This is a genomic window from Collinsella sp. LCP21S3_C7, assembly GCF_052118485.1.
GTDB lineage: Bacteria > Actinomycetota > Coriobacteriia > Coriobacteriales > Coriobacteriaceae > Collinsella.
On record NZ_JBQKHC010000003.1, the window covers coordinates 57,452 to 168,803 of the forward strand.

Genomic DNA, 111,352 nt, shown 5'->3' on the forward strand with positions numbered 1-111,352 from the left:
AGCCTGCGAAGTGCCTGCGGAGGTCTGGCTTGCGGTCGACCTGGTCTGTCCCAACGAGACTGAGTGCCAGGTGCTGACGGGCATCTTGCCTGCAGACGATGCGAGCTGCGTCGCGGCGCTCAATGCCCTGCTCGCCAAGGGTGCCGGAGCTGCGGTCATCACGTTGGGCGGCGCCGGATCGGTTACGCTCGGCGACGACGGCGAGCTGCTGCGTATGCCGGCGCTTTCGAGCACGGTGGTCGATACGACGGCTGCGGGCGATACGTTTATCGGTGCGCTTGCCGCGGCTCGTCTGGAGGGCCTGCCGCTCTTTGAGTGCATGGCCGCGGGTGCACGCGCCTCGGCAGTGACGGTGTCGCGCTTGGGCGCGCAGCAGTCGATTCCCACGCGCGCCGAAGTTGAGCGCGTGTTTGGTTTAGACGATTTAGTACAAGACGGAGAAGCGGAGTAGAACAATGGCAACCAAGAAGCTGATCCTTGATCTGGATATGGGTGTGGACGATGCGATGGCGCTTGCCTATGCCATCGCGAGCCCCGAGGTTGAGCTCGTGGGCATTACCACGTGTTTTGGCAACGTGCGCGTCGACCAGTCGGCGCGCAACTGCCTGGCGGTGCTCGACTTGTTGGGCCGTCCCGAGGTGCCGGTGTACCTGGGTGCTGACCGTCCTCTGCAGGCGACTGAGCCCTATACGCCGCCGGCGTCCACCGCGCTCATTCACGGCAAGAACGGCATCGGCGGCGCGAGCGTGCCCGCGTCGCCCTACGAGCCGGTGGGGGCGACGTCGGCCGACGGCAACGCTGCAGTCGATTATCTAATCGATGCCGCGCGCACCTATGGTCCCGATCTGGTCTACGTAGCGACCGGCCCGCTCTCCAACCTGGCGCTTGCCCTGGAGCGCGATGCGACGGCGGTGATGTCTATCGGCCGCGTGGTGGTGATGGGCGGCGCCCTGACCGTGCCCGGCAACGTGAGCGCGGGCGCCGAGGCCAACATGGCAAGCGATCCCGAGGCGGCCGATGCCGTGCTGCGCTCGGGCCGCAAGCTCACTATGGTGGGCCTGGACGTGACGCATCGCGTGGTGCTCACGCGTCGCGACATTGCCGGATGGACGGGCTCGGGCACCATGGCGGGCTGCGCATTTGCGAGCATGGTCGAGCACTACATTGGCTCGTACGAGATGAACGCACCCTACCTGGGTGGTTGTGCGCTGCACGATCCGCTGGCCGTCGCCGTGGCGATCGACCCCACGCTCGTGGGTGCGCTCGGCTGCAATCTGCGTGTTGATCTGCTGGGCGAGTATCGCGGCCGCACCATTTGCGACGAGCATCGCCTGTCCGATTCGGACAAGAGCGCGCTTGTGGCGCTGACCGTGGATGCCCCGCGCTTCCTGTCCGAGTTCAAGACGCGCATGGCCCGCGTCCTGGGCTAAATGATTTCCGTGCCCCGCCCCATGTAGTCAATTTGGGACGGGGCTTTTTTAGCTACCGAGTAAATGTGCCCGTTGGGGGAATAGTCGTGCCACTTCGCTTGACAACAGGCTAAACTAGCTCATAAACATTTACTACTCTGTTTAGATTGAATTTGCGGTCGTTTAGTTGTCGAGTCATCAAGTTGCGATGCTCCGCCACGGCCGTTGCTAGGGGGAACAATGGCCAAAGCAAGTGTTCGCGAGATCAGCCGCATCACCGGTTTTTCGCCTGCGACCGTGTCCAACGCGCTCAACCGCAAGCGCAGCGTGAGTGAAGAGACCGCCAAGGTCATCCTGGAGTGCGCGCAATCGCTTGGCTATCAGCAGTCGACGCAGCTCGAGAGCATTCAGTTTGTGCTCGCGCGCAAGACGGGCGCCATTCTGGACGAGAGCACCTTCCATCCCGCGGTCATCGAGGGCGTGGAGCGCCAGGCGCGTCGTCACGGCATGAGCACGAGCTTTGTCTCGCTCGACTTTAGCGACTTGGACGCCGTGCGTCCGCAGGTCGAGGGCCTGATCGCCGATCCGTCCGCCGCTATCGTGCTGATGGGTACCGAGCTGGGCGAGGAAGACTACGCCCTGTTTGCCAACGCTGCCGCCCACCTGATCGTGCTCGATGGCTGGAGCGATCGTCAGTACTTCGATGCCGTGGTCATTGCCAACACCGACTCGGTGCTGCGCGCCGTGGATCACCTCATCGAGAAAGGTCACAGGCAGATCGGCTATCTGGCAGGCGACCTTCGCATCCGCAACTTTAAGGATCGCGAGCGCGGCTATCGCCAAGCGCTTGAGGACGCAGACCTTGAGGCCAACCCGACATGGCGCGTTACGCTGGGCACCACGCTCGAAGGTGCTTATCGCGACATGGGCGCATGGCTCGACAGCGTCTCGCGCGACGACCTGCCGACGGCTTTCTTTGCCGAAAACGACGTGCTCGCCGTGGGTGCCATGCGCGCGCTCAACGAGCACGGCATACGCGTGCCCGAGGATGTCTCGATTATCGGCTTTGACGATCTGTCTTTGGGCGCCTTCTCCAACCCGCCGCTCACCACGGTGCACGTTCCCAAGCACGAGGTGGGCGAGATCGCGGTGCGCCGCCTGGTGGGCAACATTCGCAATCCCAAGAGCTATACCTGCAAGACAGCCGTATCGACCTATTTTGTCGAGCGTCAGAGCGTGCGTGAGATCTAGGCAAAGGCAACGCCGGGCCGCAGGGCGGCAAAGCTCGCTAAGGCAGAAAAATAACGTCAATCAAAAGGGGTCCTTCGGGGCCCTCTTTTTGTTGCCCTTGTATGTTCAGTTTGTTTACATACCGTTTAGGCTGATTTCTCTACCGCCCACGAGTATTTCGCGTTAAACTTCTAAACACTGGAGTAAAAATTTAGTAAACAGAACAAAACGAAACATGCGTCTGTTTACTGAACATGTGATTAGGGGAGGACGTACATGGACAAGATCAAGCTCGGTTTTGTGCCCACGCGCCGCAGTATCTTTAGCGCGCCGGACGCAATCAAGTATCGCGGCCTGACGGCTGATCGCCTGCGCGAGATCGGCGTCGACATCGTGGATATCGACGACATCAATGACGAGGGCCTGCTGTTCGACGACAGCCACATTGAGCCTATCGTCAAGAAGTTCCGCGCCGAGGGCGTCGATGGCATTATGCTGTGCCACGCCAACTTTGGCACCGAGTACGTTTGCGCTCGCCTTGCCCGCGAGCTCGGCCTACCCGTGCTGCTGTGGGGCCCGCGCGACGAGCGCCCCGAGCCCGACGGCACCCGCCTGCGCGATAGCCAGTGCGGCCTGTTCGCCACCGGCAAAGTATTGCGCCGCTTCCAGGTTCCCTTCACCTACATGACCAACTGCCGCCTGACCGATCCCGAGTTCGAGCGCGGCGTTTGGGACTTCTTGGCCGTGTGCAACGTGGTCAAGACCTTCAAGCACACCCGCATCCTGCAGATGGCCACCCGTCCGTTCGACTTCTGGTCGACCATGTGCAACGAGGGCGAGCTGCTCGAGAAGTTCAACATCCAGCTTTCGCCCATTCCCATGACCGAGCTTGTCCAGGCCGTGCGCGACGCCCAGGCCGACGAGCAGGCCATGGCTACCATGCTTGCCCACATCAACGACAGCTTTGAGATCTGCATCCCCGAGGATAAGGTTCCCGCGGTCGCCGGTCTTGCCATCGCCATGAAGCGCCTGGTCGAGAAGTACGGTTGCAACGCCGGCGCCATTCAGTGCTGGAACGCTCTGCAGGACGAGCTGGGCATTATGCCCTGCGCCGCCAACGCCATCCTCAACGAGATGGGCATTCCTATCGTATGCGAGACCGATATCCACGGCGCCATCACCGCGCTGATGGTCGAGGCCGCCGACCTGGGCCGTCACCGCGGCATGTTCGCCGACTGGACCGTGCGCCATCCCGATAACGAGAACGGCGAGCTGCTGCAGCATTGTGGCCCCTGGCCCTGCAGCTGCGCGGCCGTCAAGCCCAAGCTCACCTACCCGCTGGCTTTCGATCACCCCGGTGCGCTGACGGCCGAGGCCAAGCACGGCGATCTCACCCTTGCCCGCTTTGACGGCGACAACGGCGAGTACTCGCTGCTGCTGGGTAACGCCCGCGGCATCGACGGCCCGGCTGGCATGGGCACCTACCTATGGGTCGAGGTCGACAACCTCAAGCGCCTCGAGGCCAAGATCGTCGAGGGTCCCTACATCCACCACTGCGTCGCTATTCACGCCAACGTGGTGCCGGTGCTCTACGAGGCGTGCAAGTATATCGGCATCCAACCCGACCTGTACGACCCCATCGAAGAAGACGTTAAAGCCTACCTGCGAGGAGAGTAGAAATGGCAACTATCGAAGAGCTTGAGTCCCTGCGTTGGGACCTTCGCCGCGATTGCGCCGATATCATCATGGCTGGTGCCGGCGGCCACATCGGCGGCGACATGTCGGTGATCGACGCCCTCATGACCCTCTATGCCAACCACCTCAACATCTCGCCCGAGACCGTCGACGATCCCAACCGCGACCGCTTCGTGCTCTCCAAGGGCCACGCCATGGAAGCCTACTACGCGGTGCTCTGCCACGAGGGCTATCTTGACCTCGATGACGTCAAGGCCCGCTTCTCCAAGTTCGGCAGCCCCTACATCGGCCACCCCAACAACAAGCTCAAGGGCATCGAGATGAACTCGGGCTCGCTGGGTCACGGCCTGCCGGTGGCCGTGGGCATGGCGCTCGCCGGCAAGATGGACGGCCGCGACTACCGCGTCTACACCATCATGGGCGACGGGGAACTTGCCGAGGGATCGGTCTGGGAGGGCGCCATGAGCGGCGGCAACTACCAGCTCGATAACCTGTGCGCACTCGTGGACCGCAACCGCCTGCAGATTAGCGGCAGCACCGAGGACGTTATGAAGCAGGACTCGCAGGAGGAGCGCTGGGCCGCCTTCGGTTGGAACGTGCTCTCCATTCCGGGCAACGACGTCCGGGCCATCGACGCCGCGCTGACGCTTGCGGCCGAGACCTGCGGCAAGCCCACGGTCATCATCCTCAACACGGTGAAGGGCTATGGCTCGCCTGTTATGGAGGACAAGGCCGCCTGGCATCATCACCTGCCCAACGATGAGGAATATGCCCAGATCATCGCCGATTTCGCTGCCCATAAGGAGGCCATCAATGGCTAACAAGATCGCCAATCGCAAGGTTATCTGCGACACGCTGCTCGAGGCCGCGAAGACCGATAAGGACATCGTCGTCCTGTGCTCCGACTCCCGCGGCTCCGCATCGCTCACGCCGTTCTTCGATCAGTATCCCCAGCAGTCCGTCGAGGTCGGCATTGCCGAGCAGGACCTGGTGAGCATCGCCGCCGGCATGGCTTCGTGCGGCAAGAAGGCCTGGGCCGCCTCGCCGGCGTCTTTTGTGACCACGCGCTCGTATGAGCAGTGCAAGGTTGATGTCTCGTACTCCAACACCAACGTCAAGCTCATCGGCATCTCGGGCGGCGTGTCCTACGGCGCCCTGGGTATGAGCCACCACTCCGCGCAGGATATCGCCGCTATGAGTGCGATTCCCAACATGCGCGTGTATCTGCCGAGCGACCGCTTCCAGACCGCCGAGCTCGTGCGGGCCCTGGTCGCCGACAACAAGCCGGCCTACATTCGCGTGGGCCGCAACCCGGTCGAGGACGTGTACACCGAGGACGAGTGCCCGTTCCAGATGGATCGCGCCACCTGGGTGCGTCGCGGCACCGATGTGACGCTCATCGCCACCGGCGAGATGGTCCGCCATGCTGTGGACGCTGCCGACCTGCTGGCCGAGCAGGGCATCTCGGCAACGGTGCTCGACATGTATTGCGTCAAGCCGCTTGACGCCGAGGCCGTGATCGAGGCCGCCGGTGCCACGCGCGCCGTCGTGACGGTCGAGGAGCACAGCCCCTTCGGCGGCCTGGGTTCTATGGTCGCGCAGGTGGTGGGCGAGCATTGCCCGCGTCCGGTCAAGTGCCTCTCCCTGCCCGACGCACCGGTCATCACCGGCACGAGCCCCGAGGTCTTCGCACACTACGGCCTGACGGGTGCCGGAATCGCGCAGACCGTCGCCGAGTTCCTCAGCAACTAGTAGATACAGACGCTGCGCGGCCGCCAAGCACCGCACCTTGCCGTTCAAACCGTCGCTTGCGTACGCAAAGTACGCGGCGCTCCTCTTTCACGGCAATCTGCGGCACTTGACGGCCGCTCGCTCCTTGTCCGCCAGTCGCCTTTGATTTGGCGGAAGGAATGGGAGAGTACATGAGCAAATACATCATCGGAATCGATCAATCCACGCAGGGCACCAAGGCACTGCTGGTGGACGAGGGCGGCCATTTGATTCATCGTGCCGATCGCTCGCATCGCCAGATTGTCAACGAGGCCGGTTGGGTGAGCCATGATCCGGCCGAGATTGCCGCCAACGTGTTGGCCGTGGCGCGTGCCGTGGTGGAGGAGACCGGGGTCGACCCTGCCGACATCGCCGGCATCGGCATCTCCAACCAGCGCGAGACCACCGTTGCCTGGAACCGCGCGACGGGCGAGCCGCTGTGCAACGCCGTAGTGTGGCAGTGCGCCCGCGCCCGCGAGCTGTGCGACAAGCTGGACGCGCGCGAGGGTGTGGCCGAGCTGGTGCGCGACACGACGGGTCTGGTGCTCTCGCCCTACTACCCGGCGGGCAAGATGGCTTGGATCATCGCGAACGTTCCCGCTGCTGCCGAGGCTGCCGCGGCAGGCGAGCTGTGTCTGGGCACCATCGATGCCTGGGTGGTCTGGACGCTCACGGGCGGCGCGGAGTTTCGCTGCGACTGGTCCAACGCCAGCCGCACGCAGCTCTTTGACCTGCGCCGTGGCTGCTGGAGCGAGCCGGTGTGCGAGGCCTTTGGCGTCGACGTGGCCTGCCTGCCGCAGGTGACCGATTCCGATGGCCTGTTCGGCATGACGGACCTGGGCGGCTTTTTGCCGGCACCCGTGCCCATTCACGGCGTGCTGGGCGACAGCCACGCGGCCTTGTTTGCGCAGGGCTGCCACAGCCGCGGTATGGCCAAGGCGACCTATGGCACCGGCAGCTCGGTCATGATGAACGTCGGCGACGAGTTCGTTGCCAGCTCGCACGGGCTTTCGAGCTCGCTCGCATGGCGTATGGACGGCGTGACCGAGTACGTGCTCGAGGGCAACGTGAGCTACGCCGGCGCCGTCAAGACGTGGCTGCGCGACGATCTGGAACTCATCAATAATCCCGAGGAAGTTACCGACCTGTGCTACGCCGCCAATCCGGCGAGCCGCGTCTACTTTGTGCCGGCGTTTACCGGTTTGGGCGCGCCGCACTGGGCGAGTGACGCCGAGGGCTGCGTCTTTGGCATGACGCGCACCACGGGTCGCGCGGAGTTCGTGAAGGCCGCCGACGAGTCGATCGCCTATCAGATCTTTGACGTGATCGATGCGATGGTCGAGGATTCGGGTGCAACGTTGGCCGAGCTTCGTGTTGACGGCGGTCCCACGCGCGACGCGTACCTGATGCAGTTTGAGAGCGACTTGGTTGGCTCGCCCATCCGCATCGCGAGCAACGACGAGATGAGCGGCCTGGGTGCGGCCTGGGCCTGCGGCATCGCGCTGGGCATGTACACGCGCGATGTCGTCGATGTCTACGGCGCCCGCGGCATCGTGGAGCCGTCGATGCCCGCTGACGAACGCGCCAAAAAGATCGCCGGCTGGCGCCACGCTGTCAAATCAACAATTGCATACACTGCCTAGCATGATTTTTCTGGGACGGGATTAAAAACTCATTGATCCCCGTCCCGGGCAGCTCATTTGGGACGGGGCTTTTTTGACTGGTATGATTGGTGCGACCATTCGAACCAGCTAAAAGAGCCCCGTCCCAAATTGACTATCGAGAGGATCTGCCATGGAGCGCATCGCGAGCTTTTCCGTTGACCATTTGCTGCTTGAGCCCGGCGTGTATGTAAGCCGCATCGACCGCGATCCGGCGACCGCCGCTGTCGTTACCACCTTTGACCTGCGCCTGACCACGCCCAACAAGGAGCCGGTCATGAACACGGCCGAGTGCCACACCATCGAGCACCTAGGCGCGACATTCCTTCGCAACCATGCCGAGTGGTCGAGCCGCATTGTCTACTTTGGCCCCATGGGCTGCCGCACGGGCTTTTACCTGGTGGTGTTTGGCGAGGTGACGAGCGAGGAGATTCTGCCGCTCGTGCGTGAGTTGTTTGAGTTTGTCGCCGACTTTGAGGGAGATGTCCCCGGAGCCGCTCCCGAGGAGTGCGGCAACTACCTGGACCAGAACCTTCCCATGGCAAACTGGCTCGCGCGCCGCTACCTCGACCGCGACCTGGCCGATATCGACGAGAAGCACCTGCACTATCAGCAGGCGTAAGGGTTTTATCGCCCAAAACGCGCGCATTGGGCGCCTTCGCTTATGCGGGGGCGCCTTTTTGTTGAGTGGTCTGGACGAGCGTTCAAAATCGCTCATGTTTGTTCTAGAATGTTCGTATAGTCACATTTACGAACAGGAGTGAACATGCATATCTACTCTGTCAACGATCTCGAGTTCAAGTCCTATGGCCGCGTGTGGGACGACGTCCCGTCCGGCCTGACCGCCCCACTCGTCGAGGCACTCTCCGCTACGCCCATCCCCGAGGGCAGTAAGTACGTGGCGCGCGCGCCGGAGCTCGAGGGCGTCAAAGATGCCGACAAGCTGGGCTTTCTCATGTTTGGTGGCCGTCCCTTCCAGCTCGGCTGGTGCAACGGGCACAACACGCGTCTCAACTGCCTGGAGTACCACCGCGCGAGCGAGTTCAACCTGGGGGCGCGTGACTTTATCCTGCTCGTGGCGCATCGCTGGGAGATCGAGGGCGGCAAGCTCGATACCGCGTGCGTCAAGGCGTTCCGCGTGCCGGCAGGCAAGGTCGTCGAGGTTTTCAGCACCACGCTCCACTACACGCCGTGCATGGTCGACGACGGTGGCTTCCAGGTGATGGTGGCGCTGCCCGCCGGTACCAACGGTCCGCGTCCCGAGGCTGCGGCCGATATGCCTGCTGCCGGCGACGGCTACTGCTACTGGAAGGCCGACAAGTGGGTTCTCTGCCATGCTGACAGCCCCAAGGCAGCCGAAGGCGGCTACGTAGGTCTCATCGGCAAAAACCTCGACATCGCCTGCGACTAGAATCTTCTGTCTCGATCTGTAACATCTAGCGGGCTAAATCGTCTCTACCTGTTACAGATCGAGACATACCGCCCCCCAGCCACCACAAAGGTGCCTGTCCCCATTGTGGTGGCTGTCTAGAGCTGGCTGCGCAGATAGTCAGCCATATATGGAACAGCGAAACGCACGTAACCGCGGCGTGCCTGTTCGATAACGCCGGCGTCGATGAGGCGTCGGCGATACTTTTGCGCATAGTCGGGTGTGACTGACATGCGCTCGGCCACATTGGAGATGCGCGACACACCGTCTTTGTCATCAGTCATTGCGTCGAGAAACGCGACGTCTTGGTCCGACAGCGCGGCGAGCGTCGTTTCACAAACATCGTTTTCGAAATCGGCCTTTGACGCTTCGATAGCTCCGTCGACTTGCTCTGGCGTTACGTATTCTCCTGCCTGGCAGCGATTGGCGATGTTGTAGCCGATGAGCTGCAGCATATAGGGCGATCCTTGGGTTGCACGAGCGGCACGGAGGCGAAGATCGCCTGGAATATCAAGGTCGAGCTCTTCGAAAGCCCGCTGATAATAGGCATCGACATCTCCGACTGAAAGCGGTTCGAGCGTGACTTTGCGTGCGCGGTTGAGAAATGTCAGTACGCGGTCGTTGAGTGTCGCGGAGACTGCTCCCGGGAGGCCCGCCATGACGAGCGCGACGTTGAGTCCCTCGCCGACCAGCTCTTGATAGGCGGTGACGAGCTGTCTGATCTCGGGTGAATTTGCCTGGAGCTCGTCGATGAGGATGAGGATGCCGTGTCCCTGCTCGGTTAACTTGCGTGCCAACTGCGTGAATTTGAACTGGAAACTCTTAGTTTCCTGTACGTCGCGCGTAAACTCGAGGCCGGCTGAGAAACCGAAGACGCTCAAACTGCCACCTGTAAGTTTGGGGAGACGATGCTTGTTGGCGTAAGGCTCGCCCGCTTCCTGGATTTTCTCAACAATGCGCTCGAGCATATCCTCGGAGGCTACGGTGGGCGTGGCGACAACAAAGCCGAGCTTGCGGGCGCGATCGGCAAGTTCCCACAACAGAACCGTTTTGCCGCTGCCTCGCTGGCCGAGCATGAGCATGGCTCGGTCTCGATTGCCCGGCTCCTGCTCAAGGCCGGAGATGAATGTCGAAATCACGCTCCCGCGTCCCACCAGATAGGACGGGCGATTTCCAAATGAGGGGGAGAAGATGGTTTCAGTCATAAGTCTCCTTTCCTTTTTTTCCTATTTTTTCCTTTTTTTCCTATTCAGTCAAATGAGTTGCTGAGCGAAGGCGGCTACGTAGGCCTCATCGGCAAAAACCTCGACATCGCCTGTGACTAGAATCTTCTGTCTCGATCTGTAACATCTAGCGGGCTAAATCGTCTCTCCCTGTTACAGATTTAGACAAACTGCAAAGGACTGGCCGAACAATCTCAATCTGTAACACCAGGCCCGGTTTTGGCGGCCTATCTGTTACAGATCGAGACAAACGGGCCCAACCCACCACAAAGGTGCCTGTCCCCTTGGTGGCGGCTTGGGCAGGCGGGTATCAAAAAGTGTCAGGTGGGGTGGCTGCCGGGCGCCTGCACGCGAAAAGAAGTATCGGCCTGTGCCGTTGCCGTTGAGCGGTACCCCGTTTGCAGGGATACTGAGCCTATGACAACAGCGTGCGAAAGGATTGATACATGGCTTTCCGTAATGACTTCCTGTGGGGCGGCGCAACGGCTGCCAACCAGTGCGAGGGTGCCTACGACGTGGACGGCCGCGGCCTGGCCAACGTGGACGTGGCTCCGCACGGCCCCGAGCGCTATGCGGTGGTCTCCGGCCAGCGTAAAATGCTCGACTTCGAGGACGGCTATTACTATCCCGCGCAGACCGGCATCGATTTCTATCACCACTACAAAGAGGACATCGCTCTCTTTGCCGAGATGGGCTTTAAAACCTTCCGTATGAGCCTGGCTTGGACCCGCATCTTCCCCAACGGCGACGAGACCGAGCCCAACGAGGCTGGCCTGGCCTTCTACGAGGACGTATTCCGCGAGTGTCAGGCGCACGGCATCGAGCCGCTCGTGACTATCACGCACTTCGACTGCCCGATTCACCTCATCAAGGAGTACGGCGGCTGGCGCAACCGCAAGCTCATCGACTTCTACAAGAACCTCGCGACCACGATCTTTACCCGCTACAAGGGGCTGGTGAAGTACTGGCTCACCTTCAACGAGATCAATATGATCTTGCACCTGCCGTTTATGGGTGCCGGTCTGGTCTTTGAGGAGGGCGAGAACAAGGAGGCCGTCGAGTACCTGGCCGCCCACAACGAGCTCGTCGCCAGCGCTTGGGCAACCAAGATCGCCCACGAGATCGACCCCGAGATCAAGATCGGCTGCATGCTCGCCGCGGGTAGCTACTACCCCTACAGCTGCCGTCCGGGCGACGTGCGCCAGGCGCAGCTCGATAACCAGGACAACTACTTCTTCGTCGACGTCCAGAGCCGCGGCTACTACCCGGCATATGCCGTCAAGAAGCTCGAGCGTCTAGGCATCGATGTGGGCATGACGGACGAGGACCGCGAGATCCTGGCCGCTAACACCGTCGACTTCATCAGCTTTAGCTATTACAGCACCCGCTGCTCTGCCGGTGCCGATAACCCCGATGTCGAGCGCACCCAGGGTAACGCCTTCGCCGGCGCCAAGAACCCCTACCTGCAGGAGAGCCAGTGGGGCTGGGCCATCGATCCTCTGGGCTTCCGCATCACCCTCAACGACCTGTACGACCGTTATCAGAAGCCGCTGTTTGTGGTCGAGAACGGTCTGGGCGCCAAGGATGTTGTCGAGGAGGATGGTTCCATCAACGACGACTACCGTATCGACTACCTGCGCCAGCATATCGCCGCGATGCGCGACGCGGTGACCGAGGACGGCGTTGACCTGCTGGGCTACACCACCTGGGGCCCGATCGACCTGGTGTCTGCCGGCACGGGTGAGATGTCCAAGCGCTACGGCTTTATCTATGTGGACCGCGACGACGTCGGCAACGGTACCCTCAAGCGTTCCAAAAAGAAGAGCTTCGACTGGTACAAGAAGGTTATTGCTTCTAATGGTGAGGACCTGTCCTAAGGAAGCTGAGACACTCAACTTCATAGCCTTCTAACCAAGGCGCCCGGCGAGTAGTTATTGCTCGCCGGGCGTCTTGCCGTCTGCGGATTTTGGGACATGCGGCCCGCTTTTTGGACCCGCCTGTCGGTACACTAAAGGGACTATGAGTACCCGCGAGCGACATATCGGCCACGCGGCCGCCCGGACCGCTCCGGTTGCGGATCCCAGGGGCGGCAGGCTCTTCGCCATGCCGCGATTCCTTGTTGGCATAACGCATCAGGTGTACCGTCACCGCGTCTTTGCTATCGCCGGCGCCATCACCGCGCTGTTCCTCATGCTTTTGGCGATCTTGCCGGTGCTGTTCGCCTTCGACCCCAAACTTTCTAACGCCGTGCCCGCCTATAGCGAGGTGTCCGAAGAGGTCGTGGATGCGCTCACCCATTCGAGCCCTCTCCCGCTGCTTGTCGCCGCAATTGTATTTTCGATTTGGGGCGTGTTGGTCTATCTGCGTTGTTTGGACTATGTGCTGCGCCGCCGCCTTGTTGCCATCGCCACCATCTGTGCCCTGTGGATGATCGAGGTCATTCTCAAGTACAAGTCGTACACGCCGTTCTATGCCACCTTGCTGTGGTACCTGTACTACGTGCCCATGACGCTCATTCCGCTGCTCTACCAGCTCTGCGGCCTGCGCCTTGCGGGCCTGGAGCAACGCCGCCTGGGTCGCCGCTACCGTGCTGCGCTGTGGATTGTGGCCATCCTGCTTATCGGATTTGTGCTCACCAACGATTTTCACCAGCAGGTCTTCCGCTTTGACCGTACAAGCGACACCTGGAGCAACGATTACACGTACGGCCGGGGTTATTTCGCCTTCCTCGTGTGGACGGCCTTTAACTTCGTGGCCTTTTTTATCCTGGTTGGTCGGTCCTCGTCCTTTCGCATCCAACGTTTCTCGGGCACGGCGGCGCTCGTGCTGCTGGGCGGCGCATTCTTTGGCATCTCATATGCTCTGCGCGTGCCCTGGGCATGGAGGCTCAACTTTTCGCTCGTCTATTGCATCCTGTGCGTGGTGGCGATGGAAATCTGTCTCGATTGCGGTGTCATTCCGTCGTACCACGATATCGCCGGCATCTTCGACACCTTGCCGCTTGACCTCAAAGTTCTAACGCGCGACCTGCAGGAGGTCTATGCCACGCCGGTGTCAAAGCCAATGCCGGTAGGCGTGCGCGAGGAGCTGCGGACCCAGGAGCACGGCCGCGCCCATGCCTTTACCGTGGCGTCCGATCCCGATGTGATGTATCGTGCTTTTCCGCTGCTGGGGGGATCGGCCCTGCTGGCCCAAGATGTATCGGAGCTCAACGAGCTCAATCGCGAACTGGCACATCGTCGCATGGAGCTGCAACGCCAAAACGAGCTGCTTGCCGCCGACTACGACCTTAAGACACATTTGGCAGATCAAGAGGCCGAGACCTTGCTAGTCCAAGACGTGGACCAGGCGCTTGCCCGCGCGCTCGAAGAGATGTACGACTTGTTGAGCTCGCTGCCGCCGTTGACTGACGAGGAATCTTCGCGCGAGCGTTACCGCATGCTGCAGCGCGCCAAGATGCTCGTTGCCTATTGCAAACGGAAGGGGTCGCTCACGTTGGCACAGCACGGGGAGAGCGGTTTTGACCGCGACCGCATTCAGCTCATTGCCAACGAGCTCGCAAGCGACCTGCGCACGATCGATGTCGATTGCGCCTCGATTATTGCCATACGGCGCCCGATGCACGCCAGTACGGTAAGCGCGCTGTACGACTGCGTGTATGACTTTGCGTTTTTTGCCTACACCACCGATCATCCGGCACTTATGTATCACTTGGGCGACCATGACCGATGCAGCGTCGAGCTGCGCGCCACACTTTTTTCCAACGATGATGAAGATCTTTCGCAGACGCCCGCTGCGCAAGAGCTCGAAAGCGCTTTGCAAGGGCGCAACGTGGCATACCGCCTTGAGGGCGAGTCCGGTCAGCTGCGCATGATCGTCTTGATGCCGAGGGCGGGTGAGTGACGATGCAGATTTCGCTCATACTTCCCCAAATCGTTGCGCTCGATGTTGTCTTTGCCCTGGCTGCGTGTCTGCAGACGATCCACGTCCCGCTCATCGCATCGCGCCGCTCGTCCTATAACCGTAAGGTGATTTGCGCCTACGAGGCGAGTCTTGTGCTTCACCTGATGATTTCGGCGCTCATCTTGTTCACGTCGTCTGGCTCGTATCTGGTGGCGCCGCTTGACGTTTGCGCCAGGGCAATGGGCGGAGCGTTGTGGCTCAATGCCGCAATCTTTGCCTATGGCGTGGTACTTATGGTGCACTATCGTCGTCCCGTCATGCTGGTCGAGCTGCTGCTTGTTGTCGCCGTTACACCACCGGTGGTTTTTGCCATGGGCTCGGCGTGGACCGTTGTCCTTATCGCAGAGGGAGCGTTCTTCCTGTTCCGTTCCATCGCGGCGCTCTTGATGGACGTCCGTAACCGCCAAGAGGATATCACCATGTTCTCGACGATCGAGACCATCAACGTGATTCCCGTGGGCATCCTGTATCTAGACCCGAGGGGCCGTCCGCTGCTCATGAACCGCTGCATGCGCAAAAACCTCGTAGAGCTCCATATGCCCACTGACCTGGGCGACATGAGCAGCACATGGAACGACCTGCGCAAACTGAGCATGCAAATGCCCGAAAGCAGCGCCAATCGCGCCCATATCGACCTTGATCGCTTTGGTAGGGATCGCGCCGTGGTCGAGATCTCTCCTTCCGAGATTCGTCTGTTCGTGCGTGACTCCGTTACGGTCTCGAGCCGTCCGTTCGAGCGCGTCGTCGGCCTGGACGTGACGGAATACGCACACGCCTACGACCGTCTGGCGCAAGCCAACCACCTGCTTGAGCGTGCTGGCCAAGAGCTCCAGGCCCAGATCGAAGAAGCCAAAAAGGTTGCCGACAATGCGGCCTACCTACGTATGCGTGCCCGCGTTCACGATGTGATCGGCCAGCGCCTGTCCATTCTTCATCGCTATTTGGAGGAGGGACGTCTGGATGATGAGTCGCTCGAGCAGATTGACCCGTTGCTGCGCTCAATCGCCGCCGATTTGCGCAGTGGCGGTGCCAGCGAGCCTGCAGAGCAGCTGAGCGATATCGTCCATGCCTTTGGCTTGGTGAGTGTGCAGATCGATGTTGAGGGTGCGCTGCCTGAGGACGCGCGTGTCGCCGCCGCATTTTTGCAGATTATCCGCGAGGCCTCGACCAATGCTACCAGGCATGCGCAGGCGCATCAGGTCCACGTGCGCCTGTGGCAGGAGGGGACGAATGCTAGCGCCGTCGCGCGCATGACGATTTCTAACGACGGGTCCCCGGCCCCCGTATCGTATCGCGAGGGAACGGGTATCCCAGGTATGAGGCATGTCGCGCAAGATTTGGGCGGCGGCCTGGAAGTCCACGCCGCCCAGCCCTTTACGCTTGCGGTGTCCATCCCGCTGAGCCCCAACGCCACGGTCCAAAGGAGAAGTTCATGATCCGCGTGTTAATTGTCGAAGATCAGGCCATTCTGCGCGAAAGCCTGGCGCGCTCCGTTGGCGACCAGCCCGATATGACCGTCGTCGCCGCGATCGCCGATGCCTCCGAGGCCTTGGGTGTCGCGCTCAAGGAGCGCCCGGACATGATATTGATGGACGTGTGCACCGAACACGATTCAAACGGCATCGTGGCGGCGGCGCGCATCAAGGAGCAGCTGCCCGAGTGCCGCGTCATCATCATGACAGGCATGCCCGAGATCACCTTTGTCGATCAGGCTCGCGAGGCGGGCGTCGATAGCTTTGTGTACAAGAACGTTGGTATCGACGAGCTGTTCGCCGTGATGCGCTCCACGCTGGCTGGCTACTGCACGTTTCCCAAGCCGCCCGAAAGCATTTTTTCGGGCACGGCGGCACTCGACGATGTCGAGCTGTCGATTTTGCGCCTTGCCTGCGAGGGCAAAAGCCGCCGCGAGATCGCGGCCGAGCTGTTTATGAGTGAGGGTACCATCAAGCGTCGCATCTCGGAGATCCTAAGCAAGACCGGCTACGACAACATCATGCGCCTGGCCGTGCGCGCGGTAACGGAGGGCAGCATCGTTCCCAACATGGAGCGCCCGTAATCGACGCGCTCGCCGTGTTCCGGCGCCGTAAAGATAGGCCGCCCGCCGTTTTGTATCAGAAAACGACGGGCGGCCTGCTTGTGCGGCTGTGCTGTCGGCATAAAAACGACGGGGCCGCAGGATCAACTCCTGCGGCCCCGCCTGGCAAGTGCGCGGATGCGTCCGCCAATCCGCGGCTGATGTTACGTGCCGCTACGCGATGGTTGCGGTGTAGGAGGCGACGTCCTCGTAGGAATCGGTCAGGTAGGCGTCGATGCCGATGGTCGTGTTGACCAGGTCGTCAAGGCTGTCAAGCTCGCCGCTCGAGAACGTGAATTCCTCGGTGGTATTGGTGCCGGGCATCAGGTTAGCCGAGAACCAGGGTTCCTTCATGGTGCCGTTGACGTTGGTCTTGCCGGAGGGAGCGTAGAAGGTCAGGTCCTTGTCGCTCTTGTTGGTGATGTTGACGACAAAGCCGATGTCGCCCCATTCGTCCTTGAACTTCTCGGTGATGGTGATGGTGCACAGATCGTCATCGGCGACGGTGACGGCGGGGGAGATTTCGACGCTCTGGACATCGTCGTCTTCGACGGCCTCATCGATCTCCTCTTCCTTCTCGGCCGCCTCGCGATCCTTTTTTAGCGTACCGGAAAGATCCTTGTCGGACTTCGTAAAGATAAGCTTGTCGCCTTCCACCTCGAGGACGAGCTTGCCGTCCTTGAGTTTCATGTCCTGCGAATCGCCGTCGGCGGTGATGGTTGCAGTGGTGGCGTCCTTGGCCTCCCATTTCAGGTCGGCGACCTCAAGGAACATGTCGAGGACGCCCGTGCCGTCTTCGTCGAGGATCAGGATACAGTTGAGGCCCCACTCCTTGAGCATATCCATGTACTCATCGGTGAGCTCTTCGCCCTCCAGGGTTCCACCCGAGAGTTCCCAGCTGCCGACGAAGTTGGCCTTGGGGTCCTTGCCGCCGCCGCTGCAGCCCGTCAGGGCAAAGGCGAGCGCCAGGACGCATGTCAGAAATGCGAGTACGGACTTTTTGAACGTTGTCTTCATGGTGTCCTCCTTTATCGAACGAAACCCATAGAAGCAAATGCGGGGGTGGCGGACCCCCCGCCAATTACCAGATAGAGGGGTTAGGGCCTAGGCGTTCCGCAGTTGCTGCAGAACTTGCCGCCGTTTTCGCTGCCGCAGTTGGGGCAGAACCACTTGGTCGGTGCCGGGGCGGGTGCGGGACTGCCACACTCGGGGCAGAACTTGCCGGTGTTGGTGGCACCGCAACTGCAGGTCCACGTGCCGGCCGCGGGGGCAGCGGCAGGAGCTGGTGCGGGGGCGGGTGCCGGAGCCGGCTGTGGGGCGGCCTGCTGCTGTGCCTGGCCGGCGGCGAACAGCTGGCTGGCGTTCATGCCGCCCATGCCGCCCGCCATACCCATGCCCATAAAGCCGGCCATCGCGCCGTTGGGGTTGGCGGCTGCCGCGCGCATCGCATCGCTCTGGGCGCTGGCGATGTTGGCGGCTGCCATGGTGGGATCGCGCATGACTGCGGCCTTCTGCAGGTCCTTGATCATTTGCTCGTCTTCTTGCGAGGCGGCGATGGAGTTGACGCCAAAGCTCACGATCTCGACGCCGCGCAGGTCGCGCCAGTCGGCGGAGAGAACCTCGTTGAGCGCGCGGGCGAGCTCGGTGGTGTGGCCGGGGATAGCGCTGTAGCGGATGCCCATCTCCGAGATCTTGGCAAAGGCGGGTTGCAGAGCGGTGAGCAGCTCGGACTTAAGCTGGCTGTCGATCTTATCGCGCGTGTAGCTATCGGTCACGTTGCCGCACACGTTGGTGTAGAACAGCAGCGGGTTGGTGATGCGGTACGAATACTCGCCGTTGCAGCGAACGGAGATGTCGACATCCAGGCCAATGTTGTTATCGACCACGCGGAAGGGCACAGGCGAGGCGGTGCCGTACTTGTTGCCGATGATCTCCTTGGTGTTGATGAAGTAGACACGCTGGTCCTTGCCCGCGTCGCCGCCAAAGGCAAAACGGCTGCCGATATTGGCGAACGTCTCCTTGATGGAGTCGCCCAGGTTGCCGCTAAAGACGCTCGGCTCGCTGCCGGTGTCAAAGACAAACTCGCCGGGCTCCAGCGCGACCTCGATGATCTTGCCGTTTTGCACCACGAGCATGCCCTGGCCGTCGTTGACGGCGATGACGGAGCCGTTGGAGATGACGTTGTCCTCGCCGCGCGTGTTGGAGCTGCGGCCGCCGGTGCGCTTGCTGCCCTTGCAGGCCAAGACGTCAGCGGGCATCGATTCGCAATAGATATATTCCTTCCACTGGTCGGCCATGACGCCGCCGGCAGCTCCCAATCCAGCTTTCAAGAGTCCCATGGTGATCTTCCTTTCTCGTCAAAGGCCGGGTGGTATTGGTCAGAATGGCTAATCGTCCTTGTTGTCCTTCATGACAACGGTGGTCTCGGTGTGGCTGAAGGTGTCGTGCTTCTCGGTCAAGTCGAGCTCGCCGCAGTAGCAATCGGCGTGGGTGGCCTCGTTGGCCGTCTTGAGCTGGCCTACCAGCAGCACGTCTCCGATGATTACGATAATCAGCGGTGCGACGATGTTGATGAGGATGCCCTCGATATCAAAGGTGAGGTAGTCCGGATCGAAGGCGTTCTCGCCCATAAAGAGAATCTGGGAGAGGACAAACCCGATTACAAAGAACAGCACCGAGGCGATGGCGAGCTTGGGCTTGGAGCAGGGCAGCTCGCCGACCATGCGGCCGGTTTGGCCGTTCATGGCAAACAGGTAGCTCTTGCCGTTCCACGAGGTGGAAAGCATCCACACGGGGAACAGAGCGTAGTTGCTGTCTTCCCAGGTGTAGTCGAGCTGCTTGCTTTCGACCGTGGCATCGTCATATTCGTCGACGACGGTCTCGCGCAGGGCCGAAATCGTACTTTCTTCCATACGACGCTCGGCGCGCGCCTTGCAGGTCTCGCAATCCTCATCGTAGCGGTTGGCGATGTAGCCGGGCATATACGCGACCGAGAACGGGCGCAGCGCGTCGTAGTCAAACGGCTCGATGGCATCCATATGGCCGTCGGGCATCTTGGACGATCCGTCGACGGGCACGCGCTCAAACGAGATTTTGCCCTTACGGTAGGCGTCGTAGTGGTCGGTGGTCGTGACGGTGCGGTCGGATTCCTCGGTCACGGTCTCGTTGGTCGCATCAAAGTGCACTTCGCCATCCACGCGGGCGCCGTAGAGCCAAAACGGCACGTAAACGCCTTGGACCTCGTCGATGTGGTTGCCGGTGACAAAGCTCTTGGGCAGCAGGATTTTGCCCTTGTAGTGCTCTTTGAGTGCTGCCATGACATCATCGCGCCCGAGCTTAAACGGAATCACCAGGTCGGGTGAGAAGTCGCCCGAGAGCTGGCCGGGCGCCACGGCGGAGTTGCCGCAGTATGGGCAGGTGGTAACGGCGACGGTGCCGTCCGAGACCAGCTCGGCGCCGCACGACGAGCAGATGTAGCCGGCGTTTTGGGCCAGATCCTGCACGGCATCGTCGACAGCAGGTTTGGGGGCCGCGGCTGCGGCATCGGCTTTGGCATCTGCCTTGTCCTGGCGCTCGCGATAGAGGGCCTCGACTTCTTCGACTTCAAAACGCGAATCGCAGTAGTCGCAGACAAGCTTTTGTTCGGCACTGGCAAAGTGAAGGGGGCCGCCACACGCGGGGCACTGATAGTTGACACTCTCGAAGGCCATGATCGGTCCTTTCCGTGCCGGAGGCTATGCGCCGATGGCGCCGCCGCAGTATTCGCAGCGTCCGCTGGCATCGGGAATTGTGGTTGCACCGCAGAAGGGGCAGGTGACCGCGGTCTTGGGGGCCTTGGCGGCCACGACGCTGTCGCGTGTCTCCTGACGCAGCTGTACCAGCGCATCGCGGACTTCGGTTGCCTGGCGCTTGGCCTCGCGATATTCGATGGAGCCACGCTGATCGATGGTGGAGTCGTTCACGCGCAGGTTGATCTCGGTAAAGTACGGCGTGTTGACGTGAATGGTCAGGTTAAAGTCGTAATCCAGGTCGTAGCGCGGCGGGTTGTAGCTCTCGCGCTCGCCGTCCTTGGTCTCGCGATAGATCTCGGTGCGATGCTCGTCGATATCCATATCGCAGCCGAGTACCTGTGAGAACTCGATGATGTCGGGATTGGCGTCGCGCCAGCGGCTCTGCGAAGTGATGATCAGCAGACCCGCGTCTTCGTCGAGCATGATGTTGGTGCGCCCGGCAGAGAGCGTGCGCGTTGGGTTGAACGAGGCCAGGCGCTCGGCGTTGGCCTCGCGGTAGGCGAGTTGCTCGCGGATATCGTCCGCGGTGCTGGAGCGCCAACCACTAAAGAAGGGGGACAGCTTGCCTGCGCACTCTTTGCACAGGTAGCCTTCGTTGATCTTGGTCTTTCCCAAAATCCCCAGTTCGGTACCGCAAATCGCGCACTCTTTCTTCTCGAACATCTTGTCAAAGAAGCCCATGGCTGCCTCCCATCAACAGGTAGCGTGTGTCACTTTTGATGATGGGTGAGCGCTCGATCTTTCACGATACCCAGACGGCTCAACGAGTCTCCACAACTGGGACACATGGCCCATTTTCGGCCACTCATTGGGGACGTACTTAAATGAGTGGCAGCTGGGGACAGTCCATGCCGAATGTGGCGGCTGACGAATATGGGCGCCGTCCCTGCTATGCCACGGTCACGGCAACCTGGGCGTAGCGGCTGCAGGGGCGCTCGGCGCGCGTCTGCACGGTAAGGGTGAGCACGAAGCGGTCGCCGGGCTGCGCGTCGGCGGGCACGATAAAAGCGGTGCTCACCGTGCATTCCTGCCACAGCGAAAGATCCTGCGTGCCTGCATAGCTCGACGGGTCCACGGCGACATCCCAATGTGCATCAAAGCCCTTGCCGTCGGGGTCGACGACGGTCGCTGCAAGGGTGACGCGCTCGCCGGCTGTAGCGCTGCGGTCGGCCGTGACCTCGACAACATGTGTCGGATGCGAACAAGCTGCCGGATCATGGGCGCACCATTGCGCGCGGGCGGCAAAGTCTTCCTGATAGGCGCGCAGGTAGGGATTGGGGTTGCCGTCTACGGGCGTGCCGATGGCGGCAAAACCGGCGGGTGCGTCCGTATCGGGATGTCCATCAAGAAACATGCGGCCGAGCAGTGTGTCGAAGCCGCGGTCGTCGATACCGCGCAGGCCAAACGGCAGCAGCGGAATATAGGTCATGCTGTCGCCTTCGGCCATAAAGTCGCCGCGCTCAAACTGCATCGCGGGCATGCCTTCTAGACCCCAATCCAGACGGGCATGCTTGCCAAACTGAAAGCGCTCGGGCTCATTTTCGTAGACCTTGCCGTCGCCATAGAGCATGTAGCGTGCCATGAGGGGGCCGTTACCCTGCGTGAGATTCTGCTCAGGCCAAGGTGCCTTAAACAGCGGCAACGTATCGGGTTGAGCCATCTTGGCATCGACATAGCCGCCATACATATAGGGCACACACCAAAAGATGAGCTCGGGAAAGAGCTCGCGTCCATGGTCGAGCCATGAGTTGTCCTGCCCCACGCCATCGGCAACGCCCATCACGCGCACCTTCTGATAGACCCGCTGCTGCACGGCAGGCCATTCGGGCGTGGCGCGATAACGCTCGGCAATACTCATGAGGGCGCGAACGATGGTGTTCATGCCACCCCAGCTGAGCAGCCATAACGTACGCGGATCATCATCCAAGATTGCCTGCGCAATTACACGAGATCCCTCAGTTTCCTCAGTCACATCACCCTCAAAGGCAACATTTCCCACAAAGGTGCGCTCGATTATCTGGGCGGGCGTGGGAAACGGCGGCTCACCGGCAGCGCCCGCATTCGCCTGCAACTGCGGCCAAGCCTGGGCGTATTCATTACTCCAGAGACTCTCAATCCAATGCTCGGGAAACGGACGATACTCACGAAGCTCGCCGGCCAGCGGATCGGGTTCATGAGGCACAACATCCCACTCATAAGAGCGACGCCCTTTGGTCCGCCAATGCGAATTCACCTCGCCCAGCGTATGAACCCCATCCCCAAGAAAGTGATACTGCGAAGCCGTATACACCACAGCCTGAACATCAAGCACATTAAGATACAGAGCCAAATGAACGAGCGAGTTCATATCGTCGACTTCCATATCGGTAGTAACAATCACCCGAGTTAACTCTTGGGACATAGGAACAGCTCCAATCAAAATCAATTCAGCCAGTTACGCGCAAGGCAAGACGGGACCCCGTCCCCATCGCCGCCGACCCGGCGTGCTGCCGGAAGCGGCCGGCCAGCGTTTCGAACGACGTTAACTTAGGGGCCCTGACCTTTAGTTTTGTAAACATTCCGCAGCGCGGGCCCCGCTTATCCGATGCTCCGAAGGAGCAGGAAAAGCGGGGCTCATGCGCGAGGACGTTTACAAAACTAAAGGTCAGGGACCCCGATGGGATGGCTACCTCGAAACTCTGGCCGACCACTCCCAGCAGCCCACCGGCTCGCCGTCGATGAGCACGCTGCCCCCGTCGAAGTCTTGATAACACAGGTCGTTGAATTGGTGGATCCACACGCCGTGGTTGAACGTCTTCTTGGGCGAGCCATCGGCCTCGCGATAGCGACCGGTCAGGTCCTCGACATGGCTAAAGTAGGTAAGGTGCACGTTGGCTCCGGCGTCACGCAGGCGTGCCGTGAGCGGCAGCACGGTCTGCTGCGGCGACACGAGCTCGTCGCCCTTGGAGTGCGTAAACCACAGCGGCGTCTTGGCGAGCGCGGCTACGTCCTCGTCCGTGGCGTTGTACCACGGGGCACAGCAGGGAAGGCCGGCGGCGAAGAAATCGGGGTAGTCGGCGCACAGGCGCAGGGTCATAAAGCCGCCGTTGGAAAGGCCGGCGACCACGATGCGGTCGGTGTCGATGCGCTCGGCATGCTCGGCGACAAACTCGTCGATGAGCGCCTTGAGTACGGGGGAGTAGATGCTCTGGTTGGAGCGGCCGAGCTGCTCGACGCCGTTATCCATCCAAAACGTGGGAGACTGCGGCACGAGCACCCAGGCAAAGCCGCCAAAGTAGCGCTGGATTTGCGCCTGGCTAATGGCTGTCACGCGGTTGCCGATATAGGCGCGCGTGGCGCCTTCGCCCTGCGTGGCACCCCTGCCTTCGCCAGCGCCGTGTAGGTACACCACGAGCGGGGCCTTTTGGGGCACGACCGTGGCCTCGGGCGCGAAGGGATTGAAGCAGGCCGAGTCCACGGCTTTAAAGCTGGGCTCAAAGAAGCCGTACTCGAGCGCGATGCCATTGACGGCGGTCTTTTGCACGGCATTGCTCCAGCCCTTGAGCGCGGGGCAGATGTCGCCGCGACAGGTATCGAAGACCAGGCCGCAGGTGGGTTCGCCGTCGTCGCCGGGAAGAGCCGCGAGCTGCGTGACGTGCAGCTGGTTATCGAGCATGCGCGAGCCCATGACGCCGCCTTCGATCTTTTTGGTCAGGCGCTGCTCGGCGACCTCGAGTGCCACATGGGTGCCCACGGCGAGCTTGCGGCCGTTCTCGTCACTCGGATACGCGGCGAGAACGTCGATGTAACCCACGGAGGGCGTGGCATGGTCGGCGCCGTGCTCCTTGCGCATCAGGACCTCGCCCGTGCGCTCGTGACGCTCTACATATATATGGAAAGTGTTCGCATCGACATCGTTGGCGCGCACGGTGCAGGGCAGGTCGAGAACGACCTTGCTGATCCAGGGGCCAAAGTCGCCCAAGGTGCTGACGGTTGCGTAGGTGCACGATTTGAGTTCCATGAGCTGCCTCCCTTGTGCCGCGCGTGCTAAACAATCGCGGCAATACAATCTAAACATGTTTAGTGTAAAGCAGAATTTGAGAATAAGCGGATGAACTCGGTAAACGGTAGCATCAAACGTTCAATGAACTACTAAACACTCGTTTACTACTATCTAGCAGGGCTTTTGTTGATGAGTCAACAAGGCATTGAGGTGCCAGATTATATAAAATCCCACGTAAAAGACCATTTATAAATAAATGGCACTATATGTAATGCCTATGCATTCAATTACGTTCACCCCCGATTTCCTACCGTTCACCGGACTGCAAACGGCAAAACTGCCACAAATTCAACGCTGAGTGTAAACTAAGCGCTGTAAACGTTCAGTAAACAGATTGTTTACGACAGCGTATCCAAGGGTTCGGTAACCGTAAGGGGTTATAGTCACCGGGCCAAAGGCGTGCCTGCGCCCAGGCGATTAGGCACACGACGATATGGGGAGGGGTCCCATGGCAGTAGATAACAAGCAGATTGCCACCGATGTCCTCGAGCTCGTGGGCGGTGCGGAAAACGTCACCGTCGCCACCAACTGCATGACGCGCCTGCGTCTGACGCTCAAGGATAACAGCAAGGCCGACGTGGAGAAGATCAAGAAGGTCAAGGGTGTTCTGGGCTGCCAGTTCGCCGGCAGCCAGCTCCAGGTCATCATCGGCCAGAACGTGCCCAAGGTGCTCGCCGAGTTCGTCGCCATGTCCGGCGTCAAGCAGGGTGCCGCGGTCGACGAGAACCTCGACGCTCCTAAGGAGAAGTTCGAGCTCAAGAACCTGCCCAACATCATCCTCGACTACCTGTCGGGTTCCATGACCCAGCTGATTCCGCTGCTCATGGCCGGCGGTCTGTTCCGCACCATCGCTGCGGTTCTTGGTCCCACCATGCTCGGCGTTATCTCCGATACCGATCCGACCTACACGTTCCTCTACACCACCCTGTACGAGGCCACGTTTACCTTTATCCCCATCTACTTGGGCTATGCCGCTGCTAAGAAGCTCGGCGCCTCTCCGGTTCTGGGCATGCTCCTCGGCGGCGCTCTCATGGCCCCGTCCGTCGTGAGTGTCGCGACTCAGGAGGGTGGCGGAATCATCTCCGTCTATGGCATCCAGATCACCGCTGCCAACTACCAGCAGTCCGTCCTGCCGATTATCCTCTCGGTGCCGGTCCTCTACTTTGTTGAGAAGTTCTTTAAGAAGGTCATGCCCGACGTGCTGTCCACGGTCTTCACGCCGTTCTGCACCATGATCGTCACCATCCCCATCGCCTTCATCGTCCTTGCCCCAATCGGCAACGAGCTCGGTACGCTGATTGCCAACGCTCTCTTTGGTCTCGCCGACCTTGGCGGTATCGGCATCCTGATCGTCATGGCCGTCCTCGGCGCCTTCTGGCAGCTCTTCGTGGTCTGCGGCATGCACATGCCCGTCATCCTGCTCGCTCAGGTTCAGATCATCGCCGCCGGCTACGATCCCTTCGTCTTCGTTTCCACCAACTGCGCTATGGCCGCCGTCTGGGGCTGCGCTTTCGGTGCCTTCCTCAAGATGAAGAACCCCGACGAGAAGGGTCTTGCCCTGGGCTACGTCATCTCCGCCATCGCCGGCGGCGTCACCGAGCCCGCACTCTTCGGTATCCTCATGCGCTTCCGTCGCACCATGCTCGGTATGTTCATCGGCGGTGCCATCGGCGCTGTGTTCTCCGGCCTCATGGGTGTTACTTACTACCTGGCCGGCGGTGCCTCCAACTTCCTGGTCTTCACCAACTACCTGCAGGGTGGCCAGATGAACACCGTCTGGGCTATCGTCGGTATGGCAATCTCCTTTGCCATCGCCGCTGCCGTCGTCTTTGCCACTGGCTTCTCCAAGGAGGAGCTCGCCGAGATGGAGGCCTAAGGCCAAACCATTCGGTCACATACGACCTTACCTACACGACAGGGCCCCGTCAGGCGCAAGCCCGGCGGGGCCCTTTTTACAAGGTAGACTGATTGGGGGCGCGTGGCGCCTGCTCGCCGGGGCTTGCTAAGCGCCAGGGGCTTTCGCGCGGGGTTACCGCGAAAGAATCTGCCGGTTCGCAACTCCTTTATCAAACGAAAGGACATGCAGATGAGTTTGGGAAAGCTGACCGTCAACGGTCGCCAGGACGGCTTTTTGTGCGAGGGCAAACCGTTCTTTTGGTTTGCCGATACGTGCTGGAGCGCGTTTACGAGCATTACCGAGGCCGATTGGGACTACTATCTGACCCGTCGCTCCGAGCAGGGCATGAACGTGTTGCAGATCAACACGCTGCCGCAGTGGGATCGCTGCTGCCCCGATCTGGGCATTTGGCCCTATGCCAGCGAGGATGGCGTGCATTTTGATTGGTCCCGCCCCAACCAAGCGTACTGGGATCGCGCCGCTGCCATGTGTCGCGCTGCCGTCGAGCACGGCATTCGTCCGGCACTCGTGCTTATGTGGTGCAACTACGTGCCCGGCACCTGGGGCGCCAAGATCGCTGAGCATTGCGGTGCCGAGGTTATGCCGCGCGAGGAAGTCCGTGCCCACGTTGCCCGCGTCGTCGAGAACCTGGGCGAGTTCGACCCCGTCTACGTGGTGACGGGCGATACCGACTTTACCAGCGACGAGGCGATCGCCTACTACGAGGATGCTCTCGACGAAGTCGTCAAACGCGCGCCCGAGGCGTTGCGCACTATGCATATCAACCGCGGCAACCGCACCATTCCGGCACAGTACCTGGACCGTCTGGACTTTTACATGTTCCAGCCCGGCCACAACTACGAGGGCCAGCCCGAGGCCTGGTGCCTGCCGCAGGACTTTATCGCCAACTACCCTAAAAAGCCGATGGTCAACTCCGAGCCCTGTTACGAGCAGATGGGTGCGTCGCGCAATGTGTACTGGCGCTTCACCGCGCAGGACTGCCGCGCGAGCGTGTGGTCGTCGATCCTTGCCGGTGCGAGCGCGGGTGTGACCTATGGCGCGCACGGCGTTTGGAACTGGCAGACCAGCAAGAGCCAGGGCTCGGTGCTGGGCGAGGGCTTCGACATGCCGTTCCGCTGGCAGGAGTGCCTGCAGTTTGCGGGCGTTTGGGACTTTGGCGCGATCGAGCATGTGCTTGCCGGTCTGGGCGCTACGGCTGGCGACGACGCACTTGCCGTGGTTCCGGCGCAGGAGCTGCTCGATGACGCGCGCGAGGCCATTCGTGTGGCGCGCGTTGGCGATCACGTCGTCACGTACCTGCCGCGCACTACGGCGCTCAAGTTTAAGCTCGACGGCGCGTGCGGCTGGACGGCGACGGTCCTCGACATGGAGGACAAGCGCATCGCCAAGCTGCCCGTTCGCGACAACGGTGACGGTACCGTGCGCGTGGCTCAGCATCCCTTTGAGCACGACGCACTGGTGATCTTGGCTCCCGGGCGCTAACGGCTCTTCTCCAACATTTACAATCCAGTCCCTTTCATGAGGTTGCGACGGAATGGTTCCTGCATGACAGCTTTAAGCTGCCAAGGGAGCCATTCCGTCGCACTCATTGGGGACGTACTTAAATGAGTGGTCATTCCGTCGCACTCATTGGGGACGTACTTAAATGAGTGGTCAGCACACCCGGCGGTATCTGCGAGGGGGACGTCACGGGAACGATCCATCGCGGCGGTGCGCTCACGTTTATGGACGGCTGCCCACTGGGAAAGCTCATGTGCGAGGCACTGGGGGTGCCGGTTGCCGTCAATAACGACGGTAAGTGCTGTGCACTCGGTGAGTATGCGGCTGGCGCTCTGCGCGGGATACGTTTTGGCGTGGTGCTCGCTATCGGCACGGGCATCGGCGGCGGTATCGTCATCGACGGCAAGGTCCTGCGCGGGGCGCACTGCTTTGCAGGCGAGTTCAGCTTCTTGCGCAACGATGTCAAGACTGCCGCGAGCACGGAAAACTCCTTTGCGGGTTCGGGCGGTTGGCGTGCGCTCCGCGATGCTGCCGTTGCCGAGAAGGGCCTGCCTGCGGGTTCTCCGGTGGACGGCCGCCGCGTCTTTGAGTGGATCGCGGATGGCGACATGGCGGCGCAGCGCGCGCTCGACCGCTACGCTCGCTCATTTGACGGACAGCTCATCAACCTGCAGGCCGTGCTCGACCCCGAGGTCTTTGTGATCGCAGGCGGCATCTCGTGCCATCCCGAGCTCATCGATGCCCTGCGTGCGCAGATGCCGCTGGCCCTCGCGAGTTACGAAGGGACCCTTGCCGGCATTCCTGTGCCGCAGATAAAGGCGGCCGAGCTCGGCAACGACGCCAACCTTTACGGTGCTGTCCAGGAAGCCATGCGCCTGGTGTAGCGCGCGCCAAACGAGGCTGTCGAAAAAGATAAAGGCCGGCGTGAAGCGCCCGCATCGACGCTTCGCCTGCGCTAAACTGGAGGGCACGTACGCGATTACGAGAGGAGCCCGCATGGAGGCTTACAAGCAAGAGTTCATCAAGTTTATGGTTGAGTCCGACGTTCTTAAGTTCGGCAGCTTTACGCTCAAGAGCGGCCGTCAGTCCCCGTTTTTTATGAACGCCGGCGCTTACGTGACGGGCTATCAGCTCAAGAAGCTGGGCGAGTATTACGCCCAGGCCATCCACGATAACTTTGGCGACGACTTTGATGTGCTGTTTGGACCGGCCTACAAGGGTATTCCGCTGGCCGTCGTGACCGCAATTGCCTACCATGAGCTGTACGGCAAGGAGGTCAAGTACTGCTGCGACCGCAAGGAGGCCAAGGATCACGGTGCCGATAAGGGCAACCTGCTGGGTTATGAGCCCCAGGACGGCGACCGTGTGGTCATGGTCGAGGACGTTACCACCAGTGGCAAGTCCATCGACGAGACCTATCCCAAGGTTAAGGCTGCCGCCGACGTCGAAATCAAGGGCCTGATTGTGTCTCTCAACCGCATGGAGGTCGGCAAGGGTGGCGTGACCACCGCGCAGAAGGAGATCGAGGCAAAGTACGGTTTCCCCGTCGCGAGCATCGTCTCCATGGCCGAGGTCGTCGAGACCCTCTACAACCACGAGATCGATGGCAAGGTCGTCATCGATGACGAACTTAAGACCGCCATCGACGCCTACTACGAGCAGTACGGAGCACAGGAGTAGTTACGGCGTTTTACCAAACGCCGTAACCGGCCGACGCTGCGCGCCGCCCAGGGCGACAATTTGTCATTCAAAAGGCGAGGCATGACCAGAAGGTCAATGCCTCGCCTTTTTCACGCCAACTTGTTCGCCCTGGACGTCGCTCGCTGTCCGTCCTCTACTTGCGGCGTTGTCTTGCTCCGAATGCGGCCCGCTCGCTGCCGTTGCCAGAGTAGTCATTGGGGACGTTCTTAAACGACTACTTAAGCCCGGGCAGGCGAGTATAGGGGAACGAACGCTCCAGGAATTCGGAGCAGCGGGTGTAGTCTTTGGCGAAGTAGCTGCTGTAGAGCGAATCGAGTACGTATTGCACGGCGATGTGGCTGGCGAACTGCGTGATGCGATGCGTCATGCTCTCGTGGTCACTCACCGTAAGGTAGGCGGCAAAGCCGGGGTGAATGCGAGCGCAATAAGGCGTGCCGATGACGATGACCGGGACATGCCGACTGCTGAGGATCGGCAAGATGTCCTTGAGGTTGGGGGCAAGGCCACTGTAGGAGATGACGATTGCCGCATGGTCGGGATCCGAGGCGAGCGCCGTTCGCACCTGGGCCTCGACACCGTTGTGGCACGTCGCGCTTTTACCGGCGGAGAGCAGGCGGTCGCGGAACATTCCCGCTGGATAGAGGTTGTGCGAGCCCGTGTAGATGTCGACCTGTCGGGCGTTCGCGATGAGCTTGGCGGCGTGGTCGAGCTGCGTGGGGTCGAGCAGCTCCTGCGTTTCGGCCAGCGTGGTCTGGTAGAGCCCCTCCATGCGCTCCATAACCTGCGCGGGAGTGGACGTAGCATCAAAAGGAAAGTTGATGTCCACGTCGCGGCGGTTTCCCGCCTCGGTTGCCAAGCGAATAAGCTCGACCTTGAGATCCTTGAAGCCCTCGAGGCCGAGCTTTTTGCAAAAACGATGCACGCTCGCGACCGAAACGTTGGTGCGCGCGGCAAATTCCTTAATAGAAAGCCCGCGGATGTCCTGACCGATGGCAAGGGCTGCAATGCCGAGCTGCTGCTCGGTGGGGGTGAGGCCCTGCGCCTCGGTGATCTTGCGTTTGATATCCATGCGAACTCCCACACTCGCCAAACCTGCCAAAAAGGGACAGGTTTATTTTGGCAGGTTTTGCCCGCAAAGGGTAACGGGGCCGAGGATGCCGCTGGGGGCGACGGGCTCGGTGAGGGCGAAAATGTCGGGGATCGCATGGTCGAGCGTGTTGATGACGTCGATCGTGAGCTCATGCGCACCGGCGGAAAGTGCGCCGGCGGCAAAACGATAGGGCGGGCAGATGCGTGTGCCGAGCGGGCGTCCATCGAGCGTGAGCGTCGCGGTTTCGTAGACGTCTCCCAGGTCGATTGTGGCGTCGACGCAATCGTTGGCCAGCTCAAACGACGCATGATATCGGTAGGTACCGCAGGTGCCGGTGAACGGATCGGCTGTAAGGTCGCACAGGTGCTTGAGCTTTTGTGATTCACCAAAGGCGCCATTGCTGCCGGCAGGAGAGAGGGCGACGGTCCATGGGCCTTCGATGCGCAGGCGGAGCGACGTGTCAGCGTCGATTGCGCCGTCTCCAGGCGCATTCTCGCTGCTCGTTTCCAAAACAACGATGCAGCTCTCGAAGGGTGCGAGCTCCAACGCACCGTCAAACGCAACAGGCCCGGCGCCGTTTAGCAGGTCGAGCCGCGTGCCGCAAAGGCGCTCGCCTGTCGCAAGTGCAACCGTGCAGTCGATGCGCTCGCGTGGGTGTTCGTTGACGAGCATAACGTAGGTCTCGCCCACCCGCTCGTAGCGAAGTGCGCGTAGCCAAGGCTGCGGTGTGTCAGGCACAACGGTCTGCAGTCCCGCGCTTGCAAGAGCGCGGGCGACATCGGCGAGCGGCGTTGCGACGAGCCCTCCCAGCTCGACCGCGCCATCGGTATCGTAGAATGTGCCGGGCACCTCGTCGACGGCAAGCACCATAACGCCTGCATCCGCCATGCGTCTCACTGCCTCCGCCGTCGTAGCGCCAATAAATGAAGCTCCTGGCATAACAAACGCCTGGTAACGACAATCGTTTACGGTAAGTAATCCGTCGGCAATCGAAACCTCGTAACGGTCCTCATCCTCAAAAGCCTCGGCGGGCACAAAATCAAAGTCGATCTGCGCGCGCGTGAGCTCTGCCGCCACGCGCTCGATAGGCATGGCGTTGCCGGCCCATTCGGCATCGGCATGGTACAGGATGGCAACGGGGTGCATGGCATAGCCTCCTGAAAGCAGCGTTGCCGTACGGTTCATATAGCTCATGAGCTGGCCAAAGTGCGGCCATTGCGGATTGTTGCCGTGTGCGTAAAAGTGCGGCGGGCAGTCCCAATCGGGGAAGGGCGCCATGCTAAACGCGTGCGGCGTAAACCAGTTAATACCGCGGACGAGCATGTGGTCGGCGATCCATTTCATCTCGCGCAAGCCCTCGTGCCAGCCGAAGGCGCCAAAGACCTCGGCCATGCAGCGCCCCTGCTTTTTGGGGTCGAGGCGTGCGGCCGAAGAGCCCAACTTGGCGAGCGCGTAGGTAAAGAACTCCATGTTCCACGCGCCGTGGAAGTAGCTGTAACGTCCGTGGTCGACGCTGGGGGCAAGCTGGTTGATGACAACGTCGATGCCCGCCATATCCTGCCCGGCGACCGCGCGGAAGTAGTGTCCGGCGCCCTGGCCCAGGCGCGTGTGGCAACTCTTGTCCTCAATCACATGTCCGATGTGCATGACGCCGCGCTTGCGGCACCAGTCACCAATCTGCTCGTCAAAGCACGCGCGGTAGAGTTGCGTGGCGATGTCCATGTAGGTGTGGCGGACCCGAGCGCCGGCGGGGTCGCGCGTCCAAAGGCCGCGGAGCTCGGCAAGCCAGCTCGCGCTCAACTCCTCGTGCAAGCGGCGGGCAAGCTCATCCGACCAGGGCAGTGCCATATCGCCGCGTCCAATAAAGCTGCTGGTGGAAGCGTCTTCGAGGGTCGCACCCTTCTCGTTCATGAAGCCCGGTTCATCGGTAAAGAAGCCCAGAATGGTCTTGCCGAACTCGTCGCCCAGATGCTCAAACGTGGGTTCGTAGACGGCGTTGATGAGCATACGGCACGAATCGGCGTCGACCATGTTGATGTACTCATCGCGAAAGCCGGTTTTTTGGCTGGTGACGTAGAGCTCGAGGGTGGTGATGCCGGCAGGAGCGTCAAAGCGCAGGCGGACGGGAGTGCCGTCCTCGGTCTGTTCAACGGCGAGCTCAAGGTCGAGCGGTGCCCCGCCGGCGTCGAAAGTCGCCGTGCCCACAAAGCGCTCCGTGGGATCCATAAGATTACCGAGCTTAATGGTCGTGGACGGCTGGGGACCGACGACCGTTACCGTGCGATGCTTAAGCACGGTCTTTTTGAGCGCGGGGTCTACATCCTCGCCTGCAAGCGCGCCGTTGGCGTAGCCCGTGGGAAAGTGGGCATCGTCGAGCAGCCAGATCTTCAAGTCCAGGCGCTTGCACTCGCCAATGATAAAACGCAGGTCGGACCACCAGCCGTCGCGACAAAACTCGGGATGCGTGCGCGATTCGAGGCAGACCTCGTGGATGTCCGCCCCGGCAATCTGCTCTAAGTATTCGGTAATCGTCTCGCGCGCCTCGCCCTTGAGCCACAAGAACGGAAGCACATGGTTGTCGTATGCCGCCATATCCACTCCTCTAAAACAAACCTCTTAAATCGATTGAAGTCAGAGTACGTCGCGCGCACACTCCTGCTAATATCAAAACCACGGCAGAATATGACCAAATCAATGATGGTGGCGCTATGGATATCGCGCGTTTGGACAATCTTTTGCTCAAGCTGACCGACAGCGAGCGCGCTTACTGCGCAGGCACCCGCTATGACTGGAACGATGCGTTCAGCTCGGGTCATCAGCAGAATAACGGTGAAAAACATATCCATAAAATCGGTGACCCGACGCGAGCCCTGCACCAAGAAGGCATGCCTGAGGGCCTGTCAATCGTGCGCAACTCGCGCTTTAACCCCGTGCCGGAGCATATGCACAATTATGTCGAAATCAGCTATGTCTATCGAGGGCATGCGCCGCAGGTCGTCAACGGCGCACGGCTCACGCTTGCCCAAAACGAGGTGCTCTTGCTCGACGCGGCCTGTCCGCATGCCGTAGGCGAGCTCGGCGAGCATGACATTATGCTGAGCATCGTCATCTCGCGGGTGATGTTGCACCGCAGCCTAGAGCAGAGCCTGTCGCCGTCAAGCGCCGTCTCGCAGTTCCTCGTTAATGCCCTCAATGACGAAACCGACCACCGCGGTCATGTGCATTTCCGCACGGGCAACAGCCGCCGCGTGCGCCGATATATGCAGGAGATGCTGTGCGAACTTCTGGAGCCGACGGCGGCGAGTCCCCAGATCGTGTCGAGGCTGTTTGAGTTGCTGCTGGTCGAACTTATGCAAAGCTATGAGACATCGCTGCTGCAGGCGGACATGCCCACGCTGCCTTCGGCGCAGGTCGCGGCCGCCGTGAGCTACATCGAGCGCCATGCCTGCGATTGTACGCTCGAGGACGTAGCTCGCCACCTGCATCTGAGTCCCAACTACGCAAGTGCGCTGCTCAAACGGCAGACGGGCCGCACGTTTATGCAGCTCGTGCAGGAGAGCCGCCTGGCGCGCGCGGCAACATTGCTCGACGCCGGCGCCACTGCCGAAACCGCGGCGCGCGAGGCCGGCTACGCCAACATGAGCTTCTTCTACAAAAAGTTTGCCGAGCGCTATGGCTGCACGCCGGCCGTCTACCGCCGGCGTTTGTCCAGATAAAACCTGCCAAAATAAACCTGTCCCTTTTTGGCAGGTGTCAGGAAGTGTCAGGGGCGGGGCGGTGACGGGGCGCAAGGGCGAAAAGAAGTGTCGGGTTTGGTGCGCCCGCTTCTGCCCGTCCCGCGCGTGGGCGATACTCAGCTCATCGATCCGCGATGCAAAGGAGATGCTCATGGCAAACATCAAGTTCCCCGAGGGTTTCTATTGGGGTGGCGCCACCGCCGCCAACCAGTTTGAGGGCGCTTGGAACGTGGACGGCCGCGGTCCTTCCGTCGACGACCATTTCTTGGGCGGCAGCTACAAGGAGCCGCGTCAGATTACGATCGATATCGACCCCAACCGTTTCTACCCCAATCATGACGGTATCGATTTCTACCACCACTACGAGGAGGACATCGCGCTGTTCGCCGAGATGGGCTTCAATATGTTCCGCATGTCCATCTCTTGGAGCCGTATCTTTCCCAACGGCGACGACGCTGAGCCCAACGAGGCCGGCCTCGCCTTCTACGACCGCGTCTTCGACTGCCTGCGCGCCCACAATATCGAGCCGCTCGTGACCCTCTCGCACTACGAGATGCCCTATCACCTGGTCGAGAAATACAACGGCTGGGCGAGCCGCGAGCTCATCGGCTTCTTTGAGAAGTACTGCCAGACCGTCTTCGACCGCTATCAGGACAAGGTCAAGTTCTGGCTCACCTTCAACGAGATCAACTGCGGTACTCAGGACATGGGCAACCTCTTTGAGACCAGCATGATTCAGGGCTTTGAGGGTCCGGCGTCGGCGGTCCACACCACGCCGCAGGCTCGTATGCAGGCGTTGCATCACCAGTTTGTCGCCAGCGGCCGCGTCGTGCGCTATGCCCATGAGCATTACCCGCAGTTTAAGATGGGCAACATGGACTGCTTCATCCTTTCCTATGCCGCCACGTGCGATCCGGCCGACGTGTTCGCCACGCAGCAGGAGATGAATACCATGAACTGGTACTGCTCCGACGTGCAGGTGCGCGGCAAGTACCCGTTCTATGCCAAGCGCTTCTGGGCCGAGAACGATGTCGAGCTCGTGATGGAGGACGGCGACCTGCAGGATATCGCCGACGGCAAGGTTGATTTCTACACCTTTAGCTACTACATGTCCGGCACCGTGGGCACCCACAAGGACCACGAGATGACCGAGGGCAACATGACCTTTGGCGGCAAGAATCCCTATCTGGAGTCCACCGACTGGGGCTGGCAGATCGATCCGCTGGGCCTGCGCATCGCCCTCAACGAGATTTACGCCCGCTACGAGATTCCGCTGATGGTGGTCGAGAACGGCATGGGCGCCTACGACGAGGTCGAGGAGGACGGCTCCATCCATGACCCGTATCGCATCGCCTACTTGCAGAGCCACATCAAGGCCATGGGCGAGGCCATTGCCGATGGCGTTGACCTGATTGCCTACACCTGGTGGGGTCCCATCGACCTGGTTTCCGCCGGCACTGGCGAGATGCGCAAGCGCTACGGCTTCATCCACGTCGATAAGTACGACGACGGCACCGGTACCTATGAGCGCCGCCGCAAGGACAGCTTCTTCGCATACCAGAAGATCATCAAGTCCAACGGCACCGAGGGCTTGGAATAATTGAGCCCCGGCGTTCCGCCGAACGCCGGACCGGCCGCCGACTACGTGACCACCGACGTCGATGACGACGGCATCTGGAACGCTTTTGTTCACCCGGGGCTTATCGAGGCTTAATCGACAATATGAGTGCCCATGGGAAAAGGTTTTGGAAGGGCTTGGAAGGGCTTGTGATTCGGGCCCTCGCCTTAGCATTTTGGCCATTTGGCACTATAATCACCATAGGTATGCGCATAACGTTGCGCTTAATCAAGAGGAGAAAACGTATGGGTCTGTTTGATATGTTCAAGAAGAAGGCTGAGCCCGTGGCTGCCGCTGCTCCGGCCTCCATTTCTGCTTCTGCCGGCGCCGACGTGCTGTGTTCGCCCGTCAAGGGCAAGGTCATCAAGATGGCCGACGTGCCCGATCCCGTCTTTGCTGGCGAGGTTTTGGGCAAGGGCTGCGCCGTGTGGCCCGAGGACGACCTGGTCTACGCTCCCTGCGACGGCAAGGTGACCGTCACCATGGGTCACGCCGTGGGCCTGCAGTCCGATAGCGGCATCGAGGTTCTGGTGCACGTTGGCGTCGATACCGTCAACATGAATGGCGACGGCTTCGAGGGCTTCGTCAAGGCCGACGACGTCGTGAAGGCCGGCCAGCCCTTGCTCAAGATCGACCGCGCCAAGATCGCTGCCGCCGGTTACAAGGACTGCGTCGTCGTGGCCGTGTCCAACACCGCCGAGTTTGCCGATGTCGAGCTCGCCGTCGAGGCCGAGTCTGCCGTCGCCGCCGGTGACGCCATCGTTAAGGTCGTCCGCAAGTAGTCTGCGGCATCCAGAAGATGCACAAGGGTGGTCGGGTTATCCGGCCACCCTTTTTTAATAGGCCGAGCAGGCGCATTTTATTGCAGGGGGCTTGCTTTATGGGCCATTCACTCGTCAAATTGAGCCGCCCGCGCTTTTGCGGCGTAGGGGGTTGAACGGAGCCGCTAATATGGACCTACTGTTACGACGTGCGCTGCGCGGGAAACGCAGCGCCGCTTGTTTGGAGGAATGTCATGAAAAAGAAACTGCTGCTTGCGCCCCTGATGGCTGCCCTGGTCGCGTGCGTGGTTTTGCTTTCCGGCTGCGGAGGGCCTTCGGTGGAGGAGCTCATCACCAACGATCTTACGAGTCAGTTTGACGAGATCAAGAACGGCGGCGATGATTTCCTCTCCGGCCTGGAAGAGGCTTCGGGCGATGAGTTTGAGCAGCTGGGCATCGATCCCAAGGAGTATGCCAAGAGCTATCTCGAGGGTTTTGATTACAAGATCGGTGATGTGACGGTCGATGAGGACAAGGGCACCGCGACCGCCGAGGTCACCATCACCTGCAAGTCCATGAACAAGATCGTCGAAGATTTCGCCACCCAGTATCAGGAGAAGATCGCCGCACTCGATACGATGCCTTCCGAGGACGAGCTGTACAAGATGGCCGGCCAGGTGATGGTCGACGTGACCAAGGCCGCTGAGACCAAGGACACCAAGGTCACCTTTAAGTATTCCGCCAACGAGGATAACGAGTGGTCTGCCGACGATTCCGCAACCACCGAGATGATGAATGCGATGATGAACTAGTTCGTTGCGGCGTTTTACCAAACGCCGCAACTGCTCGACGTTGCGTGGGCACCAGAGCGACAACTTGTCATTCAAAGAGGACGGCATGACCAGAAGGTCTATGCCGTCCTCTTTTCATGCCAATTTGTTCGCTCTGGTGCCCGCTCGCTACTCGCCCAGCACCAGCGCCGCGAGCTCTGCCTGGCTGTCCACCACGTAGTCGGCGCCGGCGGCTTCCAGCTCTGCGCGGCCGCGGAAGCCCCAGCTGACGCCTGCGCTCTTAAGACCGGCGTTGTGGCCGGTCAGGATATCGACATTGGAATCGCCTACGTAGAGCGTGGTCGCCGGGTCGGCGCCCAGCTCTTCCATCACATGCAGCGTGACGGGTGCCTCGGGCTTGGGCGGAAACGCATCGACACGGCCCTGTACCAGCGCAAAGCGCTCGGAACCAAAATACTTCTCGATAAGCGGGGCCGCCGAGACGTGGTCCTTGTTAGTGAGCACGGCAAGCTGCACACCCGCGGCACGCAAGCGGTCGAGCATCTCGATCGTGCCGGCATAGGGGGCGGTGTGGTCCTCCTTGTGCTCGCCGTAATAAGCCCTAAACTCGGCAAGCGTCTGCTCAAACATACGGCCGTCGCCCGCGTACTCGGCGGGCATAAAGCGCTCAACCAGCTTGAGCATGCCGTTTCCCACCTTGTAGCGGTACTCGTCAACGGCAAACGTGGGCCAGCCGTGCGCCTCGCAGGTATGGTTGCCGGCGGCTGCCAGGTCCTCGAGCGTGTTGAGGATGGTGCCGTCCAGATCAAAGATCACATGGGAAAAAGCTGCTGCCATGAAAGCTCCCGTCATTGGGTTTCAAAACGCACCCCATAATACTGGGCTTCCGCGTTGGGCGTGCTTGGAATCTGAACATCTCCAGGGATATCAGGTGACATCGCGCCACTCATGCGATTCCGCCCTAGCAAATTCTCGGCAGCTGCTCTCCCACGAGCATGTCGAGGATGCGGGTCGAGCCCCAGCCGGTGCGCACGCGCACGGCGGGACGGGCGTCCGATCCAAGTGGCAGCACGCGGCCGATGATCGCGGCGTTCTCACCGTAACGGGCGGAACGCATGGCGCTCAGCGCGGCATCGGCTTGCTCGGCCGGCACGACGGCAACCATCTTGCCCTCGTTTGCCACCTGCAGCACATCGTAGCCGAGCATCTCACATGCCGCCTGCACGTCGGGGCGCACGGGCACGGCATCCTCGTCGATCTCCATGGCAACACCGCTGGCCTGGGCAAACTCGTTGAGTGTGGACGCCAGGCCGCCGCGCGTGGGGTCGCGGAAACAGCGCGTGCCGGGCGCTGCGGCCAAAACGTCGGCAATCAGGTGGTTGAGCGGCGCGGCATCGCTTTCGATCGTGCTCGAAAATGCCAGGCCCTCGCGTTGGCTCATGATGGCGATCCCGTGGTCGCCCAGTGTGCCTGACACCAGGATAACGTCGCCGGGGCGGCAGTTGGCGCCGCTGAGCGCCACATCCGCAGGCACTTCGCCCACGCCGGCGGTATTGATGTAGACGCCGTCGGCCCCGCCGCGCTCGACCACCTTGGTGTCGCCCGTGATTATGGACACGCCCGCCTCGCGCGCCGTCTCGGCCATCGTCTGCACAATCTGGCGGAGCTTATCCATGGGATAGCCCTCTTCGAGGATAAAACCGCACGATAGGTAGCGCACGTTGGCGCCCGAGGTCGCGACATCGTTGACGGTTCCGCACACGGCGAGACGGCCGATGTTGCCACCGGGGAAGAACTGCGGCGAGACTACAAAGCTGTCGGTCGACATGGCGATGCGCCCGCTCGCGGGCAGCGCGGCGACGCCGGCGTCGTTGCCTTCGAGCAACTCGGGCGTCCCAAAGGCATCCAAAAAGACCTCATCGATGATGCGTTTCATCATCTGACCGCCGGAGCCATGGCCCAACAGGACGGTGCTATCGGTGATGCTATGGGACATATCCAAAACTCCAATCGAGGACGGAATTGATAAAAATCGGACATGGCAGAATCGATGTTAAGTAAAAGCCAGCGAGCGCCATTCAGACGAAGTGAGTTGCCTTGAAAGAGGAGGCTGCTGGGCTTTTGCCCGCAGCCGACGATTGAAAGGCAAATCGCTCGCCTGAATGGCACGCAGCGTCGACCAGTACGCCGCTCGTTAGAACGGCGGAACCTAATAGTCGCGGTAGCGGTAGTACGCCGCGCAGCTGCCTTCGGAGCTCACCATGCACGGGCCGACGGGGTGTTCGGGCGTGCAGGTGCGGCCGAACAGAGAGCAGCTGCTCGGCGTAATGGCCCCGCGAAGTACGTCGCCGCAGCGGCACCCACGCGGCTCGACCGTCGCCTCAACGGGCACGTTAAAGCGGGTACGGGCATCAAAGCGCGAGAACTCGGGGCGGATGGAAAGGCCCGAGTTGGCAATTGGCCCCAGCCCGCGCCACGTGGTGTCGCATGGCTCAAACACCTGCTCGACCAGCTGTCGCGCCACGGGGTTGCCGCCTGCGTTGACGCCACGGCGGTAGGCGTTGTCGATCGTGGGCCTGTCCTCGGCAACCATCTGGACCAGCATGCAGATGCCTTGCAGGATATCGACCGGTTCAAATCCCGTGACCACGCCCGGGGTATCGAACTCGTCGACCAAAAAGCTAAAGGGCGCCAAGCCCGTGATGGTGGCGACGTGGCCCGGCAGGATAAAGCCGTCGATGGCGGTCTCGGGATCGTTGGCGATGGCGCGCAACGCCGGCGGCGTGGTCTTGTGGGCGCAATAGACCGAAAAGTTCAAAAGCCCGCGCGCCTCGGCCTCCAAGATGGCAGCGGCGATGGTGGGCGTCGTAGTCTCAAAGCCCACGCCCATAAAAATGACCGGACGATCGGGGTTTTGCTCGGCAATGTCGAGCGCATCGAGTGGGGAGTAGACGATGCGGATATCGCGCCCTGCCGCCTTTTGCGCAGCGAGCGAGGTGGACGATCCGGGCACGCGCATCATGTCGCCAAAGGTGGTGATGATGGCGCCGTCTATGTTGGCGAGCGCGATCGCGTGGTCGATGTCACGGTTGGCGGTAACGCAGACGGGGCAGCCCGGGCCGCTCAGCAGCTTGAGCCCGGCCGGCATAATGGAGCGAAAGCCATAGCGGCCGATGCTCACGGTGTGCGTGCCGCAGACTTCCATAAGGTTGATGTTACGGTCGTCGACAAGACCGCGAATGCGTTCGATGAGCTCGCGAGCCAGCTTGGGGTCGCGAAATGCCGAAAAGTCGATACCGGAGCGCACCGGCTGTCCGGCCGCCACTAGTATGCCTCGGCCGGATTGCTGGCCAGTTGGTCTTCTTCGGCCAGTTCGGTCATGGCGTTAACGAGCTCGAGCGTTTCTTGCGCTTCCTGCTCGTCGACGATCTGGATGCCAAAGCCGGCGTGCACGAGAATATAGTCGCCAACCTGCGCCGTCGGCACGAGTCGCAGCGACACGGGGCGCTCGATGCCCATCATGTCGACGGTGGCCTTGAGGCCGTCGTCGCGTTTGACTACTTTGCCGGGAACGGCAAGGCACATATTGTTCCCCTTTTATACGTTTTGCGCTGGATAGGCGCTCAATAATCCATCAGTTGATGGTAGCGCTCGCGGGGTTCGCGGGCAAACGCGTTACGCCTGTGAGACGGCTGGGCACAGCGGTGTGCGAGAGCGAGCTACTGCGATGCGATCTGCGCAAGACGAGCGCTTGCGACCGCCGCCTGACCGTAGGCGATGCAGCCGTCATTGACGGGCACGGTATGGGGGATAAGGACAGTAAGACCTGCGCTTTTGAGCTCGCGGGTGAGGAGCTGGAGCAGAAGTCGGTTCATGAACACACCGCCCGAGAGCGCGACGGTGTCGATGCCCTCGCACGCGCAGATCTCGCTGGCGATGCGTGCCGAGGAGCGCGCGACGGCGACATGGAAGTCGAGTGCGAGCCTGTCGGCGGGCACACTGGCTCTGGTTCCCTCCAAAAGCGCCGCAAAAAGTGAGCTGGGGCTCAGGACGAGAGACCTGCTCGAGGTTGCTTGGACAGTTAGTTCAGATTTGTACTTTTTATAGTGGTAATGGGTGGTATAGATCGTCTGCGAGGGCCCCGAATGGGTTGATTTGGGGTATCCGGCGGGCGAATTAACCGCAAATGAGGTGCCTGGAGAGCCCTCTTCGGGGTAATCTGAGCCAAAACCGTTGGTTAGAGGGTCTGTTTTTAATACAAATCTGAACAAACTGTCCAGTCGCAATGGGTCAGATGCGGAACAGCCGTCTTTATCGCCGGGAACATGGGTAATTTTGCTGCCGAGCGCGCGCCAGGCGGCGGCTTCGAGTTCGATGGCGGGCTCGCCTTCGTAGGTTGCCTGCCCGCAAATGCCCAAAACTGCAGCGGCGGCGTCAAAGAGACGCCCCATACTGCTCGTGCGTGGGCTGTTGATGTTCCGCTCGATCATCGTTGCCGTCACGCTGCGTGTTTGCTCGTCTAGGCCGTCCAAGAGCCGCTCGGCCCCCGGATGTTCAAGCAGGCCGAGCTCACTGAGCAGGGCAAAGGCGTTGCGGCGGGCGTCGCGCACGGAGGCCGCCCCGCCGGGGAGCGTCCAGGTGCGCAAATGCGCGGCGCGCTCAAAGCCGCCAAGGCTGGCAACAAGAAACTCGCCGCCCCAAATGGTCCCATCGGTGCCGGCGCCGGTGCCGTCAAAGGCGATGCCAAGGACGCGCGCGTCGGTTGTAAGCTGGCCCGCGGCAATCGCCTCTGCCATTACGCTCGCGATGTGCGCATGATGGTGCTGCACCTCGACGAGCGGCAGATTGCATTTTCGCGCCTGCTCGCGCGCCCACTGGCTCGATAGATAGCTGGGGTGTAGATCGCAGGCCAAGGCGGCGGGCGCCAAGTCAAAGAGATCTTCCAAGCGCGTGCGCGCGGCGTTCCAGGCATCGAAGGTCCCGCCGTTTTCAACATCGCCGATATGCTGCGACACAAAACAGGTTGCCTCGCCGTTCGTCCCTTCACGCGTGAGCGCAATCGTGGCCTTTTGTTGTGGCCCGCAGGCGAGCACGCAGGGCGTGGTGCCGTCGAGCGCCGGCAACGGCAGCGGCTGGGGTGCATATCCGCGAGCGCGGCGAACGGGCATGGCGACCCCACCGACCACGCGCACCACGGAATCATCGTAGCGCGAGAGAATCGCACGGTCGTTGCCAAGTAGCGCGTCAGCGATGCCGGCGGCAACAAGGTGTTCCCATGCAAGGTTGTCATCGGTCTCGATAGGTTCCTCGCTCAGGTTTCCGCTGGTCATGACGAGTGCGTGCATACCGCGGGCTTCTGCCGCGGCAAGCAACAGATGCTGAAGCGGTGTATAGGGGAGCATAACGCCAAGCTCAGGAAGGTTGTGCGCGACGGACGGTGCGAGCGCGTTGGGGGAGCCGCCGCTCTCGCAAACGGCACGTCGGCGCAGCAGCACAATGGGGCGAATGCTGCCGGTCAGCAAGCCGCGTTCAACGTCGTTGACATGGCACAGGCGTTCAGCATCGGCAAGGCCGCGCACCATAACGGCAAGCGGTTTGTTGCTGCGGCGTTTGCGGCGGCGAAGCTCGGCTACCGTCTTCTCGTTGGAGGCGTCGCATACCAAGTGAAATCCGCCCAGACCCTTGATGGCGACGATACCGCCGTTGGCCAGCAGCTCAACACAGCGGTCGATAATGGCGTCGCTGGTCTTGCGCGTGGTGCCGACGGTCAGCGACGCGGCGGCTTCGCCGGCCTCGCGCCACGTAATGTGCGGCCCGCAATCAAAGCAGGCATCGGGCTGCGCGTGAAACCGCCGGTCAAGCGGGTCGCCATACTCTGCGGCACAGGTGGGGCACATGGGAAAGCAATCCATCGAGGTGGCCGCTCGGTCATAGGGCAGCGACCGGATGATGGTAAAGCGCGGTCCGCAGTTGGTGCAGTTGATAAAGGGATAGTGAAAGCGTCGGTCGGCGGGGTCGAACAGCTCGTGCAGGCAGTCGTCGCACGTGGCGATGTCGGGCGAGACGAGCGTCGTGTGGGCGGTTTGATCCTGCGATGCCACAATGCGAAAGCCCCGCTCGTTGGCGGCGTCCCAGTCGCCGGGCGCTAGGTCCATAACCTCGACATGCTCCACACGAGCCGCCGCGGGCGCATGCTCGGAAAGCGCGGCGACAAATTCGTCGAGCGCCTCGCTTAGGGCGTGCGCCTCGATATGCACGCCATCGCCCGCGTTAAGCACCCATCCGCAAATGCCATGCGCCATGGCCTCGCGATACACAAATGGCCGCATGCCAACGCCCTGCACAATGCCCGTTACATGGATATGCGCATGTCGCATGCGACCCTCCTTCATCGAGACCTGCCAAAAAGGGACAGGTTTATTTTGGTAGGTAAAACGTTAAACCTGCCAAAACAAACCTGTCCCTTATTGGCAGGTGCGCCGCGCAAAGACCCGCTACAGCCCCAGGCTCTGCTCGGTGGCGGCGCAGGTGAGCTCGCCGTGTTTAACGCCGCGCAGGCCCAGCAGACGGTCAGCCAGCTCGTAGACACGCTCGCCGCGACCCTTGAGCGCCAGAATCTCCAAGCAGTTGTGGTGGTCCAGATGCACGTGCATGGTCGAGACAATCTCGTCGGTGTAGTCGTGCTGCACCTCGTCCAGACGGCGCGTCAGATCGCCGGTATGGTGGTCATAGATCATGGTGAGCGACCCGATGACCTGCTCGTCGGGCGTTCGCATCTGCTCCTTGGCAATGGAGGCGCGAATCAGGTCGCGCACGGCCTCGGAGCGGTTGGCAACGTCGCCGCGGCGCGCGATTTGCTCGTCAAAGCGGCGCAACAGGTCGTCGGGAGCGGTGACCGAAAAACGGACCAGCTCGGAGGCGGAGCCGCTGAGGCGGCAGCCCACGTCGCCGGTCGGCCCGTGCGGATGCTCGTGCTCGCAGGCGTGCTCGTGCTCGGCCACGCTACACCAGCTTTACGGAGCCAACGGAGTTATGGTCGGCCTCGATGGCCTCCTCGTAGCCCTCGAGCACATCGTGCGCCTCGTGGAGCGCCGCCATGACGGCCTCGAGTTTGGCGCCAATGCGCTCCATGTCAAAGTTCTCGGTCGCATGCAGCAGCTGATGGCTCCACTCGTGGGCGAGCTCGATCGTGTCGTCGACCTGTTTGACGCTCATGGCAAGCTGGCTCATGTTCATTCCGACGTCATGCATGGGAATCTCCTTTTGTACGGGTCTAATCAGTGGTTCAGATTCTACTACGCCCGCTTTACGCATCGCCGCATAAGAAAACGGGTGCGAGTCCGTCTGACCCGCACCCGTTCACTGGGGGCTGTTTGTGATTACCATACTATCCGTGGTCGCGGGCGCAACACCCGGCTCTCCGGCGAGCGGCACAAAACCACTCATGGACGGCAACACATGACCGGCGTATTACAGGTGCTTCTCCAGCAGCGCCTGCAGCCTGGCCTTGGGCAGCGCACCGACGGAGCGGTCGATTTCCTCACCGTTCTTAAAGACAATCAGCGTGGGGATGCTCATAACGCCAAACTTCATGGCCAGGTCCTGATTGTCGTCGACGTTGCATTTGGCGACGGTAATCTTGCCGGCCAGCTCGTCGGCCACTTCGTCAACAATGGGCGAGAGCGAACGGCAGGGACCGCACCACGGTGCCCAAAAATCAACCAGCACGGGAAGGCTGCCGTCAACGATGGAATCGAAATTCTCGGGGGTAATCTGCTTAATGTCAGCCATAGTGACCTCCATAGTGCGACGCGGCTCGGCCGCGTAAAACTCAGTACGACCGTGCTTATACCCAACGGCCCGCAATGCAACCACTCGCGGGCGGCTCTTTTATATAATGGTGGGCACGCAAACGATTGGAGAGCGCATGCCCACGTCACAAAGCCAGAAAAAAGAAGCCATCGCCCAGGCGGCCGAGCAGGAGCTCGCATCGCTCGCGGGTCGCGGCGTGCGTATCGCGGGTAACGCGTGCTCGCCGATTGTGCTGGTAAAAGGTGATTTAGACGATGCCGAGCGTGCGGGTGGCGAGCTGGCTGCCGGTTCAGACGGCGCCGCGTTGCGTAAGGCGCTCGGCGCCATCGGTTACGCGCCCGAGGATTTCTGCGTGCTGGCAAGTGTTGCCGGCGCGGGCGACGGGGCGGTTACGATAGGCGAGGACCTGCCGTGCGAGCTGTTCCGCGAGGCGCTCGAGGCCTTGGATCCCGAGGCGGTCCTGCTGCTGGACGATCGCGCGGCCGATACCATGCGCGAGACCTACGCAGACATGCTCGTGGCGATCGACGACTTTGATACCGCCATGCTCAAGCCCGGCTTGGTCGCCCACGTGCAGGGTCGTCGCGTACTCGCGCTCGACGGCTTTGAGGCCGCGCTGACCGACAAGGCCGCCAAGCAGCGCATGTGGGCCTACATCAAGCAGCTGACCCCGGCCGCCGCGCCGCTGTAGCGGACTGGCGCCGGCAAGGCGGTCCTGATGGGTCGAGCGCGGCGCCGACTTGTCGCGCCCTTACATCACTGCGCGAAACTCAAACCGATCGCCGTGAATGCGAAACTGGCAGTTGCCGTTCATGCGCTCGACGGCAAGTTTAATGCTCCTGGTTCCAAAGCCGTGTCCGGTGTGCTCGGCCACGGGCATGCCGTCGACCATGCGCGGCGGGCGCCCAAACGTGTTGGAGACCAAAAGTAGCAGTTGTCCGTCCTCGCAACGCAGGTCCAGATCGACAAATCGCTTGCCCTGGGGAGCGGCGCTTGCGGCGACGATGGCGTTGTCCAGGGCGTTTGAGAGTACGCTAAACAGATCGACGTCGGCTACATGGACGCTCTCGGGCACGGCGGCGCGCAAATCGGCGCTGATGCCGTTTCGGTTGATATCGGAGCTAAATGACGAAAGCACGATATTGACCGTGTCGTTGGCGCAGTAGCGGCGCACAGCGGTGCGGTCGTTTGTCTCGCAGAGCTCGTCGATGCGCTCGAGCGCCTCGTCGATGCGGCCCTCCTCGATCAAAGCCGCAAGGCCGCGCAGGAAGTGCCGCATGTCGTGGCGGAGAACCGAAAGCTCACGTCCAGATTGGCGCCAGGCTTCGAGCTCCTTGATGGCTGCGCTGTCGCGGGTCGCGAGCATCCAGCGCTCGCGCTCGGCGATTTCCTTTGCCTCGTATTCGCGCAGATACACAGTAAGAAACATGAGGTAGAACGCGCAAAGCGCAAACGCCAAAAACTCAACCGTCACCACAGAGCCAGAGTGGAAGAGCGTGGTGTAGACGTTGGTGGCGTAGTCAAAGATGTAATAGACGAGCGGCAGGATGAGCAGAATCTCGAGCTCGGTGGGGGTTTTAACCGCCAGGCGCGGACCGATGTCGCTGGCCCAATGCAGCAGGATTGCAAAGACGACGGCCGTGGTGATAATGCGTGCCGCGTAGTACGCGATTTGCGAGTCGGTGGCGGCGAGCGCGGCGATGCCCATCCAGTTGCTGAACTGGCAGCTCAGATAAGCACTGGTGACGCCCAGCATAACGAGCAGCGGGCTCAGGCGATAGCGCGCGCACAGGTAGATGACGAGCGGCAGATGCACGACGAGCGGATATACCTGACGGGCGAAAAGCTCGCCGCCGACGGCATTGGCGAGGCCGAATGCGCATCCGGTTACGGCGCCGACCATCACCAGCTCAAGCGCATGACGCCGGTTGATCTCGATACCGCAGAGCGCCGCCGAGGCAAAAACGCCAAAAAGCAGGGTCGTTGCGTGGTGGATTGCCCAAAGTACCATCTCGGCCGCAGGGAGCATTAGCGCCTCCCGCTCTCGAACCGTGCCGCAAAGTAGGCATCCTGGAAACCCTGCTTGCAGCTGCGCGCCAGCGGGATGCAAGCGCCCGAGCGCATGACGATATCCGTGCGGTTGAAGTGGTCGATATTGCGCAGGTTGACCTGGTAGCTACGGTGACATTTAAAGAAGTTCGCGTTTTTGGCCAGCTGGTCCTCGATGTTGCGGAACGGCTCGAGCGCTTCGATGTCGCGCCCGTCGCGCAGGTGGAATACCACGTGCTTGTTGCGGGCCTCGGCGTATTCGATATCGGACAGGCGCAGAGCATGGTATCCAAAGGACGTTTTGGTCACGAGCTCATCGGTCGCGTCAGGTCGCATGCTCGAAAGCTCGTCGAGCAGTTGCGCCAGGCGTTCGTACGTTACGGGCTTGAGCAGGTAGTCGAAGGCGCGGACCTCATAGGACTCCAGCGCGAACTCGGGCGATGAGGTGAGGAACACCAGTCGCACGGCTGTATCGGATTGGCGCAACTCCCGCGCGGTGTCCATGCCGTTGACGAGCGGCATGATCATGTCGAGCAGAATGATGTCGGCGCGCGATGCGGCATGGCGGGCCAGCAGGTCCTCGCCGCGCGTGACGAGTGCAACGTCGACCGCCGTGCCCGTCTCGGTCGACCAGCGGTCGATCATCCGGTGCAGTCTATCTAGAAAAGCGACGTCGTCGTCGCAGGCGATGATCTTGAGCATTCGGGCCCCCCTTAGTAGTTCGATTTTGCCACATTGGGTGCGCGCCGCCCGCGGAGGAACACCCCGTTTGCGCCCCACGGTGCGCAACTCGCGCTGAGCGGCAGGGCGTCAGTTTTGACGGCCGCACAATACTCCATGGATACACATGTCAATCGATGCCGGCGGTCGGACGGGGAGTCAGGCCGCCCGCCGGCGCCAAGCGATAGCGAACATTGCGAAAGCATAGGGGTAAGGGGAGCCGTGATGAGGGAGAAGAAGATGGGGATGCGCAGACTTGCTGCTTGCGTGCTGGCTACAGCGCTGGCGCTTGGGGGCGCGGTGACGACGCTCGCCACGCCTACGGTAGCCGAGGCGTATCCGCAGGGCGCGACGCTTCCAATAAGGTCGAAGGATGACCTGTCATACTACGAGAAAGATAAGCCTGTAGTGCTTGAGGCTGGCGAGGACTATGTCCTTGCCGGTAAGGTCGATATTGACTATTACGAGGTTCAAGGCGGCACAGCGGAGAACCCCACCCGCCTGTACTTTAGTAATGACAGCTATCTGGGCGGTCCGCTGACCGTCAAGTGTGACCTTACATCTTCGCAACACCCGCTCTTTGTGCTCAAGGGCGGTTATGTCGAGTTCATCGGTGATTCGGGTGTCCCGACCGAGGTACGCTGCGATGGAAAAACGTTTTTGAGCGATAGCAATGATTACGAAGCGCGTGGAGGTGTCGATAAGCCGAATACGGGCAAGAGCCTCAACCTTTCCGTGAAAAACCTCAAGCTTGTTTCAAGGACCGAGAACAAAGATAACGATCGGGCAATCACGCTCTATGGAACCATGGGTGCGGGGGAGACGGCCAGCTTCACGAACGTGAGTGTCAGCGGTTGGAAATGCTGCAAGAACAGCGCATTCAATGTTGACCAGGGTAATGAAATTTACGAAGCCTCGCCGGCGCCTGTGACTATCAGAGGCAGCCAGGTCGCGGTGGATGCAACGTTTGTCAACTGCACGTTTAAGAATAATAGTGATGACTGCGTCGGCGCCTTGAGCGTGGTCGGGCGGTCGAAGACTCCAAAAGTTACGTTGAACGGCTGCACGTTCGAAAACAACAGTCAGGGAATGATTGCATGCGACGAGATGAAGGTTGAGAGCGGTCATGTGCATGCGGGCAATATTGGCGTCAAAAATGCCATAGTCGCCCTGAATAACTGCAGTATCCGTTCAACAAATAACACGTCATGGAATGGACCCTGCTCTTATATGTTCAATGTGTGGGGTATTCAATATCAGATGCACATGACGAGTGCCATTGCGGTGGCAAAGGATGCGTCGTGCACCATAAACGGTACGGTTATCGACGATTCGTTCGTGTTCCCCTCTGATTATTTCAACGGTCGCGACATAAGAGGTCAGGACGAGAAGCGCTGCGCGGTTTACGCCCTTGGTTCTGTGACACTCGCCGGCAACACGAAGGTCACTACGGCCAAGGCGAAGGGCGTCGATGCGTCCGATGTCGGTAGCTACGGCAAGGTTCACGTCGATAAGTCTTTTACGGGCGAAGCCGTCCTGTCTATCGACGATACCAAGTTCGATCCCGAGTCCAATAGGCAGTATTACTACTATGAGTATGTGGACCTTGGCACGAGCGATCTTTCGCAGGAGGATCTCGCGAGCAGGCTCAAGCTCGCCAACGAAAACCTTGCATACGACGTTACCGATGGCAAGGTCGAGGTTATCCATCGCAAGCACGAGCACGAGTGGACCTATTCCACCAACAAGGATGGGTACAGCATCGCGGCTACGTGCAACGGACAGTATGAGGCCTCGCACTGTGTCTACTCCAGGGATGGCGAGAAGATCTCGCTGATGTCGTCCAAGAGCGGCGACCTGAGCTTTACCTACAACGGCAAGCCGCGCGATGCCGTGCTTGCTACGACTAAGCCGTCTCAAAAGGACAACGCTGTAGCCCAGGGCAAGGTAACGATTGTGAGTGCACGCTTTTACCGTTTCGTGGATGAGAATGACACCGTGGGCATCGAGATGGAAGGGTCGCAGCCGTGCGATGCGGGCACCTATCGCGTGGTGGCGACGGTCGCCATCGAGGGGCAGAACGATGTCACGCTCGAGCGCGTGTTCAAGATCGATGGAATTAAGCTAAGTACTTGCAAGGTCGAGGTGCTCAATAACGACACAGTCAAGAATAACTTGCCAGCGTTCAAGTGGACGGGTGAGAAGATCGCTCCGCAATTTAAGGTGACTACAACGGTAGATGGTGAGACGGTTGACCTCAGGTTGGGTGTGGACTATGAGTTCGATCAAGACCGTGGAGATCGGGACGGTACCGATCCCGGTACGTATAGAACCTGGTTGTGGGGCTTGGGCAACTTTGTTTATGGTCAGAGTTTCTACTGGAGCATCTACGGCACGCAGTTCGAGAATGTTCAGGCCAAGGGCTTTGACGGCACCTATGATGGCAAGGCTCACTCGCCGTCGGTGACGGTCGACAACGCCCCCGAGGGCATGAAGATCGAATATAGCGTCGATGGTGGCTCGCTGTACGAAGACCAAATCCCCTCCTATACCAATGTCACGCGCGATATCTATTACAACGTGTGTGCTGAGACAATTAAGTACCGTATTACCGCACCCGACTACGTGCCGGTGGAGGGCGAGCTTGAGATCAAGATCGCTCCCGCCGATCAGGCCGCTCCCAAGGACGTCAAGACGACGGCCGCGACCGGGCATGCTTTGGCGGATGGCAGCATCGACGGGGTTGATAACACCTACGAGTGGAAAGCCGAGGCCGCCAGCGGCTATCAGTGGATTGCCGAAGGCGAGACGTCGGTTAAGGGCCTCGCCGCCGGCAAATACAGCGTTCGCCTTAAGGCCGACCGTAACCATAACGCCTCCAAGGCCCTGACGGTTGAGGTCAAGGACGGCCCCAAGAAGGCCGACGGTAGCGGTTGGAAGCACGACGATACCGAGCACTGGAACACCTGCACCTGTCGCAAGGAGGACGTTGACCGCGCAAAGCATGACTTTGAGTGGGTCGTCGACCAGGACGCTACGGCCGATAAGCCCGGTTCCAAGCACGAGCACTGCAAGACGTGCGGCTACGAGCGCGAGTCTGTCGAGATTCCCGCCTTCGGTATTACCGGCTACTCGGGTATCTACGATGGCGAAAAGCACGGCGTGACGGTTAACGCCGAGACCGTCGCATCTATCCAGTATCGCGAGAAGGGCGAGAAGAAGTGGAGCGACGAGTCTCCGCTCATCTGCGATGCTGGCTCCAAGACCGTCGAGTTTAAGGCGGCGCTCACGTCTGGCGACACCTGCGAGGGCGAGGTCGAGCTTAAGGTCGATCCCCGTCCGGTAACGGTGAAGCCCAAGGATGCTTCGAAGGTGTACGGTTATGACGATCCGGACTTTGAACTCGAGGCCGTCGAGGGCTCGATCATCAAGGGCCACCCGCTCTCTTGGTTCAAGATTCGCCGTGAGGCCGGCGAGAACGTGGGCACCTATACGCTGACGATCGAGGAGAGCGAGGTCGGCGACAAGTGGGACAAGATCCAGAGGGCGAACTATGCTCCGACGCTCCAGACCGGCACGTTCGAGATCACCAAGCGCAAACTTGGTGTTGACTGGAAGATCGGAACGTATGTCTATGACGGCAAGCCTCAGGGCCCCGAGATTGTAATCAGCCATGTTGTCAAGGGTGACGAAGGCAAGGTTTATTATGCGACCGAGGGCGCAACGGCTGTCGATGCCGGTGACTATAAGGCGAAGGTGACGGGCCTCGCCGGTGACCCTGAGGTCATCAAGAACTATGTCCTTCCTGACAAATTCCTGGAGACGGGCTATACGATCTACAAGGCAGAGCAGGAGAAGCCCCAGGGGTTGAAGGCCACCGCCGAGACCATCCGTGGCAAGTGCGACGGCAAGATTGAGGGCGCGCGCGGTCATGTTGCCTATCGCCTGTTCCGCACCCAAGCTGGGGACGCCAATGGCGAGACCATGGTTTCCGAGGACGGCAAGATCGAGAATCTTGCCGCCGGCGACTACCAGGTCTGGTATGCCGAGACCGATAACTACAAGCCGTCCACGCCTGTGGAAGTGCACGTCGGTCAGGGTAAGTACTTGTCTGTTACCCCTTCTGATAAGAATGACACCTACTCGATAGCGTGGCATAGCCCGAACGAATATCTTCAGTGGCACGCAAGTGTGGAGTTCTCGGTAAAGATCTCCGATGGCTACTACGCGGGCGATGACTTTGCCGTCAAGGCAAACGGCGTGGTTCTTGAGAAGGGTGAGGATGGAAAGTACGTCTTGAGCAATGTCGAGGAGAAGACAATCATCACCGTCGAGGGCGTGCGCAAGCACGAGGCTGTGAGCGATACGTGGATCTCTAACGACAATACGCACTGGCACGAGTGCACTTGCGGCGGCAAGATCGACGAGGCTGCGCATACCTTTAAGTGGTTTGTCGACAAGAATCCCACGGCGACCGAGGCCGGCTCTAAGCATCAGCAGTGCACGGTCTGTGGACACGCGTTGCCCGCAGTCGAGATTCCGGCTGCCGCCATCGTTGGCTACTCCGGCGAGTACAACGGCGCGTATCACACGGTCGATGCGAAGAGTCTGCCCGAGGGCGCGACGGCCCAGTACAGCACCGATGGCAAGAACTGGTCCCCCGAGGCCCCCAAGATCCGCGACGCCGGCAAGTTGACCGTTTTCTACCAGGTGACGATTGATGGTGCGAAGGCCGAGGGCGAGGTTACGCTCGAGGTCAAACCACGCGCAATTACGATCGCGGCCGACGACTCCTCCAAGACGTATGGCGATGTCGACCCCGTGTTTACGTGGGCGATCACATCTGGCAAGCTCGTCAAGGGCGAGTCTCTCGAGGGCATCACTGTTAAGCGCGATGCCGGCGAGGACGTGCGCGAGGGCGGCTATGCCCTGAACGTGACGCAGGCCAAGGATGCCAACCCCAACTACGACGTTGCCTGCGAGGCCGGCGTGTTCACCATTAACCGGCGCCCGCTCACCGTGACGTGGGGCACCAGCGAGTTCGTCTACGACGGCGAGGAGCACTGCCCCGAGGCGAAACTCGGCAACGTGATCGGCAAAGACGAGCTTGGCGCGACCGTCGAGGGCTCCCAGACCGAGGCCGGCGCCTCGTACACGGCGACCCTCACCGTGCTGACGGGCAAGGCCGCTGGCAACTATGTGCTGCCGCCCGAGGGCCTGACGTGCGACTTCTCCATCAAGAACGCCGCCCAGGACGCGCCGAAGGTCCAGGCCGAGGCCGAGACCGTGAGCGGCAGGCGTGACGGTAAGATCGCGGGCGTCAACGCGACGATGGAGTGGCGCGCCAAGGGTGCCGCCGAGTACCAGGCCGTGGGCGAGGGCGTGACCGAGCTCAAGGATCTCGCCGCCGGTGTGTACGAGGTTCGCTACCAGGCTAAGGCTAACTACGATGTTTCCTCTGTTACCGAGATCACCGTGGCTGCCGGCCGCAAGCTGGTCGTGGCGCTGCCGACTAACCAGCAGGGCTACACGCTTACCGCGACGGCAACCGAGCTCGACTGGCACGGCTCCGCAACGCTTACCGTGAGCATCGACAGCGCGTACTTTGCGGGCAAGGGCTACGCCGTCAAGGTCGACGGTAAGGCCATCGAGCTCTCCGACAAGGGCACCTATGAGCTCAAGGATGTCGAGGGCGACGTGAATGTGACGGTCGAGGGTGTCCTCAAGCACGAGCCCGACGGCACGGGCTGGGCGCACGATGCCAAGAATCATTGGCATGTCTGCCGCTGCGGCGACATCATCGACAAGGCGGAGCACACCTTTGAGTGGGTCGTCGACTGGCCGGCGACTGTCGAGGCCAAGGGTGAGAAGCATCAGGAGTGCACCGTCTGCCACGAGAAGGGCAAGACTGAGGAGATCGCGATTCTGGTACCCGAGATCATCGACGGTAAGGGCCAGACGATGGTGGTTGACGCCGCCAAGGACCTGAGCTTCCGTTCGAGCGCACCGCTCGCGTTCTTCCAGAAGGTACTGGTCGACGATAAGGAGGTCGCGGCCGAGAACTACGTGCTCACCGAGGGCTCTACGATCGTGACGCTCAAGGCGAGCTTCCTGAATACGCTCGGCGTGGGCGAACACAGGCTGAGCGTGGTCTCGACCACGGGCACGGCCGAGACGACCTTTACCGTTGCCGAAGCCGCCAAGCCCGCTCCTGGCCAGACCACCACGACTACGACTTCCAAGCCTAAGAAGAGGGCTAGCAAGGAGGCGTTGCCTGAGTCTGGCGACAGCACTTATGTCGTCGCGGGCGCCGTACTCGCTGCCGGTGTGGCAGTCCTGCTGCTGGCGTGGGCCATCATGAAGCGCCGCGCTTAACCGCGCACCAGCTCCCAGCGGGTCCGGATCGAGCGATCCGGACCCGCTTTTATGCCCACCGCCTTCGGACCAAGATAAAACGGGCCGCTCGAACCGTGTGGCAGATCCATTTTCGACTGTCCTCAGCTTGCCAGTTCGAAAATGGACCCGCCCCAAGATTGAATCCTTATTCCAACTTTACACCTGGCTTTACAGCTGTCTTGTCAGCTGTAAAGCCAGGTGTCATACTAAAGCCCCAAGATTCGCCAAAAGAGAGGGGCCTTGATGGCGCAGAGCGCGAACATGGATGCATCGGAGCTTGCACGCGATATCGCGGCCGGCCTGGCATCGGCAACGACGGCAACGGAGCGCGCGGCACTGGTGCCCGCAGAGCTCGTCGAGGCCATTCATCAGCTAAAAACCCAACGTGACGCAGTGATCCTGGCGCACTATTATGTGGCGCCCGAGGTTCAGGCTGTGGCCGATTTCGTCGGCGACAGCTTCTACCTGGCAAAGCTCGCCAAGAGCCTGCCGCAGCAGACTATCGTGCTGTGCGGCGTGGAGTTTATGGGCGAGAGCGTCAAGCTGCTCAATCCCACCAAGACCGTGCTGCTGCCCGAGCCGGGCGCGGACTGTCCCATGGCGCACATGGTCAAGCACGAGACGGTCGACGCGGCGCGCGCCGAATATGGCGACGACCTGGCCGTGGTGTGTTACGTCAACTCGACGGTCGAGATCAAGAGCTGGAGTGACGTGTGCGTTACCAGCTCTAACGCCGTCAAGATCGTCTCCGAGCTGCCGCAGCAGCACATCTTGTTCATTCCCGACCAGAACCTGGGCCGCTTTGTGGCCGAGCAGGTGCCCCAAAAGCACGTCATCCTCAACAACGGCTACTGCCCGCGCCATCACATCATCACCGTCGAGCAGATCGTCGACGCACAGGAGGCGCACCCCGATGCGCTCGTGCTGGCGCACCCCGAGTGCAAGGCCGACGTTCTGGCCGAGGCCGACTACATCGGCTCCACTGCCGGCATTATCAAGTATGCCGAGGGGTCGGACGCGAGCGAGTTCATCATCGTGACGGTCCGCGGCGTGCTCTACGAGCTCGAGCGGCGCTGCCAGGGCACCGGCAAAAAGTTCTACTTCCCCGCGGTGCAGCCCACCTGCGTCAACATGGATCTCATCACGTTCGAAAAGCTCGTGCGCTGCCTGGAGACGGGCGAGGGCGAGGTGCAGATCGGCGTGTCGGATGAGGCCGCCGACCAGGCCAAGCTCACGCTCGACCGCATGCTCGAATACGCGGCGCGCTAAGGCAATGTGACATGAGGGACCATCCCTTATGTCACATTACAAGGGAGAGGATTCCTGTGGAAACCAAACAATGCCCCGACATGGAGTGCGACGTCGTCATTGCCGGTTGCGGCGTGGCGGGCCTATACGCGGCCCTCAATCTGCCGACGAGCACGCGCGTGATCATGCTCTCCAAGGGCGCTGTCGACGAGTGCGATTCGATGCTCGCGCAGGGCGGTATCTGCGTGCTTCCCGAAGGCTCTGACTACGACGCCTTCTTTGAGGACACCATGCACGCCGGCCACTACGATAACCGCCGTGAGAGCGTCGACATCATGATCCGCTCGAGCCGCTCGGTCATCAACGACCTGCTGGCCATGGGCGTGGACTTTGAGCGCAAGGCCGACGGCAGCCTCGACTTTACCCGCGAGGGTGCGCACAGTCGCCCGCGCATCGCCTTCCATGCCGACATTACGGGCAAGGAAATCACGACCAAGCTCCTCCAGGCCGTTCGCAAGCTGGATAACGTGCAGATTTTGGAGCACGTGGCCATGACCGACATTCTGACGGGCGAGCGTGATGGCGCCACGGCGTGCCTCGGCGTCGTCGCCGTTCCCGTGGACGAGGACAACTCGGTTCGCCCCGCCGACGAGCTGGCAAATGCCGCCGAGGGCGTGCATGCCGGCGAGCCGTTTAAGATCCATGCCCGCCATACGCTGTGGGCGACAGGCGGCATCGGCGGTGTATACGACCACTCGACCAACTACCCGCAGCTCACCGGCGATGCCTGCTACATTGCCCAGGAGCATGGCATTAAGATGGAGCACCTGGACTACGTGCAGATTCACCCCACGGGACTGTTCTCGCCGCAGCCGGGCCGCACCTTCCTGATCAGCGAGAGCTGCCGCGGCGAGGGCGCGATTTTGCTTAACGCCGCCGGCGAGCGTTTTACCGATGAGCTTCAGCCGCGCGACGTTGTCGCCGCCGCTATTCGCGAGCAGATGAAGCAGGATGGTACCGAGCACGAGTGGCTGAGCTTTGCCCCCGTTGAGCGCGACGTGGTGACCGGACACTTTGCCAACATTCGCGCACGCTGCCTGGAGGACGGCCGCGACATCTTGGACGAGCCCATTCCCGTCACGCCCACGCAGCACTACTTTATGGGCGGCGTGTGGGTCGACAAGGACGGCCGCACCTCGATGCCCGAGCTCTACGCCGCCGGCGAGACGGCCTGCAACGGCGTTCACGGCAAGAACCGCCTTGCATCAAACAGCCTGCTCGAGGCGCTGGTCTGGGGTCGTCGCGCCGCGTGGCACATGCGTACCGGCCAGTCGCTCGCCGTGGAGCAGGCGGGCGAGCCCGCGCTCGACGGCCGTCATCGCGCCCTGAGCGCCGACACCCTGGCAATCGATGATTTGGCCCGTGCCGCCGGCACGCAGGCCGTGGAGGAGTAGACCATGAACCCCATTACCATGAAGCTCGTCGTCGATGATCTGATTCTGCAGGCTCTGCGCGAGGACATTACGTTTGAGGACGTGAGCACGGCGAGCGTGTGCCCCACGGCGCGTCCCGCCACGGTGGAGCTCATCGCCAAGGCCGATGGCATCATCGCGGGCCTGGATGTGTTCGCTCGCACCTTTGAGCTGCTGGATTCGCAGAGCTCGGTGCTGTTTGACGTTGCCGATGGCGACGAGGTGCACGCCGGCGACCATGTGGGCCAGGTACGCGGCGATGCGCGCGTGCTGCTTTCGGGCGAGCGCGTGGCGCTCAACTACCTGCAGCGCATGAGCGGTATCGCTACCTATACGCACCAGATGGCTGCGGCGCTCGAGGGCACCAAGACCGTGCTCGTCGACACGCGCAAGACCACGCCGGGTATGCGCGTCTTCGAGAAGGCCGCGGTCGAGATCGGCGGCGGCAGCAACCACCGCTACAACCTGTCGACGGCCGTCATGCTCAAGGACAACCACATCGATGCCGCCGGCGGCGTGACGCGTGCGATAGAGATGGCGCGCGCCCATGCATCGTTTACCGCGACGGTCGAGATCGAGTGCGAGAACCTGGACATGGTGCGCGAGGCCGTGGAGGCCGGCGCCGATATCATCATGCTCGACAACATGACCCACGATGACATGGCTGCCGCGATTGAGCTTATTGCCGGTCGCGCCAAGACCGAGTGTTCGGGCAACGTGGATGCCAGCAATATCCGTGCGCTTGCCGACCTGGGCGTTGACTTTATTAGCTCGGGAGCGTTGACGCACTCTGCGCCGATTCTCGACCTCTCGCTTAAGCACCTGCGTCTGCTGGACGGTAAATAATGGACGCCCGCGAGCGTCGCCGTGCCATCATGGGCGTGCTCGAGCGAGCCAAAGACCCCGTCTCCGGCAGTACGCTTGCTCGCGAGGTGCGTGTGAGCCGCCAGGTTGTCGTGCAAGACATCGCCCTGCTGCGTGCCGATGGGCACGATATCGTGGCGACCAATCGCGGCTACGTGCTGCAGGAGGCCCCCAGCAGCCCCGCCGTGCCCGCGCGCCTGGTCAAGGTTCGCCATAGCATGGAGCAGGCAGGCGATGAGCTCACGAGTATCGTCGACGCCGGAGGCGCCGTGCTCAACGTGATCGTCAATCACCGCGTGTACGGTAAGATCACGGCCGACCTGGACATCCGCAATCGTCGCGATGTTGAGCGCTACCTGCACGATATCGAGAGCGGCAAAAGCTTTCCACTACTAACGGTGACGAGCGGCTATCACTTCCATCGCATCGCGGCAGAGGATGAGCAAACCCTCGACGAGATCGAGGCTATGCTCAAGGAGAAGGGCTATCTGGCGGACCTGATGCCCTACGAAGACGATCTATCGTAGCCGACGCTGCAAACGCCCCTAAGCGGCAATCTGACGTTCAATCGTCGGTCGCGTACAAAAGTACGCTTCCCTCCTCTTTCACGTCACCTTACTCGCTTAGGGGCGCTTTCGCTGATTTATGCTCAACCTGCGACGGTGCCAAATTAGCTATCCGCACAAAAAAGAGGCCTCTGCGGCGATGCGGAGGCCTCCTTTTTGTTTGTGCACGGTGTACTTTTGAGTGTGTGCAGGTGGAAGAGCTGTTACTCCTCGACGATCTCGGTGATCGCGCCGGCGGGGCAAGCGTCCTGGCAAGCGCCACAGGCGACGCAGGAGTCCTCGTCAGCAACGGTAGCGACGTCCTGGAGCTCCAGAACGCCAGCGGGGCAGGAGTCGACGCAAACGCCACAAGCGATGCACTCGTCGGCATCAATTACGGGATGAGCCATGGTAGTTTCCTCTCTGTTGACCGACGCTACAGGCGATGCGCGCCGGTTTGATTCGGGCAAAAACATACCACGTGAGCGATCGTTTGCAATACCCTCTGGCCGGTATCTTCATACCATTCGCCGAGTATGCCAAGGCTTACTAAGAAACGCACAGGTGAGGCTGGTGAGCTGTGCAGATGTTAGCTAAAGGTGACTCGAATTATTGAGCAATTGAGTGGGCTTTCGGAAAGCGCATCCCGTTATCTGGCCGAAAAACGGGTCGCAGTTTCCGGTTGGGCCCGCTAGCGGAAACTACGACCCGGTATCAGCTCTCAAAACGGGATATGGTTTCCGGTTGAGCCTTCAGACGGAAACTACGACCCGGAATCCACACTCAAACCGGGACGAGCTTTCCGTAAAGCAGCCCCAGGCACCCCCGGCCCAAACCTCAGCCATCTCTACATAGATCTCGATAGATTTGCCGAGAACTCAATCAGCGCATTTACCTGCGCATTCGAGAACCTAAACTCTAAGTGATAAGAAATCTTATATGAATTGACTTAGATTTTGTATATTCCGGTCCATAAGGGGATACACTACATCCTGAAAGACAAACCGAAAGACCGCTTGGCAGACCGCCGAGTCGGTGCAAACGCACAAGAGAGAGGGAATTTCTAATGGGCAAGATTCTTGGTATCGACCTTGGTACTACTAACTCCGCAATGGCCGTTCTCGAGGGCGGTTCTCCGACCATCATCGTGAACGCCGAGGGCGACCGCACCACCCCGTCTGTCGTGGGCTTCCGTGCCGACGGTGATCGCGTCGTGGGCAAGGCCGCTAAGAACCAGGCGGTCACCAACCCCAAGAACACCGTGTTCTCCATCAAGCGCTTCATGGGCCGCAAGTACTCCGAGTGCACCTCCGAGCTCAAGACCGTGCCGTATGAGGTCAAGGAGGGCCAGGGTGGCCGTGCCGTCGTCGACATCGAGGGCAAGGAATACACCGCCGAGCAGGTGAGCGCCATGACGCTCGCAAAGATGAAGGCCGACGCCGAGAAGTATCTGGGCGAGACCGTCACCGACGCCGTCATCACCGTCCCGGCCTACTTCAACGACGCCCAGCGTCAGGCCACCAAGGACGCCGGTAAGATCGCCGGCCTCAACGTTAAGCGTATCGTCAACGAGCCGACCGCTGCCGCTTTGGCCTATGGCCTGGACAAGCAGGGCTCCGACCAGCGCATCCTGGTCTTCGACCTGGGCGGCGGTACCTTCGACGTCTCCATCCTCGACCTCGCCGACGGCGTGTTTGAGGTTCTGTCCACCTCGGGCGACAACCACCTGGGCGGCGACGACTGGGATCAGCGCGTCATCGACTGGATGGCCGATAAGTTCCAGCAGGAGAACGGTGTCGACTTGCGTCAGGACCCCATGGCCCTGCAGCGTCTGAAGGAGGCCGCCGAGAACGCCAAGAAGGAGCTCTCCGCCGCCCAGCAGTCCACTATCAACCTGCCGTTCATCACCATGAACCAGTCCGGCCCGCTGCACCTCAACTACACGCTGACCCGCGCCGAGTTCGAGAAGATCACCCGCGACCTGCTCGAGCGCTGCAAGCAGCCTGTCACCAACGCCCTGCGCGACGCTAACCTTAAGCTCTCCGATCTGACCGAGGTCATCCTCGTCGGCGGCTCCACCCGTATGCCCGCCGTCCAGGAGCTCGTCAAGACCATGACCGGCAAGCAGCCCAACATGTCCGTGAACCCCGACGAGGTCGTTGCCGACGGCGCTGCCGTCCAGGGCGGCGTGCTCACCGGCGACGTCGAGGGCATCCTGCTGCTCGACGTTACCCCGCTGTCGCTGGGCGTCGAGACCATGGGCGGCATCATGACCAAGATGATCGACCGCAACACCACGATTCCGACCTCTAAGACCGAGGTCTACTCCACCGCTGCCGACAACCAGACCAGCGTCGAGATCAACGTGCTCCAGGGCGAGCGCGAACTTGCCCGCGACAACAAGTCGCTCGGTAAGTTCCAGCTGACCGGTATCCCGGCTGCCCGCCGCGGCGTGCCGCAGATCGAGGTCACCTTCGACATCGACGCCAACGGCATCGTCAAGGTCTCCGCTAAGGACAAGGGCACCGGCAAGGAGCAGCAGATCACCATCTCCGGCTCCACCGCTCTGTCCGACGAAGAAGTCGATCGTATGGTCAAGGACGCCGAGGCTCATGCCGAGGAGGACAAGAAGCAGAAGGAAGAGGTCGAGGTCCGCAACCAGACCGACAGCCTGTGCTACTCCACCGAGCAGACCCTCAACGAGCTGGGCGACAAGGTTTCCGCCGACGTGAAGTCCAAGGCTGAGGCCGCTATCGCCGATGCCAAGAAGGCGCTCGAGGGCTCTGACGTCGAGGCCATCAAGGCCGCTGGCGAGTCCCTGCAGTCCGTGGCCTACGAACTGGCTCAGGTTGTCTACGCCGACGCTCAGCAGCAGACCGACGGTTCCGCCGGCGCCCAGCCTGCCGACGATGACGTCGTCGACGCCGACTACGAGGTTGTGGACGACGAGGACAAGTAATCATGTCCGCCCGTAAAGCTCGCACGGAGGCGGCTGCCGTTGGAGCCGCCCCCGTTGACTCTGAGGAGAAGGACGTGAAGATTCCCGTAGAGGCCGTCGACGATACCGAGGCCAACGAGGCCGAGGCCGCCGAGGCTGTCGAGAACCAGGTAGAGGATTCCAACAAGGAGGCGACGATGACCGAGGACGAGATGGTGGAAGCCGCTATCCGCGCCGGTGAGGAAGCCGCCGACAACGACTTTAAGCTCAAGTTCGAGCAGGCCCAGAAGGAGCTTGCCGATGTGCGCAATGAGCTCGATGCCGCGGCAGAGGCTCAGAAGGCTGCCGAGGACAAGGCGAAGGACGCCACCGAGCGCACCGCCCGTCTGCAGGCCGACTGGGAGAACTTCCGTCGCCGCACCGCCAGCGAGCGTATCGCCGAGCGTGAGCGCGCGACCGAGAAGCTCGTCACTGCGCTGCTGCCGGTGGTCGACGATATCGAGCGCGCGATCGACCATGCCCGCAGCCAAGAGCTTGCCGACGACTTTAAGCAGTTCGTCGACGGCGTCGACGCGGTGCATGCCAAGCTACTCGATGTGTTTGCGCACGAGGGCGTTGAGCCCATCGACCCCAAGGGCGAGGCGTTCGATCCGCTCGAGCACCAGGCTGTGGGTCGCGTCGAGGACTCGTCGCAGTACGACGAGACCGTCAACGACGTGTACCAGAAGGGCTACCGCATGGCGGACCGCATCCTGCGTTCCGCGATGGTGACGGTGACCTACGGTGGCGAAAAGCGCCCCGCACCGGAGCCCGAAGCGGCGCCCGAGGATGCTGCGGCCGATACGGCCGAGAGCACCGAGGAGTAATTGAGAAGGGCCCCGGGGCAACACCCGGGGCCCTTTCTGGCCTAGTGCCATATGAAAGCATGAGCCGTCGTCTGCATGGACGGCGGACGTAACAGGAGAGGAGCTACGATGGCTGCAGGCAAAACCTTCTATGACATCCTGGGCGTATCCAAGAGCGCCTCCGACAAAGAGATCAAGAGCGCGTTTCGCAAGCTCGCGCAAAAATATCACCCCGACGCCGGCGGCGACGAGGCCAAGTTCAAGGAGATCAGCGAGGCCTACGAGACGCTTTCGGACGAGAAGAAGCGCAAAGAGTACGACCAGATGCTCATGTTTGGCGGCATGCCGGGCGCAGGCGGCGCGTATGGCGGCGGCTACGGTGCCGGCGCGGGTGCCAGCGGCTGGGGCGACATCTTCGACAGCATCTTTAGCGGCAACGGCGCCTGGGGCAGCGATTGGGGCTCGGGCTTTGCCGGGGCTGCGGGCGCTGCCGGTGCCGGCGCGGGTCGCAGCCGCGCTCGCAAGGGCGGCGACCTGTCGCTGACCGTCGATGTGACGGCCGAGGACGCGTTTCGCGGCGTGACGCACAAGGTCACCTATCGCATTCCCTCGACAGGCGAGCAGCAGACCATTACGGTCTCGGTGCCCGCGGGCGCGGTCGACGGCGGCAAGCTACGCTACAAGCGTCGCGGCGAGTATGGCGTCGCCGGTGGCGAGCGCGGCGACCTGGTCGTGACCACGCATGTGGAGGAGCACCCGCTGTTTAAGCGCAAAGGCGCCGACGTGACCATGGAGGTACCGGTCTCGGTCTACGAGGCGGCGCTCGGCTGCACGGTGGACGTGCCCACGCCCGGCGGTGCGACGGTCCGTTTGAAAGTGCCTGCGGGTACCCAGACGGGCAAGAAGTTCCGCTTTAAGGAGATGGGGGCGCCCGACGTTAAGCACCGTGGCCGTACGGGCGCGCTGCTCGTCGAGATCAAGGTACAGGTTCCCACGAACCTATCCGATGACGAGCGCGATGCCATGACCAAGCTGCGCGAGGCCGACACGCGCGACTACCGCGAGAAGGTCAACCGTTACAAGGCGACGTTCTAGGGCGGTCGCGGTGCACGCCCACGCCCGCGGGCTTATGATGGACGATAACGAGACGGAAAGGGGTCAGGTAGCATGGCCGAGGACAATAGGAACAAACCGCTGTACATGATCAGCGTGGCGGCCGAGCTGACCGGCATGCATCCGCAGACTCTGCGCGTCTACGAGTCCAAGGGTCTGGTGAACCCCCAGCGCTCGGGCGGCAACACGCGCCTGTATTCGCGTGCCGATATCGAGCGCCTGGAGCTCATCAACCAGCTGACCGACGAGGGCATCAATCTTGCCGGCGTGGTGCGCATCCTCGATATGAAGGAGCGTGCCGAGGAGCGCGAGCGCGAGAACGAAAAGCTCCGCGCCCGCATGCGCCAGCTCGAGGACGAGCTGCACGAGTACAAGATGCAGAAGAAGATCACCTCCCTGGCCCCGCGCGATGGCTCGGTTAATCCCGAACAGGTCATGCGCAAGCTACTGGGAGCCGGCGGGGATCTCTAGGTTCCGCCGTTCTAACGAACGGCGGACCGGTCGACGCTGCGCGCCGCCCAGGGCGACAATTTGTCATTCAAAAGGCAAGGCATGACCAGAAGGTCTATGCCTTGCCTTTTTCATGCCAACTTGTTCGCTCTGGACGTCGCTCGCTGTCCGTCCTCTACCTGCGGCGTTGCCATGGTCCGGATGCGGCACTTGGGGACGTTCCTCACTTTGGAAATGCGGCCCGCTCGCTGTCCATCCTCTACCTGCGGCGTTGCCTTGCTCCGAATGCGGCCCGCTCGCTGCCGTTGCCAGAGTAGTCATTGGGGACGTTCTTAAATGACTAGTCGAAAGGGACGCTCTTGCACCAAATCTGCTGACCCACATCGGGCTCGTCCTGTACTTTACCGAGATAAAGTGAACGTGCAGATTCGTAACCCATTCGCAACCGTTCTATGGCACGATATTGAACGAATGCATGCTATGCGCCCAAATTTTTTGGGCAGAGTGGGAGACAGTATGGTCAAGCTGTACGAGGACGGCATCTACCTGCGCGGCGGCAGCGAGGTTGTGCCTGCGGCCGAGGCTGCCGAGCGCGGTATTACGCAGACGCCCGAGGATGCCAAGCGCGGCACCATCGCGTATTCGATCCTCCAGGCACACAATACGTCCGGCGACCCCGAGGCGCTCAAGATTCGCTTCGATGCCATGGCGAGCCACGACATCACCTTTGTCGGCATCATCCAGACGGCGCGCGCCTCGGGCATGGAGCAGTTCCCGCTGCCCTACGTGCTCACCAACTGCCATAACTCGCTGTGCGCCGTGGGCGGCACCATCAACGAGGACGACCACGTCTTTGGCCTTTCCGCGGCCAAAAAGTACGGCGGCATCTTCGTTCCGCCGCACATCGCCGTCATCCACTCCTTTATGCGCGAGAACTTCGCCGGTTGCGGCAAGATGATCCTGGGCTCCGACTCGCACACCCGCTATGGCGCCCTGGGCACCATGGCCGTGGGCGAGGGCGGCGGCGAGCTGGCAAAGCAGTTGCTGCGCGACACCTACGACGTTGCCTATCCCGGCGTCGTCGCTATCTACCTCACGGGCGCCCCGCGTCCCGGCGTCGGCCCGCACGACGTGGCGCTCGCCATCATCCGTGCCGTCTTTGCCAAGGGCTATGTCAAGAACAAGGTCATGGAGTTTGTGGGCCCCGGCATCGCGAGCATGACGACCGATTACCGCAACGGCGTCGACGTCATGACCACCGAGACCACCTGCCTGTCGAGCATCTGGGCCACCGACGAGGACACGCACGCGTTTTTGGCCATGCACGGTCGCGGCGACGACTACCGCGAGCTCAAGCCCGCCGATGTCGCCTACTACGACGGTTGCGTCGAGGTCGATCTGTCGAGCATCAAGCCCATGATCGCGCTGCCATTCCATCCTTCCAACGGCTTTGAGATCGAGGAGCTCAACGAGAACCTCGAGGACATCCTGCATGAGGTGGAGCTCGAGGCCGCCAAGATCGGCGAGGGCAAGACGCACTTTAGCCTGCTCGACAAGATCGTCGACGGCAAGCTTCACGTGCAACAGGGCGTTATCGCCGGCTGCTCGGGCGGCAACTACGACTCCGTGGTCCAAGCTGCCCGCGTGCTCAAGGGCGCCAACACCGGCTGCGGCGAGTTCTCGCTGTCGGTCTATCCCACGAGCCAGCCCGTGGCGCTCGAACTTACGCGCCGTGGCTATATCTACGACCTTATGGAGGCCGGCGCGATCGTGCGCACGGCGTTCTGCGGTCCGTGCTTTGGCGCCGGCGACACGCCTGCCAACAACGGCCTTTCGATCCGCCACACCACGCGCAACTTCCCCAACCGCGAGGGTTCCAAGCCGGGCAATGGTCAGCTGAGCGCCGTGGCCCTAATGGACGCTCGCTCCATTGCGGCGACGGCCGCCAACGGCGGCGTCCTGACGCCGGCGACCGACCTGCCCGAGGAGACTTGGGACGAGGCCTGCGAGTACACCTTTGACGACGCGCCGTATAAAAAGCGCGTGTACTGGGGCTTTGGCAAGGCCGAGCCTGCCGACGAGCTGGTCGAAGGCCCCAACATCAAGCCGTGGCCCGCGATGGAGCCTCTCGGCGACGATATCCTGCTCAAGGTGTGCTCCAAGATCATGGACCCGGTCACCACGACCGACGAGCTCATTCCCTCGGGCGAGACGAGCTCCTTCCGCTCCAACCCGCTGGGCCTGGCAGAGTTTACGCTCAGCCGCCGCGATCCGGCCTACGTGGGTCGTTCCAAGGAGGTCGACGCCGTGGAGAAGCGCCGCGTTGCCGGCGAGGCGGCGGGCGATCTGGCGGCACTCGATGCCGAGCTTGCCGGCGTGTTTGAGGCGCTGGCCGGCGCCGGCGTCGTGGCCGATGCCAAGGCGACCGAGTACGGCTCCATGCTCTATGCCAAGAAGCCCGGTGACGGTTCTGCCCGCGAGCAGGCCGCGAGCTGCCAGCGCGTGATTGGCGGTCTGGCCAACATCGTCCACGAGTACGCCACCAAGCGCTATCGCTCCAATGTGATGAACTGGGGCATGGTGCCCTTCCAGATGGAGGCCGAGCCCAACTTTGAGGTGGGCGACTACGTCTTTGTGCCGGGTATCCGTGCCGCGCTCGATGGCGACCTGCAGAACATCGCCGCCTACGTGGTGCGCGTCGACGGTGCGGTCGAGCAGATTGAGCTCTACATTGCCGATATGACGGCTGAGGAGCGTGCCATCGTCAAGGCCGGCTGCCTGATCAACTACAACAAGTTCAAGGCCGCTGCCGAGTAACGCACTTAATTGTCCGCCCGGGGCTTATCCTTTCCCGCCCGCTCACGCGCTTCGCGAGGGTCGCGTTCGGGAAAGGATAAGCCCCGGGCTACATTTCTGCGTTCTCGTTGGGTCTTGAGGGACGCTAATAAATAGACTTGCTTGATGCCGCCTCTGTTAATGGGGCGGCTTCTTTTTGTCGAGAACCGCCACAAAGGGGGCAGGCACCTTTGTGGCGGTTCTCGGTTTGTCTCGACCTGTAACATCTTGGCCGCTAAAAGTGGGCCTGGTGTTACAGATTTAGATTTTCGATTCGGGTGTCTTCTGTTCGTCTCGATTTGTAACAGATAGAGTTCTATTTGACGAGTAGATGTTACAGATTGAGACAAACGGGTGCCGCTGGTCATTTCATCTTGATTTGTAACATCTGGAGCCATAAACAGCCGCTAGATGTTACAGATTGAGATAGTAAGGGGACGAGGCCGCAGCGGGTGAGCGTGCCTGCTCCCTATCTCTTAATCACTCAGAAAATCTTATATATAGAGACTTAGATTTGTGTATAAGATCGTACAAAGCTGGCAACAATACTTCTCGGACAACGTGAAGCCGCCCCGTAGGGCGGCCGCCCCAAGAGAGGTGATTCCATGAGAATCGATAAGCTAGCAATGACGTCGCGCGAGGCGTTGCAGACCGCCATGAGCACGGCTGCCGACGCACAGGCCGGCGCGGTGGAGCCGATTCACCTGCTGTCCGCCCTGCTCGGTGCCGGCGAGCGCAATATCTCCGTGATTATCGAGCGCATCGGCGCCGACCCAGCCCAGCTTGCACACTCCACGCAAGATGCCATCGACCGCGCACCCAAGGTTTCGGGCGAGGGTCAGCAGATGGGCCTGTCCAACGAGCTCGTCCGCGTCATCGAGAAGGCCGAGAAAAAGGCCACCAAGATGGGCGACAGCTTTGTAGTGACCGAGCATCTGCTGATGGCGCTTGCCGAGGACAAAGGTGAGGCGGGCCGCGTGCTGCGCGACGCCGGCGTTACCAAGGAGCGTATCGAGCAGGTCTACGAGGAGTTGCGTGGCGATGACCGCGTGACGTCCGCCGAGGACAAGACCCAGTTTGAGGCACTGGAGCAGTACGGCCGCAACATCTGCGACCTGGCCCGTGCCGGCAAGCTCGATCCGGTTATCGGCCGTACCGACGAGATCCGTCGTACTATCCAGGTCCTGTCCCGTCGCACCAAGAACAACCCTGTGCTCATCGGTGAGCCGGGTGTCGGCAAGACGGCCATCGTCGAGGGCATCGCCCAGCGTATCGTGGCCGGCGACGTGCCGAGCACGCTGCGCGACCGCGACCTCATCGAGCTCGACATGAGCGCGCTGGTCGCCGGTGCCAAGTACCGCGGCGAGTTCGAGGACCGCTTGAAAGCCGTGCTCAAGGAAGTACAGAAGTCCGAAGGCAAGGTCATCCTGTTCATCGATGAGCTCCACACCATTGTGGGCGCGGGTGCCACCGAGGGCTCCATGGACGCCGGCAACATCCTCAAACCGGCGCTCGCCCGCGGCGACCTGCACGCGATCGGTGCGACCACGCTCGACGAATACCGCAAGTACATCGAGAAGGACGCAGCGCTCGCCCGTCGTTTCCAGACCGTTATGGTGAGCGAGCCTACCGTCGAGGACACCATCTCGATTCTGCGTGGCCTCAAGGAGAAGTACGAGATCTTCCACGGCGTGCACATTACCGATAGCGCGCTCGTGGCCGCCGCCGACCTCTCCGATCGCTATATCGCCGACCGCTTCCTGCCCGACAAGGCCATCGACCTGGTCGATGAGGCCGCAAGCCGCCTGCGCATGGAGCTCGACAGCATGCCGGTCGAGATCGACGCCACCACGCGTCAGCTCACCCAGCTGCAGATCGAGGAACAGGCGCTCATGAAGGAGACCGACGACGCCTCCAAGGAGCGCCTGGAGACCCTGCGCCAGGAAATCGCCGAGGTCCAGGAAAAGCTCAACGTGCAAAAGGCCGGTTGGCTCAACCAAAAGAACGCCATCGACCATGTGCAGGAGCTCAAGGGCCAGCTCGATGAGGCCAAGAGCGAAGAGGAACGTGCGACGCGCAACGGAGACTTGGGCCGTGCGTCCGAGCTGCGTTACTCCGTGATTCCGGGTCTGCAGCAGCAGATTCAGGATTCCGAGGCCGCGCTCGAGGCACAAAAACAGCAGGACGGTGAAGGCCTCAACGAGCAGGTGACCTCCGACGAGATCGCCGAGGTCGTGAGCGCCTGGACCGGTGTGCCCGTCTCCAAGATGATGCAGGGTGAGCTCGACAAGCTGAAGGGCTTGGAAGGCGAGCTGCATAAGCGCGTCATCGGCCAGGATGAGGCCGTCTCCGCCGTCGCCGCGGCCGTGCGCCGTAGCCGTGCGGGCCTCTCCGATCCGGACAAGCCCATCGGCAGCTTCTTCTTCCTGGGCCCCACCGGTGTGGGCAAGACCGAACTCGCCAAGGCGCTGGCCGAGTGCCTGTTCGATGACGAGCGCGCGCTCGTGCGTATCGACATGTCCGAGTACATGGAGAAGTTCAGCGTTCAGCGTCTGATCGGTGCGCCCCCGGGATACGTGGGCTACGACGAGGGTGGACAGCTCACCGAGGCCGTGCGCCGTCGCCCGTACTCCGTGATCTTGCTCGACGAGATGGAGAAGGCCCATCCAGATGTCTTCAACGTGCTGTTGCAGGTGCTTGACGACGGCCGTCTGACCGACGGTCAGGGTCGTCAGGTGTCCTTCAAGAACACGATCATCATCATGACGTCCAACGTGGGCTCCAAGGCTATCGCCGATCTTTCGGGCAAGGACGAGGAGGAGATGCGCCATCAGGTTGACGCGGCCATGGCTCAGACTTTCCGTCCCGAGTTCCTCAACCGTATCGACGATATCGTGGTGTTCCATCCGCTCGGCATGGCGCAGATCGAAAAGATCGTCGATATTCAGCTCGCCGACGTCCGCGCACGTCTGGCCAAGGAGCGCATGACGCTTGCCATCACCCCGGCGGCCAAGCAGATGCTCGCCGTGGGCGGTCTGGACCCGGTCTTTGGTGCCCGTCCGCTCAAGCGTCTGGTGCAGCGCGAGGTCGTGGACGCCATCGCCGCCGCTATCATCGACGGTACGGTGCGCGAGGGCGATCAGGTGACGGTTGACGTCGACAAGGACGGTGCCTTTACCGTCGTGTGCGATAACACGCCGTCTGCCACCTACGAGGTGCCCGACGCCGAGTAGATTGTTGGGCCATGCCTTAAAATCTACCTTTTGAGCCAAACGCCAAGGGTGGCGGACCCAATTGGGTCCGCCACCCTTTTTCGTGCGACAATCGATGATGTTGAACATGAGTACATGGCAAGGAGCTACGCAGATGAAAGACGAGAACGAGACGAACGCACCGGCGCCTGAGTCAGCGCCCGCCGCATCCAAACCCGCACCCAAGCCGGCACCCAAGCCGCGCGACCCCTACATTCGTGCCGAGAACGAGGACGACGACGGCTACGATCCCTACAGCGATCGCCGCCCCGAGCGCGAGCCGATGTTCGAAGCCGACCCGTGGCGCTAACTCCTGCAGGGTAGCTAATTTGGGACGGGGCTTTTTTAGCTGCCCCGGGGCTGGTAATGTGCCGGTTTAGTCGATTAACGGTCGGGGCAGCTAAAAAAGCCCCGTCCCAAATTAGCTACCCTCGCTGCGGCCGGCTAGTCTTGGGCCTTGATGCTTGGCATCAGAATCTGGGCGAGGTAGTCGGTCTCGAGTTTGGTCGCGGCGTCTGCCTTGCCGTCTTTACCGACCAGTACGTTCTTGATCTGGCTATAGGTATAGCGGTTGCCGGTTGTAAGCTCGACAAGCTCAATGGCCGTGTCCATGGGGTAGGTCGACACGGGGTCTTGCGTGCGCCCGTTGATGGTCTGGGGCACCACATACGGATATACGGGGCCGCTGGCGTAGACCGTGTAGCCGTTGCCAAGGCTTGCCGCACCTAAAACCGTATCACCCTTATCGGGCGTAAAGCTCTCGCCGTCGCGCACTGCGACAAGCGTCGCGATCGGCGTATTGCTGTCGCTGGCAAGATAGATGCACAGTGTATTGCCGTTTTGCCAAGTCGCGACTTTGCCGTACCACTCAACGGGAATATCGAGCTGATACAGGTTCGTTGCCTTATGCCGAGCATCGGCGTCGCGGGCCGCCTGCGCCTCGCGGGAACTCATGGCATTGACGGCGGCGTCACGGCGCGCGGTTGCCGCCTGCTGGAGCACCTTTGCGACCGCGGCAGAGCTCGCGCCGCCCTCCTCGGCGTACTTGGCCGCGGCATCGATCTGGTCGTCGGTCACCGTGTCTGCCGAAGGTACCTTAAGCTTAAAGGATGCCTGAGCGCTCAGGTCCTGCCCGTCGCTCTTTACGCTAACCTGCGCCTTGGTGGTTGGCACGGTGTAAATGGTACCGTCAGCTGCGATGGGGGACCCAGCGATGGAGAGCGTATAGTCGCCAGGCAGCAGCTTAATACCGCGACCGTGCTCATCAACATAGAGCGTCTCGCTCACGGAGGAGCCGTCAGAGTCTTGCCCGCTCACCTGCACGGGAATCTTGGAGCCGGTGGAACAGTCGAGCCCTGCGGCATGTACGCCAATCTGCACCGACATCATGGTGTGGGCGTTGACGGCAGCGACGGCGGCCTGTTCTTGTTGGTATCCGTTCCAAGCGGCATAGCCCGCGCCGCCGGCAACGAGCGCGGCGGCAACGACGCCGGCAACCATCAAATTGCGTCGCTTGGGCGACATCTTGTGATGGCGAGCCTCGGCTTCGCGTGCCGAGGGAACGGACGGCAGGGGAATATCGCCCATGGCGATGGTCTCGTCGACGGCCGGCGCAGAACCCAGGCCAGGAAGCTCGCGGGTGAGCGAGTCATCGGCAGGCAAGCTGCCAAGCAGGGCGGTCTCTTCTCCCGAGGCGGATTCCGACTGGACGTCGTCCTTGCTATCGTCCTCTTCGGCTTCGGCCTCGTCAGAAGCGTCTTTGGCGTCGCTGCCTTCGTCCTCAGTGCCTTCGCGCACCTCGTCCTGCGCGTCGACGGCCAAATCGCTCAACGAGAGCTCGTCTAGCGCAATCCGGTCAAGGCTCTCCAAGGCCTCGGCACATGCTTCCGCATCCTGGGCCGCATCCTCGCGGCCACGTGTCTCATCGCTCATATATCCCCCAATGCAATATCGGCTCAACACTGTACCCAAAAATGGAGCCATATAAAGCGCATGCGAAATATAAGATCCGATTTAACCCGAGCGTATCGTTCAGCCGCATCCTCGCGGCGGCAAAAGGCCCCCGGAACGCGAACGAATCACGTTTCGGGGGCTCTGCAGTGCGTTGAGTTGCGCGGAGCCGGCTATACCGCTTCGTGCTCAAGCGATGTTTGCGTCAGGTGCGTTACTCGGCGTGCGCGTAATCAACCTTGGCGCGACGGGCAGTGGCCTTCTCCCAATCGCTGGTGCCCTCAAAGACATCCTGCTTGTAGGGGTTGCGGCCGAGCTTCTTGGCACGGTAGGCGACGTAGATGATCGCGGCGATGTTGGCGACCAGTGCGACGATCGAGACCGCGGTGGCGGCGCCGGGGTCGAGCGTGGAGTGCGTCACAAAGATGGACTCCTCCTGGAAGTAGGGGAACACCTGGGCAAACATGCACCAAATGGCCAGCGTAAAGGCGCGGTTCTGGATCCAGCCGCCCTTGTTCCAGATAAAGGCGGCGACAGTGGGCGCCAGCAGCAGCGCAAAGCCGCAGAACCAGGAGTGGGTGGGCAGGCAGTTGTAGGTGTAGCAGAAGTTCCAGATATCGTAGGCGATGATGTAGACCCAGGTCATGTCGGGCCACAGCATGTCGGTCTTGTCCTCGGAGGCGTAGACGCTCCACCAACCGGTCATGCAGAAGATGTTGATGATGCCCGCGATGCCGTTGAACACGTTGTTCCAGCCGGCCAGCTGCGTAGCACCTTCGGAGGTGACCCAGGTGGACTCGCCCAGGACAAAGAAGTGATAGGCGCTCTCAAAGTCGGACACGACGGCGATCAAGATGTTGATGGCGACGATCACAAACGGCCATGCGCGGAACCAATGCGCCTTGCCGATCTTGCCCCACTGGTACTTAATGGCAATGAAGCCCCAGCAGCCGGCCAGCGCCGCGTATACCTTGGCGTAATGGAACCAGCTGTTCTGGTATACATGGGTGGGGTTGGTGAGCGCCCACTCGGCACCCTGCGAAACGCCGACGGCGATGGCGATGCAGTAGATGGTCATGGCCAGCGGAGCCACGCCAAAGATGATGGCCGCGCCGAGCTTGGTACGGCGGCCGACCTCGTTGAGTACGATCAAGCCGATAAAGACCATCGCCCAGCCGGCCCAGTGGATAAGGGTATCGCTACCCCAAACATCGAACAGCATGCTGCTCTCCTTTCATACGCCCGCGGCCCCTCTTCCGTCGCGGGCAGTTTGGCCAAATGTCATCAGTTCCTGGGCTTGCGCTCGGAATACTTGGCGGTGTAGCCCTCGATGTGGAGTGTCGAGGCGATAATCTCCTTAACCGTCTCGTCGGGCACATCGGGGTGCGTGCGGATGTACATCAACAGCCCCATGATGAGGGTGTAAAACGTCTCGTAGACATGGTCGATGCGCAGGTCATGATGGGCGACAAAGTCCGCCACGGTGGTGTCGCAGATGTATTGCGCCACGCGCTGGACCACGTTGTGCAGAAAGCCGCCGTAGAGCGCGCCGCTGCTCGAGATGAGCGTGCTCGGCAGCTCGTGGCCGCTCACAACCAGGCGCTTAAAGAGCGGGGCGACGGTGTCGAGTGCGCCCTCGATATCACCGACGATGCGGCTGGCATTCCACTGCTCGAGCTCGGAGATAAAACCGTCGATTGCCTCGTCCATGACGGCGGTGACGGCGGCGTCCATGTCGACGAAGTAGTGGTAGAACAGCGAGCGCGTGCAGCCGGCTCGCTTGGTCACGGCCGAGACGGATAGATGGGACACGCCCAGCTCGGAGCTCACGGCGCGCACGGCGGCGAGAATCTCGCGACGGCGCTCGTCACCTGTCAGGCGCTTTGCCGCGCTGTCGGGCGTGGGGACGGCGTCGGCCACAGGGGTGTTCGCTGCGTTATCGCTCATGCGCTTGCCGCCTTTCATCCGTTTGGGCCCGACCGTTCGCCTAATAGTCTTGAATAGTGTTGACGGTTCGTCAATACTATTTTTGACATAATGTCAACAATGGCGGGTGAACGGCATGGGGGCATGCCCGGCCTGCAAAAAAGAGGGGCGCTGCGGCCTCGTCGGGCTGCGGCAAGAGAAGGGACAACCATGATTCTCAACGGACCGGGAATTAGCTACACCGAGCCCGACATCGGTTCGGAGTTCGTGCCGCCGCTGCCGGAGCATCCGCGCGAGGCCATTGTCAAGCTGTGCGAGCATTGCACCAACCGTCTGCTGCATCGCGACGAGCTGCTGGGCTACGAGTACTGGTCGTTTGCCGAGGCCGCAACCGACGAGCAGGCCGAAGTGCTCTGCAAGATGAAGATGCGCCGTCCCTATACGCTGCCCGAGATGGCCAAGCTCACCGGCATGCCCGAGGCCCAGATCGAGAAGATGCTCGACGACATGAGCTACACGGGTCTGCTCGAGTACAACTGGGAAAATCCCGAGCGCGCCAAGCAGTGGGTGCTGCCCATGCTGGTACCGGGTTCCGCCGAGTTCCTCAACATGCGCGTGAACCAGCTCGAGGAGCATCCGGTCTATGCCAAGTTCTTTGAGCAGGCGTCCAAGGGGCCGCTGTCCAAAGCCACGCCGATGGTGCCGCCCGGAGGCGCCGGCATCGGCATGCACGTCATTCCGGTCGAGAAGGCTATCGATGCTTCGAGCACCTCGGTGCCGATCGAGCATATCGAGCATTGGCTCGACAAATACGAGGGCAAATATGCCGCCAGCACCTGCAGCTGCCGCGCGAGCCGTCGTGTGATGGGCGAGGGCTGCGCCGACGACCCCGCCGACTGGTGCATTGCCGTGGGCGATATGGCCGACTATGTGGTTGAGACCGACCGCGGCCATTATGTGACGCGTGAGGAGGTCTATGACATCTTGCGCCAGGCCGAGGACAACGGCTTTGTGCACCAGATCACCAATATCGACGGCGAGAACAAGATCTTCGCCATCTGCAACTGCAACGTCAACGTGTGCTACGCCCTGCGCACCTCGCAGCTGTTCAACACGCCCAACCTGTCGCGCTCGGCCTATGTCGCCAAGGTCGAGAAGGACAAGTGCGTGGCCTGCGGTCGCTGCGTTGAGGTGTGCCCGGCCGGTGCCGTCAAGCTCGGCCAGAAGCTCTGCAGCAAAAAGGCCGGCGGACAGGTGCCCGAGTATCCGCGCCAGGAGCTGCCCGATGCCACCAAGTGGGACCACACCAAGTGGTCGCCCAACTACCGCAACGACAACCGCATCGAGACACACGATTCCGGCACCGCGCCCTGCAAGACGGCCTGCCCCGCGCACATTGCCGTTCAGGGCTATCTGAAGCTCGCGGCGCAGGGCCGCTATGACGAGGCGCTAGCGCTCATCAAGCGCGAGAACTCGCTGCCCGCTATCTGCGGCCGTGTGTGCAATCGCCGCTGCGAGGATGCCTGCACCCGCGGTCGCGTGGACGAGGCCGTGGCCATCGACGAGGTCAAGAAGTTTATCGCCCAGCGCGATCTGGATGCCGCGACCCGCTATGTCCCACCTGTGGTGACCCCGACGCGTGCCGGCGGCTTCGACCAGAAGATCGCCATCATCGGTGCCGGTCCGGCCGGCCTGTCCTGCGCTTTCTACCTGGCCGAGAAGGGCTACAAGCCCGTCGTGTTCGAGAAGAATGAGCGCCCGGGCGGCATGCTCACCTATGGCATTCCCAGCTTTAAGCTGCAGAAGGATGTTATCGAGGCCGAGGTCGAGGTCATTCGCCTGATGGGCGCCGAGTTCCGCTATGGCGTGGAGGTCGGTCGCGATGTGACGCTCGACGAGCTGCGCGAGCAGGGCTTTAAGGCCTTTTATGTTGCCATTGGCTGCCAGGGCGGCCGCCTCGCCGGTATTCCGGGCGAGGATGCCGAGGACGTGACCGTGGCCGTCGACTTTTTGCGCAAGGTCAACAGTGGCAAGATCGACGCGCTGTCCGGCCGCACCATCGTGGTGGGCGGCGGCAACGTGGCTATCGACGTCGCGCGCAACGCCTGCCGTCTGGGTTCCGAGCACGTTGAGATATTCTGCCTGGAGAGCGAGGCCCAGATGCCCGCCAGCGAGGAGGAGCGTCGCGAGGCCGTTGAGGACGGCGCCCACATCAGCTGCGGCTGGGGCCCCAAGGAGGTCCATCTGGACGAGGCCGGTCGTGTGTGCGGTATCACCTTCAAGCGCTGCACGCGTGTCTTTGACGACGAGGGCCGTTTTGCGCCCGAGTACGACGAGAACGACCTGCGTCGTGTCGACGCCGACCGCGTGGTCATGTCGATCGGTCAGTCCATCGTGTGGGGCGACCTGCTGGCTGGCTCCAAGGTGGAGCTTGGCCGCGGCCAGGGTGCCCTTGCCGATCCTCAGACCTACCAGACCGCCGAGCCCGACATCTTTGTGGGCGGCGACGTCTACACCGGTCCGAGCTTTGCCATCAACGCCATCGCTGCCGGTCACGAGGCCGCCGTGTCCATCCACCGCTTTGTGCAACCGGGCTCCACGCTCACCATCGGCCGCAACCAGCGCCGCTACATCGCGCTCGACCGCGACGATGTCGTGATCGAGAGCTACGACAACGCGACCCGCGAGGTGGCACATGTCGACCGCGAGCGCGAGAAGGCCGCGCCCTTTAGCGAGTACGTCGAGACCTTTACCGAGGAGCAGGTACGCGCCGAGACCGCTCGCTGCCTGGGTTGCGGTGCCTCGATCGTCGACCCCAACAAGTGCATCGGCTGCGGTCTGTGCACTACCAAGTGCGCGTTCGATGCCATCCACCTGGATCGCGACCGCCCCGAGTGCTCCACGATGGTCAAATACGAGCAAAAGCTCCCCAGCGTGGGCAAGTACGCGCTCAAGCGTGCCATCAAGATCAAATTCGGGAAGAAGTAATGAGGTTCCGCCGTTCTAACGAACGGCGGCACTGCCGACGCTGCGCGGCGCCCAGATACCCCATCCTGCCCCTCAACTGCGGCGCCGCGGGCAAAAGCCCAGCGGACGCCTTGTTTCGGGGCAACCTGGGGCACCTGGATCGCCGCTCGCTGATATATGGATTGACATCGTATCAACCGCTGCAGAAGGGTTTTCGCCTTGCATGAATTGGGAATCGTCTATCACATTATTCGCGATGTCGAGAACGTGGCGCGCGCCAATGGCGTGAGTCGCGTTTCGAGCGTCACGCTGCTGCTGGGCGAGGTCTCGGGCGTCGTTCCCGACTTGCTGCTCGACGCTTGGCGCTGGGCGGCAGATAAAAAGCCTATCACCGAGGGCGCGGGGCTTATCGTGGAGCCTGTCGAGGCCGTGACGCATTGCGAGGCGTGCGGCCGCGACTATGCGACGGTCGAGCACGGCAAGATCTGCCCCCATTGCGGTAGCGGCGAGACATACCTGCTGCAGGGCCAGGAGGTCATGATCAAGCAGATTGAGACCCCCGACGAGGACCCGGCAGACACTGTTCCCGATGACCCCTCCGACGCCGTCGACGCCGCCAACCCTCTCCACATCGCCTAGCCCCTAGTCGTTGGGGACGTTCTTGTTTGACTAGTCGTTTAAGAACGTCCCCAATGACTACTTACGTTAGTGCATAAGTCACGCTAATAGTCAAGTTATGTCTGTTTAAACAAAATAACTGCAGTACAAGCGCATTCGGGCTTGCCTAAAATCGATATTAATGAACAGTCTGCTTGTATCTGTAAAATGAATGGCTTGATGAGCGACGCCTTGGCGTGTAATCCGTCAAAAAGCAGTAACGTAATCAACTTGTAACAAACCTAGACGTTTAAACAAATTATCCAACCATTCGCATTTTTCTCTATAATTTTACAGGACGAACAGGTATACTCCTTTCATGTCGTGTAGGAAATACGTAGACAAAGAGGAGGTTATGTGATGGTAAGTATTGTTCTTGCTAGCCACGGGGACTTGGCAGCCGGAATCAAGCAGACGGGCTCGATGGTCTTTGGCGATCAGCCGTCTGTGGCCGTGGTCTCGCTCGAGCCGAGCATGGGCCCCGACGACTTCCGTGCCAAGGTCGAGGAAGCAATCGCTTCCTTCGAGGACCAGGAGCAGGTGCTCTTCCTCGTTGATCTGTGGGGCGGCACGCCGTTCAACCAGATCAGCGGTCTCATCGAGGGCCACGATTCCTGGGCTATCGTCACCGGTGTCAACCTGCCTATGCTCATCGAGGCATATTCGCAGCGCTTTGACGCAAAGAACACTGCACATGCGATCGCAAAACATCTCGTGACTGAGGCTAAGGCTGGCGTGCGCGTCAAGCCCGAGTCTCTGGAGCCCGAGGAGAAGAAGCCGGCCACGGCCGCCGCTGCTCCTGCAGGCGCCATCCCTCCGGGAACGGTCATCGGCGATGGGCACATCAAGATCGCCCACGTCCGTATCGACACCCGTCTGCTGCATGGTCAGGTGGCCACCACGTGGACCAAGCAGATCAACCCCAACCGCATCATCGTGGTTTCCGACGGCGTTGCTCACGACGAGCTCCGCAAGACCATGATCGAGCAGGCTGCCCCTCCGGGAGTCCATGCCAACGTCGTGCCCATCAAGAAGATGGCCGAGGTTGTCAAGGACACGCGCTTTGGTGACACCAAGGCCATGCTGCTCTTTGAGAACCCGCAGGATCTGCTCAAGGCTATCGAGGCCGGCGTCGACATCAAGGAAGTCAACATCGGTTCCATGGCTCACTCCAAGGGCAAGGTCGTCGTCACCAACGCCGTCGCTATGGGCGATGACGACGTTAAGACTCTCGAGGCCCTCAAGGCCAAGGGCGTCAAGTTCGAGGTCCGCAAGGTTCCTTCGGATTCCTCCGAGGATCTCGACGCCATGTTGAAGAAAGCTAAGGCCGAACTGGCCGCTCAAGCATAGTAAAGGAGGGTCCGATACATGTCTGCAATCACTATTCTGCTTGTTGCGATTGTCGCGTTGCTTGCCGGTATGGAAGGCATTCTGGATGAGTTCCAGTTCCATCAGCCGCTCGTGGCATGCACGCTTATCGGTCTCGTAACCGGTCACCTTCAGGAGGGCATCCTCCTGGGCGGTTCGCTCCAGATGATGGCCCTTGGCTGGGCTAACGTCGGCGCCGCCGTCGCACCTGACGCCGCTCTGGCCTCGGTCGCTTCTTCGATCATCATGGTGCTCGCCCTCAACGGTGGCGCTACCGATTCGGCCAAGGCCGTTACCGCCGCCATCGCCGTCGCCGTCCCGCTGTCGGTCGCTGGTCTGTTCCTGACCATGATCTGCCGTACCCTGGCTACCGCTATCGCTCACGCCATGGACGGTTGCGCCGAGAAGGGCGACTTCTCCGGCATCGAGCGCTGGCAGTACGCCGCCATCCTCATGCAGGGCCTTCGTATCGCCATCCCGGCAGTACTTCTGTGCATCATCCCGGCCGAGGCAGTTACCAACGCGCTTAACGCTATGCCCGACTGGCTGTCCGGCGGCATGGCTGTCGGCGGCGGCATGGTCGCTTCCGTCGGTTACGCCATGGTCATCAACATGATGGCCACCAAGGAGACCTGGCCGTTCTTCATCCTCGGCTTTGTCCTTGCTGCCATCCCTCAGCTCACGCTGATCGCTCTTGGCCTCATCGGCATCTCCCTTGCCCTCATCTACCTTGGCCTCAAGGATCTGGCCAAGCAGGGTGGCGGCATGGGCGGCGGCTCCGGTGACCCGCTCGGCGACATTCTGAACGATTACGAGTAGGAGGGGAGTGATACATATGGCAGAGAACAAGATTCAGCTCACCAAGGCTGACCGCAAGAAGGTTTGCTTCCGTCATCAGTTCCTTCAGGGCTCGTGGAACTACGAGCGTATGCAGAATGGCGGCTGGTGCTTCGCAATGATCCCTGCGATCAAGAAGCTCTACACCAGCAAGGACGACCAGATTTCCGCGCTTAAGCGCCACCTGGAGTTCTATAACACCCATCCCTATGTTTCCGCCCCCGTCATTGGCGTTACCCTCGCTCTCGAGGAGGAGCGCGCCAACGGTGCACCGATCGATGACGTCGCCATTCAGGGCGTCAAGGTCGGTATGATGGGCCCGCTCGCCGGCGTCGGCGACCCCGCCTTCTGGTTCACCCTTCGCCCGATCCTGGGCGCTCTGGGCGCTTCCCTGGCCCTGTCCGGCAGCATCGCCGGTCCGCTGCTGTTCTTCTTCGCGTGGAACATCATCCGTTACGCCTTCCTGTGGTACACACAGGAGTTTGGCTATAAGGTCGGCTCCTCCATCGCCAAGGACCTCTCCGGCGGTCTGATGGGCAAGGTTACCGAGGGCGCTTCCATCCTGGGTATGTTCATCATCGGCGCCCTGGTCGAGCGCTGGGTGTCCATCTCCTTCACCCCGGTCGTCTCCAAGGTCACGCAGTCTGCCGGCGCCTTCATTGACTGGGCTAACCTGCCTTCCGGTGCCGAGGGCATCAAGGAAGCGCTGACGATGTACAACTCCGTCGGTGCTACCGCTCTTGATCAGGTGAAGGTCACCACGCTTCAGGCTAACCTCGATCAGCTCATCCCCGGCCTTGCTGCCGTGTGCCTGACGCTGTTCGTCTGCAAGCTGCTCAAGAAGAAGGTCAGCCCGATTGTCATCATTCTGGCTCTCTTCGCCGTCGGTATCATCGGTCGCGTTTGCGGCTTCATGTAAGCGCGCTTCGGCTTACGACCGAGAGTTGCTAGGCAAGGGCTTTTGAGCCATTGAAACGGACCGCACCCGGTGGGTACACTGGATGCGGTCCGATTGTTTTATTTGGAGGGCGAGGCGCGCATGGCGCAATCTCAGAACAGCACGGTCGATCTGGCAACACCGGCAACCTGCCTGATGGGGCTTACCAGCCACGGTAACGTGATGGTGGGCAATAAGGCGTTCGAGTATTACAACGAGCGCAATCCCGAGGATTTTATTCAAATTCCGTGGGACGAGGTCGACTATATTGCCGCCGAGGTTTTGCGCGGCACTAAGAAGATCACGCGTTTTGCTATCTTTACCAAGGATAACGGCCATTTTACGTTTTCGACGCGCGACGACAAAGAGACGCTTCGTGCAGTTCGCAAGTACGTCGACGAGGATAAACTCGTGCGTTCGCCCGACTTTATCGATGTGACGGCCAAGGGCGCCAAGAGCATCCCCTCCGTTATCAAAAACCTCTTCCACAAAGGCAACTAGCTCCTCATAAGTTGCGGTGAAATAGTTCCTAAATACGGCTTTAGATGCTTCAGACAGGAACTATTCCACCGCAACTTCGAAGTCTAGTCATGCGACGTATGGCGATGCAGTAAATCTGCTACACTAGTACAACATGCCTCCGTAGCTCAGGGGATAGAGCACCGCTCTCCTAAAGCGGGTGTCGACGGTTCGAATCCGCCCGGGGGCACCAGAGGAACATCGAGCCCGGTACTGCTACGGTGCCGGGCTCTTCTGGTCTAAAGGCCGGATTCGGGCCGTCGACACCCGCGTCACCAATTTCCCCGCGGGGGAGTTTTCGAATCCGCCCGGGGGCACCAGAAAAACAGCAGGTCAGATGGTAAAAATTGTCTGACCTGTTTTTGGATAGATAGAGCGAAGTGGACGGTAGAGGGGTGCAAGAAAGCCCCATGACGACAACAGCTCATCTCCATATTTCACTCCGAATTTTCACACAAATGTCCGGTTCTCAAGGCTTCCCACTGCCTACAGGCTTATAAGAAGCCTTTCGGCCATGGAAGGCCTTGAGAATCTTGGGTGACATCGCAGCGGTATGGGCGAGTCTCCAGCGGCCCCGGCGTTTTCGGGTTTCATTCGGGATCCTCCGATGCCGTGGGCCTTTGAAAACTCGCCTCTTCCGTTCGCAGTACTGCCCTTACGCCTTAAAATTGTCCGGAAGAGACAACGACGCAGGAGGTCCGGTATGCCTGCCAGCAAGAAGGAGGCAAAGGAGTTCGTCAAACGGTGGAAGAAGCGCCTCGGTGCCATCCCCGCAGGCTCCAACAACGAGCAGCAGGATACGCAGAAGTTCTGGGTCGACCTGCTCATCAACGTCCTGGGCATCCCGTCCAACACCATAGACAGTTTCGTCGACTTCGAGCGGAAGGTGAGAGGCCGTCGCATCGACGTGTTCGTCTCCGACCACAACTTCCTGTGCGAGCAGAAGTCGTGGGGCATCGACCTCGACAAGCCCGAACCCAGGAACGGCGGCATGGAGACGCCGCTCCAGCAGGCCATGTGGTACGCGCGGCACCTGCCGTACTCCGAGCGCCCCCGCTGGGTGATGACGTGCAACTTCGGGACCTTCCGCCTCTACGACCTCGACAACGAGCGGCCCGAGGACACCGTGCAAGAGTTCTCCCTCGAAGAGCTCCAGGACAGCCTGTATCTCCTGTCTTTCCTGACCTCTAACGAGACGAGCCGCCTGCATAAGGAGCAGCAGCTCTCCGTCGAGGCCGGGGCCTACGTCTCCAGGCTCTACGATGCCCTCGCCAAGCAGTACCACCACATTGAGGAGAGGGACGAGCGGGCAAAAGAGGAGCAGCGCTCCCTCAACGTGCTCATCACCCGAATCATCTTCCTGCTCTACGCCGAGGACGCCGACCTCCTGCAATCGCATCAGGCGTTCGGCAGGTACTGCGAGGGGGACCCCGCGAAGCTCCGCCGCAAACTGGTCGAATTGTTTGAGACAATCGACACGCCTCTAGAGCAGAGGGACGAGTACATGGACGACGACCTCACAGCCTTCCCCTACGTGAACGGCGGTCTGTTCGCCGACTCCTCCATCATCGTCCCGCAGATGACCCCGGAGATCCTCGAGGCCATCACCGACGCGTCCCAGGACTTCGACTGGCACGAGATTTCGGGCGTCATCTTCGGCGGCGTGTTCGAGGGCACACTGAACCCCGAGACGCGCCACGCCGGGGGCATGCACTATACGAGCGTCGAGAACATTGAGCGCTGCCTCAGGCCGCTCTTCCTCGACGAGCTGTGGGATGAACTGCACGAGGCCGAGGGTGAGAGGACAGCTGCCAAGCGCAAGCAGACCCTGGCGAGGCTGCACGACAAGGTGGCCTCCATCACCATCGGCGACCCGGCATGCGGCTCGGGCAACTTCCTTACCGAGGCGTACCGGCAGCTGCGCACCATCGAGAACCGAATCATCGAAGACGAGCTCAGCGAGGAGACCGGCAACGCGGGGCAGACGTCCCTCGTCATTGCGCAGGGCAGTCCCGTCCGCGTCTCCCTCGACCAGCTGTATGGCATCGAGATAAACGATTTCGCCGTCTCGGTCGCAAAGACTGCCCTGTGGATCACCGAGGAGCAGATGCTGCGTAAGACGCAGGAGATATATGTCGGCTACGACTTCGACTTCCTGCCGCTCAGGAGCCTCAGCAACCTTCATGAGGGCAACGCCCTCAAGACCGATTGGTCCGAGGTGTTCCCCGATGACCTTACTTATCTTGTAGGCAACCCGCCGTTCCTGGGTGCTCGCAACCAGTCCAAGGAGCAGAAGGTAGAGCTTCTTGAGGTCTTCGACGGAGCGAAGAACGCAGGCAACATCGACTACTGCGGGGCCTGGTACATGAAGGCCGCGAGGTTCACGCAGGGAAAGCGTACGCGCTGCGCCCTGGTCTCTACCAACTCGATATGTCAGAGCGAGCAGGTCGCCAACCTCTGGAAACCCCTGCACGACCTGGGTATCCACATCGACTTCGCTCACAACACGTTCCGTTGGGACAACGAGGCGGCGGATAAGGCCCACGTGTTCTGCGTCATCGTGGGCTTCTCGCGGGAGAACTGCGAGAAGAGACTGTATGTCCACGGCACGCCCGATACGGCTGAAGTTAAGAAAGCCGCGAAGAGCATCAATGCATACCTTTCCGATGCTCCAGACGCATTTATTTGGAATCGGAATAAGCCTATTTGTGATGTTCCCAAAATCGGAATTGGAAACAAGCCCATTGACGGCGGCTTCTACCTGTTCGCCGATGAGGAGAAGACTGATTTCCTAAATAAAGAACCAGGAGCCGAGTCGTACTTTCACAGGTGGATTGGTTCCAGGGAATTCCTGCATGGTGAAAGCCGCTGGTGTCTCTATCTTGGAGACGCTACCTTTGCGGAGTTGAAGGAGCTTCCCCGCTGTCGTGAGCGCATCGAGGCTGTTCGCGAATATCGTTTGGCTAGTAAAAGCGTGCCAACTCGAAAGCTCGCAGACAGACCAGCTCATTTTCACGTTGAAAATATGCCGAAGGGGAACTCGATCGTGGTCCCCAAGGTATCATCCGAGCGTAGGCGTTATATCCCTATGGGTTTCGTGGGTCCAGAGACGCTCTGCAGTGACCTGGTGTTCCTTATCCCTAACGCCTCCCTCTATCACTTTGGCGTGCTTCAGTCTCAGTTTCACAATGCATGGATGCGCACGGTTGCAGGTCGTCTCAAATCTGATTACCGCTACTCGGGAGGCATCGTCTACAACAACTTCGTCTGGCCCGAGCCCACGGAATCCCAACGCGAGGAAGTCGAGCGTTGCGCCCAAGCCGTGCTCGACGCCCGGGATGCTCAAGAAGGTGCAACGCTCGCGGACATGTACGATCCCAAGAACGAGACGTTCTTCCCCGAGCTGATGGCAGCGCACGAGGCGCTCGACGCCGCCGTCGAAGCCGCCTATGGCGTCGACTTCGGTGGGGACGAGGAGAAGATAGTCGCCCATCTCTTCAACCTGTACGCCAAGAAGGTCGGTGATAGCGAATGATCCACCCCACGCGTTTCTCCCTGCCTGACGAGGAATACCTGACCCTTCTTGGGGAGGCGGTATACGTATTCAACTCGAACGTCTCCTTCTTTGTAGAGAATCTTATGCACGCCGGGGCTCCCAATTGGTATGAGCTTACCGACATGACGACGGGGCGGCTCAAGGACGAAGGAAAGAAATGGCTTGTGAACGAAGAGGATGTAAGAATCCTGGAACTGCTCTGTGATCTTGGAAATGAGAGGAACAGAATCATTCACAGTTTTCCGGTGACGCATGATGGGCGACAGGAGCTCCGAACGAAGGTTAAGGCCAAGGACGAAGAACGCCCCAACTATCAATACCAGATTGACCGTGAGCTGCTCTGCTCCTTCATCGACAGAAATCAAGAATTGAGCGACGAGTTATACAAATGTAGAGATAGGAATACCGCCAATGCCTAACTCCATCTATACCCCCATATCGCTAGAGGTTGGTAACATCCTGAAGGATGTTCAGACGGGCAAGATCGGCCTGCCCGATCTGCAACGACCCTTCGTGTGGGGAAACGAAAAGGTCCGTGATTTGCTTGATTCCATGCTCCGCGGATACCCTATCGGCTATGTGATGTTGTGGGACTCTCCGAGCGATAATGCGGGCAAGAAGTCTGCCATAGGCTCGAACCAAAAGGTGTATGCCGTTCCCAAGTCCCTTGTCATCGACGGGCAGCAGAGGCTCACTGCCCTCTTGAGCTCTCTGTACGGCGTACCCGTGCGAGACAAGAACTTCAGGGAGCGTACGGTGAAGATCGCCTACGACCCCATCGCACGCTCATTCAAGAATGCCGACGCCTCGACCGAGAGGGATTCGCACTATGTGCCGGACGTATCCGAGGCTTTTGCAGCGAACCACGACAACAAGCTGAGCGCCTATCGCAGAGCGTTCATCAAACGCCTTAACGAGGCGAATGCCAAAAAGGGCGAACCCGAGCTCGACGATGGCGGCGAGGATGCCGTCGAGAGTGGGCTCAACGCATTGCTCGGGCTTGAGCGTTATCTTCTGCCGACGCTGGAGATTTCCGAATCGGCGGACGAGGAGACCGTATCGGACATCTTTGTGCGTGTGAACTCGCAAGGGCAGGCGCTTAAGCAGGATGACTTCATCATGACCCTGCTTTCGGTCTACGAACCTGCCATGAGGGAGCGCATAGAGGAGTTCTGCGCCATGAGCCATGCGCCCGCAAAGGGCACCTCGTACAACCCGCTCATGACCGTCTCGCCGACGCATATCATTCGCGCCACGGTGGGCGTGGGGTTCAAGAGGGGTCGCCTGCGTTATGCCTACCAGATTCTTCGCGGGCGAGATCTCAAGACAAAGGAAACGACGCCCGAGACGAGGGCCGAGAACTTTGCCACGTTCGGTCGTGCTCTCGATCTCGTGCTTGACTTGAACAACTGGCACGCCTTCATCAACACGCTGGCGGAGGCGGGCTACGTCTGCTCCGACCAGGTGGGGTCGGGCAACGCGCTCATGTTCTGCTATGCGTTCTACCTTATCGGGCGCTATGAGTTCGACATGGAGCCACTGGCTGTGCGCGGGCTCGTGCGGCGCTGGTATTTCGCCGCAGCCATAACGGGGCTCTATGTGGGGTCCTTCGAATCCGAGTTCGAGCAGCAGCTTAACGACGTCTCGCGCCTTGATACTGCCGACGAGTTTCAGGCGTACTTCGACCGTAGGCTTGCCGCCATCATGACGGACGATTATTTCTCCATTACGCTGCCCAGCTCCCTTGATGCAAACGAGGCGACGGGTCCGACCTGGTGGGGCTTCGTCGCGGCTCAGGTTGTGCTCGGTGCCAAGGCACTGTTCAGCACGGCCCCTCTTTCTCAGCTGCTGCTTACCGGTTCGTCGGGCTCCAAGAAGGCCCTGGACAAGCACCATCTGTTCCCAGATAACTACCTGAGGGCCAAGGGTTACCTTTCGCAGCGCAGCAACCGAGGTAACTTCACCCTCGTTGACTACCAGAACAACATCTACATCTCGGATGACGCGCCGAGCGAGTACGTCAGGAGGTACCGTGAAGCCCTGGGCGAGGACGAATACCGCCGCAACTGCGAGGAACACGCCCTGCCCCTCGGGTTCGAAGAGCTTGATTACGAGGACTTCCTCGGTCAGCGCAGGAGGCTAATGGGTGAGTTCGTGAAGAGGGCATATGAGCGGCTGTAGATTACGGACTAGTCTTTGGGGGTCATGTTGACTAAGGTTTTCATATCCTACGCATGGGAAAGCGAAGAACACCTCGAATGGGTAAAGGCGCTGGCCAACCGCCTTCTGTCGGACGGGATCGATGCAGTCCTGGACCAATATGATCTCGAACTGGGTGACAGGTTGCCTCAGTTCATGGAGCAGTCGGTCAGATCATCGGACTATGTTCTTATTGTCTGCACCCCAGCATATAAGCAGAAGGCCGATGCGAGAATCGGTGGGGTTGGATACGAGGGCCATATCATCAGCGGAGAACTGTTCTCTGGGCATAATGAGAGGAAGTTTATCCCGGTAATAAAGGAAGGGGGCGTCGAGGAATGTCTCCCGACCTTCCTCAAGGGGAAATTGGCGGTCGACTTGGGCGATGGAGTCGAGTCTCGTGGCTATAACGATTTGCTTGCGACCCTTTATGGGGTCAAGAAGAAGCCGTCGGTTGCGCCCAAGCGCCGCATCGCTCAGACATCTTCGAAAAAACGCGAAGAAGAGGGCGAGGGCTCTGAGCCCATCAGAATTGTCGGTATTGTGGTCGATGAGGTGGGAGAACCGAGGAACGATGGAACGAGGGGGAGTGCCCTGTACGAAGTGCCATTCCGATTGTCGAGACGCCCCAGCTCTCTGTGGCGCGAGCTCTTCTTGAAGTCCTGGGACTTGCCGCCAAGATTTACCACCATGCATAGGCCCCATATCGCATCGGTCGTCGGCGACGAAATAATCCTTAATGGGACCACCGTCGAAGAAGTTAGGGACTATCACCGTGACACCCTCGTCTTGTGCGTGGAAGAAGCTAACAAACTTGAGGCCGAATATCTTGAGAGGGAACGGAAACGCCAAGCTCGCGAAGAGGCTGCTCGGTCAGCCTATCGAAAGAACGTCGAGGACGTTGCGGGGACGATAGACTTCTAGACCGGCTTCCATCGTAGGACCGCCATAACAATTGGCCTCGCGGCTGATGGGTCCCGCTTATGGGCGGGGCCCGCGACGCATGGCGCCGCTCTCGCTGCGGCTCCCTGGCAACGCTCCCCGGGGCCGCGTTTCGTCCGCCTCCGCTCACACCGGCCCCGTTCGCCGAGCGGCTTCGCTCGATGGCTTCCAGTAGTCGCCATCGCTCCTCCGTGGTCGCCGGGCGGGGGCCTCTCGCGCCGGGTCGCCGAGCGCCGTCGTGCGACGCCCCCTGTCGATCGCGTCTTCTCGGCGTCGGCTCAACCGGCGCTCTCCGAGTGCTCGGTCAGTCCCCTGCAGGCCATGTCGCGCTCGCCGGATTCGGGCCGTCGACACCCGCGTCACCGATTTCCCCGCGGGGGAGTTTTCGAATCCGCCTGGGGGCACCAGAGCAATATCGAGCCCGGTACCACTGCGGTACCGGGCTCTTCTGGTTTAAAGGCATACCGTAGTTTTCACTGCTTCGGATAAAGAAAGCGCCCGCTTGCTGGGGGAGCAAGCGGGCGCCTGTGAGCGAATATGTTTGTGGCATCAGCTGCTGTGGGCAATGTCTCGATGACTAGTTGGTCGTGCCGGAATCGTCGCCTGAATCGGTGCCAGAGCCAGAAATCGAAACCGTCAGCGTGATCGTGCTGTCGGTGGACTGCTTGCCAGTGGGGGAGACGCCCGTCACGGTGGCGTTTTCGTTACCACTCACGGGGTTGCCGTTCTGATCGCAGAATGCGATGTTGTAGAATCCGGCGTTGTTGAGCGCGGTGACGGCGGAGGAGATACTCTTGCCGTACAGGTTGCCCGGAACGTTTGCCTTGCCGGACTTCTTGGCGATGACGACGGTAATCGTGGCGCCGGGCTTTTGCTTACCGCTGGGGTTCCAGCTAATGACGGTGCCCTCGGTGACGGAATCGTTCTCCTGGTAGGTCACATCGACGCCGAAGCCGGCCATATCGAGGGCGTTGCGTGCCTGAGCCTCGGTCATGTCGGTCAGATCGGGAACGGAGGTGGTGTCGGGTCCACTCGAGACTTTGTACGAAATGGTCGTGCCCTTCTCGACTTCCTTGCCCGCATCGGTGCCCTGTTCAAAGACTTCGCCCTTTTCGGCCTCGTTGGCTTCCTCGGTGGCATTGCCCTTAAGGCCGACGCTTGCCAGCGCCGCCTCTGCCTGGTCCTTGGTCAGACCAACGAGCTGCGGGACATCAACCTTCTCGGAGGGCTTGGGACCCTTGGAGATTACCAGATTCACCTTGGTGCCCTTGGGCTTCTTGGTGTGACCGTTAGGAGTCTGCTCGACAACCTTTCCCTCGTCGACGTCGTCGTTGTAGCTCTGGTCAATGGTTCCGACGTCAAGGCCGGCATCCTTAATCAGTTCGACGGCGGTCTCCTGGTCCTTACCCAACACATCGGGAACCGGGACCTGCTCGCCGCCAAAGAGTCCGGTGGCAAAGGCCACGATGACGCCGATTACGGCTACCGCAGCAACTACGGCGGCGATGATCTTGTTCTTGTTGGATTTGGGCTGCTCGGTGGCGTAAGAGCCGGTTGAACCCGAGACGGAGCTGCGAGCGTTATTTTGTCCGCTCACGCCCGAGACGGGGCGTACCATGGCGCGCGTCTGGTCGGATAGCTCTCGGGTCTTGGTGGCACCCAGGTCGCCAACGGCGCCGATAACGCGCGTAGGCTCCGGCACGTTGACGGCGCGACCAGACAGGTAGCTGTTGAGCACCTGACGCAGCTCGTCGGCCGTCTGGAAACGGTTAGCCGGATCTTTTTCCATGCACTTGAGGATAATGCGCTCAAGATCGGCATCGACACCGGAGTTGATCTGGCTCGGCGGCACGGGCAGCTCGTTGACCTGCTTGAGTGCGACCGAGATGGCATCGTCGCCGTCGAAAGGCACGCGGCCGGTGGCGCACTCGTACATCACGACGCCCAGCGAGTAAATGTCCGAGGTGGGGCCTAGATCCTGCCCGCGGGTCTGCTCGGGGCTTACGTAGTGGGCGGTGCCCAAAACGTTGTTGTCCTGCGTAAGGTGGCTGTTCTTGGCGCGCGCGATGCCAAAGTCCATGACCTTGATGTTGCCGTCGGGCAGCACCATGATGTTCTGCGGCTTAATATCGCGGTGGATGATCTCGTGCTTGTGGGCGACCGAAAGTGCGGAGCTGATCTGCGAGCCGATCTGAGCGACCTTTTTGGGATCAAGGGCGCCGTGGCTCTTGATGCCGCTCTTAAGGTCGGTGCCGCGCAGGTATTCCATGACGATGTAATAGGTGTCGCCGTCCTTGCCCCAATCGTAGACGCCGACGATATAGGGGGAGGAGAGGCCGGCGGCTGCCTGGGCCTCCTGCTTAAAGCGTGCAGCAAAGGTGGCGTCGCCGGCATATTGCGGCAGCATGATTTTGATAGCTACCGTGCGGTCGAGGACCTGGTCCTGTGCACGGTAGACGGTCGCCATGCCGCCTGTCCCTACCTTATCCTTGAGGAGGTATCTTCCCCCGAGGACCCTCTGTTCCATTCCTGCTCCTAACATGACTATTCGCTCAACGATGTGTGTAGTACCAAATTTGAGGCCGCTGGGGCCGTGTGGCGCATTGCCGCTAGTGTTATCGGCCGCGGCACGCCCCATGCTTGCGCATCAATCACGGGCATCACGCTCCCTGGGCGGCAAGCGCCGCGGTCAGGACGATGCCGGCGATCTTTGCCGCCTCGACGTCGTGCTTGTCGTAATCCTCCAAGGCTACCGAGATGGCGACCGTGGGTGAATCGTAAGGCGCAAAACCGACGAACATCGAGTTGACCTTGGTGCCGACGATCTCGGCAGAGCCGGTCTTGCCGGCAACCTTGACGCCCGGAATCTGGGCATCGGTGCCGGTGCCGGATTGAACGACGTCGAGCATGGCCTGTTTGACCTGTTCGGCCGTGGTGGCGCTGACGGCCTGGCCCAGTGAGCGGGACTGCGTGGTCTTGACCACGGTTCCGTCTGGGGCGAGCACCTGGGCAACGAAGAACGGGTCCATGACGACGCCGCTGTTGGCGATGGCCGCCGCGATAACGGCGTTCTGCATGACGGTGGTCTGCGGACCCGGCGTGTGGTCCATGCCGACGGGCTGGCCGGCGCCGGCCCAGGCGAGCTCCCATTCCGTCATCACCGACGGGTCGGGCATGATGGAGGGCGTGGTGGAGAAGTCTTGGCCGAGCGACTGGCCAAACCCAAAGGCGTTCGCCTGGTTGACGAGCGTCTCGGCGCCGAGGTCGCGGGCCAGCTGGCCGTAGGCGACGTTGGACGACACGGCAAACGCGCGGCGGAGCGAGATGGTGCCGTAGCCGATGTCGTCGGCATTGGTGACGGCAGCGCCGCCGATCTCCATCTCGGCCGGAGCACTATAGGTGGTGTCGAGCGTCGCTGCACCGGACTCGAGCGCCGCCGAAAGCGTGACGACCTTAAACGTGGAGCCCGGAGTATAGAGGGCGTCCATGGCGCGGTCGTACATAGAACCGTCCTCACCGCCACCCGATTGCAGCAGGGCGTCGATGTTGGTGTTGTCGTAGGTGGGCGAGCTGGCACATGCGAGCACCGCGCCAGTGCGCGGGTCCATGACCACAACGGCGCCCTTAAAGCCCTTGAGAGCCTGTTCGGCAGCCGTCTGGATGCGGGAGTCGATGGTGAGTTTGGCGGTGTTGCCCGGCTGGTTTTGGCCCGCGAGCGACGCGATGGCGTTGTTCCAGCTGGAGTAATCCTTGGAACCGGTGAGCGTGTCGTTCATCACGCTCTCGATACCGGCGGTGCCGTACTGCTGGCTCACATAGCCAACCACATGGGCGGCCAGGTTGCCGTTAGGGTAGGAGCGTACGTAGGTGCCGTCCTCCTGTTGCAGCGATTCGGCCAGCGTCACGCCGTCGGACGTGATGATGGAGCCGCGCTGGATGTACTTGGAACGGGCGATGGTGTGATTGTTGGTCGGCATATCCTGGTAATCCTTGGCCTTGATGACCTGGACATAGGTGAGGTTGCCGATGAGGATGGCGAACAGGGCCGTAAAGGCAAATACCGCGCGGGTTAGGCGGTTAGCGAGCGCCACGCGGCCGAGCACGCCAGATTCGGGCGTATCGAGCAGGCGACGACGCATGCGCGAGCCGGTGGAGTGGCTGCCACGGCCGTAGGAAGACGAAGAAGCGAAGCGCGTGCCGGCATGCGCCGCGGCAGAAGCGACCTGGTCGTCAGTGATGGCGGCCATGGTGCCGGTACCGGTGAGCTCGGCTTCGCGACCGGTGGCCTCATCGCCGGCGCGCAGCAAAAGCGCGACAATGATAAAGCTCGCCAGCAGCGAGGAGCCGCCCTGGCTCATAAAGGGCAGGGTGACGCCGGTCAGCGGAATCAGGCGGGTAACGCCGCCAACGATCAAGAAGGCCTGGAAGCTAATGGCGGCCGTGAGGCCCGTGGCGCTAAATGCGGCAAGGTCGGACTTAGCGCGGGCGGCCGTGGTCAGGCCTCGCACGGCAAAGAGCATAAACAGGACGAGTACGGCGCCGCCGCCCAAAAGGCCCATTTCCTCGCCGATGGCCGAGAAAATGAAGTCGGACTCGACGACGGGGATGTTATTGGCCATGCCATTACCGATGCCAGCGCCGATAAGACCGCCGTCAGCCAACGAGAAAAGGGATTGCACAATCTGGTAGCCCTGGCCCTGGGCATCCTTAAAGGGGTCGGCCCAGATCTGGAAACGTACCTGGACATGCGACAGGAACTTGTAGGCGCCCACGGCACCCACTGCCAAAAGCGCAAGGCCGATGACGACATACGAGAAACGTCCCGTGGCGACGTAGAGCATCAGCAAGAAGATGGTGTAGAACAGCACGGCGGAGCCCAAGTCGCGCTCGAAGACAACGACCAGAAGGCATACGCCCCACACAGCGAACAGCGGTAGCAGCAGGCGCAGGCGCGGGACCTTGAGGCCCAAGATCTTGCGATTGGAGATGGAGAGTAGTTCGCGGTTTTCGGCTAGGTATCCGGCCAAGAACAATACGATAAAAATCTTGGCGAACTCGCCGGGCTGGATGGTGGAGCCGGCGATGCGAATCCACAGCTTGGAGCCCGAGATGGTGGTGCCGATAAAGATGGGCAGCATCAGCAAGATGATGCCGATGATGCCAAAGGTGTACTTGTAGCGCATGACCACATCGAGATTCTTGATCATCGCGAGCGTGCCCACCATCAGTGCCACCGAGACAAACAGAATGACGAGCTGCGAGATGGCGAGGGCGGGTGCCAGACGAGTTACGAACGTGATGCCGATACCCGAAAGCACAAAGACGATGGGCAGGATGGCCGGATCGGCACCGGGCGCCAGGATGCGCACGGCGATATGCGCCGCGGCGAAGGCGGCAAAAAGACCGATCGGCACGGCGAGCGTTTCAAACGAGATGGAAGCGCCTGCGGTGAGCACGTACATCGCATACAGCAGGATGACGGGGAACGCCGAGGCGATGAGCAAGAGCATTTCGGTGTTGCGGCGACTCATAAGCGGCACTCCCTTTCTAATTCTTATCGGAGGCTTCGGCCTCGGCGGACTGTTCGGCGGTTTTTTCGGAATTCGATTTGGAAGTCGATTCCTGGTCGGTGTTGTCGCGAATCGTTTGCGCGTCGATCACCTGGCGGGTCTGTTCCTCATCGATCTGATGACGGTACTTGGAGATAGTGTCCTGCGCGTCGTCGACACTCGTTTGCGGAATGCCTGCTTTCAGACGATTCTGCGTGTCTTCGGGTAGGTCGGATAGCTTGATGGCGGTCGTGCTCTCGAGCCAGTGCAGCTTAAGGCCGAGCGGCTTGCCGGGAATGCCCCGGTAGACCGCGACGGTGTCCTTGTAGGTGCCCAGGTAATACGAGCCGGTGACGCCCGCGTAGGCCCAGATGGTTGCCGCCAGCACAAAAGCGATGCCCAGGATGGCGGCAATGGTGACGTTGCGGCGGCGAACACGCTTTGCCTCGCGCATGACGCCGTCGTCGACCAGGTCCACAACGACTACCGTCACGTTGTCGTGGCCGCCGGCAGCGAGCGCGGCGTCCACCAGGTTGTCGACGCAAATCTGCGCCGTAGACGATTGCGTGGCGATGTTTTCGATTTCGCTATCGGGAATCATGCTCGAAAGGCCGTCCGAGCACAGGATCAGGCGGTCGCCCTCTTCGATGTGCAGGGTAAAGTGGTCGGCATACATGGCGGGGTCCGAACCCAGCGCACGCGTGATAACCGAGCGGTTGGGATGGACGCGCGCCTCGTCGGCCGTAATTTCGCCAGCGTCCACGAGCTCCTCCACATAGGAGTGGTCGCGGGTCACGCGGATGAGCGTGCCCTCGTGGAGCAGGTAGGCGCGCGAGTCGCCCACGTGGGCGATGGCGAGCATGTCGTTTTCGATATAGGCGCAGGTTGCCGTGCAGCCCATACCGGGCTTGCCCAGGCCGTTGAGTGCGGCCTCGATGACGGCGGCGTTGGCAGCTTCGACGGCTGCGGCTAGGCGCGCGGCGTCGGCAGCCTGTGGCGCCGTCTTGGCGATGGTCTCGACCGCGATGGAGGAGGCTACCTCGCCGGCGGCGTGACCACCCATGCCGTCGCACACGCAAAAGAGCGGCGACTGTACCAGGTAGGAGTCCTCGTTGTGCGGACGCACGCAGCCAACATCGGAGCGGGCGCCCCACATGAGTTGCGTGGTGGTGCCGGCATCGTAGGTCGAATCGGTCTCGATGCGCTCGTCGGCCAGCGGCTCAAAACTCATGGTCGAACCAGGGTCCTTGAGCTTGGCCTCCACGGCGGCGACATCAATCTCAGCCGTGTCGCCGGGCGAGACGGCGTTGGCCTCGTTGCTCGGATCGTCGACTTTAGACGTGGCGGGCACTTCGGTTGTGTTGTCGGCAGGCTCTTCGTCTTGCGGGGCGACGGCTGCGGGCTCGGGTGCCGCGAAGTGCGCGGGCGTGCTGTGGGGCTGAGGGGCGTCCTCCGTCGCTGCGACGGGCATCTCTTCGGCCGTAGGCTGCACGGCCTCGGGCGCCGATGCGGCCGCGGGGGAGGATGCCGTCGCGGGTGCCGGTGTAGATGCGGGCTCGGGCGCTGCGGTGGGTGCTGGAACTACGGGAAACACCGGTGCCGTGGGCTCGGGGGCCAAAAACACCGCGGCGCTCTCATCGATTGCCGCGGCGACAGACTCGGCAAAGTGGGCCGGCGCAGGTGTAGTTTCCGGTGCCGAAGGTTGATCGGCAACGGCGTGCGCGCCGATGGGGGCATCGGTGGAATTATCTTCATCCTGGCCATCGGTGGGCATCGGATGGTCTTGCGTTACATGCGAAAGAGGCAGGGAGAACACGGTGTCCTCGGGCTCCACGGGCGCAGGGCCCGCCGGGGCGGCATGAGCCGGCACGGCCGCGGGGGCAGCCAGCGCCTCGGACATGGTTGCGGACTTGTTCTCCTCGTCGATCATCGACGGTTCACCTTCATGACCACGTCGCCAATCTGGACTTCGTCGCCCTCGCGCAGCGTTGCGGGCTCCACCAGCTGGCGGCCGTTAACAAGGGTGCCGTTGAGCGAGTTGAGGTCCTCGATAATAAGTGCCGGGCCCTGCAGCGAAAAACGCGCATGCGAGGCAGAGACAAACGGCTCGTTGATGCAGATGTCAGATGACGGCGAACGACCGACGATGACGGGGCCAAGCATATCCACGTGAATACCGCGGATGCCGCGCGGGCCCTTGTCCACATCGATCGTCCAGATGGCAGAGTCGCGGCGCTGGCCGCGCACGAGCCCCACGCCGGTCTTCATGACGGCGAACAAGAAGATATAAAGCAGGACGACCAGTACGATGCGGCCTGCAAAAAGGACGATATCGATGTTCATAAGCGATTAACCCCTAAATTCAAAGGTGCTCAGGCCAAACGTTAGCAGATCGCCGTTGCGCAGCGGGCAGCGCGTGATGCGGCGGTTGTTGACGAGCGTGCCGTTGGTGGAGTTGAGGTCCTCGATCGACCAGTCAGAGCCGGTAAAGGTGAGCTGGGCATGACGGCGCGACACGTTGGGGTCGCGCAGGGCGATGTCGGATACCGAGCGCTCACGACCGATGGTCACCTGCGCGGAGGTGATGTTGTGGCTCTCGCCGCTCACGACGTCGACGAGTTGGGCGAGCGGACGCTGCGGGGCGCGGGGGCTTGCCATGTTGGAGGCGATGCTGGTCGCAGCGCCAAGGCCCACGGCGGCGCCAGTGGCGGCCGCTCCGCCCATACCGGCAAGTGCGTCGCGCGAGACGGTTTGCGGCACAGGGATGGGGGCTGCGGGATCGGGGACATTGGGTGCAAAGGGGTCGGCCACAGCGAGCGGGTCGGGAGTGGCAGCGCGGGGTGTCGGCTGCTGGGGCATGGCGGCCGGGTGTTGCTGCGGCGATGCAAACTGCTGCTGACCGGCGCGGGGGGCGCTTGCGGCACGGCTTATGGCCGAGCTGTTCTGTCCCAGGCCATTTTGATAGGCGCGCTCTTCCTCGTACAGACGGCCGAGCGTGGGAGCGTCGACGTTCTCGGCAAAGACCGAGAACTTGCCGGCGCGCAGCTGAGGGTCGATCATAAAGCGAACAAGGGGCTCGCCGACAAAGACGTAGCGGCGTTTTTCGGCCTGCGCCTTCACAAACTCGCGCACCTCGCGCGAAAGCTCGGGATAGAACGGGGCAAGCATGGGATCGTCATCGGTGGCGATCAGGATGGTATAGAGCGCCGGCGCGGTGTTGACGCCGTTGATCACCAGAGTTTGATCCTCCATGTCGCGAGCAGCCTGCTTGGCAAGCTTCTTAAAGGAGAACGGGGCACGGGTGGCACCGAAGATGCCGGCCACGTGGTCCTCGAAGATGTTCAGGAAGTTCACGAAAGATCACTCTCCGTATAGGTTCTTTGGTATCCGAGCAAATACAGGCATATCCCAACGATTATAGAGGATAGGATTCCCGCAACCGCCGCCTTGGCGACGACCGTGCCCGCAAGGCTGGCAATTTCCATATGGTGTGCAAGACAAAACGATACGGCCGAGCCGATACCGGCGACGGCAATTGCGACGATGGCGGCGAGGTTTGACCCCTGCTCGGCGCGCTTGGCATGGGCATTGAGCAGCAGCGACGTTGCCGCGGCTGCTGCTGCGATCAGTGCGAAGGCGGCCCAGAGGAACGCGTCGCCCAGCGCTGCGGCGACATTGCCAAGCCCCAGCACGCCTCCCGTAGGGAGGGCAGCTGCGGCCAGGCGGGCAAAAAGCGCGCCTATACCCGTGGCGGCAGCGGCGCTTGCCGGGCCGAGCCAAAACGCCGCGAAGCCCGCGGCGGCCCCGGCGGCAAGGATGGCGTCGCCGGTTAGACAACCTAGCGCAAGCGCGCAGGTGAGTGCCGCGCTCGCGGCCGCTTCGGTGCGTCCCCAGGCAATCCACCATCCGGACATGGCGGCGGCAAAAATGACCGCGACCGGCAGCATCGACAGGATGCCCTGCGCCTGCATGGTGGCGTTGGCCATGAGCACCAAAAAGCCCACGGCCGAGATAGCCGAGCCGATCTGCGGTGCCAAGCCTGCCGCCGCGCCAATAGCGATGGCCGCGGCGACCAGCCCGGGAAGCGCCGCGACGCCCGCTGTCTGCATAAGCAAAAAGCTGAAGGTTGCACACGTTAGCGCCGAGATACCGCGCATGGTGTAATCGCGCGCGCAGCTCCAGCGCGTGCCCGCCCAACCGAGCGCGGGATCGACTTCGATGGCGTTATCCTCGTAAGGCAGCGACTCCATATCGTCTGCTGCGTGCTCGTCGTCCGAAAGCTCGCTTACCATCTGCTCCAAGCTGCGACGGCCTTCGCGCACGCTCCCCAAGCCGGCAAGGAGTTGATTGCAGAATGCCTCGATGCTATCGGGGCGGTCTTGCGGCATAGGGGAGAGGGCGCTCATGAGCGCTGCCTCGGCTCCCGGGGGAAAGTGCGGGATCAGCTCGCTGGGGTAGGTGGCGCCGCCGATGATGCGGTCGAGCGAGTCGGCAGGCGTTGCCGCCATAAAGGGGGCGCTGCCGCACAGGCCCTCGTAGATCACGCAGGCAAGGGCAAAGACATCGGCGCGCTCGTCGACCGTGCCGGTCTCGATATCGAGCTGTTCGGGCGGCATGTAGCCGATGGTGCCGCCGCGCGATCCGCCAAAGCCGCCGGCAGATGACAGCCGCGCCATGCCAAAGTCGGTGAGCTTTACATTGCCCGAGTGGTCAATGAGCACATTGGCGGGCTTTATGTCCAGATGAAGCACGCCGTTTGCATGGGCAAAGGTGAGCGCCTGACCCAACGCGTCGGCAATGGTCGCTGCCTCATCAAAGGTGAGCGAGTGGCCGTCCACGCGATGCAAAAACTCGGCCAGCGACATGCCGTCGACATACTCCATGACCAGGTAGGCATAGGCGGTGTCATGCGTAAAGTCGATAACCTGCACGATATTGGGATGTTGAAGCATGGCGGCGGTATGTGCCTCGCGCAGTACATCCATGATGTCGCTGGCGGGCATGCCGGAGCCGTTGATAAGAGGGATGCGCTTAATGGCCACGCGACGACGCAGGTGCGTGTCGCGGCAAATCTCGATGGAGCCAAAACCGCCGGTCGCAAGCGTCTCGAGCGGCTGGTACCGCCTGAGCAGCTCGCGAGAGCTGGTGCCCTCCAAAGGGACGTCCGGCGAGAACCGGGCGGTATGTTGCGAGAAAAGCGGCATGGCCAACCCTCGTGCGTTTAAAGTTCGTTTGCGAGCGGCGGGCGCGGGGCCGAGCCATTCGCGGTGGCATAGATGCTGCTAGTGTAGCACGCTCTGGTGCATGGGGAGGATAGCGGGATGCGAGGCTGCCTGTCTGACTTGGCCTTAGTGCTTCTTCTTGCCCTTCTTCTGCTTGCACTGCTTGCCCTTGTTGTCCTGGGGCTTGTCTGCCTTGTCTCCCTGCTTGGCCTCGGCTGCAGCCTTCTCGGCCTTCATTTTCTTCTTCTTGGTCTCGATGCGGAGCTTTTTGTTGATGCGCGCCTTAAGGAAGGAGCCAAACTGCTCGGCGTCGCCGCGAACAAAGGTGTCCTTGGGGATCGTCACGCCCTGGTCTGCGAACATGGCAACAAAGATGCGCTCGCCGTCGAGTACGTGGTCGAGCTTCTCAAACGGGAAGAACTGCGACTTGCCGCTCTTGCCCCAAACCATCAAGCCGTCCTCGTTGGCGGCGACGCGGCGATAGCGGCCACCCATGGACTTGTCGGCCTCGACGGCGTCGATAAAGTCGCGGGCGAGCGTGTGGTGCAGGTTTTTGCTCCACCAGGCCAAAAAGGCGCCGAACACGATCAGGACGACGCCAAACTTGATCCAGTTGCCGCCGGCCACCAACATGCCGATGCCGAGCAGCGCGGCAATTGCCGCGGCGACATACAGCGAGCCGCGACGCCTGGGCGAGGCGACCAAGCGGGCGAAGTCGGTGACGAGGTCGTTTTCGTACTGATACTCGTTGAGGTACAGGATGCCGTCGTCGGCTGCCGCCTGTTTCTCGAGCGCGACCTCGACCTGGTCGGCTGCTTCGGAGGGAACGAGGTTGCTCTCTGCGTCTGCCATGCTCTTTGGACTCCTATCGCGGCGGGCTCGCCGTACGGGTTATTATGAGTGCAGTATGCCGTGCGACCGCATGGCCGTCGCGGCAACAAGACTCAGTATACCCGGGGGAGCACCCATGGAATCGTTGTACCGAAAGTATCGCCCGCTCACCTTCGACTCCGTGGTGGGCCAGCAGCATATCGTCTCGACGCTCGAGCACGCCATCACCGAGGGGCGCCTGTCCCACGCGTACCTGTTCTGCGGACCGCGCGGCACGGGCAAGACCACCATGGCGCGCATCCTGGCCAAGGCGCTGCTATGCCGCAATGCCGAGGCGGCGCGCGCCGAGGGCGCAAGCGGCTGCATGCCCGACGGCACTTGCGAAGAGTGCGAGCTCATCGCCGAGGGCAACCACCCCGATGTCTACGAGCTCGATGCCGCAAGCCGTACGGGCGTGGACAATGTGCGCGAGGAGATCATCAACTCCGTTAACTTTGCCCCGGTGCGTGGCAAGTACAAGATCTATATCATCGACGAGGTCCATATGCTCACGACGGCGGCGTTTAACGCGCTGCTCAAGACGCTCGAGGAGCCGCCGGCGCACGTGATCTTTGTGTTGTGCACCACCGATCCGCAAAAGATTCTGGAGACCATCCTCTCGCGCTGCCAGCGCTTCGATTTCCACCGCATCGGCAACGAGGATATCGAGCATCGTCTGTCCTACGTGTGCGAGCAGGAGGGCTTCGATTACGACGACGAGGCGCTGGCCATCGTGGCGCGCCATGCCAAGGGCGGCATGCGCGACGCGCTTTCCACGCTGGAGCAGCTGAGCGTTTTTGGCAACGGCGCCGTGCATGCGGACGATGCCCGCTCGCTTTTGGGCGAGGTTTCGGACCAGATCCTGGGCGAGTTTGCCCGCGCCATCGCCGAGCGTGATATTGCTGGACTCTATGGGCTCATTCGCGCACAGGTCGAGGAGGGCAATGACCTGCTTGAGCTGACGCGCGACCTGGTGGCGCACGTGCGCGACGTGTATGTGGCCTGCGTTGCCGGTACCCGTGCCGAGCTGTTTGAGGGCGGGGCCGAGCAGGCCGAGGCGCTTGCTGCCGAGGCCGCTGCCTTTGGCGGGCATCCGGCCGACCGTCTGGCCCGCGTGCTGACAGTGCTCGACGATGCCGCGTTGGAGATGAGGGGTGCGAGCGACGTGCGCCTGGTGCTCGAGATCGCCTGCACGCGCCTGGCGCGTCCCGAGGCCGATCTGACCATTGAGGCCCTGGCCGAGCGCGTGGCACGCTTGGAGGCCATGGTCGCCAACGCCGCGGTGCCGGCGAGCGTGGCTGCTGCTGGTGCTGCGCCTGCGGCTGTCGCGGCTGCACCTGTGGCGACACAACAACCGACGCTGATTTCGGGTGCCCGAGCTGCTGCCCCTGTGGCATCCACCGCTCCCACTGCTACGCCCGCGCGCCAGGGCGGCATGCCTTGGGATCGCGGCGCCGCCGCTCCGGCGACGCAGCCTGCGTCCGTGTCAGCTTCCAAGCCTGCGGCGCCTGCGCCTCGGCCTGCGCCAGCTCCGACGCCTCAGCCCGTTGCGGCCCCCGCGCCTATCACCGCTCCGGCGCCTAAGCCCCAGCCCAACACTGCCGCTCAGGTTGCTGCCGCCGGCGCCGCCGAGACCCCTGCGGTAGAGGATGCCGGCGAGCTCCAGCGCAAATGGGTCGAGGTCGTCGAGCGCGTCAAGGCCCAACAACCTTCTTATGCGGCACTCCTGTTGAACGCTCGCGCTACGGCAGACGATGGTTCTAAGCTCACGGTCTCGTTCCCTACGGCATTTGCTATCAAGATGCTCGGGCGTGCTGATACACAGGCGGTGTTTTTGCCGACAGTCAGTGCGGTCTTCGGTCGTCGCACCGTCGACTATGTCCTGGATGGGGGTGTCAGGCCGGCTCCTCAACATGAGGAGCTTTCTCCATCTGCACGGGCTGCGGCATCTGCGGACCCGCAACCCGTGTCCTCGGCGGCCCCTGCATCCTTGAGCGCCAGCGCGACGCAGCCAAAAGCGGCACCGGTAGCGGCACCGATCCCGTCGGTGACTGAACCCGCCGTGTCCAAACCGGCTGCTCCGATCCCCGCGTCCAAGCCCGCTGCCGCGCCTGCACCCAAGTCATCCGACCTGGCCAAGGCCCCCTGGCTGCGCTCCGACAACCCTGCCGGTGCTCCTGCCACGGGCAAGCTCCCGACCGAGCCCGCGCCCCGAGCGCCCGAGTGCGCGTCTGCTCCCAAGATTCAGCCGTCTGTGCAGGCTGCGCCATGGGAATCCGAGCAGGTACCCTACGACGACGCCATGGTCGGCGGCTTCGCCGGCGATGCGAGCGGGGAAGATCTTCCTCCGTTCGACGTGCCTGCCGCGGCGCCTGCGCCCAGCCCTGCCGCTTCGGCCGCAGCTCCCGCGGCTGCGACGTCCGCCCCTGCAAGTGACGACGCCCTCGCTGCCCCTTGGGAGTCCAGCCCCGGTGCCGGCAGTCCTTTCAGTCACCAGGGCGCAGCCCCGGGCATCCCGCAGACCGAGGACGAGGCCAAAGCCCTCATACGTAGTGTCTTTGGCCAGTCCACCATCTTCAAGCCGGTGGAGTAACTATGCGGGCGGGTGTATACGCCGAGTTGTGAGACCTTGCATAATTCGACCTTGCATAGTCTTGGGCGGCGCGTCACGCTAGAGGACATGTACATCGACTGAGTTAGCGCGACCGCCCCGCTCGTTTGCCCCGCGCCGTGGTACGATTTTTGAGCTTGAAAGTCCCGCCGTGCCCGGCTGCCCTTGCAGCTTGTCGCGCGACCACACGTAAAGGAGCCATCATGGCCGGTATGAACATGCAGCAGATGATGAAGCAGGCCCGCAAGATGCAGGAGCAGCTTGCCGCCGCGCAGGAGAACCTCAAGTCCCAGACCGTCGACGCTTCTGCCGGCGGCGGCATGGTCAAGGTGACCGTTAACGGCGAGATGGAGCTCGTCAACCTCACCATCGACCCCGATGCGCTCGATCCCGAGGACGTCGATATGCTGCAGGACATGATTATGGCTGCCGTCAACGAGGCCGTCCGCGGCGTCAACGAGCTCGCCAACAAGCAGATGGGCGCCATCGCCGGCGGCCTCAACATCCCGGGCATGCCGTTCTAAGACGCGCACATATATGAGTGCCAACCATAGTCTGCAAAAACTGCTCGATGAGCTGGGCCGTCTGCCGGGCATTGGCCCCAAATCGGCCCAGCGCATCGCCTACTACCTGCTCGAGGCCGACGCCGAGGAGGCGCGCCGCCTGGCCGAGGCCATTCTAGAGGTTAAGCAGGAAGTGCATTTTTGCAGCCGCTGCTTTAATTACGCCACCGCTGACGAGTGCTCCATCTGCCAAGACTCGATGCGCGACACCACCCGCATCTGCGTGGTGGGTGAGCCGCGCGATGTCCAGGCGATTGAGCGCACGGGTAGCTACCACGGCCTCTACCACGTGCTGGGCGGCGTGATCAGCCCCATGGACAAGATCGGCCCCGAGCAGCTGCACATCCGCGAGTTGCTGGCGCGCTTGGGCCACGAGGACATCCACGAGGTCATTATCGCCACCAACCCCAACATTGAGGGCGAGACCACGGCGAGCTACCTTGCCCGCACCATCAAGCCTCTGGGCGTCGAGGTGTCGCGTCTGGCGAGCGGCCTGCCCGTGGGAGGCGACCTGGAGTATGCTGACGAGCTTACGCTCGGCCGTGCTATCGAGGCCCGTCGTGCGATCTAGGCGGCGTCAGCTCCGCGGCATGTCCCGTCGGCCTGCCGCACGGGGCGCTCATAATTGGGCACGCGTTCATGCATTTGTTGTACAACAAACCTGCTTTTCATCCGCTTATCGCGTGGATGGGTCCACTCGCACCTCGTATTTGCCCATTCGTTGCACAACCTTTTGGGTTCGCTGATACACTCAAAAGTGGATATGAAAGAATGCGCCGCTTTTAAGCGGCGTGTTTTTGTTGGAGGAGAACGCATGCGGCCCGCTAGCACTCAGACAAAGCATGGCGCCGCGGTACGCATTCGACGCCGGCTGGGCCTGGCGCCTCGGGCGTACGTGCTGCTGTCTTGCTCGCTCGTGCTGGTCATAGCCGGTGTTTCGGCTTATGGCATGACGGTGCCGTCCATGGTACAGGCGCATGCTGAGCGCGAGCTGCATATTGGGCGCAAGGCCAAAAGCGACTTGGGAACGACAACCGGATATGCGTGGGCGAGCGTGTTCGGGCGCACCGTGTTTGGCGTCGATCCCGCGGACGAGGGCGAGCGGGCGTCCAACGAGATCACGCTGGCAAACGGCAAGACTATCGTGCTCACCAACACCAAGGTCATTACGAAGCTTTCCAATAACAGCGTGGCTTCTGTCGTTAACAAGGCGGAGCAGCAGAAGGAGCAGGATACGCAGCAGGCGGGTAAGCCCGGCGGCTCGGACGGGTCCGGTTCTGGCACCGGTTCGGCGGGCTCGGGCGGCGGTTCCGGTTCGGGCTCCGCCTCTGGCGGTGGATCTTCGAGTGGCAGCTCGACGGACGGCGGTGCCGGCGGCGACACGGGCTCGGGTGGTCTCTCGGCTGCCGAGGAGGAGAGTATTCACAGCTGGCTCGTGACCAAATACAACATGCTCGATGGCTATGTCGCCCGCGCTAATAGCGTGGTTTCGACCTATAACGCCACGGGCGATACCGGACCGTGCGACACCCTGGCGAATGACATGTTTGTTATCCGTGCCGAGTTCGGTCGACAAAGGTTCTCGACCAAATCTAAGTGGTATCGGCAGTATGCCAATCTGTGGGGCTGCTATACCAACCTGTGCCAATGGGTGGGACATTACGGCGATGACGACGTCGCGCTCAACAACTTCAACACCAATGTGGCGGCGATCGCCCTATGACGAACGACCTCGCTTCTACGGCAGCCCAGTCGCTCAGCCGTGATCCCATGGTGGGCCTGCGCCTGGCGCGCGTTGGAGGGTTTGAGCCCGCCATTGCGCTGGGCCCGGACGAGCTTCCCGCCTACCTTCGCCGTTTTACGATGCTGTTTGCCGATGACGCCACCATGCGCCGCGGCGGTATCGGCCGTGTGACGCGTGCCGTCAACGCGCAGGGCGAGGCCGTGGCACTCAAGCAGCTCATCTTGCCAACGCGCGACGAATTTGATGACGATGTCGCCCACGAGGCGCTGGTCACCAAGTTCAAGGCGGCGTTTCGCGAGGAATACGAATGCCATCGTGCCCTTTCGGGCCTTAGAGGCTTTCCCCGCCTGTATGGATGGGGCGAGGTTGACGGCGTGCCCGCGATTGTCATGGAGTGGGTCGAGGGCGAGACGCTCGCTCGCCTGCGCTCGCGCCTTGCCGTGGACGAGGCCGGGCGTCTGTCGCCGCTCGTGGCGGCGCGCCTGGGTCGCGACCTGTTCGATCTGCTCTGCCGCATGAGCTTGGTAGGCGAGGGGTTCGTCCATCGCGATATCTCGCCCGCTAATATTATGGTGCGCACGGCGCGCCTGCCGCTCGACCGACAGCTTGCCGAAGGCACCTTCGACCTGTGCTTGATCGACTTTGGCTCTTCGCTGGCGCTCGAGCCCGCCTCTGAGGTGGCCGGCACCGGCGGCAAGGCGTCGTTTACCGAGCGATATGCCACGTTGCGCCGCGCGACGGTGGCCTACGCCCCGCCCGAGATGCTCACCGACGATATCCCCGACCTGCGCATGCTTCGCATGTCGCCGGCAATCGATGTCTATGCAGCGGCGAGTACGGTCTACGAGCTCATCGCCGGTGTCGCGCCGTACGAAGTGGCGCCGGGTGCGTCGGGTACTTCGGGCTCGCGCAAAAAGACGTGCGATATCGCCAGCCCTTATCGCCTCAAGATGGATACGCTGCCCGATTATCCCGTTGGCGCCCACGCGCCCGGCTGCGACTTGACGCAACTGCTGCGACGCGAGCCCGATGTGGCACTTGCCGCGGCCGAACAGGCTCAGCAGCTGGGACTCGATCCAAATTCCGAGGATCTGCGCGATGCGCTGGCGTTTGTCGATGCCCAGTTGTTCGACGTGGTCATGGCCTGCCTGTCCTGCCATCAGGAAGATCGTCCCGAGCCGGCTGCGGTGGAGGCGGCGCTCTCGGCATTTTGCGACCACTATGCGCAAAATGTCGCCCGCTCGCTTCGCGCCGAGCCGCTCATGCCGTGCCCGATGGAGGTATCGGGGCACACGGCCCGGCGTGCGGCGATGGTTGGTGCGACGGCGGTATGCGGCGTGCTTTGGGCTGTGGTCGTGGTATCAGCTGCGCTGTTGGCGTCGGGCGCCCATGTGACGCTCGTCGTAGGACCACTTATGTGGTCCGGGAAGCTGCCGGCCATTATCGCCGCACTGGCGTTGGCACCGCCGGGCATGGTGGGCATCGCTGCCGGCGCCATGGCACACGATCGTCGCACGGGGTTCCTGCAAGGCGTACTGGCGCTTTCTGCCTGCGAGGTTCCGGTGCTGATCGCGGTTGCATGCACCGTGTTTTCCCAACGCGCCGTAGCGAGCGGCTTCGTTGCCGCCTTAATTGCAACCTATGCGCTCACGTGGTTTTTGCTGGCGATGGGGTTTGCCTTTGAGCTTCCCGTCATGTCAGCGCGACGTGCGAAAATTTCCATGGCGACGCCGCTTGCCGGCGGAGCCGCGGCTGCTCGCGCCTTTGGCGGGCCGGCCGAAGTATCCGACACTATCTCTGCGACCAAGGAGGGCTAAGCCATGGCTTCTCAAGCTGAGCTCACCCCGTGCGGGGCAATGTTTGACATCTTTAAGCGCGCAGCGCACCTGAGCCATATCGAACTGTGCGGCCTGGTGCTCTCGAGCCGCCCGCTCGTCGACGGCCGTAGTCCGCAGAGCCGTGCTGCCGATCGCTCTTGGGTTTCGCGCTTTATCGTGCGCGCGCCAGTCGGCACGCTGCAGGAACGTTATTTTGCCGATTACGGTACCTCGGCCGCGCGCATTATGTCGCAGCTGGCCTTGCGCCGCCGCAATCCCATGGACGCCGCGGCCGTGACCAACATGGTGTGCGGCTCCGCTGGCGAGCCCATGGTGCGGGCACTCGAGGAATGCCATCAGGACACGAATCTCTATCGCAATGCGCTCGAGCGCCTGTCGCAGGCGGCTGAGCTCATGCCCGCCGAGCGCGCCGAGGCCATCCTGGTGCTGTTTGTCGCCGTGGGCTGCTCGGCAGATGTCCGCTCGTCGGTGACCTATGCCCTCGACTACGCTCATGCGACCTGTGGCGGAGCCACGTCGACGCCGCGCTCGCTGAGCACCTCGACGGTCACGGGCGAGCGCGAGGCGGCGCCTGCGCACCCGTTGGGACTGCTGCGCGTGCAAAACGGCTACGTGGTGAGCACCCCGCGCTGGATTCAGCCGAGTGAGGAGGGCGTCGAGATCGGCGCGCTGGCGACGGGGGAGGGCGATATCACCGATGTGGGCGATGACGTTTCGGCTCGCCATGCCCACGTGTGGTGCGATGACCAAAATGTCTGGTACGTCGAGGACCTGTCGTCCACCAACGGAACTGTGGTGGTAAACGGCGCGACGAACGTCTGCACCCAGGTCGAGCCCGGCCGCTCCGCTCAGCTCAACCCCGGTGACGAGCTCAGGCTCGGAGAATCCACAACCTACGCCATCCTCCTCGGCGCCCTCTGACTCATCTCCTAAATAAGTTGCGGTGAAATAGGGACTGTTTAAGGCTACGGCCGGCAAAAACAGTCCCTATTTCACCGCAACTGCCATTTGGTCCCTCGGTGACGGAAGGATTATTTTTGCCCTTGATGGTCGATCGGGGTAAACCTTTACCGCCCGCCTATATTTGTCGAAATTACACTTGACGGCGGGGTACAATAAACCCGCATGCGGATTTCCGTTGCGGGCGCTTCCCATCACCGGGGCGTGCCCGGGAGCATCCGGCATGCGGCCTTTGCGGCGCTCGATCATGTGCAAGACGGGTAGCTGGGCCTGTGGAGCGCGTGCAGCCTCCTCGCCTCGGCATGCCTTCTCTCCACGCCATGTACCTGCTGCTGAGTCCGCCTGTCAGATGACTGGAAGCAACAGCGAAAATCCCATCACGCCAACATCCCGGTAATCGCCGGGGCCTGTATACCTATATGAGAGGAGAGGGGTATATGGCGCGTAAGTTTAAGTCTATGGACGGCAACGAGGCGGCCGCATATGTTTCGTATGCGTACACCGAGGTAGCGGGAATTTATCCCATTACGCCGTCCAGCCCGATGGCCGACCATGTCGACCAGTGGGCGGCCCAGGGTCGCAAGAACATCTTTGGCACCCCGGTCAAGGTCGTCGAGATGGAGTCCGAGGCGGGTGCAGCCGGTACCGTTCACGGTTCGCTGGGTGCCGGTGCTCTGACCACCACCTACACGGCTTCTCAGGGCCTGCTCCTGATGATTCCGAACATGTACAAGATCGCGGGCGAGCAGCTCCCGGGCGTCTTCCACGTCTCCGCGCGTTGCGTCGCTTCCCACGCCCTGAACATCTTTGGCGATCATTCCGACGTCATGGCCTGCCGCCAGACCGGTTTCGCCATGCTCGCCGAGGGCAACGTCCAGGAGGTCATGGACCTCTCGCCGGTGGCTCACCTTGCCGCCATCGAGGGTAAGACCCCGTTCCTCAACTTCTTCGACGGCTTCCGCACCAGCCACGAGATCCAGAAGGTCGCCATGTGGGACTACAAGGATCTTGCCGAGATGTGCGACATGGACGCCGTCCAGGCTTTCCGCGACCACGCGCTCAACCCTGAGCACCCGCACACCCGCGGCAGCCATGAGAACGGCGACATCTTCTTCCAGAACCGCGAGGCCTGCAACAAGGTCTACGACGAGCTCCCTGCCGTCGTCGAGGGCTACATGAAGAAGATCAACGAGAAGCTCGGCACCGATTACGGCCTGTTCAACTACTACGGCGCTCCCGATGCCGATCGCGTCGTCGTGTGCATGGGCTCCTTCTGCGACGTGCTCGAGGAAGTCATCGACTACCTCAACGCTCACGGTGAGAAGGTCGGCCTGGTCAAGGTTCGCCTGTTCCGTCCGTTCTCCATCAAGCACTTCGTGGACGTTCTCCCCGAGACCGTCCAGAAGATCGCCGTCATGGACCGCACCAAGGAGCCGGGTTCCATCGGCGAGCCGCTCTACCAGGACGTCGTCTCCGCTCTCTACGAGGCCGGCAAGACGGGTATCAAGGTCGTCGGCGGCCGTTACGGCCTGGGCAGCAAGGACACGCCTCCCGCGTCCGCGTTTGCCGTCTTCGAGGAGCTCAAGAAGGACGAGCCCAAGCGCGAGTTCACCATCGGCATTGTCGATGACGTGACCAACCTGAGCCTGCCCGAGGCCGAGGATGCGCCCAACACCGCAGCCCCCGGCACCATCGAGTGCAAGTTCTGGGGTCTGGGTGGCGACGGTACCGTCGGCGCCAACAAGAACTCGATTAAGATCATCGGCGACCACACCGACAAGTACGTTCAGGCCTACTTCCAGTACGACTCCAAGAAGACCGGCGGCGTTACCGTCTCGCACCTGCGCTTTGGTGATTCCCCGATCCGCTCGCCGTACTACGTGACCAAGGCCGACTTTGTCGCTTGCCACAACCCCAGCTACATCGTCAAGGGCTTCAAGATGGTCCGCGACGTCAAGCCTGGCGGCACCTTCCTGGTCAACTGCCAGTGGAGCGACGAGGAGTTCGCCGAGCACATGTCCGCCGTGGCCAAGCGCTACATCGCGAACAACAACATCAACGTCTACCTGATCGACGCTATCGACCTGGCCGCCAAGGTTGGCATGGGCAAGCGCACCAACACGGTGCTCCAGTCCGCCTTCTTCGCGCTGGCCAAGGTCCTGCCCGCCGAGGACGCCCTGCAGTACATGAAGGACGCGGCTACCAAGTCCTACATGAAGAAGGGCCAGGCCATCGTCGACGCCAACCACAAGGCCATCGATGCCGGCGCTACCGCCTTCCGTAAGTTCGAGGTTCCGGCCGACTGGGCTACCGCCGAGGACGCCGCTCCTGTCGAGCTTTCCGAGGAGACCAAGTCCGCTATCGCCCAGCAGGTCAAGAACCTGCTCGAGCCCATCGATCGCATGGATGGCGACAGCCTGCCCGTTTCCGCCTTCGTCGATTGCGCCGACGGCCAGTTTGAGCTGGGCGCCTCCGCATACGAGAAGCGCGGCGTCGCCGTGGTCGTTCCTCACTGGGACGAGACCAAGTGCATCCAGTGCAACCAGTGCGCCTATGTGTGCCCGCATGCCACCATCCGTCCGTTCGCGATGACCGAGGACGAGGCTGCCGCCGCGCCCGAGGCTACCCGTACGCTCGACGCCATGGGTCCCAAGGCCAAGGGCATGAAGTTCACCATGGCCGTGTCCCCGCTCGACTGCATGGGCTGCACCAACTGCGTCAAGGTCTGCCCCAAGGGCGCCCTCGAGATGGTTCCCGCCGAGCAGGAGATGGATCAGCAGCCCGTTTGGGACTACATGGTCAAGAACGTCTCCGAGAAGAAGGAGCTCATCGCGGCCAACGTCAAGGGCAGCCAGTTTAAGCAGCCCTACCTGGAGTTTTCCGGCTCCTGCGCCGGCTGCGCCGAGACCGCTTATGCACGTCTGGTGACCCAGGTCGCCGGCGACCGCATGTTCATCTCCAACGCCACCGGCTGCTCCTCCATTTGGGGCAACCCCGCTGCCACCGCTCCTTACTGCAAGGACAAGGACGGTCACGGCCCGGCGTGGAACAACTCCCTGTTCGAGGACAATGCTGAGCACGGTCTGGGCATGGCCATCGGTTACGAGGCCGTCCAGAATAAGCTGATCGCCGCCACCCAGGAGCTCATCGCCGCTGACGGTCCGTCCGACGAGCTCAAGGCCGCCGGTCAGGCTTGGATCGACTCCGTCAACGACGTCGAGGCCTCCAAGACTGCTGCTGCCGCCTACGTTGCCGAGCTCGAGAAGTGCGGCTGCGACGCTTCCAAGGCGATCCTCGCCGACAAGGCTTACCTCACCAAGAAGTCCTTCTGGATCTTCGGTGGCGACGGTTGGGCCTACGACATCGGCTTCGGTGGTCTGGACCACGTCCTGGCTTCTGGCCACAACGTCAACGTCTTCGTCTTCGACACCGAGGTCTACTCCAACACCGGCGGTCAGGCCTCCAAGGCTTCGAACCTGGGCCAGGTTGCTCAGTTCGCCGCTGCCGGCAAGGTGACCAAGAAGAAGTCTCTGGCCGAGATCGCTATGAGCTATGGTTACGTCTACGTGGCGCAGGTCGCCATGGGCGCCAACCCGGCTCAGACTCTCAAGGCCATCCACGAGGCCGAGGCCTATGACGGCCCGTCCCTCATCATCGGCTACAGCCCCTGCGAGATGCACTCCATCAAGAAGGGCGGCATGCAGAACTGCCAGGCCGAGATGAAGAAGGCTGTCGAGTGCGGTTACTGGAACCTCTTCCGCTTCAACCCCGAGGCTGCTGCCGGCAAGAAGTTCTCGCTCGATTCCAAGGAGCCCGCGGGCGGCTATCAGGAGTTCCTGATGAACGAGGCCCGTTACGCTTCGCTGACGCGTTCCTTCCCCGAGCGCGCCGAGGAGCTCTTCAAGGAGAACGAGCAGGCCGCTATGGACCGCTACGCTCACCTGCTGAAGCTCAAGACGGTGTACAACGAGGCCTAGGTCTCCCACCGCAGGATCTGAGGGCTAACCTTCGCGGACGTCCTCGGACATGAAAGAACCCCCGCTGCGCACTGAACTGCACCCCAAAACTTGGACGGCTTAAATAAGAACTACGCCGCAAGGGACTGTCTCCGGAACTCCTCCGGGGTCAGTCCCTTCAGTTTAACCTGGCGCCTCCTCGTGTTCCAATGGACCACGAAGTCGTCGAGGTCCGCCTTG

The 111,352-nt window shown here is 61.4% G+C and carries 82 protein-coding genes and 1 tRNA gene (1 of these 83 only partly in view); 52 read left to right on the forward strand and 31 right to left on the reverse strand.

Annotated elements, in window-relative coordinates; translation table 11 throughout:
• The 9 genes from ACTQ1E_RS02415 to ACTQ1E_RS02455 form a co-directional block, all read left to right on the forward strand.
• Nucleotides 1–451 carry the 3' portion of a ribokinase gene (locus ACTQ1E_RS02415; protein WP_441564552.1) on the forward strand. Its footprint begins 545 nt before the window's first position, so the window shows 451 of its 996 coding nt (coding positions 546–996); the start codon falls outside the window, past its left edge; it ends in the stop codon at nt 449–451.
• 4 nt (nt 452–455) lie between these two features.
• Nucleotides 456–1,430, forward strand: coding sequence for a nucleoside hydrolase (locus ACTQ1E_RS02420; protein WP_441564554.1), 975 nt, complete (start codon nt 456–458; stop codon nt 1,428–1,430).
• A gap of 219 nt (nt 1,431–1,649) precedes the next feature.
• Complete coding sequence (locus tag ACTQ1E_RS02425; RefSeq protein WP_427793677.1) at nt 1,650–2,660, forward strand: LacI family DNA-binding transcriptional regulator; 1,011 nt, start codon at nt 1,650–1,652, stop codon at nt 2,658–2,660.
• Between the two features lie 255 nt (nt 2,661–2,915).
• Nucleotides 2,916–4,316, forward strand: coding sequence for an L-fucose/L-arabinose isomerase family protein (locus ACTQ1E_RS02430; RefSeq protein ID WP_441564556.1), 1,401 nt, complete (start codon nt 2,916–2,918; stop codon nt 4,314–4,316).
• 2 nt (nt 4,317–4,318) lie between these two features.
• Nucleotides 4,319–5,155, forward strand: a complete 837-nt coding sequence (locus tag ACTQ1E_RS02435; protein ID WP_441564558.1) for a transketolase — start codon at nt 4,319–4,321, stop codon at nt 5,153–5,155.
• Entirely contained in the window at nt 5,148–6,086 is a 939-nt protein-coding gene (locus ACTQ1E_RS02440) for a transketolase family protein (protein WP_441564560.1), read from the forward strand. Before ACTQ1E_RS02435 ends, ACTQ1E_RS02440 begins: the two co-directional genes overlap by 8 nt.
• Nucleotides 6,087–6,256: 170 nt before the next feature.
• Entirely contained in the window at nt 6,257–7,747 is a 1,491-nt protein-coding gene (locus ACTQ1E_RS02445) for an FGGY family carbohydrate kinase (RefSeq protein WP_441564562.1), read from the forward strand.
• Between the two features lie 151 nt (nt 7,748–7,898).
• Nucleotides 7,899–8,387, forward strand: coding sequence for an S-ribosylhomocysteine lyase (locus ACTQ1E_RS02450; protein WP_441015328.1), 489 nt, complete (start codon nt 7,899–7,901; stop codon nt 8,385–8,387).
• A gap of 144 nt (nt 8,388–8,531) precedes the next feature.
• Complete coding sequence (locus ACTQ1E_RS02455) at nt 8,532–9,176, forward strand: DUF4867 family protein (protein WP_441015330.1); 645 nt, start codon at nt 8,532–8,534, stop codon at nt 9,174–9,176.
• A gap of 116 nt (nt 9,177–9,292) precedes the next feature.
• Here the strand turns inward: ACTQ1E_RS02455 and ACTQ1E_RS02460 are convergent, their stop codons facing one another.
• A complete protein-coding gene (locus tag ACTQ1E_RS02460; RefSeq protein WP_441015332.1) occupies nt 9,293–10,399 on the reverse strand; it encodes an ATP-binding protein in 1,107 nt (368 codons plus the stop codon).
• A gap of 464 nt (nt 10,400–10,863) precedes the next feature.
• On the opposite strand from ACTQ1E_RS02460, the gene ACTQ1E_RS02465 reads away from it, so the two are divergent.
• From ACTQ1E_RS02465 to ACTQ1E_RS02480, 4 genes are all read left to right on the forward strand, one after another.
• Nucleotides 10,864–12,294 carry a 6-phospho-beta-glucosidase gene (locus ACTQ1E_RS02465; protein ID WP_441564564.1) on the forward strand — a complete coding sequence of 477 codons (1,431 nt, stop codon included), beginning with the start codon at nt 10,864–10,866 and terminating at the stop codon, nt 12,292–12,294.
• Between the two features lie 142 nt (nt 12,295–12,436).
• Nucleotides 12,437–14,320 (forward strand): histidine kinase N-terminal 7TM domain-containing protein, encoded by a 1,884-nt coding sequence (locus ACTQ1E_RS02470; protein ID WP_441564566.1) that lies wholly within the window; start codon nt 12,437–12,439, stop codon nt 14,318–14,320.
• Entirely contained in the window at nt 14,317–15,816 is a 1,500-nt protein-coding gene (locus ACTQ1E_RS02475; RefSeq protein WP_441054723.1) for a sensor histidine kinase, read from the forward strand. The genes ACTQ1E_RS02470 and ACTQ1E_RS02475 overlap by 4 nt, the downstream gene beginning before the upstream one ends.
• Nucleotides 15,813–16,436: a response regulator transcription factor gene (locus ACTQ1E_RS02480; RefSeq protein ID WP_418825693.1), complete on the forward strand. Its 624-nt coding sequence runs from the start codon at nt 15,813–15,815 to the stop codon at nt 16,434–16,436. Before ACTQ1E_RS02475 ends, ACTQ1E_RS02480 begins: the two co-directional genes overlap by 4 nt.
• Nucleotides 16,437–16,628: 192 nt before the next feature.
• Here ACTQ1E_RS02480 and ACTQ1E_RS02485 read toward each other — a convergent pair whose 3' ends face one another.
• The 6 genes from ACTQ1E_RS02485 to ACTQ1E_RS02510 form a co-directional block, all read right to left on the reverse strand.
• Nucleotides 16,629–17,471 (reverse strand): hypothetical protein, encoded by an 843-nt coding sequence (locus tag ACTQ1E_RS02485; protein WP_441564568.1) that lies wholly within the window; start codon nt 17,469–17,471, stop codon nt 16,629–16,631.
• Nucleotides 17,472–17,551: 80 nt separating this feature from the next.
• Nucleotides 17,552–18,793, reverse strand: coding sequence for an SPFH domain-containing protein (locus tag ACTQ1E_RS02490; RefSeq protein WP_441564570.1), 1,242 nt, complete (start codon nt 18,791–18,793; stop codon nt 17,552–17,554).
• Nucleotides 18,794–18,841: 48 nt separating this feature from the next.
• The gene (locus ACTQ1E_RS02495; RefSeq protein WP_441537087.1) at nt 18,842–20,164 is read right to left on the reverse strand and encodes a hypothetical protein; all 1,323 of its coding nucleotides are present in this window, start codon (nt 20,162–20,164) and stop codon (nt 18,842–18,844) included.
• A 24-nt stretch (nt 20,165–20,188) separates the two neighbouring features.
• Nucleotides 20,189–20,926 (reverse strand): DUF4428 domain-containing protein, encoded by a 738-nt coding sequence (locus ACTQ1E_RS02500; RefSeq protein ID WP_154518194.1) that lies wholly within the window; start codon nt 20,924–20,926, stop codon nt 20,189–20,191.
• A 208-nt stretch (nt 20,927–21,134) separates the two neighbouring features.
• Complete coding sequence (locus ACTQ1E_RS02505; RefSeq protein WP_441564572.1) at nt 21,135–22,646, reverse strand: nucleoside hydrolase-like domain-containing protein; 1,512 nt, start codon at nt 22,644–22,646, stop codon at nt 21,135–21,137.
• 264 nt (nt 22,647–22,910) lie between these two features.
• A complete protein-coding gene (locus tag ACTQ1E_RS02510) occupies nt 22,911–24,245 on the reverse strand; it encodes a prolyl oligopeptidase family serine peptidase (RefSeq protein WP_441564574.1) in 1,335 nt (444 codons plus the stop codon).
• 490 nt (nt 24,246–24,735) lie between these two features.
• Between ACTQ1E_RS02510 and ACTQ1E_RS02515 the strand changes: the two genes are divergently transcribed.
• The 4 genes from ACTQ1E_RS02515 (at nt 24,736) to pyrE (ending at nt 29,385) form a co-directional block, all read left to right on the forward strand.
• Complete coding sequence (locus ACTQ1E_RS02515; protein ID WP_441054714.1) at nt 24,736–26,163, forward strand: PTS transporter subunit EIIC; 1,428 nt, start codon at nt 24,736–24,738, stop codon at nt 26,161–26,163.
• A 210-nt stretch (nt 26,164–26,373) separates the two neighbouring features.
• Complete coding sequence (locus ACTQ1E_RS02520; RefSeq protein ID WP_441564577.1) at nt 26,374–27,687, forward strand: apiosidase-like domain-containing protein; 1,314 nt, start codon at nt 26,374–26,376, stop codon at nt 27,685–27,687.
• Nucleotides 27,688–27,854: 167 nt separating this feature from the next.
• Nucleotides 27,855–28,589, forward strand: coding sequence for an ROK family protein (locus ACTQ1E_RS02525; RefSeq protein ID WP_441564579.1), 735 nt, complete (start codon nt 27,855–27,857; stop codon nt 28,587–28,589).
• A 112-nt stretch (nt 28,590–28,701) separates the two neighbouring features.
• Nucleotides 28,702–29,385, forward strand: a complete 684-nt coding sequence (pyrE, locus tag ACTQ1E_RS02530; protein ID WP_154518188.1) for an orotate phosphoribosyltransferase — start codon at nt 28,702–28,704, stop codon at nt 29,383–29,385.
• A 235-nt stretch (nt 29,386–29,620) separates the two neighbouring features.
• Here the strand turns inward: pyrE and ACTQ1E_RS02535 are convergent, their stop codons facing one another.
• Nucleotides 29,621–30,475 (reverse strand): MurR/RpiR family transcriptional regulator, encoded by an 855-nt coding sequence (locus ACTQ1E_RS02535; protein WP_441564581.1) that lies wholly within the window; start codon nt 30,473–30,475, stop codon nt 29,621–29,623.
• A 42-nt stretch (nt 30,476–30,517) separates the two neighbouring features.
• A complete protein-coding gene (locus ACTQ1E_RS02540) occupies nt 30,518–33,088 on the reverse strand; it encodes a glycosyl hydrolase (RefSeq protein WP_441564583.1) in 2,571 nt (856 codons plus the stop codon).
• A 116-nt stretch (nt 33,089–33,204) separates the two neighbouring features.
• On the opposite strand from ACTQ1E_RS02540, the gene ACTQ1E_RS02545 reads away from it, so the two are divergent.
• The 4 genes from ACTQ1E_RS02545 (at nt 33,205) to ACTQ1E_RS02560 (ending at nt 37,424) form a co-directional block, all read left to right on the forward strand.
• The gene (locus tag ACTQ1E_RS02545) at nt 33,205–34,212 is read left to right on the forward strand and encodes an AraC family transcriptional regulator (RefSeq protein WP_441564585.1); all 1,008 of its coding nucleotides are present in this window, start codon (nt 33,205–33,207) and stop codon (nt 34,210–34,212) included.
• A gap of 172 nt (nt 34,213–34,384) precedes the next feature.
• Nucleotides 34,385–35,833 carry a glycoside hydrolase family 1 protein gene (locus ACTQ1E_RS02550; RefSeq protein WP_441048944.1) on the forward strand — a complete coding sequence of 483 codons (1,449 nt, stop codon included), beginning with the start codon at nt 34,385–34,387 and terminating at the stop codon, nt 35,831–35,833.
• Nucleotides 35,834–36,096: 263 nt separating this feature from the next.
• Nucleotides 36,097–36,633: a PTS sugar transporter subunit IIA gene (locus ACTQ1E_RS02555; RefSeq protein ID WP_427719835.1), complete on the forward strand. Its 537-nt coding sequence runs from the start codon at nt 36,097–36,099 to the stop codon at nt 36,631–36,633.
• A gap of 233 nt (nt 36,634–36,866) precedes the next feature.
• A complete protein-coding gene (locus tag ACTQ1E_RS02560) occupies nt 36,867–37,424 on the forward strand; it encodes a hypothetical protein (RefSeq protein WP_427727307.1) in 558 nt (185 codons plus the stop codon).
• Between the two features lie 147 nt (nt 37,425–37,571).
• On the opposite strand, the gene ACTQ1E_RS02565 is transcribed toward ACTQ1E_RS02560, so the two are convergent.
• The 8 genes from ACTQ1E_RS02565 to trxA form a co-directional block, all read right to left on the reverse strand.
• Nucleotides 37,572–38,240: an HAD family hydrolase gene (locus tag ACTQ1E_RS02565; protein WP_229770728.1), complete on the reverse strand. Its 669-nt coding sequence runs from the start codon at nt 38,238–38,240 to the stop codon at nt 37,572–37,574.
• 124 nt (nt 38,241–38,364) lie between these two features.
• A complete protein-coding gene (gene hypE / locus ACTQ1E_RS02570; protein WP_441564587.1) occupies nt 38,365–39,399 on the reverse strand; it encodes a hydrogenase expression/formation protein HypE in 1,035 nt (344 codons plus the stop codon).
• 213 nt (nt 39,400–39,612) lie between these two features.
• Nucleotides 39,613–40,728 carry a hydrogenase formation protein HypD gene (gene hypD / locus ACTQ1E_RS02575; RefSeq protein ID WP_441564589.1) on the reverse strand — a complete coding sequence of 372 codons (1,116 nt, stop codon included), beginning with the start codon at nt 40,726–40,728 and terminating at the stop codon, nt 39,613–39,615.
• On the reverse strand, nt 40,728–40,988 hold the full coding sequence (locus ACTQ1E_RS02580; RefSeq protein ID WP_154518167.1) for a HypC/HybG/HupF family hydrogenase formation chaperone: 261 nt from the start codon (nt 40,986–40,988) through the stop codon (nt 40,728–40,730). Before ACTQ1E_RS02580 ends, hypD begins: the two co-directional genes overlap by 1 nt.
• 134 nt (nt 40,989–41,122) lie before the next feature.
• Nucleotides 41,123–43,780, reverse strand: coding sequence for a carbamoyltransferase HypF (gene hypF, locus ACTQ1E_RS02585; protein ID WP_441564591.1), 2,658 nt, complete (start codon nt 43,778–43,780; stop codon nt 41,123–41,125).
• A gap of 117 nt (nt 43,781–43,897) precedes the next feature.
• Nucleotides 43,898–44,404 carry a nickel-responsive transcriptional regulator NikR gene (gene nikR / locus ACTQ1E_RS02590; RefSeq protein ID WP_370450671.1) on the reverse strand — a complete coding sequence of 169 codons (507 nt, stop codon included), beginning with the start codon at nt 44,402–44,404 and terminating at the stop codon, nt 43,898–43,900.
• 1 nt (nt 44,405) lies between these two features.
• Complete coding sequence (locus ACTQ1E_RS02595; protein WP_441067419.1) at nt 44,406–44,654, reverse strand: hypothetical protein; 249 nt, start codon at nt 44,652–44,654, stop codon at nt 44,406–44,408.
• A 219-nt stretch (nt 44,655–44,873) separates the two neighbouring features.
• Nucleotides 44,874–45,194 (reverse strand): thioredoxin, encoded by a 321-nt coding sequence (gene trxA / locus ACTQ1E_RS02600; RefSeq protein WP_441564593.1) that lies wholly within the window; start codon nt 45,192–45,194, stop codon nt 44,874–44,876.
• 136 nt (nt 45,195–45,330) lie between these two features.
• Here trxA and ACTQ1E_RS02605 point away from each other — a divergent pair, with 136 nt between their 5' ends.
• The gene (locus ACTQ1E_RS02605) at nt 45,331–45,906 is read left to right on the forward strand and encodes a hypothetical protein (protein ID WP_441564595.1); all 576 of its coding nucleotides are present in this window, start codon (nt 45,331–45,333) and stop codon (nt 45,904–45,906) included.
• 60 nt (nt 45,907–45,966) lie between these two features.
• Here ACTQ1E_RS02605 and ACTQ1E_RS02610 read toward each other — a convergent pair whose 3' ends face one another.
• On the reverse strand, nt 45,967–47,244 hold the full coding sequence (locus ACTQ1E_RS02610) for a sensor histidine kinase (RefSeq protein ID WP_441564597.1): 1,278 nt from the start codon (nt 47,242–47,244) through the stop codon (nt 45,967–45,969).
• Nucleotides 47,244–47,966 (reverse strand): LytR/AlgR family response regulator transcription factor, encoded by a 723-nt coding sequence (locus ACTQ1E_RS02615; protein WP_427727330.1) that lies wholly within the window; start codon nt 47,964–47,966, stop codon nt 47,244–47,246. The genes ACTQ1E_RS02610 and ACTQ1E_RS02615 overlap by 1 nt, the downstream gene beginning before the upstream one ends.
• 243 nt (nt 47,967–48,209) lie before the next feature.
• Here ACTQ1E_RS02615 and ACTQ1E_RS02620 point away from each other — a divergent pair, with 243 nt between their 5' ends.
• From ACTQ1E_RS02620 to ACTQ1E_RS02640, 5 genes are all read left to right on the forward strand, one after another.
• Nucleotides 48,210–54,359, forward strand: coding sequence for an MBG domain-containing protein (locus tag ACTQ1E_RS02620; protein WP_441564599.1), 6,150 nt, complete (start codon nt 48,210–48,212; stop codon nt 54,357–54,359).
• Nucleotides 54,360–54,623: 264 nt separating this feature from the next.
• The gene (gene nadA / locus ACTQ1E_RS02625) at nt 54,624–55,649 is read left to right on the forward strand and encodes a quinolinate synthase NadA (protein ID WP_441564601.1); all 1,026 of its coding nucleotides are present in this window, start codon (nt 54,624–54,626) and stop codon (nt 55,647–55,649) included.
• A 56-nt stretch (nt 55,650–55,705) separates the two neighbouring features.
• Nucleotides 55,706–57,082, forward strand: a complete 1,377-nt coding sequence (locus ACTQ1E_RS02630) for an L-aspartate oxidase (RefSeq protein ID WP_370450670.1) — start codon at nt 55,706–55,708, stop codon at nt 57,080–57,082.
• Nucleotides 57,083–57,085: 3 nt separating this feature from the next.
• Nucleotides 57,086–57,946, forward strand: a complete 861-nt coding sequence (gene nadC, locus ACTQ1E_RS02635) for a carboxylating nicotinate-nucleotide diphosphorylase (RefSeq protein ID WP_427719300.1) — start codon at nt 57,086–57,088, stop codon at nt 57,944–57,946.
• Nucleotides 57,946–58,491, forward strand: a complete 546-nt coding sequence (locus ACTQ1E_RS02640) for a transcription repressor NadR (protein WP_441564603.1) — start codon at nt 57,946–57,948, stop codon at nt 58,489–58,491. The genes nadC and ACTQ1E_RS02640 overlap by 1 nt, the downstream gene beginning before the upstream one ends.
• A gap of 242 nt (nt 58,492–58,733) precedes the next feature.
• Here ACTQ1E_RS02640 and ACTQ1E_RS02645 read toward each other — a convergent pair whose 3' ends face one another.
• A complete protein-coding gene (locus tag ACTQ1E_RS02645) occupies nt 58,734–58,985 on the reverse strand; it encodes an indolepyruvate ferredoxin oxidoreductase subunit alpha (RefSeq protein ID WP_158564522.1) in 252 nt (83 codons plus the stop codon).
• A gap of 590 nt (nt 58,986–59,575) precedes the next feature.
• On the opposite strand from ACTQ1E_RS02645, the gene dnaK reads away from it, so the two are divergent.
• The 7 genes from dnaK to ACTQ1E_RS02680 all read left to right on the forward strand — a co-directional run bounded on the left by dnaK (nt 59,576) and on the right by ACTQ1E_RS02680 (nt 70,251).
• Nucleotides 59,576–61,468 (forward strand): molecular chaperone DnaK, encoded by a 1,893-nt coding sequence (dnaK, locus tag ACTQ1E_RS02650; protein WP_441564605.1) that lies wholly within the window; start codon nt 59,576–59,578, stop codon nt 61,466–61,468.
• A 2-nt stretch (nt 61,469–61,470) separates the two neighbouring features.
• Nucleotides 61,471–62,313 carry a nucleotide exchange factor GrpE gene (locus tag ACTQ1E_RS02655; protein WP_427727348.1) on the forward strand — a complete coding sequence of 281 codons (843 nt, stop codon included), beginning with the start codon at nt 61,471–61,473 and terminating at the stop codon, nt 62,311–62,313.
• Between the two features lie 108 nt (nt 62,314–62,421).
• Nucleotides 62,422–63,387 carry a DnaJ C-terminal domain-containing protein gene (locus tag ACTQ1E_RS02660; RefSeq protein ID WP_154518131.1) on the forward strand — a complete coding sequence of 322 codons (966 nt, stop codon included), beginning with the start codon at nt 62,422–62,424 and terminating at the stop codon, nt 63,385–63,387.
• A 72-nt stretch (nt 63,388–63,459) separates the two neighbouring features.
• Complete coding sequence (locus ACTQ1E_RS02665; protein ID WP_427719306.1) at nt 63,460–63,876, forward strand: heat shock protein transcriptional repressor HspR; 417 nt, start codon at nt 63,460–63,462, stop codon at nt 63,874–63,876.
• 495 nt (nt 63,877–64,371) lie between these two features.
• Nucleotides 64,372–66,672: a hydratase gene (locus tag ACTQ1E_RS02670; protein ID WP_441564607.1), complete on the forward strand. Its 2,301-nt coding sequence runs from the start codon at nt 64,372–64,374 to the stop codon at nt 66,670–66,672.
• Between the two features lie 623 nt (nt 66,673–67,295).
• Nucleotides 67,296–69,923 carry an ATP-dependent chaperone ClpB gene (gene clpB, locus ACTQ1E_RS02675; protein ID WP_154518122.1) on the forward strand — a complete coding sequence of 876 codons (2,628 nt, stop codon included), beginning with the start codon at nt 67,296–67,298 and terminating at the stop codon, nt 69,921–69,923.
• 133 nt (nt 69,924–70,056) lie between these two features.
• Nucleotides 70,057–70,251, forward strand: a complete 195-nt coding sequence (locus ACTQ1E_RS02680; RefSeq protein ID WP_441564609.1) for a hypothetical protein — start codon at nt 70,057–70,059, stop codon at nt 70,249–70,251.
• 134 nt (nt 70,252–70,385) lie between these two features.
• Here the strand turns inward: ACTQ1E_RS02680 and ACTQ1E_RS02685 are convergent, their stop codons facing one another.
• From ACTQ1E_RS02685 to ACTQ1E_RS02695, 3 genes are all read right to left on the reverse strand, one after another.
• A complete protein-coding gene (locus tag ACTQ1E_RS02685; RefSeq protein WP_441564611.1) occupies nt 70,386–71,873 on the reverse strand; it encodes a hypothetical protein in 1,488 nt (495 codons plus the stop codon).
• A gap of 232 nt (nt 71,874–72,105) precedes the next feature.
• Nucleotides 72,106–73,113: a DUF5692 family protein gene (locus ACTQ1E_RS02690; protein WP_154518417.1), complete on the reverse strand. Its 1,008-nt coding sequence runs from the start codon at nt 73,111–73,113 to the stop codon at nt 72,106–72,108.
• 62 nt (nt 73,114–73,175) lie between these two features.
• A complete protein-coding gene (locus ACTQ1E_RS02695; protein WP_441067404.1) occupies nt 73,176–73,838 on the reverse strand; it encodes a TetR/AcrR family transcriptional regulator in 663 nt (220 codons plus the stop codon).
• Between the two features lie 189 nt (nt 73,839–74,027).
• On the opposite strand from ACTQ1E_RS02695, the gene ACTQ1E_RS02700 reads away from it, so the two are divergent.
• The 11 genes from ACTQ1E_RS02700 (at nt 74,028) to ACTQ1E_RS02750 (ending at nt 87,781) form a co-directional block, all read left to right on the forward strand.
• Nucleotides 74,028–76,805 (forward strand): FAD-dependent oxidoreductase, encoded by a 2,778-nt coding sequence (locus tag ACTQ1E_RS02700; RefSeq protein WP_441564612.1) that lies wholly within the window; start codon nt 74,028–74,030, stop codon nt 76,803–76,805.
• A gap of 198 nt (nt 76,806–77,003) precedes the next feature.
• Entirely contained in the window at nt 77,004–77,423 is a 420-nt protein-coding gene (locus ACTQ1E_RS02705) for a hydrogenase maturation nickel metallochaperone HypA/HybF (RefSeq protein ID WP_441564614.1), read from the forward strand.
• Nucleotides 77,424–77,801: 378 nt separating this feature from the next.
• On the forward strand, nt 77,802–78,791 hold the full coding sequence (locus tag ACTQ1E_RS02710) for a PTS sugar transporter subunit IIB (protein ID WP_154518426.1): 990 nt from the start codon (nt 77,802–77,804) through the stop codon (nt 78,789–78,791).
• 18 nt (nt 78,792–78,809) lie between these two features.
• The gene (locus tag ACTQ1E_RS02715) at nt 78,810–79,628 is read left to right on the forward strand and encodes a PTS mannose/fructose/sorbose transporter subunit IIC (RefSeq protein WP_055285302.1); all 819 of its coding nucleotides are present in this window, start codon (nt 78,810–78,812) and stop codon (nt 79,626–79,628) included.
• 16 nt (nt 79,629–79,644) lie between these two features.
• On the forward strand, nt 79,645–80,565 hold the full coding sequence (locus ACTQ1E_RS02720) for a PTS system mannose/fructose/sorbose family transporter subunit IID (protein ID WP_154518429.1): 921 nt from the start codon (nt 79,645–79,647) through the stop codon (nt 80,563–80,565).
• A gap of 120 nt (nt 80,566–80,685) precedes the next feature.
• Nucleotides 80,686–81,084: a DUF956 family protein gene (locus ACTQ1E_RS02725; protein WP_117646410.1), complete on the forward strand. Its 399-nt coding sequence runs from the start codon at nt 80,686–80,688 to the stop codon at nt 81,082–81,084.
• 135 nt (nt 81,085–81,219) lie between these two features.
• Nucleotides 81,220–81,295, forward strand: a tRNA-Arg gene (locus ACTQ1E_RS02730).
• Nucleotides 81,296–81,805: 510 nt separating this feature from the next.
• Complete coding sequence (locus ACTQ1E_RS02735) at nt 81,806–84,637, forward strand: DNA methyltransferase (RefSeq protein ID WP_441535752.1); 2,832 nt, start codon at nt 81,806–81,808, stop codon at nt 84,635–84,637.
• On the forward strand, nt 84,634–85,077 hold the full coding sequence (locus tag ACTQ1E_RS02740; protein WP_441067385.1) for a hypothetical protein: 444 nt from the start codon (nt 84,634–84,636) through the stop codon (nt 85,075–85,077). The genes ACTQ1E_RS02735 and ACTQ1E_RS02740 overlap by 4 nt, the downstream gene beginning before the upstream one ends.
• Nucleotides 85,070–86,839 (forward strand): GmrSD restriction endonuclease domain-containing protein, encoded by a 1,770-nt coding sequence (locus ACTQ1E_RS02745; protein WP_441067383.1) that lies wholly within the window; start codon nt 85,070–85,072, stop codon nt 86,837–86,839. Before ACTQ1E_RS02740 ends, ACTQ1E_RS02745 begins: the two co-directional genes overlap by 8 nt.
• 27 nt (nt 86,840–86,866) lie before the next feature.
• On the forward strand, nt 86,867–87,781 hold the full coding sequence (locus tag ACTQ1E_RS02750) for a toll/interleukin-1 receptor domain-containing protein (RefSeq protein WP_441083513.1): 915 nt from the start codon (nt 86,867–86,869) through the stop codon (nt 87,779–87,781).
• Nucleotides 87,782–88,376: 595 nt separating this feature from the next.
• On the opposite strand, the gene pknB is transcribed toward ACTQ1E_RS02750, so the two are convergent.
• From pknB to ACTQ1E_RS02785, 7 genes are all read right to left on the reverse strand, one after another.
• Nucleotides 88,377–90,326 (reverse strand): Stk1 family PASTA domain-containing Ser/Thr kinase, encoded by a 1,950-nt coding sequence (gene pknB, locus ACTQ1E_RS02755; protein ID WP_427795137.1) that lies wholly within the window; start codon nt 90,324–90,326, stop codon nt 88,377–88,379.
• Nucleotides 90,327–90,459: 133 nt separating this feature from the next.
• The gene (locus ACTQ1E_RS02760; protein ID WP_441564616.1) at nt 90,460–93,330 is read right to left on the reverse strand and encodes an FtsW/RodA/SpoVE family cell cycle protein; all 2,871 of its coding nucleotides are present in this window, start codon (nt 93,328–93,330) and stop codon (nt 90,460–90,462) included.
• Between the two features lie 16 nt (nt 93,331–93,346).
• On the reverse strand, nt 93,347–95,278 hold the full coding sequence (locus tag ACTQ1E_RS02765; protein ID WP_441564618.1) for a Stp1/IreP family PP2C-type Ser/Thr phosphatase: 1,932 nt from the start codon (nt 95,276–95,278) through the stop codon (nt 93,347–93,349).
• The gene (locus tag ACTQ1E_RS02770) at nt 95,275–95,691 is read right to left on the reverse strand and encodes an FHA domain-containing protein (protein WP_055250779.1); all 417 of its coding nucleotides are present in this window, start codon (nt 95,689–95,691) and stop codon (nt 95,275–95,277) included. Before ACTQ1E_RS02770 ends, ACTQ1E_RS02765 begins: the two co-directional genes overlap by 4 nt.
• Before the next feature lie 6 nt (nt 95,692–95,697).
• The gene (locus ACTQ1E_RS02775; RefSeq protein ID WP_441564620.1) at nt 95,698–96,702 is read right to left on the reverse strand and encodes an FhaA domain-containing protein; all 1,005 of its coding nucleotides are present in this window, start codon (nt 96,700–96,702) and stop codon (nt 95,698–95,700) included.
• Nucleotides 96,699–98,552, reverse strand: coding sequence for a serine/threonine-protein kinase (locus ACTQ1E_RS02780; RefSeq protein ID WP_441564622.1), 1,854 nt, complete (start codon nt 98,550–98,552; stop codon nt 96,699–96,701). Before ACTQ1E_RS02780 ends, ACTQ1E_RS02775 begins: the two co-directional genes overlap by 4 nt.
• A gap of 144 nt (nt 98,553–98,696) precedes the next feature.
• Nucleotides 98,697–99,422, reverse strand: a complete 726-nt coding sequence (locus tag ACTQ1E_RS02785; RefSeq protein ID WP_441017347.1) for a hypothetical protein — start codon at nt 99,420–99,422, stop codon at nt 98,697–98,699.
• A gap of 115 nt (nt 99,423–99,537) precedes the next feature.
• Here ACTQ1E_RS02785 and dnaX point away from each other — a divergent pair, with 115 nt between their 5' ends.
• The 7 genes from dnaX (at nt 99,538) to nifJ (ending at nt 111,133) form a co-directional block, all read left to right on the forward strand.
• Entirely contained in the window at nt 99,538–102,033 is a 2,496-nt protein-coding gene (gene dnaX, locus ACTQ1E_RS02790) for a DNA polymerase III subunit gamma/tau (protein ID WP_441564625.1), read from the forward strand.
• Between the two features lie 221 nt (nt 102,034–102,254).
• Nucleotides 102,255–102,575, forward strand: a complete 321-nt coding sequence (locus ACTQ1E_RS02795; RefSeq protein WP_427719331.1) for a YbaB/EbfC family nucleoid-associated protein — start codon at nt 102,255–102,257, stop codon at nt 102,573–102,575.
• A gap of 13 nt (nt 102,576–102,588) precedes the next feature.
• A complete protein-coding gene (gene recR, locus ACTQ1E_RS02800; RefSeq protein ID WP_099432550.1) occupies nt 102,589–103,185 on the forward strand; it encodes a recombination mediator RecR in 597 nt (198 codons plus the stop codon).
• A 243-nt stretch (nt 103,186–103,428) separates the two neighbouring features.
• The gene (locus ACTQ1E_RS02805; RefSeq protein ID WP_441564627.1) at nt 103,429–104,337 is read left to right on the forward strand and encodes a hypothetical protein; all 909 of its coding nucleotides are present in this window, start codon (nt 103,429–103,431) and stop codon (nt 104,335–104,337) included.
• Complete coding sequence (locus ACTQ1E_RS02810) at nt 104,334–106,175, forward strand: serine/threonine protein kinase (RefSeq protein WP_441564629.1); 1,842 nt, start codon at nt 104,334–104,336, stop codon at nt 106,173–106,175. The genes ACTQ1E_RS02805 and ACTQ1E_RS02810 overlap by 4 nt, the downstream gene beginning before the upstream one ends.
• A gap of 3 nt (nt 106,176–106,178) precedes the next feature.
• Nucleotides 106,179–107,117 carry an FHA domain-containing protein gene (locus tag ACTQ1E_RS02815; RefSeq protein WP_441564631.1) on the forward strand — a complete coding sequence of 313 codons (939 nt, stop codon included), beginning with the start codon at nt 106,179–106,181 and terminating at the stop codon, nt 107,115–107,117.
• A gap of 476 nt (nt 107,118–107,593) precedes the next feature.
• Nucleotides 107,594–111,133, forward strand: a complete 3,540-nt coding sequence (nifJ, locus tag ACTQ1E_RS02820) for a pyruvate:ferredoxin (flavodoxin) oxidoreductase (protein ID WP_441057697.1) — start codon at nt 107,594–107,596, stop codon at nt 111,131–111,133.
• A gap of 110 nt (nt 111,134–111,243) precedes the next feature.
• On the opposite strand, the gene ACTQ1E_RS02825 is transcribed toward nifJ, so the two are convergent.
• Nucleotides 111,244–111,352, reverse strand: a 109-nt coding sequence (locus ACTQ1E_RS02825; RefSeq protein ID WP_154518613.1) for an IS3 family transposase, incomplete at its 5' end; no start/stop codon positions are given.

What these genes read in the sequence shown, in the direction of transcription:
- ACTQ1E_RS02655 (WP_427727348.1), top strand. Translation starts at nt 61,471, where the DNA reads ATGTCCGCCCGTAAAGCTCGCACGGAGGCGGCTGCCGTTGGAGCCGCC.
- hypE (WP_441564587.1), bottom strand. Translation starts at nt 39,399, where the DNA reads ATGTCCCATAGCATCACCGATAGCACCGTCCTGTTGGGCCATGGCTCC.
- ACTQ1E_RS02805 (WP_441564627.1), top strand. Translation starts at nt 103,429, where the DNA reads ATGCGGCCCGCTAGCACTCAGACAAAGCATGGCGCCGCGGTACGCATT.
- ACTQ1E_RS02745 (WP_441067383.1), top strand. Translation starts at nt 85,070, where the DNA reads ATGCCTAACTCCATCTATACCCCCATATCGCTAGAGGTTGGTAACATC.
- ACTQ1E_RS02765 (WP_441564618.1), bottom strand. Translation starts at nt 95,278, where the DNA reads ATGATCGACGAGGAGAACAAGTCCGCAACCATGTCCGAGGCGCTGGCT.
- ACTQ1E_RS02440 (WP_441564560.1), top strand. Translation starts at nt 5,148, where the DNA reads ATGGCTAACAAGATCGCCAATCGCAAGGTTATCTGCGACACGCTGCTC.
- dnaX (WP_441564625.1), top strand. Translation starts at nt 99,538, where the DNA reads ATGGAATCGTTGTACCGAAAGTATCGCCCGCTCACCTTCGACTCCGTG.
- ACTQ1E_RS02620 (WP_441564599.1), top strand. Translation starts at nt 48,210, where the DNA reads ATGAGGGAGAAGAAGATGGGGATGCGCAGACTTGCTGCTTGCGTGCTG.
- ACTQ1E_RS02560 (WP_427727307.1), top strand. Translation starts at nt 36,867, where the DNA reads ATGAAAAAGAAACTGCTGCTTGCGCCCCTGATGGCTGCCCTGGTCGCG.
- ACTQ1E_RS02780 (WP_441564622.1), bottom strand. Translation starts at nt 98,552, where the DNA reads ATGCCGCTTTTCTCGCAACATACCGCCCGGTTCTCGCCGGACGTCCCT.
- ACTQ1E_RS02425 (WP_427793677.1), top strand. Translation starts at nt 1,650, where the DNA reads ATGGCCAAAGCAAGTGTTCGCGAGATCAGCCGCATCACCGGTTTTTCG.
- hypF (WP_441564591.1), bottom strand. Translation starts at nt 43,780, where the DNA reads ATGCGACATGCGCATATCCATGTAACGGGCATTGTGCAGGGCGTTGGC.
- dnaK (WP_441564605.1), top strand. Translation starts at nt 59,576, where the DNA reads ATGGGCAAGATTCTTGGTATCGACCTTGGTACTACTAACTCCGCAATG.
- ACTQ1E_RS02445 (WP_441564562.1), top strand. Translation starts at nt 6,257, where the DNA reads ATGAGCAAATACATCATCGGAATCGATCAATCCACGCAGGGCACCAAG.
- ACTQ1E_RS02785 (WP_441017347.1), bottom strand. Translation starts at nt 99,422, where the DNA reads ATGGCAGACGCAGAGAGCAACCTCGTTCCCTCCGAAGCAGCCGACCAG.
- pknB (WP_427795137.1), bottom strand. Translation starts at nt 90,326, where the DNA reads ATGGAACAGAGGGTCCTCGGGGGAAGATACCTCCTCAAGGATAAGGTA.
- ACTQ1E_RS02700 (WP_441564612.1), top strand. Translation starts at nt 74,028, where the DNA reads ATGATTCTCAACGGACCGGGAATTAGCTACACCGAGCCCGACATCGGT.
- ACTQ1E_RS02595 (WP_441067419.1), bottom strand. Translation starts at nt 44,654, where the DNA reads ATGCATGACGTCGGAATGAACATGAGCCAGCTTGCCATGAGCGTCAAA.
- ACTQ1E_RS02760 (WP_441564616.1), bottom strand. Translation starts at nt 93,330, where the DNA reads ATGAGTCGCCGCAACACCGAAATGCTCTTGCTCATCGCCTCGGCGTTC.
- ACTQ1E_RS02770 (WP_055250779.1), bottom strand. Translation starts at nt 95,691, where the DNA reads ATGAACATCGATATCGTCCTTTTTGCAGGCCGCATCGTACTGGTCGTC.
- ACTQ1E_RS02535 (WP_441564581.1), bottom strand. Translation starts at nt 30,475, where the DNA reads ATGGATATCAAACGCAAGATCACCGAGGCGCAGGGCCTCACCCCCACC.
- nadC (WP_427719300.1), top strand. Translation starts at nt 57,086, where the DNA reads ATGAACCCCATTACCATGAAGCTCGTCGTCGATGATCTGATTCTGCAG.
- ACTQ1E_RS02810 (WP_441564629.1), top strand. Translation starts at nt 104,334, where the DNA reads ATGACGAACGACCTCGCTTCTACGGCAGCCCAGTCGCTCAGCCGTGAT.
- ACTQ1E_RS02455 (WP_441015330.1), top strand. Translation starts at nt 8,532, where the DNA reads ATGCATATCTACTCTGTCAACGATCTCGAGTTCAAGTCCTATGGCCGC.
- ACTQ1E_RS02735 (WP_441535752.1), top strand. Translation starts at nt 81,806, where the DNA reads ATGCCTGCCAGCAAGAAGGAGGCAAAGGAGTTCGTCAAACGGTGGAAG.
- ACTQ1E_RS02695 (WP_441067404.1), bottom strand. Translation starts at nt 73,838, where the DNA reads ATGAGCGATAACGCAGCGAACACCCCTGTGGCCGACGCCGTCCCCACG.
- nifJ (WP_441057697.1), top strand. Translation starts at nt 107,594, where the DNA reads ATGGCGCGTAAGTTTAAGTCTATGGACGGCAACGAGGCGGCCGCATAT.
- ACTQ1E_RS02725 (WP_117646410.1), top strand. Translation starts at nt 80,686, where the DNA reads ATGGCGCAATCTCAGAACAGCACGGTCGATCTGGCAACACCGGCAACC.
- ACTQ1E_RS02690 (WP_154518417.1), bottom strand. Translation starts at nt 73,113, where the DNA reads ATGCTGTTCGATGTTTGGGGTAGCGATACCCTTATCCACTGGGCCGGC.
- ACTQ1E_RS02465 (WP_441564564.1), top strand. Translation starts at nt 10,864, where the DNA reads ATGGCTTTCCGTAATGACTTCCTGTGGGGCGGCGCAACGGCTGCCAAC.
- clpB (WP_154518122.1), top strand. Translation starts at nt 67,296, where the DNA reads ATGAGAATCGATAAGCTAGCAATGACGTCGCGCGAGGCGTTGCAGACC.
- recR (WP_099432550.1), top strand. Translation starts at nt 102,589, where the DNA reads ATGAGTGCCAACCATAGTCTGCAAAAACTGCTCGATGAGCTGGGCCGT.
- ACTQ1E_RS02490 (WP_441564570.1), bottom strand. Translation starts at nt 18,793, where the DNA reads ATGGGACTCTTGAAAGCTGGATTGGGAGCTGCCGGCGGCGTCATGGCC.
- ACTQ1E_RS02645 (WP_158564522.1), bottom strand. Translation starts at nt 58,985, where the DNA reads ATGTTTTTGCCCGAATCAAACCGGCGCGCATCGCCTGTAGCGTCGGTC.
- ACTQ1E_RS02540 (WP_441564583.1), bottom strand. Translation starts at nt 33,088, where the DNA reads ATGGCGGCATACGACAACCATGTGCTTCCGTTCTTGTGGCTCAAGGGC.
- ACTQ1E_RS02815 (WP_441564631.1), top strand. Translation starts at nt 106,179, where the DNA reads ATGGCTTCTCAAGCTGAGCTCACCCCGTGCGGGGCAATGTTTGACATC.
- ACTQ1E_RS02580 (WP_154518167.1), bottom strand. Translation starts at nt 40,988, where the DNA reads ATGTGCCTTGCCGTTCCCGGCAAAGTAGTCAAACGCGACGACGGCCTC.
- ACTQ1E_RS02480 (WP_418825693.1), top strand. Translation starts at nt 15,813, where the DNA reads ATGATCCGCGTGTTAATTGTCGAAGATCAGGCCATTCTGCGCGAAAGC.
- ACTQ1E_RS02720 (WP_154518429.1), top strand. Translation starts at nt 79,645, where the DNA reads ATGGCAGAGAACAAGATTCAGCTCACCAAGGCTGACCGCAAGAAGGTT.
- ACTQ1E_RS02665 (WP_427719306.1), top strand. Translation starts at nt 63,460, where the DNA reads ATGGCCGAGGACAATAGGAACAAACCGCTGTACATGATCAGCGTGGCG.
- ACTQ1E_RS02450 (WP_441015328.1), top strand. Translation starts at nt 7,899, where the DNA reads ATGGAGCGCATCGCGAGCTTTTCCGTTGACCATTTGCTGCTTGAGCCC.
- ACTQ1E_RS02795 (WP_427719331.1), top strand. Translation starts at nt 102,255, where the DNA reads ATGGCCGGTATGAACATGCAGCAGATGATGAAGCAGGCCCGCAAGATG.
- ACTQ1E_RS02715 (WP_055285302.1), top strand. Translation starts at nt 78,810, where the DNA reads ATGTCTGCAATCACTATTCTGCTTGTTGCGATTGTCGCGTTGCTTGCC.
- ACTQ1E_RS02605 (WP_441564595.1), top strand. Translation starts at nt 45,331, where the DNA reads ATGCCCACGTCACAAAGCCAGAAAAAAGAAGCCATCGCCCAGGCGGCC.
- ACTQ1E_RS02420 (WP_441564554.1), top strand. Translation starts at nt 456, where the DNA reads ATGGCAACCAAGAAGCTGATCCTTGATCTGGATATGGGTGTGGACGAT.
- ACTQ1E_RS02505 (WP_441564572.1), bottom strand. Translation starts at nt 22,646, where the DNA reads ATGTCCCAAGAGTTAACTCGGGTGATTGTTACTACCGATATGGAAGTC.
- ACTQ1E_RS02430 (WP_441564556.1), top strand. Translation starts at nt 2,916, where the DNA reads ATGGACAAGATCAAGCTCGGTTTTGTGCCCACGCGCCGCAGTATCTTT.
- ACTQ1E_RS02555 (WP_427719835.1), top strand. Translation starts at nt 36,097, where the DNA reads ATGGGTCTGTTTGATATGTTCAAGAAGAAGGCTGAGCCCGTGGCTGCC.
- ACTQ1E_RS02550 (WP_441048944.1), top strand. Translation starts at nt 34,385, where the DNA reads ATGGCAAACATCAAGTTCCCCGAGGGTTTCTATTGGGGTGGCGCCACC.
- ACTQ1E_RS02660 (WP_154518131.1), top strand. Translation starts at nt 62,422, where the DNA reads ATGGCTGCAGGCAAAACCTTCTATGACATCCTGGGCGTATCCAAGAGC.
- pyrE (WP_154518188.1), top strand. Translation starts at nt 28,702, where the DNA reads ATGGAGGCTTACAAGCAAGAGTTCATCAAGTTTATGGTTGAGTCCGAC.
- ACTQ1E_RS02515 (WP_441054714.1), top strand. Translation starts at nt 24,736, where the DNA reads ATGGCAGTAGATAACAAGCAGATTGCCACCGATGTCCTCGAGCTCGTG.
- ACTQ1E_RS02485 (WP_441564568.1), bottom strand. Translation starts at nt 17,471, where the DNA reads ATGAAGACAACGTTCAAAAAGTCCGTACTCGCATTTCTGACATGCGTC.
- ACTQ1E_RS02435 (WP_441564558.1), top strand. Translation starts at nt 4,319, where the DNA reads ATGGCAACTATCGAAGAGCTTGAGTCCCTGCGTTGGGACCTTCGCCGC.
- ACTQ1E_RS02610 (WP_441564597.1), bottom strand. Translation starts at nt 47,244, where the DNA reads ATGCTCCCTGCGGCCGAGATGGTACTTTGGGCAATCCACCACGCAACG.
- ACTQ1E_RS02460 (WP_441015332.1), bottom strand. Translation starts at nt 10,399, where the DNA reads ATGACTGAAACCATCTTCTCCCCCTCATTTGGAAATCGCCCGTCCTAT.
- ACTQ1E_RS02685 (WP_441564611.1), bottom strand. Translation starts at nt 71,873, where the DNA reads ATGAGCGATGAGACACGTGGCCGCGAGGATGCGGCCCAGGATGCGGAA.
- ACTQ1E_RS02470 (WP_441564566.1), top strand. Translation starts at nt 12,437, where the DNA reads ATGAGTACCCGCGAGCGACATATCGGCCACGCGGCCGCCCGGACCGCT.
- nadA (WP_441564601.1), top strand. Translation starts at nt 54,624, where the DNA reads ATGGCGCAGAGCGCGAACATGGATGCATCGGAGCTTGCACGCGATATC.
- ACTQ1E_RS02740 (WP_441067385.1), top strand. Translation starts at nt 84,634, where the DNA reads ATGATCCACCCCACGCGTTTCTCCCTGCCTGACGAGGAATACCTGACC.
- ACTQ1E_RS02640 (WP_441564603.1), top strand. Translation starts at nt 57,946, where the DNA reads ATGGACGCCCGCGAGCGTCGCCGTGCCATCATGGGCGTGCTCGAGCGA.
- ACTQ1E_RS02615 (WP_427727330.1), bottom strand. Translation starts at nt 47,966, where the DNA reads ATGCTCAAGATCATCGCCTGCGACGACGACGTCGCTTTTCTAGATAGA.
- ACTQ1E_RS02670 (WP_441564607.1), top strand. Translation starts at nt 64,372, where the DNA reads ATGGTCAAGCTGTACGAGGACGGCATCTACCTGCGCGGCGGCAGCGAG.
- ACTQ1E_RS02710 (WP_154518426.1), top strand. Translation starts at nt 77,802, where the DNA reads ATGGTAAGTATTGTTCTTGCTAGCCACGGGGACTTGGCAGCCGGAATC.
- ACTQ1E_RS02500 (WP_154518194.1), bottom strand. Translation starts at nt 20,926, where the DNA reads ATGGGCTTCTTTGACAAGATGTTCGAGAAGAAAGAGTGCGCGATTTGC.
- ACTQ1E_RS02545 (WP_441564585.1), top strand. Translation starts at nt 33,205, where the DNA reads ATGGATATCGCGCGTTTGGACAATCTTTTGCTCAAGCTGACCGACAGC.
- ACTQ1E_RS02680 (WP_441564609.1), top strand. Translation starts at nt 70,057, where the DNA reads ATGAAAGACGAGAACGAGACGAACGCACCGGCGCCTGAGTCAGCGCCC.
- trxA (WP_441564593.1), bottom strand. Translation starts at nt 45,194, where the DNA reads ATGGCTGACATTAAGCAGATTACCCCCGAGAATTTCGATTCCATCGTT.
- ACTQ1E_RS02495 (WP_441537087.1), bottom strand. Translation starts at nt 20,164, where the DNA reads ATGGCCTTCGAGAGTGTCAACTATCAGTGCCCCGCGTGTGGCGGCCCC.
- ACTQ1E_RS02520 (WP_441564577.1), top strand. Translation starts at nt 26,374, where the DNA reads ATGAGTTTGGGAAAGCTGACCGTCAACGGTCGCCAGGACGGCTTTTTG.
- ACTQ1E_RS02565 (WP_229770728.1), bottom strand. Translation starts at nt 38,240, where the DNA reads ATGGCAGCAGCTTTTTCCCATGTGATCTTTGATCTGGACGGCACCATC.
- ACTQ1E_RS02510 (WP_441564574.1), bottom strand. Translation starts at nt 24,245, where the DNA reads ATGGAACTCAAATCGTGCACCTACGCAACCGTCAGCACCTTGGGCGAC.